Annotated in this window: 119 protein-coding genes and 2 other annotated features (2 of these 121 cut by a window edge); of the genes, 88 read left to right on the forward strand and 31 right to left on the reverse strand. The window is 37.7% G+C overall.

What is annotated here, in order from left to right; translation table 11 throughout:
* Together ACQKMI_RS17775 and ACQKMI_RS17780 are read right to left on the reverse strand one after the other, a co-directional pair.
* On the reverse strand, nt 1–347 hold the beginning of the coding sequence (locus ACQKMI_RS17775) for a M13-type metalloendopeptidase (RefSeq protein WP_427491090.1). 2,008 nt of this gene lie to the left of the window's left edge; only the first 347 of its 2,355 coding nucleotides appear in the window; its start codon is at nt 345–347; its stop codon lies off the left edge, out of view.
* A gap of 527 nt (nt 348–874) precedes the next feature.
* Nucleotides 875–2,338 (reverse strand): S8 family peptidase, encoded by a 1,464-nt coding sequence (locus ACQKMI_RS17780; RefSeq protein WP_427491092.1) that lies wholly within the window; start codon nt 2,336–2,338, stop codon nt 875–877.
* A 549-nt stretch (nt 2,339–2,887) separates the two neighbouring features.
* Here ACQKMI_RS17780 and ACQKMI_RS17785 point away from each other — a divergent pair.
* Nucleotides 2,888–4,756: a leucine-rich repeat domain-containing protein gene (locus ACQKMI_RS17785; RefSeq protein ID WP_427491094.1), complete on the forward strand. Its 1,869-nt coding sequence runs from the start codon at nt 2,888–2,890 to the stop codon at nt 4,754–4,756.
* Between the two features lie 261 nt (nt 4,757–5,017).
* Here ACQKMI_RS17785 and ACQKMI_RS17790 read toward each other — a convergent pair whose 3' ends face one another.
* Together ACQKMI_RS17790 and ACQKMI_RS17795 are read right to left on the reverse strand one after the other, a co-directional pair.
* The gene (locus ACQKMI_RS17790; RefSeq protein WP_427491096.1) at nt 5,018–5,440 is read right to left on the reverse strand and encodes an exosporium protein C; all 423 of its coding nucleotides are present in this window, start codon (nt 5,438–5,440) and stop codon (nt 5,018–5,020) included.
* Nucleotides 5,441–5,694: 254 nt separating this feature from the next.
* On the reverse strand, nt 5,695–6,024 hold the full coding sequence (locus ACQKMI_RS17795; RefSeq protein ID WP_427491098.1) for a BRCT domain-containing protein: 330 nt from the start codon (nt 6,022–6,024) through the stop codon (nt 5,695–5,697).
* Nucleotides 6,025–6,326: 302 nt separating this feature from the next.
* Here ACQKMI_RS17795 and ACQKMI_RS17800 point away from each other — a divergent pair, with 302 nt between their 5' ends.
* A complete protein-coding gene (locus ACQKMI_RS17800; RefSeq protein WP_427491100.1) occupies nt 6,327–6,596 on the forward strand; it encodes a hypothetical protein in 270 nt (89 codons plus the stop codon).
* A gap of 278 nt (nt 6,597–6,874) precedes the next feature.
* Here the strand turns inward: ACQKMI_RS17800 and ACQKMI_RS17805 are convergent, their stop codons facing one another.
* Entirely contained in the window at nt 6,875–7,366 is a 492-nt protein-coding gene (locus ACQKMI_RS17805; RefSeq protein ID WP_427491258.1) for a hypothetical protein, read from the reverse strand.
* 251 nt (nt 7,367–7,617) lie between these two features.
* Between ACQKMI_RS17805 and ACQKMI_RS17810 the strand changes: the two genes are divergently transcribed.
* From ACQKMI_RS17810 to ACQKMI_RS17840, 7 genes are all read left to right on the forward strand, one after another.
* Nucleotides 7,618–7,767 carry a hypothetical protein gene (locus tag ACQKMI_RS17810; RefSeq protein WP_427491102.1) on the forward strand — a complete coding sequence of 50 codons (150 nt, stop codon included), beginning with the start codon at nt 7,618–7,620 and terminating at the stop codon, nt 7,765–7,767.
* A 164-nt stretch (nt 7,768–7,931) separates the two neighbouring features.
* Complete coding sequence (locus ACQKMI_RS17815; protein WP_427491104.1) at nt 7,932–8,246, forward strand: hypothetical protein; 315 nt, start codon at nt 7,932–7,934, stop codon at nt 8,244–8,246.
* A 141-nt stretch (nt 8,247–8,387) separates the two neighbouring features.
* Nucleotides 8,388–8,783 (forward strand): MerR family transcriptional regulator, encoded by a 396-nt coding sequence (locus tag ACQKMI_RS17820; RefSeq protein WP_427491106.1) that lies wholly within the window; start codon nt 8,388–8,390, stop codon nt 8,781–8,783.
* A 74-nt stretch (nt 8,784–8,857) separates the two neighbouring features.
* Nucleotides 8,858–9,769, forward strand: a complete 912-nt coding sequence (locus ACQKMI_RS17825; protein ID WP_427491108.1) for a nucleotidyltransferase domain-containing protein — start codon at nt 8,858–8,860, stop codon at nt 9,767–9,769.
* A gap of 461 nt (nt 9,770–10,230) precedes the next feature.
* Nucleotides 10,231–11,712 (forward strand): malate:quinone oxidoreductase, encoded by a 1,482-nt coding sequence (locus tag ACQKMI_RS17830; protein ID WP_427491110.1) that lies wholly within the window; start codon nt 10,231–10,233, stop codon nt 11,710–11,712.
* Nucleotides 11,713–11,785: 73 nt separating this feature from the next.
* The gene (locus ACQKMI_RS17835; protein ID WP_427491112.1) at nt 11,786–11,935 is read left to right on the forward strand and encodes a hypothetical protein; all 150 of its coding nucleotides are present in this window, start codon (nt 11,786–11,788) and stop codon (nt 11,933–11,935) included.
* Nucleotides 11,936–12,009: 74 nt separating this feature from the next.
* Nucleotides 12,010–12,213, forward strand: a complete 204-nt coding sequence (locus ACQKMI_RS17840; protein ID WP_427491114.1) for a hypothetical protein — start codon at nt 12,010–12,012, stop codon at nt 12,211–12,213.
* A gap of 61 nt (nt 12,214–12,274) precedes the next feature.
* Here ACQKMI_RS17840 and ACQKMI_RS17845 read toward each other — a convergent pair whose 3' ends face one another.
* The 7 genes from ACQKMI_RS17845 to ACQKMI_RS17875 all read right to left on the reverse strand — a co-directional run bounded on the left by ACQKMI_RS17845 (nt 12,275) and on the right by ACQKMI_RS17875 (nt 17,777).
* A complete protein-coding gene (locus ACQKMI_RS17845) occupies nt 12,275–12,931 on the reverse strand; it encodes a hypothetical protein (RefSeq protein WP_427491116.1) in 657 nt (218 codons plus the stop codon).
* 162 nt (nt 12,932–13,093) lie between these two features.
* Entirely contained in the window at nt 13,094–13,507 is a 414-nt protein-coding gene (locus ACQKMI_RS17850; RefSeq protein WP_427491118.1) for a MarR family transcriptional regulator, read from the reverse strand.
* A gap of 211 nt (nt 13,508–13,718) precedes the next feature.
* Nucleotides 13,719–14,756, reverse strand: a complete 1,038-nt coding sequence (locus ACQKMI_RS17855; RefSeq protein ID WP_427491120.1) for an alpha/beta hydrolase — start codon at nt 14,754–14,756, stop codon at nt 13,719–13,721.
* Between the two features lie 38 nt (nt 14,757–14,794).
* Nucleotides 14,795–15,454 (reverse strand): hypothetical protein, encoded by a 660-nt coding sequence (locus tag ACQKMI_RS17860; protein ID WP_427491122.1) that lies wholly within the window; start codon nt 15,452–15,454, stop codon nt 14,795–14,797.
* Between the two features lie 3 nt (nt 15,455–15,457).
* Nucleotides 15,458–15,865, reverse strand: coding sequence for a permease prefix domain 1-containing protein (locus tag ACQKMI_RS17865; RefSeq protein WP_427491124.1), 408 nt, complete (start codon nt 15,863–15,865; stop codon nt 15,458–15,460).
* Complete coding sequence (locus tag ACQKMI_RS17870) at nt 15,862–16,191, reverse strand: PadR family transcriptional regulator (RefSeq protein WP_053482886.1); 330 nt, start codon at nt 16,189–16,191, stop codon at nt 15,862–15,864. The genes ACQKMI_RS17865 and ACQKMI_RS17870 overlap by 4 nt, the downstream gene beginning before the upstream one ends.
* A 395-nt stretch (nt 16,192–16,586) precedes the next feature.
* Entirely contained in the window at nt 16,587–17,777 is a 1,191-nt protein-coding gene (locus ACQKMI_RS17875; protein ID WP_427491126.1) for a M14 family metallopeptidase, read from the reverse strand.
* A gap of 279 nt (nt 17,778–18,056) precedes the next feature.
* Between ACQKMI_RS17875 and ACQKMI_RS17880 the strand changes: the two genes are divergently transcribed.
* A complete protein-coding gene (locus tag ACQKMI_RS17880; protein WP_427491128.1) occupies nt 18,057–20,798 on the forward strand; it encodes an ATP-binding protein in 2,742 nt (913 codons plus the stop codon).
* Nucleotides 20,799–20,802: 4 nt separating this feature from the next.
* Entirely contained in the window at nt 20,803–21,642 is an 840-nt protein-coding gene (locus ACQKMI_RS17885) for a CheR family methyltransferase (protein ID WP_427491130.1), read from the forward strand.
* A gap of 70 nt (nt 21,643–21,712) precedes the next feature.
* On the opposite strand, the gene ACQKMI_RS17890 is transcribed toward ACQKMI_RS17885, so the two are convergent.
* The 3 genes from ACQKMI_RS17890 to psiE form a co-directional block, all read right to left on the reverse strand.
* Nucleotides 21,713–22,849 (reverse strand): SpoIIE family protein phosphatase, encoded by a 1,137-nt coding sequence (locus ACQKMI_RS17890; protein WP_427491132.1) that lies wholly within the window; start codon nt 22,847–22,849, stop codon nt 21,713–21,715.
* A gap of 175 nt (nt 22,850–23,024) precedes the next feature.
* Nucleotides 23,025–24,035, reverse strand: coding sequence for an HAAS signaling domain-containing protein (locus tag ACQKMI_RS17895; RefSeq protein WP_427491134.1), 1,011 nt, complete (start codon nt 24,033–24,035; stop codon nt 23,025–23,027).
* A gap of 638 nt (nt 24,036–24,673) precedes the next feature.
* Nucleotides 24,674–25,129, reverse strand: coding sequence for a phosphate-starvation-inducible protein PsiE (psiE, locus tag ACQKMI_RS17900; protein ID WP_427491136.1), 456 nt, complete (start codon nt 25,127–25,129; stop codon nt 24,674–24,676).
* A 237-nt stretch (nt 25,130–25,366) separates the two neighbouring features.
* On the opposite strand from psiE, the gene ACQKMI_RS17905 reads away from it, so the two are divergent.
* Nucleotides 25,367–25,591, forward strand: a complete 225-nt coding sequence (locus ACQKMI_RS17905; protein ID WP_323648481.1) for a phosphate-starvation-inducible protein PsiE — start codon at nt 25,367–25,369, stop codon at nt 25,589–25,591.
* A gap of 299 nt (nt 25,592–25,890) precedes the next feature.
* Here ACQKMI_RS17905 and guaC read toward each other — a convergent pair whose 3' ends face one another.
* Entirely contained in the window at nt 25,891–26,874 is a 984-nt protein-coding gene (gene guaC, locus ACQKMI_RS17910; RefSeq protein ID WP_427415321.1) for a GMP reductase, read from the reverse strand.
* Between the two features lie 311 nt (nt 26,875–27,185).
* On the opposite strand from guaC, the gene ACQKMI_RS17915 reads away from it, so the two are divergent.
* The gene (locus ACQKMI_RS17915) at nt 27,186–27,605 is read left to right on the forward strand and encodes a VOC family protein (protein ID WP_427491138.1); all 420 of its coding nucleotides are present in this window, start codon (nt 27,186–27,188) and stop codon (nt 27,603–27,605) included.
* A 60-nt stretch (nt 27,606–27,665) separates the two neighbouring features.
* Here ACQKMI_RS17915 and ACQKMI_RS17920 read toward each other — a convergent pair whose 3' ends face one another.
* Nucleotides 27,666–29,615 carry a methyl-accepting chemotaxis protein gene (locus ACQKMI_RS17920; protein ID WP_427491140.1) on the reverse strand — a complete coding sequence of 650 codons (1,950 nt, stop codon included), beginning with the start codon at nt 29,613–29,615 and terminating at the stop codon, nt 27,666–27,668.
* Nucleotides 29,616–30,059: 444 nt separating this feature from the next.
* Here ACQKMI_RS17920 and ACQKMI_RS17925 point away from each other — a divergent pair, with 444 nt between their 5' ends.
* A complete protein-coding gene (locus ACQKMI_RS17925; protein ID WP_427491142.1) occupies nt 30,060–30,434 on the forward strand; it encodes a VOC family protein in 375 nt (124 codons plus the stop codon).
* A gap of 100 nt (nt 30,435–30,534) precedes the next feature.
* On the opposite strand, the gene ACQKMI_RS17930 is transcribed toward ACQKMI_RS17925, so the two are convergent.
* A complete protein-coding gene (locus ACQKMI_RS17930; RefSeq protein WP_427491144.1) occupies nt 30,535–31,281 on the reverse strand; it encodes a hypothetical protein in 747 nt (248 codons plus the stop codon).
* Between the two features lie 270 nt (nt 31,282–31,551).
* On the opposite strand from ACQKMI_RS17930, the gene ACQKMI_RS17935 reads away from it, so the two are divergent.
* The 5 genes from ACQKMI_RS17935 (at nt 31,552) to ACQKMI_RS17955 (ending at nt 36,174) form a co-directional block, all read left to right on the forward strand.
* Nucleotides 31,552–32,739: an acyl-CoA dehydrogenase family protein gene (locus ACQKMI_RS17935; protein WP_427491146.1), complete on the forward strand. Its 1,188-nt coding sequence runs from the start codon at nt 31,552–31,554 to the stop codon at nt 32,737–32,739.
* Nucleotides 32,740–32,752: 13 nt separating this feature from the next.
* Nucleotides 32,753–33,622, forward strand: a complete 870-nt coding sequence (locus ACQKMI_RS17940; protein WP_427491148.1) for a transporter substrate-binding domain-containing protein — start codon at nt 32,753–32,755, stop codon at nt 33,620–33,622.
* Between the two features lie 307 nt (nt 33,623–33,929).
* Nucleotides 33,930–34,691, forward strand: coding sequence for an amino acid ABC transporter permease (locus tag ACQKMI_RS17945; protein ID WP_427491150.1), 762 nt, complete (start codon nt 33,930–33,932; stop codon nt 34,689–34,691).
* 12 nt (nt 34,692–34,703) lie between these two features.
* Nucleotides 34,704–35,405 (forward strand): amino acid ABC transporter permease, encoded by a 702-nt coding sequence (locus ACQKMI_RS17950; RefSeq protein ID WP_427491152.1) that lies wholly within the window; start codon nt 34,704–34,706, stop codon nt 35,403–35,405.
* Nucleotides 35,406–35,418: 13 nt separating this feature from the next.
* A complete protein-coding gene (locus ACQKMI_RS17955; protein ID WP_427491154.1) occupies nt 35,419–36,174 on the forward strand; it encodes an amino acid ABC transporter ATP-binding protein in 756 nt (251 codons plus the stop codon).
* Nucleotides 36,175–36,306: 132 nt separating this feature from the next.
* On the opposite strand, the gene helD is transcribed toward ACQKMI_RS17955, so the two are convergent.
* Complete coding sequence (gene helD / locus ACQKMI_RS17960; RefSeq protein ID WP_427491156.1) at nt 36,307–38,619, reverse strand: RNA polymerase recycling motor HelD; 2,313 nt, start codon at nt 38,617–38,619, stop codon at nt 36,307–36,309.
* A 1,478-nt stretch (nt 38,620–40,097) separates the two neighbouring features.
* Nucleotides 40,098–41,288: a coenzyme F420-0:L-glutamate ligase gene (locus tag ACQKMI_RS17965; RefSeq protein ID WP_427491158.1), complete on the reverse strand. Its 1,191-nt coding sequence runs from the start codon at nt 41,286–41,288 to the stop codon at nt 40,098–40,100.
* Nucleotides 41,289–41,515: 227 nt separating this feature from the next.
* On the opposite strand from ACQKMI_RS17965, the gene ACQKMI_RS17970 reads away from it, so the two are divergent.
* Complete coding sequence (locus ACQKMI_RS17970; protein ID WP_427491159.1) at nt 41,516–42,436, forward strand: LysR family transcriptional regulator; 921 nt, start codon at nt 41,516–41,518, stop codon at nt 42,434–42,436.
* Nucleotides 42,437–42,781: 345 nt separating this feature from the next.
* Here the strand turns inward: ACQKMI_RS17970 and ACQKMI_RS17975 are convergent, their stop codons facing one another.
* Nucleotides 42,782–43,663 carry a LysR family transcriptional regulator gene (locus ACQKMI_RS17975; RefSeq protein ID WP_427491161.1) on the reverse strand — a complete coding sequence of 294 codons (882 nt, stop codon included), beginning with the start codon at nt 43,661–43,663 and terminating at the stop codon, nt 42,782–42,784.
* A 113-nt stretch (nt 43,664–43,776) separates the two neighbouring features.
* On the opposite strand from ACQKMI_RS17975, the gene ACQKMI_RS17980 reads away from it, so the two are divergent.
* The gene (locus ACQKMI_RS17980) at nt 43,777–44,793 is read left to right on the forward strand and encodes a YeiH family protein (protein WP_427491260.1); all 1,017 of its coding nucleotides are present in this window, start codon (nt 43,777–43,779) and stop codon (nt 44,791–44,793) included.
* 261 nt (nt 44,794–45,054) lie between these two features.
* On the opposite strand, the gene ACQKMI_RS17985 is transcribed toward ACQKMI_RS17980, so the two are convergent.
* Nucleotides 45,055–45,390 (reverse strand): heme oxygenase, encoded by a 336-nt coding sequence (locus ACQKMI_RS17985; RefSeq protein WP_323648507.1) that lies wholly within the window; start codon nt 45,388–45,390, stop codon nt 45,055–45,057.
* 270 nt (nt 45,391–45,660) lie between these two features.
* Between ACQKMI_RS17985 and ACQKMI_RS17990 the strand changes: the two genes are divergently transcribed.
* The 7 genes from ACQKMI_RS17990 (at nt 45,661) to ACQKMI_RS18020 (ending at nt 52,651) form a co-directional block, all read left to right on the forward strand.
* Nucleotides 45,661–46,347: a response regulator gene (locus ACQKMI_RS17990; RefSeq protein WP_427491163.1), complete on the forward strand. Its 687-nt coding sequence runs from the start codon at nt 45,661–45,663 to the stop codon at nt 46,345–46,347.
* Nucleotides 46,331–47,758 (forward strand): HAMP domain-containing sensor histidine kinase, encoded by a 1,428-nt coding sequence (locus tag ACQKMI_RS17995; protein WP_427491165.1) that lies wholly within the window; start codon nt 46,331–46,333, stop codon nt 47,756–47,758. Before ACQKMI_RS17990 ends, ACQKMI_RS17995 begins: the two co-directional genes overlap by 17 nt.
* Nucleotides 47,759–47,885: 127 nt before the next feature.
* Complete coding sequence (locus tag ACQKMI_RS18000; protein WP_427491167.1) at nt 47,886–48,749, forward strand: foldase protein PrsA; 864 nt, start codon at nt 47,886–47,888, stop codon at nt 48,747–48,749.
* 12 nt (nt 48,750–48,761) lie between these two features.
* Nucleotides 48,762–49,463, forward strand: coding sequence for a polyphosphate polymerase domain-containing protein (locus ACQKMI_RS18005; protein WP_427491169.1), 702 nt, complete (start codon nt 48,762–48,764; stop codon nt 49,461–49,463).
* A gap of 17 nt (nt 49,464–49,480) precedes the next feature.
* Nucleotides 49,481–50,164 (forward strand): DUF4956 domain-containing protein, encoded by a 684-nt coding sequence (locus ACQKMI_RS18010; RefSeq protein WP_427491171.1) that lies wholly within the window; start codon nt 49,481–49,483, stop codon nt 50,162–50,164.
* Nucleotides 50,165–50,196: 32 nt separating this feature from the next.
* The gene (locus ACQKMI_RS18015) at nt 50,197–51,960 is read left to right on the forward strand and encodes a CotH kinase family protein (protein ID WP_427491174.1); all 1,764 of its coding nucleotides are present in this window, start codon (nt 50,197–50,199) and stop codon (nt 51,958–51,960) included.
* A gap of 88 nt (nt 51,961–52,048) precedes the next feature.
* Complete coding sequence (locus ACQKMI_RS18020; protein WP_427491175.1) at nt 52,049–52,651, forward strand: class I SAM-dependent methyltransferase; 603 nt, start codon at nt 52,049–52,051, stop codon at nt 52,649–52,651.
* 19 nt (nt 52,652–52,670) lie between these two features.
* Here ACQKMI_RS18020 and ACQKMI_RS18025 read toward each other — a convergent pair whose 3' ends face one another.
* Nucleotides 52,671–52,874 (reverse strand): hypothetical protein, encoded by a 204-nt coding sequence (locus ACQKMI_RS18025; protein WP_427491177.1) that lies wholly within the window; start codon nt 52,872–52,874, stop codon nt 52,671–52,673.
* A 486-nt stretch (nt 52,875–53,360) separates the two neighbouring features.
* Between ACQKMI_RS18025 and ACQKMI_RS18030 the strand changes: the two genes are divergently transcribed.
* The 7 genes from ACQKMI_RS18030 to ACQKMI_RS18060 all read left to right on the forward strand — a co-directional run bounded on the left by ACQKMI_RS18030 (nt 53,361) and on the right by ACQKMI_RS18060 (nt 58,913).
* Nucleotides 53,361–54,584 carry an ABC transporter substrate-binding protein gene (locus ACQKMI_RS18030; RefSeq protein WP_427491179.1) on the forward strand — a complete coding sequence of 408 codons (1,224 nt, stop codon included), beginning with the start codon at nt 53,361–53,363 and terminating at the stop codon, nt 54,582–54,584.
* A gap of 275 nt (nt 54,585–54,859) precedes the next feature.
* On the forward strand, nt 54,860–55,735 hold the full coding sequence (locus ACQKMI_RS18035) for a branched-chain amino acid ABC transporter permease (protein ID WP_427415304.1): 876 nt from the start codon (nt 54,860–54,862) through the stop codon (nt 55,733–55,735).
* 13 nt (nt 55,736–55,748) lie between these two features.
* Nucleotides 55,749–56,684: a branched-chain amino acid ABC transporter permease gene (locus ACQKMI_RS18040; RefSeq protein WP_427415332.1), complete on the forward strand. Its 936-nt coding sequence runs from the start codon at nt 55,749–55,751 to the stop codon at nt 56,682–56,684.
* Nucleotides 56,684–57,463 (forward strand): ABC transporter ATP-binding protein, encoded by a 780-nt coding sequence (locus ACQKMI_RS18045; protein ID WP_427491181.1) that lies wholly within the window; start codon nt 56,684–56,686, stop codon nt 57,461–57,463. Before ACQKMI_RS18040 ends, ACQKMI_RS18045 begins: the two co-directional genes overlap by 1 nt.
* Nucleotides 57,463–58,170, forward strand: coding sequence for an ABC transporter ATP-binding protein (locus ACQKMI_RS18050; RefSeq protein WP_427491183.1), 708 nt, complete (start codon nt 57,463–57,465; stop codon nt 58,168–58,170). Before ACQKMI_RS18045 ends, ACQKMI_RS18050 begins: the two co-directional genes overlap by 1 nt.
* 35 nt (nt 58,171–58,205) lie before the next feature.
* Complete coding sequence (locus tag ACQKMI_RS18055; RefSeq protein WP_427491185.1) at nt 58,206–58,364, forward strand: hypothetical protein; 159 nt, start codon at nt 58,206–58,208, stop codon at nt 58,362–58,364.
* A gap of 54 nt (nt 58,365–58,418) precedes the next feature.
* Entirely contained in the window at nt 58,419–58,913 is a 495-nt protein-coding gene (locus ACQKMI_RS18060; protein ID WP_427491186.1) for a cupin domain-containing protein, read from the forward strand.
* Between the two features lie 48 nt (nt 58,914–58,961).
* On the opposite strand, the gene ACQKMI_RS18065 is transcribed toward ACQKMI_RS18060, so the two are convergent.
* A complete protein-coding gene (locus ACQKMI_RS18065; protein WP_427491188.1) occupies nt 58,962–59,681 on the reverse strand; it encodes a DUF6904 family protein in 720 nt (239 codons plus the stop codon).
* Between the two features lie 20 nt (nt 59,682–59,701).
* A complete protein-coding gene (rluF, locus tag ACQKMI_RS18070) occupies nt 59,702–60,403 on the reverse strand; it encodes a 23S rRNA pseudouridine(2604) synthase RluF (RefSeq protein WP_323648519.1) in 702 nt (233 codons plus the stop codon).
* 357 nt (nt 60,404–60,760) lie between these two features.
* Here rluF and adh point away from each other — a divergent pair, with 357 nt between their 5' ends.
* The 5 genes from adh (at nt 60,761) to ACQKMI_RS18095 (ending at nt 65,817) form a co-directional block, all read left to right on the forward strand.
* A complete protein-coding gene (gene adh / locus ACQKMI_RS18075; RefSeq protein WP_323648520.1) occupies nt 60,761–62,281 on the forward strand; it encodes an aldehyde dehydrogenase in 1,521 nt (506 codons plus the stop codon).
* A gap of 21 nt (nt 62,282–62,302) precedes the next feature.
* Nucleotides 62,303–62,662 carry a DUF779 domain-containing protein gene (locus ACQKMI_RS18080; RefSeq protein WP_323648630.1) on the forward strand — a complete coding sequence of 120 codons (360 nt, stop codon included), beginning with the start codon at nt 62,303–62,305 and terminating at the stop codon, nt 62,660–62,662.
* A gap of 175 nt (nt 62,663–62,837) precedes the next feature.
* A complete protein-coding gene (locus ACQKMI_RS18085) occupies nt 62,838–63,800 on the forward strand; it encodes a DUF4003 family protein (protein ID WP_427491191.1) in 963 nt (320 codons plus the stop codon).
* Nucleotides 63,801–63,842: 42 nt separating this feature from the next.
* Entirely contained in the window at nt 63,843–65,270 is a 1,428-nt protein-coding gene (locus ACQKMI_RS18090; RefSeq protein ID WP_427491193.1) for an aldehyde dehydrogenase family protein, read from the forward strand.
* Between the two features lie 67 nt (nt 65,271–65,337).
* Nucleotides 65,338–65,817, forward strand: a complete 480-nt coding sequence (locus ACQKMI_RS18095) for an acyl-CoA thioesterase (RefSeq protein ID WP_323648524.1) — start codon at nt 65,338–65,340, stop codon at nt 65,815–65,817.
* Nucleotides 65,818–65,865: 48 nt separating this feature from the next.
* On the opposite strand, the gene ACQKMI_RS18100 is transcribed toward ACQKMI_RS18095, so the two are convergent.
* Entirely contained in the window at nt 65,866–67,176 is a 1,311-nt protein-coding gene (locus ACQKMI_RS18100; RefSeq protein ID WP_427491195.1) for a protoglobin domain-containing protein, read from the reverse strand.
* Between the two features lie 306 nt (nt 67,177–67,482).
* Between ACQKMI_RS18100 and ACQKMI_RS18105 the strand changes: the two genes are divergently transcribed.
* Nucleotides 67,483–67,692 carry a hypothetical protein gene (locus tag ACQKMI_RS18105; protein ID WP_427491197.1) on the forward strand — a complete coding sequence of 70 codons (210 nt, stop codon included), beginning with the start codon at nt 67,483–67,485 and terminating at the stop codon, nt 67,690–67,692.
* 173 nt (nt 67,693–67,865) lie between these two features.
* On the opposite strand, the gene corA is transcribed toward ACQKMI_RS18105, so the two are convergent.
* Entirely contained in the window at nt 67,866–68,825 is a 960-nt protein-coding gene (corA, locus tag ACQKMI_RS18110; protein WP_427491199.1) for a magnesium/cobalt transporter CorA, read from the reverse strand.
* A 40-nt stretch (nt 68,826–68,865) separates the two neighbouring features.
* Nucleotides 68,866–69,549, reverse strand: a complete 684-nt coding sequence (locus tag ACQKMI_RS18115; protein WP_427491201.1) for a class I SAM-dependent methyltransferase — start codon at nt 69,547–69,549, stop codon at nt 68,866–68,868.
* 121 nt (nt 69,550–69,670) lie between these two features.
* On the opposite strand from ACQKMI_RS18115, the gene ACQKMI_RS18120 reads away from it, so the two are divergent.
* The 6 genes from ACQKMI_RS18120 to radA all read left to right on the forward strand — a co-directional run bounded on the left by ACQKMI_RS18120 (nt 69,671) and on the right by radA (nt 76,236).
* Nucleotides 69,671–69,976: a DUF4870 domain-containing protein gene (locus ACQKMI_RS18120; RefSeq protein ID WP_427415293.1), complete on the forward strand. Its 306-nt coding sequence runs from the start codon at nt 69,671–69,673 to the stop codon at nt 69,974–69,976.
* Between the two features lie 201 nt (nt 69,977–70,177).
* Nucleotides 70,178–70,648, forward strand: coding sequence for a CtsR family transcriptional regulator (locus tag ACQKMI_RS18125; protein ID WP_079562396.1), 471 nt, complete (start codon nt 70,178–70,180; stop codon nt 70,646–70,648).
* A gap of 14 nt (nt 70,649–70,662) precedes the next feature.
* Nucleotides 70,663–71,211 carry a UvrB/UvrC motif-containing protein gene (locus ACQKMI_RS18130; RefSeq protein WP_323648532.1) on the forward strand — a complete coding sequence of 183 codons (549 nt, stop codon included), beginning with the start codon at nt 70,663–70,665 and terminating at the stop codon, nt 71,209–71,211.
* Nucleotides 71,208–72,317 carry a protein arginine kinase gene (locus ACQKMI_RS18135; protein WP_427491205.1) on the forward strand — a complete coding sequence of 370 codons (1,110 nt, stop codon included), beginning with the start codon at nt 71,208–71,210 and terminating at the stop codon, nt 72,315–72,317. Before ACQKMI_RS18130 ends, ACQKMI_RS18135 begins: the two co-directional genes overlap by 4 nt.
* Nucleotides 72,307–74,751, forward strand: a complete 2,445-nt coding sequence (locus tag ACQKMI_RS18140; RefSeq protein ID WP_427491207.1) for an ATP-dependent Clp protease ATP-binding subunit — start codon at nt 72,307–72,309, stop codon at nt 74,749–74,751. Before ACQKMI_RS18135 ends, ACQKMI_RS18140 begins: the two co-directional genes overlap by 11 nt.
* Nucleotides 74,752–74,859: 108 nt before the next feature.
* Nucleotides 74,860–76,236: a DNA repair protein RadA gene (gene radA / locus ACQKMI_RS18145; RefSeq protein WP_427425638.1), complete on the forward strand. Its 1,377-nt coding sequence runs from the start codon at nt 74,860–74,862 to the stop codon at nt 76,234–76,236.
* A 176-nt stretch (nt 76,237–76,412) separates the two neighbouring features.
* Here radA and ACQKMI_RS18150 read toward each other — a convergent pair whose 3' ends face one another.
* The gene (locus tag ACQKMI_RS18150) at nt 76,413–76,538 is read right to left on the reverse strand and encodes a hypothetical protein (RefSeq protein ID WP_427491209.1); all 126 of its coding nucleotides are present in this window, start codon (nt 76,536–76,538) and stop codon (nt 76,413–76,415) included.
* 221 nt (nt 76,539–76,759) lie between these two features.
* On the opposite strand from ACQKMI_RS18150, the gene ACQKMI_RS18155 reads away from it, so the two are divergent.
* The 4 genes from ACQKMI_RS18155 to gltX all read left to right on the forward strand — a co-directional run bounded on the left by ACQKMI_RS18155 (nt 76,760) and on the right by gltX (nt 80,878).
* On the forward strand, nt 76,760–77,845 hold the full coding sequence (locus ACQKMI_RS18155) for a PIN/TRAM domain-containing protein (protein WP_323648538.1): 1,086 nt from the start codon (nt 76,760–76,762) through the stop codon (nt 77,843–77,845).
* Between the two features lie 12 nt (nt 77,846–77,857).
* Nucleotides 77,858–78,550: a 2-C-methyl-D-erythritol 4-phosphate cytidylyltransferase gene (gene ispD, locus ACQKMI_RS18160; protein ID WP_427491262.1), complete on the forward strand. Its 693-nt coding sequence runs from the start codon at nt 77,858–77,860 to the stop codon at nt 78,548–78,550.
* Between the two features lie 299 nt (nt 78,551–78,849).
* Nucleotides 78,850–79,326: a 2-C-methyl-D-erythritol 2,4-cyclodiphosphate synthase gene (ispF, locus tag ACQKMI_RS18165; protein ID WP_053482833.1), complete on the forward strand. Its 477-nt coding sequence runs from the start codon at nt 78,850–78,852 to the stop codon at nt 79,324–79,326.
* A gap of 91 nt (nt 79,327–79,417) precedes the next feature.
* The gene (gene gltX, locus ACQKMI_RS18170) at nt 79,418–80,878 is read left to right on the forward strand and encodes a glutamate--tRNA ligase (RefSeq protein WP_427491211.1); all 1,461 of its coding nucleotides are present in this window, start codon (nt 79,418–79,420) and stop codon (nt 80,876–80,878) included.
* A 50-nt stretch (nt 80,879–80,928) separates the two neighbouring features.
* Nucleotides 80,929–81,147 (forward strand) — a binding site (T-box leader).
* Nucleotides 81,148–81,291: 144 nt separating this feature from the next.
* On the opposite strand, the gene ACQKMI_RS18175 is transcribed toward gltX, so the two are convergent.
* On the reverse strand, nt 81,292–81,435 hold the full coding sequence (locus ACQKMI_RS18175) for a hypothetical protein (protein ID WP_427491213.1): 144 nt from the start codon (nt 81,433–81,435) through the stop codon (nt 81,292–81,294).
* Between the two features lie 45 nt (nt 81,436–81,480).
* On the opposite strand from ACQKMI_RS18175, the gene epsC reads away from it, so the two are divergent.
* The 8 genes from epsC (at nt 81,481) to secE (ending at nt 86,392) form a co-directional block, all read left to right on the forward strand.
* Nucleotides 81,481–82,131 (forward strand): serine O-acetyltransferase EpsC, encoded by a 651-nt coding sequence (epsC, locus tag ACQKMI_RS18180; RefSeq protein WP_427491215.1) that lies wholly within the window; start codon nt 81,481–81,483, stop codon nt 82,129–82,131.
* Entirely contained in the window at nt 82,128–83,528 is a 1,401-nt protein-coding gene (gene cysS, locus ACQKMI_RS18185; RefSeq protein WP_427491217.1) for a cysteine--tRNA ligase, read from the forward strand. The genes epsC and cysS overlap by 4 nt, the downstream gene beginning before the upstream one ends.
* Nucleotides 83,529–83,533: 5 nt before the next feature.
* Nucleotides 83,534–83,953 (forward strand): Mini-ribonuclease 3, encoded by a 420-nt coding sequence (locus ACQKMI_RS18190; RefSeq protein ID WP_427491219.1) that lies wholly within the window; start codon nt 83,534–83,536, stop codon nt 83,951–83,953.
* A complete protein-coding gene (gene rlmB, locus ACQKMI_RS18195) occupies nt 83,953–84,705 on the forward strand; it encodes a 23S rRNA (guanosine(2251)-2'-O)-methyltransferase RlmB (RefSeq protein ID WP_427491221.1) in 753 nt (250 codons plus the stop codon). The genes ACQKMI_RS18190 and rlmB overlap by 1 nt, the downstream gene beginning before the upstream one ends.
* A gap of 2 nt (nt 84,706–84,707) precedes the next feature.
* Nucleotides 84,708–85,220 (forward strand): NYN domain-containing protein, encoded by a 513-nt coding sequence (locus ACQKMI_RS18200; RefSeq protein WP_427415329.1) that lies wholly within the window; start codon nt 84,708–84,710, stop codon nt 85,218–85,220.
* 67 nt (nt 85,221–85,287) lie between these two features.
* On the forward strand, nt 85,288–85,935 hold the full coding sequence (gene sigH / locus ACQKMI_RS18205; RefSeq protein ID WP_079562384.1) for an RNA polymerase sporulation sigma factor SigH: 648 nt from the start codon (nt 85,288–85,290) through the stop codon (nt 85,933–85,935).
* A gap of 76 nt (nt 85,936–86,011) precedes the next feature.
* A complete protein-coding gene (gene rpmG, locus ACQKMI_RS18210; RefSeq protein ID WP_323648551.1) occupies nt 86,012–86,158 on the forward strand; it encodes a 50S ribosomal protein L33 in 147 nt (48 codons plus the stop codon).
* A 48-nt stretch (nt 86,159–86,206) separates the two neighbouring features.
* A complete protein-coding gene (gene secE / locus ACQKMI_RS18215; RefSeq protein WP_053596042.1) occupies nt 86,207–86,392 on the forward strand; it encodes a preprotein translocase subunit SecE in 186 nt (61 codons plus the stop codon).
* 187 nt (nt 86,393–86,579) lie between these two features.
* Here the strand turns inward: secE and ACQKMI_RS18220 are convergent, their stop codons facing one another.
* Nucleotides 86,580–86,732 carry a hypothetical protein gene (locus tag ACQKMI_RS18220; protein ID WP_427491223.1) on the reverse strand — a complete coding sequence of 51 codons (153 nt, stop codon included), beginning with the start codon at nt 86,730–86,732 and terminating at the stop codon, nt 86,580–86,582.
* Nucleotides 86,733–87,198: 466 nt separating this feature from the next.
* Between ACQKMI_RS18220 and nusG the strand changes: the two genes are divergently transcribed.
* The 29 genes from nusG to rpsQ form a co-directional block, all read left to right on the forward strand.
* The gene (gene nusG, locus ACQKMI_RS18225) at nt 87,199–87,732 is read left to right on the forward strand and encodes a transcription termination/antitermination protein NusG (protein ID WP_323648552.1); all 534 of its coding nucleotides are present in this window, start codon (nt 87,199–87,201) and stop codon (nt 87,730–87,732) included.
* A gap of 227 nt (nt 87,733–87,959) precedes the next feature.
* Nucleotides 87,960–88,385, forward strand: a complete 426-nt coding sequence (gene rplK, locus ACQKMI_RS18230; protein ID WP_004233593.1) for a 50S ribosomal protein L11 — start codon at nt 87,960–87,962, stop codon at nt 88,383–88,385.
* 119 nt (nt 88,386–88,504) lie between these two features.
* Nucleotides 88,505–89,203 carry a 50S ribosomal protein L1 gene (gene rplA / locus ACQKMI_RS18235; protein WP_079562381.1) on the forward strand — a complete coding sequence of 233 codons (699 nt, stop codon included), beginning with the start codon at nt 88,505–88,507 and terminating at the stop codon, nt 89,201–89,203.
* A 61-nt stretch (nt 89,204–89,264) separates the two neighbouring features.
* Nucleotides 89,265–89,411: a sequence feature (ribosomal protein L10 leader region), on the forward strand.
* Nucleotides 89,412–89,443: 32 nt separating this feature from the next.
* A complete protein-coding gene (gene rplJ, locus ACQKMI_RS18240) occupies nt 89,444–89,944 on the forward strand; it encodes a 50S ribosomal protein L10 (protein WP_079562380.1) in 501 nt (166 codons plus the stop codon).
* A gap of 72 nt (nt 89,945–90,016) precedes the next feature.
* Entirely contained in the window at nt 90,017–90,379 is a 363-nt protein-coding gene (rplL, locus tag ACQKMI_RS18245; RefSeq protein WP_079562379.1) for a 50S ribosomal protein L7/L12, read from the forward strand.
* Nucleotides 90,380–90,456: 77 nt separating this feature from the next.
* On the forward strand, nt 90,457–91,059 hold the full coding sequence (locus tag ACQKMI_RS18250) for a class I SAM-dependent methyltransferase (protein WP_427491225.1): 603 nt from the start codon (nt 90,457–90,459) through the stop codon (nt 91,057–91,059).
* Between the two features lie 241 nt (nt 91,060–91,300).
* On the forward strand, nt 91,301–94,876 hold the full coding sequence (rpoB, locus tag ACQKMI_RS18255) for a DNA-directed RNA polymerase subunit beta (protein ID WP_323648558.1): 3,576 nt from the start codon (nt 91,301–91,303) through the stop codon (nt 94,874–94,876).
* A 207-nt stretch (nt 94,877–95,083) separates the two neighbouring features.
* Nucleotides 95,084–98,770: a DNA-directed RNA polymerase subunit beta' gene (gene rpoC, locus ACQKMI_RS18260; RefSeq protein ID WP_427491228.1), complete on the forward strand. Its 3,687-nt coding sequence runs from the start codon at nt 95,084–95,086 to the stop codon at nt 98,768–98,770.
* Between the two features lie 138 nt (nt 98,771–98,908).
* Entirely contained in the window at nt 98,909–99,157 is a 249-nt protein-coding gene (locus ACQKMI_RS18265) for a ribosomal L7Ae/L30e/S12e/Gadd45 family protein (protein WP_349660261.1), read from the forward strand.
* Nucleotides 99,158–99,255: 98 nt separating this feature from the next.
* Nucleotides 99,256–99,675: a 30S ribosomal protein S12 gene (gene rpsL, locus ACQKMI_RS18270; RefSeq protein WP_008181595.1), complete on the forward strand. Its 420-nt coding sequence runs from the start codon at nt 99,256–99,258 to the stop codon at nt 99,673–99,675.
* 149 nt (nt 99,676–99,824) lie between these two features.
* On the forward strand, nt 99,825–100,295 hold the full coding sequence (rpsG, locus tag ACQKMI_RS18275; protein WP_079562374.1) for a 30S ribosomal protein S7: 471 nt from the start codon (nt 99,825–99,827) through the stop codon (nt 100,293–100,295).
* A gap of 42 nt (nt 100,296–100,337) precedes the next feature.
* Nucleotides 100,338–102,416, forward strand: a complete 2,079-nt coding sequence (gene fusA / locus ACQKMI_RS18280; RefSeq protein WP_427491230.1) for an elongation factor G — start codon at nt 100,338–100,340, stop codon at nt 102,414–102,416.
* A 139-nt stretch (nt 102,417–102,555) separates the two neighbouring features.
* Entirely contained in the window at nt 102,556–103,743 is a 1,188-nt protein-coding gene (gene tuf / locus ACQKMI_RS18285) for an elongation factor Tu (RefSeq protein ID WP_323648567.1), read from the forward strand.
* A 294-nt stretch (nt 103,744–104,037) separates the two neighbouring features.
* The gene (locus ACQKMI_RS18290; protein ID WP_427491264.1) at nt 104,038–104,721 is read left to right on the forward strand and encodes a response regulator transcription factor; all 684 of its coding nucleotides are present in this window, start codon (nt 104,038–104,040) and stop codon (nt 104,719–104,721) included.
* Between the two features lie 69 nt (nt 104,722–104,790).
* Nucleotides 104,791–105,744 (forward strand): sensor histidine kinase, encoded by a 954-nt coding sequence (locus ACQKMI_RS18295; protein ID WP_427491233.1) that lies wholly within the window; start codon nt 104,791–104,793, stop codon nt 105,742–105,744.
* A gap of 96 nt (nt 105,745–105,840) precedes the next feature.
* Complete coding sequence (locus tag ACQKMI_RS18300) at nt 105,841–106,602, forward strand: ABC transporter ATP-binding protein (protein WP_370077728.1); 762 nt, start codon at nt 105,841–105,843, stop codon at nt 106,600–106,602.
* Nucleotides 106,592–108,553, forward strand: coding sequence for an FtsX-like permease family protein (locus ACQKMI_RS18305; protein ID WP_427491235.1), 1,962 nt, complete (start codon nt 106,592–106,594; stop codon nt 108,551–108,553). Before ACQKMI_RS18300 ends, ACQKMI_RS18305 begins: the two co-directional genes overlap by 11 nt.
* A 166-nt stretch (nt 108,554–108,719) precedes the next feature.
* Nucleotides 108,720–110,036, forward strand: a complete 1,317-nt coding sequence (locus ACQKMI_RS18310) for a Na+/H+ antiporter family protein (protein WP_427491237.1) — start codon at nt 108,720–108,722, stop codon at nt 110,034–110,036.
* Nucleotides 110,037–110,512: 476 nt separating this feature from the next.
* Nucleotides 110,513–110,821: a 30S ribosomal protein S10 gene (gene rpsJ, locus ACQKMI_RS18315; RefSeq protein ID WP_004233624.1), complete on the forward strand. Its 309-nt coding sequence runs from the start codon at nt 110,513–110,515 to the stop codon at nt 110,819–110,821.
* A 45-nt stretch (nt 110,822–110,866) separates the two neighbouring features.
* On the forward strand, nt 110,867–111,496 hold the full coding sequence (rplC, locus tag ACQKMI_RS18320; protein WP_323648578.1) for a 50S ribosomal protein L3: 630 nt from the start codon (nt 110,867–110,869) through the stop codon (nt 111,494–111,496).
* A 26-nt stretch (nt 111,497–111,522) separates the two neighbouring features.
* Nucleotides 111,523–112,146, forward strand: coding sequence for a 50S ribosomal protein L4 (rplD, locus tag ACQKMI_RS18325; RefSeq protein ID WP_376074146.1), 624 nt, complete (start codon nt 111,523–111,525; stop codon nt 112,144–112,146).
* Nucleotides 112,146–112,430 carry a 50S ribosomal protein L23 gene (gene rplW / locus ACQKMI_RS18330; protein WP_004233628.1) on the forward strand — a complete coding sequence of 95 codons (285 nt, stop codon included), beginning with the start codon at nt 112,146–112,148 and terminating at the stop codon, nt 112,428–112,430. The genes rplD and rplW overlap by 1 nt, the downstream gene beginning before the upstream one ends.
* A 47-nt stretch (nt 112,431–112,477) precedes the next feature.
* A complete protein-coding gene (gene rplB / locus ACQKMI_RS18335; protein WP_049662846.1) occupies nt 112,478–113,308 on the forward strand; it encodes a 50S ribosomal protein L2 in 831 nt (276 codons plus the stop codon).
* A 60-nt stretch (nt 113,309–113,368) separates the two neighbouring features.
* Complete coding sequence (rpsS, locus tag ACQKMI_RS18340; protein WP_049662848.1) at nt 113,369–113,647, forward strand: 30S ribosomal protein S19; 279 nt, start codon at nt 113,369–113,371, stop codon at nt 113,645–113,647.
* Nucleotides 113,648–113,669: 22 nt separating this feature from the next.
* Nucleotides 113,670–114,014: a 50S ribosomal protein L22 gene (rplV, locus tag ACQKMI_RS18345; RefSeq protein ID WP_004233639.1), complete on the forward strand. Its 345-nt coding sequence runs from the start codon at nt 113,670–113,672 to the stop codon at nt 114,012–114,014.
* Between the two features lie 3 nt (nt 114,015–114,017).
* Nucleotides 114,018–114,671, forward strand: coding sequence for a 30S ribosomal protein S3 (gene rpsC, locus ACQKMI_RS18350; protein ID WP_049662850.1), 654 nt, complete (start codon nt 114,018–114,020; stop codon nt 114,669–114,671).
* 1 nt (nt 114,672) lies between these two features.
* A complete protein-coding gene (rplP, locus tag ACQKMI_RS18355) occupies nt 114,673–115,107 on the forward strand; it encodes a 50S ribosomal protein L16 (RefSeq protein WP_010860599.1) in 435 nt (144 codons plus the stop codon).
* Nucleotides 115,097–115,297, forward strand: a complete 201-nt coding sequence (gene rpmC / locus ACQKMI_RS18360; RefSeq protein ID WP_049662852.1) for a 50S ribosomal protein L29 — start codon at nt 115,097–115,099, stop codon at nt 115,295–115,297. Before rplP ends, rpmC begins: the two co-directional genes overlap by 11 nt.
* Nucleotides 115,298–115,315: 18 nt before the next feature.
* Nucleotides 115,316–115,343, forward strand: the start of a protein-coding gene (gene rpsQ, locus ACQKMI_RS18365) for a 30S ribosomal protein S17 (RefSeq protein ID WP_053482810.1). Its footprint extends 236 nt past the window's final position; the window shows 28 of its 264 coding nt (coding positions 1–28); it begins with the start codon at nt 115,316–115,318; the stop codon falls past the right edge of the window.

Consider the following 115,343-nt stretch of genomic DNA (forward strand, 5'->3'; position numbering starts at 1 on the left):
TCAATATCTTTCTTGGCCCAAGCGGGTACATCGGTGAACTCGACGCCAAATGTTCCACTGCGTAGATCATTTCCGACAGGCTTTGGCAATTCGCCGAATGCCCTGCTCAACATGATTAAAGCTTCAACCTTCTTAGCTGGCTCATTCTCTCTTAAATCTCCACTTTTAGAGCCTAGCATAATGGCTTCTTTATTAACTCCTGGTTGATAAGCGTCTGCTGCCATCAACAAGGTTTTTACAATCTCTCCTCTTGTCGCTGCTGGCGACTTTTCATCGGCATACACCGATACGCTAACTGATAGGACCATTATTATGGCCGTGAGTAAGGATAAAACCTTCTTTTTCATCTTCGAGCTCCTCTAAATTATATTTGTATAAATAAAGATAAATGGGGATAATTTAGAATTTTCTCCATTTACATACCATTGTAGTTGTTTTTTTTCTGTTTGAAAATATGTAAGGAGCTTTTTACATTTTCAAGAGAGTATGATTCAGTCAATTTTTCGGTGATATAGCTTTTAAGCAAGAGCGGTATTACAAGAAGGTCACTTTTTAGTTGGAAATTCCGCTATGAACTATAGTGGTCAAATATGAATCGCAATAAGATATATAACGATGAACCTTATCATAAGTAAATGGGGTTCTTCAGTATTTAAAACAGTCTTTTACAAAAGATTTAATGTCGTTATTGCTTTTATTATATTCAAGAGTAACTTATGTCATACAGCATGTGGAGGGAGTCGTCATGATAGTAATTGAGGAGTTTGTGAATGGTTATTGAAGGATATTGTATAAAATAAGGGTGGATACGAATAACTTTATTTTATCACAACAAAACAGCTGAGAGGTTCTCAGCTGTTTTTATTAGTTATTTCTACTTAGGCTGTTTATTCGATAAAAAATTATAAATATTAACTTCACCTGACCCGTAAAGTGGATCCTGGCCGACTTTGCCAAAATCAATGGCACTTTTTCTGACGGCAGCTGCTACTTGGGAAGGATTATATTCAGGGTGAGCAGCTTTAATAACTCCAGCCACACCAGCTACTTTCGGTGCTGCCATTGAAGTTCCGTGTAAATAAGAATAGCCGTGCCAACTTCCATCATTGAATTCCGTAGTTGCATTTCCACCTGCGACTGGATAAGTAGGGTAAGTAGATAGTGTACGATAAGTGAAATCGCGTTTATCTAAATAGTTTCCAGTTGGATCCTGACGATATAAACTATCATATAATGGACCATTATCCCCACCAGGAGCGGCTACGTCAATGTCATTCCCGTAATTGGAGTAAAATGCAATACTATCGTTTGACCATTCATTAGATGAGGATACCGTAATAACTCCAGGAATTTGTGCTGGTACTACACGTGAAGGACCTTTGATATCTAATCCGTACTTATCTTTCCAATATGCCTGCATATCATGTATATCATTAAAGTTTTTTGAGTCATTGCCGGCAGACACGACAACAGTAACTCCTTGTTTAATCGCATACTGAACGGCACGGTGATAGGCTACCATTGAAGCGGAATCACCCTTTTCATCTAAGTTATGAGCCATCCAACGCCAGCCCCCAATGGACATGTTAATTACTGCTACTCCATCGTTTGCTGCTGCTACAATGGCATCGGTAATCCATGATTGTTCAGCTTGTCCATCTGCTCCAAAAACACGATATGCTCTAACCGTTAAATCTGGACCTACACCCATAACCTTCCCGTTAGCTGCAATCGATCCAGCGACATGTGTACCATGACCGTTTTGGTCCCACGCATCAGTTGTACCAGGTACGAAGGTTTTTGAACCCGCCAAATCGACATTATTCTGTAAATCAGGATGGCTAAAATCGATACCAGTATCGATGACAGCTACAACGGTATCGTGATTTCCTTTATTTAAATTATAGGACTCCCCATTGTTCGTTAAACGTTGCATGTCCCATTGTTTGTCCCAATAGCTTTCTGCATTTGGATCTAATGAAGCTTTCTCACCATTAGGAGTTCCGGGAGTAAAACTAATCGCATTATCCGGATCCGTTTCTAAGTATGCTTCAAGTTCTAGTCCAGCTGATTGTACATTTTTATCTTGTTTTACAGCTGAAAGGAAAGTGGAATCAAAAGAGGTAGCTTCTACAATACCGATTTCGGGAATAACCCTTTCAATGGACCCTCCAGCTTTAGAAATAGATTCTGAGAAGTTATCAGGCAGCTTCCCTTTGTAGGCTATTACATAATGTTCCTCTTCCTGCGCAGCATTTGTTTTAGTTGTTGGAATGCCAGCTAGTAGAGAAAATGATAGGACAGAACAAATTGAAAACATTACTAGTTTCTTTTTCATTTAATTTCCCCCTAAAAATTCTTCAAATTAAAATAATTTTATGCTCTTCAATTTCTTTTAGAACTAATTATCGAGAGATTTTATAAAAATAGACTTATCACCAAAAGTCGTGATTGTTATTTCATCGTGATCCACTAAAGATTTCAGATGAGATTAATAGTTTTGGGGAATGATACCACAAAGTTGCAGATAGTTATCCATAAGAATACTGAGTCTAAATGGGACATTAATGAGATAGGGAGACTATTTCAAAAGGCTGGAAAGGTAATAGAGAAACCTTAGAGGTTCATTTTAGTTTAAAAGACGTGTAGGTTGATTACGCTAGGAAATTAAACGAAGCACTTACTGATGATGTGATAGTAAAGTAGAAGTTTAATCTTATTGTATAAAAAAGTGAATAAACACAATAAAAGTCGCCTTTTATAACTACTTGAGGACTTTTTGTTGCAGGTCTAAAGGTGGAAGATAATTAGTGTTTAATAGAAATATTGACATTTATTTTTTAGACAACTAAGCTTAATTGAAAATAGAGCTGGGGAGGGTCTGCCAGTGGAATTAATTAAATTAAATTGTCCGAATTGTAATGGGAAAATTGAATATAAAGAGGAACAAGCATTCAAATGTCCTTTTTGTGAAACAGAAATAATGTTGAAAGAGAATAAAGTCTATTATGTTGATCAGACGATTAATAATTATTATGGTACAACTTCTTCGGATAAAGCTACACGCCCAAAAACGAATTTAAAAGCGCTTTTCATGATACCGATTGTAATCCTGTGTGTATTCCTAGGCTATTTGCTTTTGAGCAACAATCAAACAGAATATGGTAAGCGAAAGGAAATACCTGTTCGAGAAATGCCTGAAAGCGAAGTTCTTTTATTCTTTTTAAAAGATATTTTTGATAAAGGTGGAGCTATGCCGACTAAAGAAGAAATCGCAAGTATCCGTTATTTAAAGGCATACTATGCTGAAGATCAGTGGCATTTTGATTACAGTCTTGACGATCCATTTACAAATAAGCAAGCCAAAATTTCTAACTATATCATGATGGATAAGTTATTAAATACACAAAAAATCGAGCAAAAAGATTTTGAAGCCTTTACTGGTCTGACGGTATTGAATTTGATGGGTGATTATGAAATATCACGAAGTGAAAATGTAAGCTTCCGACATCTGGAAGGTTTAAAAAGCTATACAGGTAGCTTTAATGAATCATTTAGTAAAATTGCTGAATATTTTAGCGATAAGTCTACTGTTGTAGAGCTCTCTATCCAAATTCGAAGTAATGATGAACTTGCTTTATTATTAGCGTTTCCTAATCTTCAATCACTTGAAATTTCGTATTTCACTGAGACGGTTACAGACTTCCCTCTTCTGAATAAACTACCATTAAAATCATTGTCTTTACGGTCTACCAATGATTTGAAGTGGTTGTCTTCATTAACTGATTTAGAGTCGTTAGCAATAGATATGAGTGAAGCGACAGACTTTAGCTCGTTCTATTCACTGAATCAATTACAAGAATTGAAACTTACAGCGGTAAAAAATTTAAAAACGCTAGATTTTATACAAAACATGCCTAACTTGCAATCGCTTGATCTTGAAAATATGGATATTACGAATGTAGAACGCCTTAGAAATAAGTCTTCATTGACAAAGCTGCGTTTAGCTTCTCTTTATAAATTAGAATTGCTTGATATTGTGAACAGCCTGACGTCACTGACTGATTTATCGATAATCGGTTATAGTGGGCAAATAGCATCGATTGTAGCACCCCATTTAAAAAAAGCGGAATTAGAAAGTACTTTCCTACCTAAGTTAGAGGCACCTGCTTTAAAAGATTTGACTGTTGATATAAGTGGGGCGCAGTTGAATGGGGCAGAATTACTGAAATACCCACAGCTAGAACAACTTATAGCAATGGAGTCTGGCGAATTTACAGGCATCCGTTCTTTAAATCGTCTATCAAATCTGCAAACAATAAATTTAAATGAGACCACTTTTTATGAAGAGACGAGTGAATTATTTAATTTACAGCATGTAAAAACGTTAAATTGTAATGAGTGTAAGTTTCAAATTAATAGTCAAAATTCGTTTAATAATAACAAACTGGAACATTTAACGTTGAATGATGTATCCTTCCGAATAGATAATGGTGACTGGGTACACGAAGTCGATAAGGTTATGCCTTACTTTGCTGGCCTTTCAGCCCTGCGTTCATTCACTATACAAGATAGTTCACTACAATCATTAAGTTTTATGGAAAAATGGCAACAAATTGAGGAGCTTCATTTGGAAAATAACGCTCTTTCAAATGTAGAGCCTTTGGTGAATCTACCTAATTTGCAAAAGCTATATATTTTAGGCAATCAGGTGCAAAATACATCTGTTCTAGACAAAAGAATTTTGATTTATTGAGGTAATGTGTTTCATTTAAAATAGACTTATAATATCTCACTTAGATATTAGGGAAGTTTTAATACAAATGAATAAAATAAGCTGTATAGAAAGTTAGATTTTTAATAACTTCTATACAGCTTATTATTTTTAATCCTTATATAGTGTGCTTTAAAACAGGCATCTTACTCTATCCAATAACACTCTTAAAAAAACTGATCATGTATGCCACAAATTCGCGCTGGGCATAACATAATCAATTCATAGTAAGAGCTGTTATCGTTAACTTTTTATTGCTAGGCCACTAAAAGAAACGGGTCCAACAACATTTGCTTGTGTGTTGGGTGTAATATTCTCAGCGAAAACCTGATAGAAGTTAGCGCCAGCTGTTAAATTGGAATCAATAGCTTGGAATGTAAAGACATAGTTTTGCTCTGAACCAGTTGATTCTACGCCATCTTGAGTATTAAAGATTTCTTTCCCGTTACGGAACACTCTAAATACAATTTGTGAAATATCTATAACTCCAGCCACACCGACGCTTGTAAGTAGCTCGACGCGATTATTTCTTGAAGCTGTACCTGGGATGTTTATTTGAATCGAAGCTAAAAGAACTCTAAATGGAGCTTGCGGAATAGGAAAGGCATTTGCTGGGTTAAATGTGCTTAGAGGCTCAACTGCTTGGTAATCAAGGATTTGCACCATTTTATCACCTCCTTTTGCTAGGATACTAAAAGATATGCTTTGATAGTAGAGATTGATTGTGTAGTAAACTAAGCCGTGCTATTTTTAAAACTTTGTTTAGATTATTGTTCTAGTCCTTCAGGAATTGTAAGCCTAAAATCATTTGGGATGATTACGGAGATCCTTATCATAAGTTTGAGGTAATAAAATAGGTGGAAAGGTATGTGAACATAGTTGTTTTTCATACCTTCTTAGATGAGATTAGAGAAAGGTGTTTAAATTTGAGGTTGCGCTTCTTGCATTGAAATGAGCCAAATAAAATCATCCTCAATAATTATTTGAATGTCTAAGCCTAGGCTCATCAACTTTTCAGCTTTTAATTGTTTCGTACTTATACCACGACGTTTGTCCCCAAGAATAAGAAAATCTGTATCCTGTGTAACAGCCCCTTGCATAATCCCTCCACAAGCTCGTACTCTTTTTGCAGCTTCTGAACGTGTCATAGTGGAAAGCGCCCCTGTAAAGACGATTTGTTTATGATGAAATGGATGCTTTAAACATTGGGATGGATTAGAAAGATGGATGAATTCTGTATTGTTATTCATGTTGATTCTCCTTGAGTGAAATGAAAGGTTTCTACTTAAATTATAGGTGAGATTGATTGATTTGATTCTACATATAAACTAGTCATGGAAATCGTATCATAAGTTAAAGAGGAAGCATTCATTAGTGCTTCTTTTTTGCGTTTTATTTTTGTAAGTAGGTCCATTAATTTTTTTGAGGATGTATTTATAGTCAAAGTTAGATTGCATAGATTTTCGTTACTTTATCCGTACATATTTTCTGCACATTTTACAATACTATATTTAGATTATTTATTAAAATGGCAGGAAGGGGAGAGGTAGAATTGGCTAAGCACTCAGATATGAGTTGGAAAAAGGATCATCCAAGCACTTTGTTTGGGAACTCTGTCCAAAAGGCAGAGCGTTTGTTGAAGCATGTAAAGACACATCCGGAGGAAATAGCGATTGAGCATGCTTTCAATCAAATCGAACATGCAGAAAATGCATTTATGAATGCAAAGGAATATGGTGAGCATTTGGATACAGTCCAACAAAATAAAGAATACTTAGAGCAGATCAAGCAGCAATTACACGAAATGCAAGGCAAACAGTGACAGAAGAAATAAATATAATTTTAAGCGGCTTAAATCCAATAATAAAAGGACTAAGCCGCTTAATTTTATTCTTATGCGAAATGTTGCAAAAGATGGGGTGACTGAGCACCTTTCCTGGGAAATATTTTGTGTATATTTATAATATTCAGTTTAGTTTTTGTGTTATCACGAAAGATGGCATGATATTTACGTATGTCATGAATAGTATGGATTGGGTAGGAGCGCCCCTGGAAAGCGCTAGTTGAAACGGAAAGCCACTACATGTTCCTAATTTTAAATTAACACCAAACGATTATTTTATACGGTGTGGTTTGTGCAGGGATACTTCTTGTAGTAGGGCCATAGATCACAATTAAGTTTCTATTGGCTAGGCTTTTCGAAAAAGGCTGCCCATTTTTGAGCAAGATAAGTGTATAAGCAGAAAGATTTAGTTGTAATTGGCCATCACTACTCACTAATTGTTGATTAAAAAAGTCGACTTTTACATTTTGATTGTTATTTTCCTTTACAACAACAAGTGCTCGATATTGAGGCGGATATATTAAAGGTACAGGTGCATTCCCATCATAATATCCAGTAACCTGATCGCCGGGAGCCACGATTTCTTGATTTACAAAGTAAGTAGAAGGTGAGATGACAAAATTGACGATGCCTTGAGTACTATCTTCTACCGTCATAAGTTTATAACAGCCTTCTTTTTCTCCATTTTGCCCAATTGGGAAATCATCAATCTGCGTAACGACACCACGAAATGATTTAAAGTTTACCATGGCTATTCCTTTCTTTATAAAATTTCCATCAATCATTGGTGAAACAAAAGCTTTAGTTAATTATTGTTTACCCGAAAATTGAATTCATGACTAAAAGAACTTCAACAGCATCATTTTAATTTATGTAACATCTCCGATTTGGGTGACTGAGAATGATTTTATTATCAAAAGGACAGGTTTATATATTATATGAATCAATATATACTTAACTGACAAACTATAAATGTTATTTTTAAGAGGAGGGGAGCCTATTGAAGTGGATTTCTAAAAATAAGAAACTCCTTTTAATATTCATCATTATTATTATTTTCATTGCTGGTATACTCGATATCAAATATGAAGGGTTATTCTTTCAACTATTACCGGAATCTGTTCAAAACTATTTAGCTGATATTTTCTAAGTAGAATTGTATTTTCTAGGACACAGAGACTGGCTAAAAAATGCGTCTATTCATAAGGAATTGGGTTTTTATCCAATTCCTTTATTTAATCCCAAATAAATTTGTTGACATGGAGTTAACTCCATCTTTTAAAGTGAAAGTATTAAAAGAATGGGGTGATGTGAATGGCTTTTATTACTTATGTATTGATAGGGTTATACGCATTATTGACAGGGATTGCAGGCTTGCAGCAATGGAAAGAGAACGGATATCAAGTACGAACAGTCTTATTTGTGGTCTTATCTATCAGTGTTCTTGTAACGATATTTTTACCAAACAAATCTCTGGTACTAATGTTACTAATTCTTGAATTTGTTCTGTTACATGTATTAGCAGTTGCGGAAGGGCTAGTAACTAATAAACAGCTTAGATATAGTCATCATATCGTTCGCTTCATATTCCATTGTATACTGCTATTAATGGTTATCTTCATTCAGTAAAAACTTCCACCTCTGAAGGAGTTGAGATGAATGTAGATGTGGTTCCTTTTCAGTGAGTGTCCTAACACCTACTGAAATATACAGGCTTGGGCACAATTACGCCAAGGCGAAATTGATAAATAATTTATTTACTAGTAGGTGATGATCATAAAAATCGGTGAATTTGCTACATGTACTGGTCTTAGTAAAGACACTATCCGTTATTACGAAAAAATGGGTCTATTACGTCCAGAAATAAATAACAAACATCGTGAGTATAACGTGGATCATATCGAAATCATTAGTACAATCCTTAAACTAAAGCAATGTGGTTTTTCACTTCAAGAAATTAAAATACTTTTTGAATGGTCGCAAAATACTGATGAAAATGATGAATTGACAGAAGCGGAAATTCAAAACCTGCGACAGATGAAATTATTATTTCAAAATAAGTATAAGCAGATGATTCAAAGAGAAAAAGAGATTAAACAAATAAAGCAAGTCTTACAACGTGCTGATGATAAAATGGAGCAGCTATTAGAAAAAAATAAAGGTTAGATAGGTGTTCTCATAAAAATCACGGTATCACATTACTATCTCCCTGTACTGTACTGAATTAACAATAGGCAAAAGTGGCACATCGTGAACACAGCAAATATGCTGTGTTCTTTTCATATACAGAGTTCATCTCTTCTGAAAGGATTTATAAAAAAATTTTTGAATATATTACATATGCTAAAGTACAAATTTTTCAAGAAGGTGATGATAACTTTATGGAAGAATGGAAGATAGCGCTTGAAAAGTTTTTAAAGGACTGGAGGAATAGAAATGATGTAGTGGGGGCACTTGTATGTGGGAGCTATATTACGGGTAATCCTACTAAACGTTCTGATATTGATGTACATATTATTTTATCGGATGATGTTGAGTGGCGAGAGAGAGGGAATAAACTTATAAATGGTTTTCTTATAGAATATTTCGCCAATCCACCAAAACAAATTCGCAAATACTTTCAACAAGATTTTCAAAACAAAAGAACAATGTCCATGGTTCAATTGATGACAGGAAAGATTCTATTCGATAACACGGGGATACTTAATGAATTAAAAATCGAAGCTGAACATTGGCTAAACAATGAGTATGATGAACTAAATAAGACAATAGTAGAAATAAAAAAATATTCACTATGGGATTCATTAGATAATTTAAAGGATTGTTTTGAACAAAAAAGAGTGGATTTCCACTTTGTATATTTTAACTCATTAGCTAATTTATTTTCTGAGTACTGCCAGTTTTTGAGATTAGAAAGCATTCCATACTATCAAGTACATTCTTATCTTATAGATCCTGCCTTTATTAAAAAATATTTAAAAAATGTTTTCCCTGATTCGATATTTAAGGAAATGTTTTTAAAAGCATTACTAGAAGTAGTGGATAAACAAAAGATGCTGGAGGCATACGAAGAGTTAGGTAACCATGTAATGAATCAGATGGGTGATTTTAATATAGATGGTTGGAAAATAAAAAGTCCTATCGAGAAATAGGATGAGATGTGATTTCTTTGGTTAGACTACAAAAGAAATAAATTAAACATAACACTAGAAAATAGTGAAGAAAAATTCTATATGGTGGGGCCGGTGCAAAAACAAGACTGGTTCCATATTTTTATGTTATTATATAAATATAATAATTAAAAAAACCTCGTTATTTTATGAAAATGCTAGCCAATTTTAGGACGATTATTCCATAACGTTTAAATAAAGGTAGCCATTCTTAGGGAGGGAATAGTAGGTTTTTCTCTTGATTTATTAAGGGGAAGGCTCGAAAAATGCACATAACTCTCATATAGATAGTTGATATTTTAATCTTTATGTAATTATGATACACTGCAATAAGGTAATAATTGATACAGAAAAGATGTACTCCTAAGTTACTCTAGAGCTTACTGTGACCGCAGGAGAGCTTACATCCTTTCTGCAAATCTTAATATATAAGGAAGGTAAAAATGAGTAACAGACAAACTAAATCAGATGTTATCTTAATTGGTGCCGGAATCATGAGTGCGACTTTGGGGACAATGCTTAAAGAATTAGCACCAGATTGGAAAATTACAGTGTTTGAGTCGCTTGATAAAGCGGGTGAAGAAAGTTCTCACGAATTAAATAATGCGGGAACTGGACATGCTGCACTTTGTGAGCTTAACTACACTTCAGAGAAAAAAGACGGATCAATCGATATCAGCAAAGCGATTAACGTTAATGAACAGTTCCATGTTTCGAGACAATTTTGGTCTTATCTTGTGAACAATAAACTAATCAGTAATCCACAAGACTTTATTATGCCTTTACCTCATATGAGTTTAGTACAAGGGAAAGACAATGTAGAGTTTCTAAAAAAACGTCATGAAACGATGACAAAAAATCCTTTATTCCAAGGTATGGAATTTTCTGATAACCCAGAAAAACTAAAGGAATGGATTCCTCTTATTATGCAAGATCGTCCAGCAGATGAAGCTATCGCTGCGACAAAAATTGACACTGGTACAGACGTTAACTTTGGTGCATTAACACGTATGTTATTCGACCACTTAAAAAATAAAGACGTTGACATCAACTACAATCATAGTGTTGAAAGCATGAAACGTACTAGCGATGGTTCATGGGAAGTACGAGTGCACGACAAAGATGGCTGTAAAATGGAATACCATACAGCAAAATTTGTCTTCCTTGGAGCTGGTGGAGGAAGCCTAGAATTACTACAAAAATCAGGTATTCCTGAAGGGAAACATATCGGTGGATTCCCAATCAGTGGATTATTCTTACAATGTAAAAACCAAGAAGTTGCTGAACAACATCATGCGAAAGTATACGGAAAAGCTAAAGTTGGTGCTCCACCAATGTCTGTTCCGCATCTTGATACACGCTATATTGATAACAAAAAATCATTACTATTTGGACCGTTCGCAGGTTTCTCACCTAAGTTCTTAAAAACAGGTTCAAATATGGATTTATTTGCTTCTATAAAACCGCATAATCTTACAACGTTATTAGCGGCAGGCGTTAAAGAAATGGGATTAACAAAATATTTAATCCAACAGCTTATGCTATCTAAAGAACAACGTATGGAAGAGCTACGTGATTTCATCCCGAATGCTAAGAGCGATGATTGGGATATTATTGTAGCTGGTCAACGTGTACAAGTTATTAAAGATACTGAAGCTGGTGGTAAAGGAACGCTTCAATTTGGTACGGAAGTTGTAAGTGCTTCTGATGGCTCAATTGCTGCATTACTTGGAGCTTCTCCAGGTGCATCTACTGCTGTACACGTTATGATTGAGGTAATCAATAAATGCTTCCCTCAACATGTTAACGAGTGGGAGTCAAAAATTAAAGATATGATCCCATCATACGGCAAGTCATTAGCAGAAAATCCAGAGCTTCTTAAAGAAATTAACGAAGCAACGGACGAAGCGCTTCGTTTAAAATAAAATTAGTTGTAGAAACAAAGGATTTAAGCGTTTGTTTCTACAAAATAAAATAGAACCTTCATTCTAATTTTGGATGAAAGGTTCTATTTTTTATTTCCAAATCATTAAGGAAGAGTATTTTGCAAAAGAGCAAGGTGAGAAAAATACTGATGAAGTATATGACGAAGTATTCGACCATCGTTACAATTATCGATTATTAAACAAATATCTTTTGACTATCTAAAAGTAAAATAAATAATTAGAAGCACACCTTTTACTATCAAACAAAAGGTGTGCTTCTAATTTTAAAATTTAAGTTTGGAAAAACAAAATTGGATAGAGCGTTTGATATATACAGAACAAAAGAACAGCAATAAAGAAACCAAGAGTGCTAGAGGAATGCTGAAAGCGATTGGAAGCTCAACACCACTCCAAATGCTCATTTGTATTTGTTCCAAGCCGAATGTTCGCAAAATGCCGGCTACTATTGATAGTAATGCACTTAAGATCAGCCCAGCGTAGAGGACAGATAATACGAGAAGGGCTAATGAGCAAAAAAAGCCTTGTATGATGTTTATGAATGTCATTCCTTTTCCCTCCGTATAATTTGCTGCACCTTGGCGTTTTTAGCAATCGAATAGCTTTTTGTATAATAAAGTGTTTGTATATGACAATTATCGCCTACTACTACAATATCTCCGTCAACAATTTCTGCATCTGTATAGGAAAGATGTATTTGTTCACCTTTAATACATTTACAAGTCAGCTTTTTCTTTAGAAAAGATATAGATAACGTATCTTTTTCCACATGTATCACATTTGCACTAAGCTTTCCAATCTCATTTCCGCCAGACATTTTTAATTGAAAATGTTTAGCCTCTATTTCCTTCGCTTTAACCAAACCGACTGCATGAAACTGTTCTGCTTGTAAGTTTTGTTCAATGGTCAACTTCCCAGAACTATTCAATTTTGATACTCGCCCATTGCACATAGTTAAGCTCCCGGCATTTTTAACCTCATTAGTTTCACAAAAATCTTTTATAGAGCATGATCCTGAACTATTTAAAACTTGCGCTTCAACGCGGGAATGAAAAGAACTATGACCATGAGTAGAGATTTTTTTTACGCGTATTTCTTGATGTAAAGTAACAAATCCACGGATATTTAATTGCTCACAGTCTGCTGCTAAGTTTCTAATAGTGCCATTAGTAAGGGTTACTGTACGTAGTTTTTGAATCACGGATAATCACCTCATGTTAATTTGATTAATATATATTTTAATAATTAAAATATATATTAATTAAAGTATATGTCACTTTGTTTTGTCAAGAATAAAAAAATTGCCAGGAGCTTTTTATGTATTTTCTGGACAATAAAAAAAGGATTTCAATTTTATGAAATCCTAAAAAATTTTATTCATTAACTGATTAACTTCACGCAATATTTTTGCCATGTCTATCAGTTTTTCCTGTGGAAACTTTAAAAATAAATCTTGAACCTTTAATTCACCGCTTTTAGTTAACACCATTTTTACAACACGACGATCTTCTTGCTCTCTAATCCGTTCTACAAATTCTAATTTCTCAAGTTTATCGCACATTGATGTAACGGCTCCTGGTGTCACACTAAAGAACTCAGCAATTTCAGTCGCCTTCATACCATCATTACTCTTTAGCTGAAGTAGGAGGATCAGTTGGTTTTGCGACAATGTTTCTCCCTCAGATAAGAGATTTACAAATATTTTAGATTTCTGTTGTATTTCAAGCATTTCTCTCATAATCGCTTCCACATTGTGCAATTGCTCTTTTTTTGACATAGTATCACAGCCCGTTAAAATATTTAATGGTTAAATTATATAGTAAATAAATAATATGGGCTACAGCAAACGTTGCTATTGACTATATCGATGTTAATTTCATAATCTTGAATCCAGTCAAATTAACGGAAATCAACCACACGTTATGGTGGTGAGCCAATCATCTAGTTAATATCATTAATATAATCAACCTTTATTACCACAATTGCATTTATTTTATAAAAGTATCGCACATCCATTCATAAAATTTTTCCTTCTCTTCAAATTGTGGATAATGAGCGGATTGTTCAAAGGCAATAAATTCTTTTTTATCGGCTTCAATCATATCAAAGTATTTTTTTGCTGCATTAGATGAAGTGTTATAATCATATTTACCCATAACAAAATAGAATGGTAATTCAAGTTTTTTTACTTTAGTAGGTAATGGGTTTTGGTTTTTCGTTAATTCCTCAATTAGAGTTTTTTGAGAATAGGATAGCCCATAGTTGTAACGAATCACATCTAATAAGTTATACTCACGACTGAATAACATATTTATGATATTCCCATCAGGGTTATCAATAAGTCTCGAAGATCCACCATATTTTGCAACATAATTCCGTGGAGTAACCAGCTCACCATTTTTAATTTGTTCAGTTAACTCTTGTAAATATTGAACATCATCTGTATTGCCAGCTTTTTCTGCTTGCTGAATAACGTAGTTCAAACCGTCAATTTCGCTTCCTACTATATCACTCATCTGTCCAATTCCAACATATGCTGTATATTTTTCAGGAGCTTTAGAGGCAGCTTGAGTTGCAATATACGTACCATAAGAATGGCCAATTAATATTACTTTTTCTTTGCCAAGATGATCTGCTATATAATCCGTCAAGGCCAATAAGTCATCTACGAGTAAGTCTGACGAAAGATTAGAATAATCCTCAAAAAAATGATATGATTTTCCGCTTGCTCTTTGGTCGTAATTCACGACCGTAAAATTGTTTTCCAATAAGTTTTGATACTTACTGGCATACGGAATTTCTGAACATCCAGGCCCTCCATGGACAAAAATAATAACGGGATTATCCTTATCTTTGCCACGTATCATAACTTCATGATTACTTCCATTTATCTTTACTTGCTCTAATGTACTTACACTGTTATTACCTTTAATATGGGAAGTCCATGTAGGGAATAAAAGCGCTGTTATGAGTAATACGATTGTAATTAGTACAGTATATTTTATAAATTTCATTATCTTTTTCATCTAATTCTCCCTACGAACATGAAATATAATCGAAATTTTTAGACTCTTTTAGGAAGAGTTGTTGAATTGTACATTTTTCTTTTATAAACGTAAAAGTACATGCTAAGGGGCCACCATAGGACTACAAAGATCGGATAAATCGCCCATATTACCCCAGGTGAAGAGACAATATTTACTGTAATAAAAAAGATGCTGATAAGAACTGTAGCGGTAACAGAAAATGCTACAAACGTTTTTCTTTGTGCGTGGTATAAAGCTAAGGGCCACCAAATGACTAAAAATGCTGGATAGATCGCCCAAGGGTATGGATGGGATAAAATGATATTTAATAAGGAGTAATAAATGATGGTACTTGCACAGCCTATCAGTGCAATTTTTAATGTTTTTGCCTTTTCCTCTAAATACATAAGAATTGGCCACCAGATGATTGGATAAACCGCATATATGAACCATATATAATCGGGTGAGTATAAATAATTTTCAATGATAAGAAAAGCAATAATCATGGCGCTACAAACAAGAGAATATTGTTTATACATTCTTTTAGACATGAAAAATAAAGTAATGGGCCATAGTAAAACTAGTAAGCACGGGTAAATAAACCAAATTTCCTGAGGTGATGTCGTATAATTGACGATTCCTAAAAAAATCATTGTCATTAAACTACCAACAATTGAAAAGCTAATTAAGTTCTTCATGTTTTATTCACTCCATTTCTTACGTGACCAAACGAAGTACATAGATAATGGCCACCATAATATTGCGAAGATCGGATAGATTGCCCAAATTGTATGTGGCGTATAGTAAAGATTAATAAAAATAAAAAATGCAATAATTAAGCCACTACCCCATATAGAGAATTCTAAATTTAATTTAGCCATGTTTTTCTTTTTGGGCTCCTTCACACCTAATTCCTTTTTTAAATCTTCAATATCTCCAAACTCTACAATGGCTTTGTTAATGGCATCCTCTTGTTCTTTCCCTTGATCCATCAAATAAAATACTTTTTCTTCAAGATTTTGAATGATTTCTTGTTTAACCATCTCGGTTTCTTTATTACGAGGAATGTCTTTAAAAAGCTCATCAATATGGTTTTTTATTTTTTTCATTCTAAGCCCTCCATAAATAAGTCGATAATTTCTTTTACTTCCGACCACTCTTTTACTAGCTCATTTAAATAAGCCTTACCTAATGGGGTAATACGGTAATACTTTCTTTTGCCTCCGTGTGAAACATCACCATAATAGGCTTCAATAATTTCCTTTTTCTCAAGGCGTTGAAAAACTGCGTATAAAGTTGCTTCTTTAATTTGAAAACGATTATTTGTGCGAATACTTATTTCCTGAGAAATTTCATAGCCATAACGATCTTTCTCTAAAATTAGCCTTAAAATAATGGAATCCAAGTGTCCGCGGATGATGTCACTTCGAACCATAAGTCACCTACTTATTTTTTTATTGCTCTACCTGTCAGAGTAATATTAGCAAACATTACTCTACCTGTCAAAGTAATTTTTCCAAAAACGTCCATATTCCTGCTAAGAAGGATCCTCATCAAAACGTGTGGTTGATTTCCGTTCCGGCTGGGCGCTTTCCTGGGGGCATCCGATGAGCCGCTAATCCCCAAGGAGTCGCCCAGCCGTAACGAAGATCAACTTATGTATATAGTAGATGTTTTTACAAAAGTCATCCACGACCATTGGTGATGAACTATCAAGAAGCAATCAATCAGAGGTTAAAAAATCCCCATTCACTTCAGAAGTAAAAGGGGATTGGAGATATATATTTAGAATTGAATTATGACGAAAAACCTTTCATGTGAACGATTCTATTACATATACAATGCGGCAAGAAATATACCTAATGTCTCTTCATAGATGTCCTCGAACTGGCTAAGTGGAAGTGGATTTGTACCACTACCCAACTCAACGGTAAAGCCAGGTCTACGCCAATCCTGGATAAACCAATCTTTATAGCCCGCATAACTGCCTGCTGAATTGATAGGCTCGTAGCCACTAACCCGGCTAAACTCATTAACAAGGATATCTGACTCGGGTGGTTCGAGATTTTCAAACCCCCAATAAATGACTTTACCTTGTGTATGAAACGCAAGAACTCGGGCAAAATCGCGCCTCCTTGTTAAATCAGCCATAGCAATGGCCTCGGGCTCGGACAAAGGTTGTTGGCCTCCAAAGTCTCTTGGTCCAGGTGTTTTCAGATTTCGTGCACTTTCAAGCTCCCATTTTGCAGGAAACTGGTCGTTCAAATCGACACCATGTATATTTGCCTTCCAACCAGAGAAATCGGTGCTGCCGTTATTCCAAGTAATAAGCTGATTTCTTAATGCTTCGTCATTAGGTGGTCCTTGTAATACTAAATCAACACCATCGGGATTGACCATCGGAACGATAGAAAGAATTGTTTGCTGGTAAAGTGGGAGTAGGGATAAACCGCGAATTGTATTTTGATTGGTAAGAGAGAGTAGGTAGTCGTTTATAAATGTTAAAATAATCGGAGTTGTAATCCATTCATTTGCATGAAAGGAGCCGTTATAATGGACACGCTTAGCTCCGTTCCCGATGAGAAGCTCTGGAATTTCATGCTGCAAAACAGAATGTCCAATGGTAGAGCTTTGTAGAAACGGGTAAACATCGAGTAGTTTTTTGATATCGTTCATCATGGTCGTGTAAGTATAATTTTGTTTCCCATTGATGAGCCTCCATGTGATTCGTTGAGGAATGCGAATGGTTTGGTCAATTTGTAATTGATTTGGATTTAAACTAGGATTGACAAGTAAAATGGCTACTAGTGGGAGATTTCTGCTTTGGGCTATTTGCCAAAACGTATCTCCTTGCTTTATTTGATAATTGACTGTCACAAACCCCGGAATTCGAATGCGTTGTCCAACCCGTAAAAATTGAGGTTTAATAGTTCGATTCGAATCTATAATTAGTTGAAGAGGTATTTTAAACACTTCACTAAAATGCCAAAGAGAATCCCCAGGTCTTACGAAAATGTCCACAATTGTTCTCTCCCTACTATCAATTATGCCTCGGAAATAAAGGCCAATATAATATATATATGAAAAAATATGGGACTTATTAACTTTTAATGGCTCATCACTAACGTTTTAACAAAGTCATCCGAAACTTTTGGTGATGAACCCTTTTAATGTGAACTTTGTTAAGTATTCCTCGCAAAGAGATTGTTCTCGTAGCCTAAGAGGAAGAAACTGTATCACTTTTTAATGTACAATGATACTAGATAATAGAGTTTATGTCAGGTAAAGGTAGGAAAGCGAATGTTAAATAAATTAAAGATAGGTATACGAACTAAAATCACGTTAGGCTATATTGTTATCATACTTTGTTTACTTGCATCAGTGATCATCTTATATCAACAAATTTCCTCTCTACAAAACGAAAGAAATTATATTATCAAGAAAGACTCCAATATACAAGCTCTAACCAATCACATTGAAAAGTCCTTTTTAGATATGGAATTGGGCCAGCGGGGCTTTGTTATTACAGGTGAATCAAGTTATTTAGAGCTTTATAACGAAACTAGTGAAAATTGGAAATCCGATTTTAATGAACTATATCAGCTTTTAGAAAAAAATCCAACACAACAAGAGAAGTTAAACGAGATAAAGACGACGATAGAGCATTGGATTACAACATCAGGCGAACCTTCTATTACGTTAAAAAAAGAAAACAATACTGAAGCGTTATGGAAACTCTATAAAGTAGATATAGGCCGTAAAGACATGGAAACGGTACGAGATCAGTTCGAATCGCTCCGATCAGAGGTAATTGCAACTATGCAAGCCAAAGTAAACGAGTTGGACAGAAAAAATAGTATAGTAACACTTACACTGCTTGGCATACTTGTATTTATTTCAGTTGTTGCGATTATCATTGCAAGTAGTATTTCTCGTTCAATCGTAAAAACATTAACGGAGGTTACACGAACGATCCGAGAAATCACTGCTTCCAAGAGCGGTCAAAAAGGAAGAATTCGTGTTAGAACAAATGATGAAATCAATGCTCTTGCAACTGCTACAAATGAGTTGTTGGATGCACTTGAGAGAAGAGAATGGCTACAGTTGAATATCGCAGAAATTGTCACAAAATATCAAGGTATTTCTGCCATAACCAAATTAGCTGAAACCTTCCTTTCAGAAATAGCGCAAAAAACGCAATCTTCCCTTGGCGCATTTTATGTTCGTGAAATTACTGATAATCAAATACAGTTTGTAAAAAAAGCTGCTTTTGCGGGCGCAACGGATAACGTTGGAATGGAGAGCTTTAAACTGGGGCAAGGCTTAATTGGACAATGTGCTCTAGAAAAAAAGGTTTTAATTTATAATGATATTCCAGAAGATTTCCGTTTAATCGGCACTGGTTTAGGGAAAATACCGCCAAAAGGTATTTTTATCGTCCCTATTATATTTGAAAATGACGTAATCGCTGTTGTTGAATTAGCTACAATAACTAGCTTTAATAAGCTGCAGCAGGAATTAGTGAAGCAAGTTATCGATACTTTTGGATTAACGATCAATAGTGTCCTAGGGCGAATGGAAATTGTCCGTTTATTGAATGAATCAAGAGCTTTGACAGAGGAATTACAGGTGCAATCTGAAGAGCTTCAGGCACAATCAGAAGAATTGCAGCTGCAAACAGAGGAACTGACAATGATTAATGAACAATTGGAAGAAAGAACAAAAGAGGCCGAGTTAAAGTCGAGAGAATTAGAACAAGCTAAAAAAGAATTAGAGGAAAGTGCGGAACAGCTGTTACTAAATTCAAATTATAAATCTGAGTTTTTAGCCAATATGTCACATGAATTACGAACGCCACTGAATAGCATTTTAATTTTATCGGAAATGTTAGCTGAAAATAGCCAAAATGCATTATCAGAAGAGGAAGCGGAATTTGCAAAGGTTATCCATTCTTCAGGTGAAGATCTGCTGGCACTAATTAATGATATTTTAGATTTATCAAAAGTTGAGGCAGGCAAGCTTGATATTAATTTTGATGAAATGAATATGAGTGAGGTTCCTGTACAAATCGAGCAAACTTTTGCGCCTGTTGCAATGAAAAAAAATCTACAATTCTATATTTCGAAAGACGAAAATGTAGTCGATATTTTCTATACTGACGAACAAAGATTCCAGCAAATATTGAAAAATTTATTATCAAATGCTTTTAAATTTACAAAGCAAGGCTCAGTTCATCTTGATATTAACCAGCTTAGTGAAGAACAGTTAACAAATAATATGCAGGATGTGAGTGCTGACTGGTTAGAAATCACAGTTTCCGATACAGGTATAGGGATTCCGAATGACAAGCATCAGCTTATTTTCGAATCATTCCAACAGGCTGATGGGGCAACGATACGTAAATACGGTGGAACAGGTCTTGGCTTGTCCATTTGTAAAGAGCTTGCGAGATTACTTGGCGGCTGGATTTCTTTACAAAGTAGTGAAGGGCAAGGTAGTACATTCACACTAACAATCCCAAGCTTGCCAAATGGCATCGAAGAGCAAAAACGTCTTGAACTTGCTATTCATGAAGTAGGGGCTACCAATGAATTAGAAGTGCTAATGGAAGAACAGCTATTGGACACTCAGGATTTCTCTCAACAAGAGGTAGAAGTTTTTCAAGGGAAAAATATTTTAATTGTAGACGATGATTACCGTAATATTTATGCATTAAAAAATGCACTCGAAAAACGAGGTATGAATATTTTAGTTGCCAAAGATGGGATAGAGTGTTTAGAGATTATGCAAGCTAATGATGAAATTGACCTTATTCTGATGGATATTATGATGCCAAATTTGGATGGCTATGAAACGATGTCGATTATACGCAAACAAATGAAGATTACAGATTTACCGATTATTGCTTTAACAGCGAAGGCTATGAAAAATGATCGGGATAAAACATTAGAGGCCGGTGCTTCAGATTATATAAGTAAGCCATTAAATTTAGATCAATTAGTATCCGTTTTAAGAGTATGGCTAGTTTCTAAAGGGAGTTAATAAGATGGACCCATTGCCTTTGCAGCAAAAAATGCATACAGATTTAGAAATTGATTTATTACTTGAGGCTATTTATCGTTTATCAGGATTTGATTTTCGACAATATAATCGTTCTTCTATATCGCGAAGAATTTATAATAGGATGAAGATGAGTAATATCCCAACTCATTCTCGTGTACTTGAAAAAGTAATACACGAGAATGAGTTTTTGGAGCAACTATTGAATGATTTTTCTATAACTGTTACTGAAATGTTCCGTAACCCTAGTTTTTTTAAGGCTTTTCGCGAAGAGGTTGTACCTTCTTTAAGAGATCACCCTGAAATTCGGATATGGCATGCAGGATGTTCCACGGGTGAGGAAGTATACTCCATGGCTATTTTACTACAGGAAGAAGGGTTAATGGATCAAGCAGTTATTTACGCTACGGATATGAACGAACAAGTATTGGAAACGGCAAAAAAAGGAGCATTCCCGATTAACAAAATGCAGACATATACGAAAAACTATATGCTTGCAGGCGGAAGACATGCTTTTTCCGAATACTATAAAACAGATTATCAATATGCTTATTTCCATCCGTCACTGTTAAAAAACATTATATTTGCACAGCATAATTTAGTAACAGATCAATCGTTTAATGAATTTCATGTCATTATGTGTCGAAATGTATTAATTTATTTTTCACCGGAGTTACAAAAACAGGTTCATCAATTGTTTTCCGAAAGCCTAAGTGATACTGGGTTTTTATGCTTAGGAGATAAAGAGGCACTACGATTTGAAGATATTATTTCAAAATATAAAGAAATAGTAGGCAATGAAAAAATATATCAGAAGATAAAGTAAGATGAAAAACGGGCTGTTGCCTAAGTTTCTCCGCAGTAGAGACTTAGGCAACAGCCACTTTTTATGTAGTTTAATGTGCCTGTATCATTAATGCACACATATCATCTGGTTGATTCCCTTGTTTTTCCTTAGGCAGTACATGGTCAATCAGACGTCGAGAATGATCCCATTTCGTAGATATTAACGTTTGTATATGCTTCTCGGATTCCATTTCACATGGTCCCATTGCCTCCAACACACCGTCCGTATATAAAATAATTTGCACGTCCTTATTGTATTGAATGAATTGCTTTTGCACGTCAATCTCATCAAAAAAGCCGACTGCACAGCTTCCTCGATTTAAATGTACGAGCGTTTTTCCATCAACTAGAGCATAGCCAGAAGGATGACCAGCGTTCACATATTCAATTGTTTTTTGTTCTGTATCTATCACTAAATAAATAGCTGTGAAATAAAAAAGATTGTCGTCTTTACCATTTCGCAAAAGGGTCATATAACGGTTTAACTCTTTTATCACTAATTCGGGATCTTCTAATTGTTTAACAGCTTCTCTTAGGACAGAGGAGATAAACATACAAACAAGTGCTGCAGAGATACCATGTCCCATCATATCGAGCAAAATGCAGGCGTATCGGTGATCATTTATTTTATGCCAATAATACATATCCCCTGCTAAATTAGAAGAAGGAAGATAAGAGACCTCTATCTGAATGTTCGTCTCGTTTAAAGGAGTGCTCAAAAGGCTTCTTTGTACATGTGTAGCTAAATCTAATTCGTATTGTATTTTCTTTTCTTGTTGAGTATGCCAATCTAATTCTGCTTTCAATCGTAAAGCAACCCGAATTCTAGCAAGAAGCTCGGTTTTATTAATGGGCTTCGTAATATAATCTACTCCACCGATATCAAGTGCTTCCGCAAGCGTGTTTTTATCTTCTAGAGCGGTGACAAAGATAATTTGAATATCCTTTAATCGTTCATCTTGCTTAATACGTTTGCAAGCTTCAATACCGTCTATTTCAGGCATCATAATATCTAATAAAATTAAATCCGCTGAATTTCCTGTTGGATTTGGTGCACCTAACTGTAAATAATCAAAAAGCTCATAGGCAGATGTTAGAGAAACACAGTTATCATAACCTGCATTTTTTAATATTTTTTCAATTACAAATAGATTAACTTGATTGTCATCTACAAGAAGAATGGTCATAATTATTTCCCCTTATTCTGTCTGAATTAGTGCAGATTATTTATGAATGTATTTAATAACTACTAACTCTATTATACAAAACAATAGAGAATAACGGTATTTTGATCGATGGAGGGAGTTTTTAAATAAATGTAGGGCCAACAAGAAAAAGTCAGCCCCAAAACGTATTTTATTTTTAAATTCTAGCCTTTTTAAAGCCACTATAAATATCAAATGCATTTGCGATGATGGCGATAGCAATGCTGACGAATAATATTCGATCTATAGCAAACAAAATCTTAGCAGAGGTCGTTTCCGTAATCGCAGCGATATAAGGTATAGCGGGACTGTGTATGAGATCAGGGTGAATAGCCATGAGAATAAAAACAATAATTCCTGTACATTGAAGAAGAGCATTAGCTACGGCAATTAACAGTGTCCATTGGCCAGCCTTCAATTTCCATAATGTTAACGCTACACTTAAAACGATACAAATTAAAATAATCGGTGCAAAGGAGAGTAAGACATCCTGATTGAATATAGGCATAACAAATTTAAAGCCAACTTTATTGTGAGAAGTATAGATTCCTATAAGGTGATGAGCATTGAAATAGACAAAGGAGAAGATAGCAATACCTAAGAAACTAAAAATATTATCATGAAGTGAAATCGTTTTTTCCTTAGGAATTATTTTAACTTTAGCTAAATCATCAGGTGTCCATTCTGGATGGTCCTTTATAAGGGGTATTCGAATATTATTTCCTCCGGATCGTTCTATGACAATGAAAGTAACTGTAATCCAGAATAGTACGTAGATGATTACGGAAATAATATGAGCGATAGTTATAGAAATAGTATTAATAATAGCAGACAGAAGAGCACCACCTTCTCCACTATAAAGCACAATACTTTCTATCATCTGTACAATAACTGTAATAATTATTGCCCAAGGAATAACTAATTTTATTGTTCTAATATAAGTGTCAAACACTTTTGGACCGATTAATAATCGTGGTGTGTTTTGATAGCTTGCTGCAACTTCTACAGGACTTCCTAGATTTTTAAGCACTTCCTTTATATCTGATTCTGAATAATCTTCAGGTAACATATTTTCAATAGTAGATTTTAACTCTAGACTGGTTTCATCACGTTTATCTTTGTGAATCCTTTTAGTTACTTCATGAATATATGCATCAATCAGATTCATTCTTTCCGTCTCCCTTCAATAATTCATGCTGTCCAAAATCCATAGCTGTACATTCCTTTTCGAGCTGAGCTATATGTACCCAACTCATCATATTTCTGAGTTTTACATTTGGCTGTATCTCAACTTCTTGTAATCACTTCCTAATGCCAGAATCGACGAGGCAATGAGAATAGTGTACGCAGTTCATTAGTATTCCGACTTGCTCGAGACGTTGAAAAAGGGGATAGGTACTAAACGGTTTATGTAGTTATCTTAAAACAACAAGCATTAATGTTCCGCCGTGGACTTTTAATGTAGTCATCAGACAGTATTATTTGCACGTGGTAATATATGTTATTATCAAGAGCTGAAATTAATGTAAAGAAAATGATGAAAGAGCGTGCTTTATAATAAAAATAGTGTAGGATGGGGATGCATATGAGGTTCGTTGAAAAATTATTGAAGGAAGAAGATTTTACATCAGGAAGGGTAGTTTACAGCCAACAAAATGCGACTCCGTGATTTTGAAATGAACCTTCATACCAATGAGAGGAGTCGACCTAATTTGTAGTTGATTTCCTTCGTGAAAAAGAAAATGCCGCCAACGAATAAATGGCTCGTTTTTCTAAGGTTCAGATGTTTTGCTTACTGTAATAAAGCTATTGTTCTTTTTTCATAATGAGTGATGAGCGTACAGGTCGTTCCAATGGCGTAATGTTAATAATAAAATAGCTAATAATTAATATTAAAATAATAAGTGAATAAATTAAGGTATTAATGGGATGGTCATGCTCTACGATAATTAATCGAATCATGGCCGTAATCCCTATATATATAAAGTACCTTAGTGGAAAATGATAATTCTCTTTAAAATATTTAATAATCATCGTGATAAATTCAAAATACAAAAAGAAAATAAGAATGTTAGCGAGGAAAAGCTTATAGTCTCCGCCATCGTTGGTGAATAATAAAATTTTAAGAAATTGAATGAGTTCTTTGCAAAGTAGGAAGGATAAGATGAGCGCTAAAAGTACAAGGCAAACATTTAGAAACAATTGTAAAGATTTCGGTACAGCTTTTATTAATTGTAAGTAAGTCGAGTGCTTTTGGTTCACAGAATTCCTCCAATCTTGTAAAACGTCCTAAGTGAATATGAAAAACTAAATAGAGAATACATAATCATATGGTTGAGTGTCATCATTTTATGATTTGAATATAACATTTTATCGTAAATGTATATGTGTTTATTTGTAAAGTTTTGGTATATATTCATGAAAGAAAGTTTTCAAAATAATTTAGCTGTATGCTAAAATAGATGTGCATGAATATAAAATTTAAAAGGGGTTTTTAAAATGGCTAAAGCAGCAAAAGCAGATGCAAAAATTACACCAGAGCGTTTAGAGGAAGCATTAAACGTACGTGACCGTCTTATTATCGAGTTACTAGTACAAGTACTTGATGAAAAGCTTGTAATTGAACGTCCAGTATTACGTGAGCGTGTAGCAAACCTTGTAGACCTTTCTGATTACGATGCAGAATTAAAAGAAACGATCCACGCTGTTATTAACAAACTATAATTTTAAGAAAAATGCTACACGTAATCGGTAGCATTTTTTCTTTTGCTGAAAAGGTGCGTTTTCAATAAAAGGATTGCTCAGTCAAGAACCGAGAACGTTCGGGTAGCCAGAAGAAGTGATCAGGTAAGAGCCTACCTTGATCAGGTAACCCGAAAAACAAATCGGCTGAGAGGCTAACTAAGAACCAGCATAATTGCTCAGCACAGCCCTATATAAAGCTCCTACAGAATAGAAAAACGCAATCCAAAGAAAAACCCAAACAAGAATTTGTGCCATTCTTGTTTGGGTTCCTTTTGTTGTTAGTATACTTTATCTCCATTAAAAATAGAGTTTTTCACAATTACATAATCTACATTTCGAATGGCATCTAGTTTATTGCCACCTGCATAGGAAATAGATGATTGAAGATCTTGCTGCATTTCAATTAAAGTATCTTTGATACTGCCTTTATGTTCAACAAACATCTTTTTACCTTCAACATTTTTACGTTCGCCTTTTTGGAATTCAGAAGCAGATCCGAAGTATTCCTTCACAGTTTTACCGTCGATTTCGATTGTTTCACCAGGTGACTCTTCATGACCTGCAAATAATGATCCAACCATCACCATTGAAGCACCAAAGCGAACCGATTTTGCAATATCACCATGTGTACGAATACCACCATCAGCGATAATTGGCTTCGTTGCAGCTTTCGCACACCAGCGTAGTGCAGCTAGCTGCCAACCACCTGTACCAAAACCAGTTTTGATTTTAGTAATACATACTTTACCTGGTCCAATACCAACTTTTGTTGCATCTGCACCAGCGTTTTCAAGTTCACGTACTGCTTCAGGTGTACCTACATTACCAGCAATCACAAAGCTAGTTGGTAGATGTTTTTTAATATGCTGAATCATACGAATGACAGCGTTTGAATGACCATGCGCAATATCGATTGTCATAAAATCAGGCACTAAATTAGCTGCTGCTAATTCTTCTATAAAAGAATATTCCTCATCTTTTACACCAACACTAATTGATGCGATTAATCCACGAGCTTGCATATTTTTGATGAAATCGATACGTGTCTCTGGATTAAAACGGTGCATGATATAAAAGTAACCGTTTTCAGCAAGCTTCACAGCAAGACTTTCATCGATAATTGTTTGCATGTTTGCTGGTACAACAGGAAGTTTGAATGTATGACCGCCTAAAGTAACAGAAGTATCACATTCTGAGCGACTTTCTACAATACATTTTGCGGGAATTAATTGAATATCCTCATAGTCAAATACGTTATCCATTATAAACACTCCTAAAATACGAATATTTTTTAAGTTTTAATTTAAATCGTTCGTCATTTGGTAATTTACATTATTTTCGAGTAAATGTCAAAGCTTTTATCTAAATCAATAAAAAATTGGCAGGAAAGAACAGGAATTACGCGGAATATAAAGATATATCCTTTTTTCTTTAGAATGGGAAGGAGGTTTAAGTTTATCTTTTTTCAAAAGAAGAAAAGCAATTTTTTGATTGGTTCATCTAAGATTTGTATTATTATTTGTTAACCATGTAAAATAGAATTGTTTCGAAAATGACAAAGGGAGTGTTGGAAATGGCAGTAGAGGTTTATTTAATTTTTAATGGAAATTGTCGAGAGGCTGTATCTTTTTATGAGAAAGCTTTTAATACGAGCAAGCCTGAAATTATGACATTTGGAGATTCACCACAGAATCCAAGTTATCCATTACCAGAGGAAGCAAAAGATCTTGTCATGCATACGCGACTTTCGATTTTTGGTAGCACTGTAATGTTCTCAGATACATTTCCAGGACACCCATTCACAGTTGGAAACAATGTAACGTTAGCCGTTGTCTCAGACGATGAGGCTCAGATGCGAAAAGCTTTTGATGGCCTTAAAGATGGTGGCGAGGTTAAGATGGAGTTACAAGAAACGTTTTGGAGTAAATGTTATGGCTCCCTTACTGATAAATTTGGTGTTGAATGGCAATTTAGTCATGAGGAAAATAAATAAAGTCACTATTAAAAAGCACGATGTTTTTGGAAAGCCTCCATCAACATCGTGCTTTTCTTTTTAGTATTTAAAACGATTCACATAGCTTTGTAATTCATCAGCCATATCGAGAAGTGCTTTTGAGGCTACAGCCATTTCCTGCATTGAAGACAACGTTTGTTCAGTAGAAGCGGCAACTTCCTCTGACGCTGCTGCATTTAATTTAGCATGATCTGATAGTTCTATAGCTGTTGCAGAGACTTCTTCGACTACTGCTGACATCTCCTGAGCAGATGCAGATATATCCTCCATTTTCGGAGCAATTTCGTGTAGACGCTTAATGATACTTGCGAATTTTTTACTTGCATCTTCTGTTAGCTGTAAACCATCCTGGACATCCGCTGAAGTATTCATCATTGTTTGAACAGACTTAGCCGTATCTTGTTGGATGCCAGTGATTAGTGTAGAAATCTGCTCTGCTGATTGATGGGATTGCTCCGCTAACTTTCGCACTTCATCGGCGACTACCGCAAAGCCTTTCCCGTGTTCTCCAGCTCGCGCTGCCTCAATAGCAGCATTAAGGGCAAGCAGATTTGTTTGCTCTGAAATAGCGCTAATAATTTCTAAAATAGAACCAATTTCTTTTGTTCGATCATAGAGTGATTTAATCATCGTATCCGATTGTGTCACAGATTCATGAATCGAGACCATTTGATTAACAGTTTGTTCTACTGCTTGTCCGCCTTCATCGGCCAATTGTATAGCACGGCTCGATAAGTCTGAAACCTGCATAGAGCTGTCAGCGATCTCGACGACTCCTTTTGCGATTTCCTCAATAGAAACAGCATTTTGGTCAATACTAGTTGTTTGTTTTTCTGTACTGATAGCAACCTGCTGCATAGCTTCAGTAACTTGCTCAGAAGCAGCTATATTTTGTTCGGCATTCGCAGATAAGTTATGCGCTGAAGTTTGTACATGTTGGGAGCTTTGATCAACGTTACGAATAAGCTTTTTTAAGTTAACCTTCATGGCGATAAAGGCTTCCCCAAGCTGTCCAATCTCGTCTTTCGAATGAATGTCAATAAAAGCTGTTAAATCGCCCTCGCTAATTTTGATAGCGCTTTGTTTAAGTCGATTGATCGGATTAACGATTGATTTTATCATGAAAAGCATAAAAATAATGCCAACAATAATAGAAATAGCAATAATTATTAAGTTGATATTAAAGGTCGAAGCAGCAGCATTTGCAGCCTCGGCTGAAAACATGGTACCAACGACTTTCCAGCCTGTTAGCTTATTTGTAACAAATTGAAGTTGACGATCTTTTTCTATAACAGTACCACTATCTTGTTCATAGATTTTAGTAATATAGCTTTCTGTTGCTTCAGCACCACTTTCTTTATTTGGTTCGGCAATATAAATTTTATTACTATCTAAAAGTGAAGCAAAGCCAGTTTCTCCAATGCGTATATCATTCGTGATGGTACTTAATCTAGATATATTGACATCTAGCCCTATTACCCCTGAGCCGTCTGGTAAAGCCTGAGTAATCGTAAGAACGATATCACCTGTAGTCTGTGTAACGTAGGGGGCCGTAATAGATACTTGGTTTTTGTTATCTACAGCTTGCATATACCAAGGTCTTTTACGAGGATCAAACCCACTAGGGTATTTTTGAGCAGGCTCATCCAGTAGTCTCCCATCAGCGGTTCCGATATAAATTAGCTCCACCTCTGGATGCACGTTCATGTATTCGTGGAAAAGAGATGTAAGTTCTGTAACTTTACCTTCTTGTAAATAAGATTGATTAAGCTTGTTTGAAAAATATTGAACGTCTTTCACTTTTGGCTCAATCGTGTTAGTAATATTCGTATTAAGCATGCGCACACTTTCGGTTGCACTTGCTTGTTGTTCTTTTGAAATTTGCTTTTCAGCACTTTGGTAAGACACAATTCCAATTAACAGTGTTGGGATGAGAAGTATTGCTAAAAACGAAAAAATGAGCTTTTTCCTTAAACTTAGTTGTTTCACTTGAATTATCCTCACTATGATATTAGTATTATAAACTTTGTTTTATCACCGAATATTGAGTATGTAATAATGCCTTAGTGATCAATCTCCTGTTGTTATAGTTGTTGCTGTCGCTTCGCTTTCGCACAGACAAAACACGTTGTTGCTGTCGCTTCGCTTTCGCACAAAAAAACATCTATTGCTCTAAGAGCTCATCGGATAATCGATCAACCCTATTTTATGGTGATAGATCTATACCTTTTACCTTTCTATGTAAACAATAGACGGCTAGGCTCATTTTACCAAAAATAAATTAAAAGTTAAGTACTTTGCAATAACTGTTCACTATATAGTAGATATCATCAATTAATACTTCGAAATTCTCCTAAAAACGATAACCGCTAGATGACATATAAAGCTCCTTTTTGATGTATACTAATGCTCAAAAGAGGAGGGAATTGTTTCATGATTCGACAAATTGGACAAGTAATGTTGTATGTAAATGATCAAGATACTGCCGTGAAGTTTTGGACAGAAAAAGTTGGATTTGTTGTAGTTGCTGACCAAGAAGAGGGAGGAGTACGTTGGATTGAAATTGCTCCTACTAAAGAAGTTCAAACTACCTTTGTTCTACACAATAAAGAAATCATTTCAAAAATGCAGCCTGACTTAAATTTAGGGACACCTTCTATTATGTTTTATGCTGATCATATAGAAGATCTATATCAAGATTTTCAAGCAAAGGGCGTTAAAGTAGGAGATTTAGTAATGATGCCAATGGGTAGGGTTTTTAATTTTGCTGATCATGAAAATAATTATTTTGCATTAGTAGAAAAATAAACCTTATCCGACCTAGAAAGAGCAAGTTTGAATCTGTCCAATTTTGATTGCGGAAATCGGACAGATTTTTGCTTTTTTCCCTATATAAGTACATGGTAACTTATTTTAAATCTTCTCCAAAAATCCCTACAGTTTGACGGTCAACGTTAAATTCATGGCCATCCCATTTCAAAATATTTTCTACATAACCTAATCCATCGGCATGAAATCGGCCTGCTATAGCCTGATACGCTAAAATTTCATAGATGCCATCACGTTCATAGTCCACTGGATACAATCCGCTGATTGGATCAACCCATCCTTGAATAGGCTGCTTTAGTGTACCGTCTTGATTATAAATTTCTGCTAAATAATCTGGACCTTTGTATTGTAAATCGATGATATATTGTTTTTTTGGATTCATGCTACGCACGGCTACTTTATATTGATTTTGATAATTAACAGTGTACTTTAGCTTATTATTAAACGTTTCTGCATCAAAAATTGAGCGTATTTTCCCGTTTACGGAGGCAAATATTTCACCGTTGATAATACCACCACTACCCCCTGTGTCAGAAATAGTTAAAATATCTTCTAGATGATTCCCGGTAAAGTCACCTAAAAATATAGTTGGGTTGTAGCCGACGCTTTGTTTTAGCATTATTTTTTCGAATTGATGTGTCTGTCCGTAAAAAATCGCAAGCGTTAGGTTTTTCCACAAAGGACTATCTGGCGTTTTATTCCCCATCAAAAGAACAGTTTCAAGTAAGCCATCTCCATTAATATCCCCAAATTTCGTCTGAATAACCTGAGGGGTCATAGGCGACATAGGCATATTATTTAAGGGTGGATTCATATTATTAGTCATACATGCACCTCTTTCTATAGTGTTAGCATATGTTGTAAACATGGCTTGGTGAAAAAAAGAAGACGTGTTCGTAATGGGTATAAAACTTATAAAAAAACTTATAATTAACCCATTGACATTTTTAAATGCGAAAAGTATCATAAGTGTCAACGAATCAGAAAATTCAGTACCACCCATTCTCTTGCTACAAAACGTAGTTAGAGATTTTTTACAACATTAATTCTTAGTAAATATATATGTTTTATACATTTTGGGAAGAAGGAGATTTTCTTGAAGAATTTATTTGTTAAAACAAAGCAACAACAGTATTGGCTCGATCAGCTGGCATCTATTTCTGAGTCAATCAAGGCTGATGCTAAAGAAGTAGATGAACAATCTCGTTTTCCATTCGAAGCACATAAACTACTTCTGCAAATTGGTTATCCAAAACTAACTTTACCGAAAGAATATGGCGGTGAAGGATTATCAGTCTATGATATGGTACTCGTTCAAGAAACGTTAGCAAGCTACGACGAGAATGCTTCACTCTCACTAGGATGGACATTAGGTGTTGTAGGTGAACTATATGAGAAAAAACTATGGACAGACGATTTACTAAGTTCATTTGCTCAGGAAATAAAGAACGGTGCATTTATAAATAGGGCTGCGAGTGAAGCGGCAACTGGTAGTCCAACACGTGGAGGGCAACCTGGAACAAATGCTATTTCAAAAGAGGCAGGTTGGCTCTTAAATGGACGTAAAATCTTTACGACAGCCTCTCCGGTACTAGATTACTTCTTAACATCAGCTTGGATTGAGGAGAAAAATCAAATTGGTTACTTCCTTATTCATAAAGATGCCCAAGGGCTTTCAATTGAAGAAAACTGGGAAATGTCTGCAATGCGAGGCACAAGCAGTCATGACCTAGTGTTAAAAGATGTAATAGTCCCTTCAAATCATTTAGTAGAGTTACCAAGTCACCCAAGTGGTGGCAAGATAAATGGTTGGATTCTACATATCCCAGCGACATACTTAGGGATTGCGCAGGCAGCCCGCGATTATGCACTGCATTTTGCAAATCATTATCAACCTAATAGTTTAAATGCTCCAATTAGTACATTACCAAATGTGCAGCAGCTTCTAGGTGATGTTGAATTGAAGCTATATCAAGCGCGCTTTGTACTGTATGGGGTTGCCGAAGCTTATGATGACCCAGCTAGACGTGAGCTTTTGGCAAATGAAATGGCAGTTGCTAAGCATACGGTAACAAATTTGGCGATTGAAATCGTCGATAAGGCAATGCGTGTAGTAGGAGCCAAAAGCCTACAATTAACCAATCCATTACAGCGTTATTATCGAAATGTTCGTGCAGGACTTCATAACCCGCCGATGGATGATATGACAATTATTAAATTAGCGAGTACCGCAATTGAACAACAAAAATCGACTGAACATCAATTACAAAACAATGGAGAATAAGGGGAAATGACATATGTTTAAACAAAAGAAAAAGATTTTCCAATTGGCAGCAATCGGGTTGGCTTCACTTGCTATTTTAACAGGCTGTAATTCAGGTGAAGCTTCAGATAAAGACTCAGAGGATGGCGGGAAAGTACGTACAGTGAAGGTTGCATTTGATCAGGCGTCTAAGCCAATTAGTTATCTAGATGATAACGGAAATCCAACCGGCTACGATGTGGAAGTCATGAAGCTAGTGGATGAACAGTTACCTGACTATAAGTTTGAATTTGTAGGCACGACTAGTGATGATTTACTAATTGGTGTTGAGCAAGGGAAATATCAAGTAGGAATAAAAAATGCCTTCTTTACGCAAGAACGTACGGAAAAGTTTATTTTCCCTAAAGAATTTTTAGGCTTAAGTAGTGCAGGTTTAGTATTACGTAAAGAGGATGAAGGTATAAAAACATTAGCTGACTTTGCGAAAAAAGGTTATTCATTAGCACCAATTGCTGCGAATAATGCTCAATACACAATTATTGATGAATTTAATAAGGCCAACCCAGACAAACAAGTGAAATTACAGGCTGGAGATGCGTTCACTGTCGATGTTGTGCAATGGGTAAATGAAAAACGTGTCGATGGTGGTGTGATGATTGAAGGTCCTTTTAAACAACAAGTTTTAGCAGATGATGGGCCTTATCATAATTTAAAGGATGACGTAGTTTATAACGAGTTTGCAGTTATTAAAACATGGCCGTTATTCAATAAAAAGGAACAAGAATTTGCAGATGCTTATGATAAGGCTATAGCAAAAATTAAAGAGCAGAAGAAAACAAATGAATTAAGCACTAAGTTTTACGGTCGAGATTTATTTGAAGTGTTAGAAACTGTGAAGCGCTAATAGGCGGTAGTTGATCAAAGGAGATGCTTCTTTGAAGAGAAAGTGTTACTAGCTACTACCAAATAAAAGGCTGTTGAGTCAGTATACTCAGCAGTCTTTATTCATACAAAGAGAATTATTGTATCAAGTATGTTGATTAGGGAAATATGTTGGCTAATTGTTCGGTGATAAAAGGATTATTTGTTGATATTTTACCTTATATATGAGCATATATAGCTGATTGTAGTGAAGGGCTACTTGACTCCCGCGGGAAAGCAAGTAGCCTGTAACGGAAATCAGCGTCTTCTAATTGATTTTAGTGAATAAAATGGCTAATCAATACACCTGTTACTTGTACATTTATATAAAGGTTGGTGAGGAAATGGAGAAGTATTTTGATGCATCATACATTTGGAACTCAATTCCTGTATTATTGCCGTTTTTAAAAGTTACCTTCCTAGTCGCGGGATCTTCCATTGTACTAGGCACAATATTTGGCTTACTATTAGCGGCTGCCAAGTTAAGCTCAATAAAATTGCTGCGAAGATTAGCAAACTTATATACAACGATTATGCGTTGTACACCATCTATCGTCTTATTATTCCTCGTATATTATGGTGTTCCAGCGTTAGCGGAAAACTTCGGCATAAATCTCCATTCAATCGAAACGGCCATTTTCGTAGTCGTAACGTTCACTTTACAGTTTGCAGCGATTATGTCAGAAGTTATTCGTTCTGCCTATTTAGCCATTGATAAAGGGCAATTCGAAGCGGCTGTTAGTGTGGGATTAACGCCATTCCAAACCTATCGCCGTATTATTTTCCCGCAGGCACTCGTTATCGCTTTACCGAACTTTGGGAATGGAATGATTGCGTTATTACAAGAAGGCGCGCTCGCTTATACAATCGGCTTAATTGATATTGTCGGAAAGGCAAATTTAATTATTGCAAGTAACATCAATGCACATGCATTAGAAATATATATTGCTTTGGCTATTGTTTATTGGGTGCTGTCGATTATTATCGAAAAATTCTTTGCTATGCTAGAAAAGTTTTTTGGTAAGGGGAAAAAGACATTAGAGACAACGTAAGGAGGCGTAACCATGAATTATCAATTTTTAGTTGAAACATTTTTTGTTGCATTATCAGGTGTACCTATCGCACTCCTTGTGACAATTGTTGCTATGCTTGTTGCTTTACCACTAGGCTTTCTACTAGCACTAACCCGGATCAATAAAATCCCGGTGCTCCATCATGTAGCAAAGATTTATGTCTCCTTTGTCCGAGGTACACCAATAATCATTCAAATCTTTATTATTTATAGTAGTATCCCATTACTACTTAAAATTATTTTTGAAAAATATAATATTGCCTATGATATTTATAAAATCAATCCGATTTGGTACGCATTTATTGTCTTCGCATTTAGTACGACAGCAATTTTAATAGAAGTATTTCGTTCTGCTTTAAGTACGATTGATAAAGGTCAGCTAGAGGCTGCGCACGCAGTAGGCTTATCAACATTTCAAGCCTATCGCCGTATAATAATTCCGCAGGCTTTAGTAGTAGCGCTGCCAAATATTTGTACGGCTACAGTCAATCTCATTAAAGCGACGTCTTTAGGCTATGCGATGTCCTTACCCGAAATTACATTAAAAGCTAAGGTAGCTGCCAATGTTGGCTACAATTACGTAGAAGCATATATTGATATTTTCATTGTGTACTTAATTTTATGTAGTACGGTTGAATACATTTTTAAACGATATGAAAAACATTTAAGTAAATTCAAAGTGGCAAAAGCCTAAGGGGTGAACGAGTATGTTAGAAATTAAAAATATCCATAAATCATTTGGTAACAATGAAATTTTAAAGGGTGTCGATTTAGCCATTGATAAAGGTGATGTTGTTGTCATTTTAGGTCCCAGCGGCTCGGGAAAAACAACATTATTACGTTGTATTAACTTTTTAGAGAATGCCGATCAAGGACATGCAACATTTGGCGATATCCAAGTAGATTTTCAAAATGTGAAGAAGAAGGACGTACATTCCATTCGACAACGTGTAGCCTTTGTATTCCAAAACTACAATCTTTTCACGAATAAAACAGCGCTAGAAAATGTGACAGAAGGGCTTATTATAGGACGTAAAATACCAAAGGCAGAAGCAATTGAAATTGGCAAAAAGGCGCTAGATAAAGTAGGCTTATCAGAAAAATATGATGCCTATCCAAGCCAATTGTCCGGAGGTCAGCAACAACGAGTCGGTATTGCACGAGCAGTGGCGTTGAACCCTGATATTATTTTATTTGATGAACCGACTTCTGCACTTGACCCAGAGCTGGTAGGAGAGGTCCTTCAGGTTATGAAAAACATTGCAGCGGAAGGGACAACGATGCTTGTTGTCACACATGAAATGGGCTTTGCAAAAGACGTAGCCAACCGAGTAATTTTTATGGACGGTGGTGTCGTTGTAGAAGAAGGAAGCCCTCATGATATATTTGTTAATCCGAAAGAGGAGCGCACGAAGAAATTCTTAAAACGTGTTATTCCTGAGGATTATACGTACTATATTTAAAGATAAAAAAAGAGAATCTACAAGCTTTCAATGGAAGCATGTAGATTCTTTTTTTGAAATTCAATTATGCCTTGGCATAATTGCTGTAGCTGACGCTTCGCTTTCGCTACAAAAGACATTTGCTGAAATAAGTTAAAGATCTAAAAAGTGGGTAAACTCATTAATTGAATAGATATGCAATTCGTGCATAGCTCGTGTACAGGCTGTGTAGAAATAATTACGTTCTGTTTCTCTAGAATAATTAGCTGCGGAAGCATTGTATATCAAGACAGCGTCGAATTCAATTCCTTTTGCCATATAAGCAGGCAACAGTAAGATACCTTTTTTAAATTGATTTGTATGATGGGTAATGAGTTGAATATCTACTTGCTCTTTCAATTTATCAAAAACCATCGTACATTCTTGCTCTGTTTTACAGATGACTGCAATTGTTTCGAACTTTAGGGACAAACTGTTAATCTTTTCGACAAGCTGTTCCATTAAATCTATTTCATTCGGAACCATCGAGATGGTCGGTTCGGGGCCATTTCTGTTAAAGGCTTCTACTTTGGCGTCCCCGTGTAAAATCTTTGAAGTAAGTTGAATAATTTGTTTTGTTGAGCGATAACTTTTCATTAATATCATTTTTTCTGCTTGTTCACCATACAATTGTGGTGTTAGTAATGAAGGGTTTTTAAAGGTATGAGGATGGATAGTTTGATGTCCATCGCCCAATATAGTCATACGTGCACGTGGGAATAATTGCTGTAATACAAATAGCTGAAATGGAGAATAGTCTTGCGCTTCATCAACTAAAACATGACGAATCATCGTATTTGTTCGTTGACCTTCTATTTTGTCCTGCAAATATAAAAATGGAGCGGCATCTTCATATGAGATAATGCGCTTTGCTAAATTAGGGAGTGTATGTTGACAGATTTCTTCCCAATGGTCGGGTAAAAAGTTCTGTAATTGCTGATGAATAGTGTTGTTCATATCAAACAATTGACGATAAATGCCTAACATATGAACGAACTTTAATTGTTTCACAGATTGACGAAGTGGCTTGAACTGCTTTTTGACAATTTGGATGGCTATTTTCTTGCGCTCTTGCTCAAAATCATCAAAGGAGTTTTCTGAAAACCGACCTTCATGTAAAAGCTCGCTATAGGTTTTTGTATACTCTTCAATGTCTAAAAGTTCACTAGCTTCTTCTACCCATTCTTTCGCTCGTTCGGCCTTTTCGATTTTCGATAATTGTTGTAACAACCATTCTTTCACTAACTGCAGTCGATTTGGGATGGGAATTGTCGCATTGAACGAATAAAAGTACTCAGTAATTTCTTGAGCTGTAATAATTCTTTCTCCGCGAAAAACAATATTTTTAAACAGCAAACCTTCATTGGCAAGGTACTCTATATATTTGTCCATCATTTCCCGATATTTGAGGCTAGCTTTGAAAGAAATAGTAGTAAGCTTCATTTGGTAGAGCAAGTCATCTTTCTCTGTTAAAAGTGACTCCAATTGCTCATAAGGATATTCCAATTGGAACTGTCGTCCTAAACGCTTTGTTGCATATTCGGAGAAGGTTAATTGCTGCATATTATCTTCACCTAGATCCGGTAAAACGGTATGAACATATTGATTAAAGAGCTGATTAGGTGTAATCAATAAAATTTGATCAGCAGTAATTTGGTCTCGATAATGATATAACAAATAAGCAACACGTTGGAGTGCAACAGCCGTTTTTCCACTACCCGCGACACCCTCTACGATTAGATAAGGAGTGTTGACATGTCGAATAATTTTATTTTGTTCAGCTTGAATCGTTGCTACGATGCTACGGATATGTTCGTTTGCATTTTGAGCGAGAATATCGAGTAACAAATCATCACCGATCGTTAATCCTGTATTAAACATCGATTGCAATTGACCATTCTTAATGATGAATTGTCGTTTTAAAAGCATATCACCTTGAATTTCTTCAGTTGACGCTTCATAAGTAACTGGGCCAGGCGTGTAATCATAATACATACTTGATATAGGGGCTCGCCAATCATAAATTAATATATTTTCATTCTCTTCATCCATTAAGGTTGCTACACCGATATAAATCTTTAAAGGTTCGGTATGACCATCCTGTAAAAAATCAATGCGAGCAAAATAGGGTGATTGCAGTAAACGGTCATAAATTTTTACATCCTTGATGACACGTTGCTGAGCATGCTGGGAATCAGCTAAGAGCTCTGCCTGCTGTTTAATAGCATAATAGGTTTCGTCTATATCCTCAGGAGTATCTAAATTTACTCTGACGTCGTCCCAAAAGGTTTTCTTTAATGTTAAAACATTGTCTTTAACATCCTTTTCCTTTTGTAGTAACGCCTCCTTTTTGTGACCAACTGTGTTTAAACAAAGAACAAGATACTGTTTTTCTTCTGTCCATTCATTTTGCTTTTTCAACGTCACTCACATTCCTCTCCATATAATTATTTGTATGGCTTTTTAATCGGGAAATTTATCATACAGCTAGTTCAGAAAGAAGTATAGTCTAGTAATTTTGGTAAATTTATGATACAATAAAGTTATAAAAGAAAATCAAATTTTTAACAAAAAGACTGTTCCGGGAAAGTTGGGGTAGTCTTTTTTTGTATCCATATTTATCCATTCGGAAGGGTGTTGCTTTTAGGGATAGTCACCTAAATTTTGGTATGGAATTATGTATGTAAGTTGATTGGAGTGGAGGTTGGTCGACTCCTCGGGGTTCGACGTCACGGATAAGACCCTGGAGCAAGCACCTATAAGGACGCCCCCTAAGGAAGTGCTTGGTCGGAGTAGAAAATAAACCCGCGTTATGGTAGTTATCCCAATTTTCCTTCGTTATCATTTTAACCATCAAAAATTATTCTCTATACTTTAAAGTTAACTTGATGATTAATTTTTGGTAAGTAAGAAGAATAGTTGTTAATCACTACTTGGAAAATGTGTTTTTATAAATGTGTAGACATTTGAGAGGCGGGTGAAAAATGAAGGCGATATTTACAGTTTGAGTACCTGGAAGTGGTAAGCGCGCGATTGTTAAGGGACTGGCAAAAAACGAAATACGCTTATTCTTTCAAGAGATGCTATACGTTAATAGTTATTTGGTGTCGCTATAAGATAGAAACCGCGAATGGCATTCCGTATTTTATGTGAGCGTTTGAATGTGGCTAAAGGTCAATCTGTTATTGTTGATGCGATAAATATCGAACGGGAATGCAGAGTGTTCACACTAGGTAAAATGTCTTTTGTTTTGAAAGTGTTATATTATTATTTTGATATTACAAATTTTTCGTGAGTATCAAAAATACAATAAAAAACGAAAGAAGTTCCGATAGTGATAATGGAAAAAATGAGAAGGAATATAGAATTGCCGATATTGGGGGAGGGGTTTGAAGAGGTTCAAATTGTGCAGGAAGCAAGCTTGTATTAAATCTCAAAAGGGCAATTTATTTCACTAATCCAGAGCCGACTGACCTATTAGAAGCTTTTTATAAATATATGAACGAAAACAGTCCATTATGATGATTTTCGATAAAACCTAGGGAATTTTGTGAGACAGAATCATGTTCGAACAAGTGAACATTGGTTAAATGAAGAAGCTATTCCTAATCAATCGAAATAAGTATGATGTGAAAAGGTGAGGTAAACCTACTATAAAACAAAAGGAATAAGAAAGAGTTTATTTCTTTAACATAAAATTATAAATATGAGGAAGTAAACAGCGGCAGTGTGTCTCTTTATAAAATGGGGATTACAGGTTCGATTCCTGTTATACTCACTAAATGAAATAATAGATCAATTTAGTTTTGCTTTTTAGCAGTTTTACGGGAGTAGTGTCAACATTGAAGGTCCGCTATATAAAAGATGAACTCCCGAGCGAAAACGGGAGTTCATTTAGTAGTTCTTTATTTTGTATAGTTATCGAAATAACCTTGAATATAAATCATTGGTGTTCCTTTGTCACCTGAACCAGAAGTTAGGTCAGAAAGTGAGCCAATTAGGTCTGTTAAGCGACGAGGCGTTGTACCTTGAGCGGCCATTTGCCCAGTTAAATCTGCATCTTTATTTTGGATATACTCAGAAATTGCCGCTTTTAATTCTTCGCCGCGAAGCTCTGCAAAATCGTTATCTGCTAAGTATTTTAGTTTTACTTCGTTTGGTGTGCCATCTAATCCGGCTGTGAAAGCTGGAGAAACAACAGGGTCAGCTAACTCCCAAATCTTACCGACAGGATCTTTGAAAGCACCATCACCGTAAACCATTACTTCAACTGTTTTACCAGTAGCTTCTTTGATCTTTGCTTGGATGCCATCAACGATTGGTTGGCAAGTATGTGGGAATAATTTTACGCTATCTTCAGTAGCTTTATTTGAACCAAGTAGACCATACTCTGCATTAAAACCAGAGTCGTTATTAGGTTTAGATAAAATATTATCAAGGCTGTATACTTTTTCAGCACCATTTGCCGTTAGAATACGTTTTGTACGTAAGCGTGTATGAATATCACAAGTTAAAACGCTCTTCGTAAAATCTAAAATTGTTTTTGGGTTATTTGAAAAGATAACTTCACAAGACGCGCCTTCAGCTTCGATTAGTTCTTTATAATATTCAATATAATCTACGCCTGTAAATGTATGTTTTTTATAGCCGAAATGCTCACGGAATTCCACCTCAGTTAAAGTATCTGTCCAAGGATTAATCCCTTTTACATCTAGCTCATCGATATCAACTAGGTGATTACCAACTTCATCAGATGGATAGCTAAGCATAAGAACAACTTTTTTTACGCCTTTTGCAATACCGCGTAAGCAGTTAGCGAAACGATTACGGCTTAGGATTGGGAAAATAACACCAACAGTATCGTCACCATATTTAGCAGCTACGTCAGCTGCGATGTCATCGATGGATGCATAGTTACCTTGTGCACGTGCTACGACAGATTCTGTTACTGTGACGATGTCACGATCTTCAATTGGATAGCCTTCAGTCTTTGCTGCGTTTAATACCGTATCAACAACAATTTGCTCAATATTATCGCCTTCGTTAATAATTGGACCACGAAGACCTCTTACTACTGTACCAACTACACGTTCCAAAATAATCTCTCCTTATTAATAGATAAATGTATGATTAATAGTTATGCCTCAGCATAATTGCGTCTGGAATCGGCTGTAGGCTTCATAAAGAACTCCTTACCGATACCTTTTCGCCAACTGAAAAAAGTTAAATATTGTGAAATTAAACCAATATGGTTTTACTATACGCCCCTTTAGTGATATAAGTAAAATTAATAGTTCGTATAATAGCTATAAGAGGTGCTTATATGATAGGGAAATTAGATTTATATCGTGTTTTTAGTATTGTTGCTAAAAATAATAGCTTTTCAAGTGCTGCTAAAGATTTATATATGACTCAACCAGCTGTTAGCCAAGCTATGATGCAATTAGAAAAGGAGCTCGGCACACGTCTTTTTAATCGCACACCTAAAGGGGTGACGTTGACAACTGAGGGTAGCCTTCTATACGAGTATACGAATTCAGCATTAGGCCTTTTAGATGCTGGTGAGGAGAAGTTGCTAGAATTTAAAAATTTAACAACAGGTCAGTTGAAAATAGGGGTAGGGGACACAATTTCTCGTTTCTTTTTAATGCCTTATCTAGAGGCGTTTCATACAATGTATCCAAATATAAAATTACAAATGTTAAATGGAACGACTTCAGAAATTTGTAACTTTATTAAATCTGGTGAGGTAGATATAGGACTTTGTAATTTTCCGATAGAAGATCCGACATTACAGTTAACCGCTTGCACAGAGGTTCAAGATATTTTCGTATGTGGTGAGAAATACAAAACGTTGGCGTCAAGAAGTTTAAGCTTTGAGGATCTGCTAAAGTTTCCACTTATTTTTTTAGAGAAAAAATCAAATTCAAGAAAGTACGTAGAAGATTATTTATTTGCAAGAGGGATCTTTATTGAACCTGAGTTTGAGCTTGGTTCACATGATCTAGTGCTGGAATTTGCACGCAGTAATTTAGGGATTGCCTGTGTAACGAAAGAATTTTCTAAGGATTATTTGCAACGAGGACTTTTGTATGAGCTAACATTAACAGAAAGGATTCCAACACGAAGCATTGGCATGTGTTATTTGAAAAGTGTACCTTTATCTCGAGCAGCGTTGAAATTTGTAGAAATTATTGAACACAAGCAGGAGCGTAAACGTATAAATCCAAGAACTTTAAAGTGAGATTAGCGAATAGTGTTGAAAAACAGAATGGTGAAGGAAGTCTTTGGGTATCACATTAAATAAAGTATGTTTTTTCTGCAGAACGAGAGGTTGATTTCCGTTCCGACTGGGCGCTTTCCTGGGGGCGTCCGATGAGCCGCTTCGCTTCGCTGCAGGGCCTCGGGCCAACACGATGTTGGTCACGAAGGCGTTATCACAGGATGTGATGGTTTTAGCCTTCGTTCTTCTATCGCTGATCCCCGAGGAGTCGCCCAGTCTCCACTCCAATCAACCGCTTCACATAGTATCTATCTTCTGACACATAATAGCATTCCAACAAAAGAAAGCTTTGCGACAAGTAATCCGCTAAGCTTTCTTTAATAGTGCCTCTATAAGAGTGTCAACATTGCGTTTGTTTTTCATTGTAGGTGAGTACAAATAAGAAAATGTCCGTGTAAAATGCTGCTCCTCGAGAGGTAAGATTTTTATATCGTTATTTTTTAATTCACGATCAATGACACTAGCAGACAGTAATGAAAGTCCAAGCCCTTGAATTACGCTTTCTTTCACACCTTGATTACTACTAATAGTAAGAAGTGAACGTACTTGGAGCCCGTTTGCTCTAAATAAATGATCTAAGTAATAACGTGTGCCAGAGCCATCTTCACGTGCAACCCAATTTTGCTGCTGTAAGTCCGCAACCGTAATAAATGGTGCCTTTGCAAGAGGGTGATTACTCGCACTGACAATAAATAATTCATCTTGCATAAACGGATTAATAATAAGTTCATGGTCTTGTGCTTGTCCTTCAATAAGACCGATATCGACTTGTAACAATTTTGTATATTGAATGATTTCTTTCGTATTGCCAATAATAACTTGAAGCTCTAACTGAGGGAATTGCTGTTGCAAGCTCGCTATAATAGGAGGCAAAATATATTCGCCAATTGTAAAGCTAGCGCCTATCACAAGCGTCCCTTGAATTTCATGATGATAGGTTAAAATATCTTCCTTTGCTGCTTCTGCAATTGCCAGCATCTGTTTAGCTCGTTTATATAAAATTTCTCCAGTTGGGGTGATTTGTACAGATTTTGGCGACCGGATGAATAAGGTCGTTTGAAATTCTCGCTCTAAGTTTTTAATGTGTAAACTGACACTTGGCTGTGAAATATGAAGTATTTCGGAGGCTTTCGTAAAATTATTGACCTCCACCAGTGTGATGAACGTTTGTAAAGCATCATATTGCATATCATCACTCCTATCATTAGAAATATTAATAATTACGATTATATATATGTATTTTACTGATGATTTACTTTCTAATAAAGTAATAATCATCAAGGATGAAAGAAGTGAACAACATGGATAATGGCCAGCGTAGGTTAAAAAGTTTCCTGACCCCAGCGTTTATGAAGGGGATATTGTTGACACTCATTATTGCCTTAGTAGCAAAGTATATTTCGACATTTCCATTCTTCTCAATATTAGGGCAGCTTGTCATAGCCATTATATTAGGTATGGCTTGGAGAGCAGCCTTTAAGGTGCAGGATTCATGGCAAACAGGCATCACATTTTCAAGTAAAAAATTATTACGCCTCGGCATTATTTTATTAGGTATGCGTTTGAATTTAATGGATATTTACAATGCTGGAGCGAGTGTCTTCCTTATCGCGTTTATTAATCTGGTATTTGCTTTAGTGGTTGTCTATGGCTTAACGAAGGTATTTCATGTTGATAAGAAGCTAGGCATATTAACAGCTTGTGGCACAGCTATTTGTGGGGCTGCTGCTGTTGTCGCTATTGCTCCTCAAATTAAAGCAAATGAAAAAGAAACGGCAGTGGGCGCAGCGATTGTCGCATTATTAGGGACTGTATTCACATTAGTCTACACGGTGTTATACTCAGTATTTAACTTAACCCCTACTGAATATGGTATTTTTGCGGGAGGCACTTTACATGAAATTGCTCATGTTATTGCAGCAGCCTCAGCTGGTGGAAATGAAGCGATTGATATGGCAGTTATTGTGAAGCTAACACGTGTTGCTTTGCTTGTACCCGTAGCTATTGTCATCGGTATTTTATATCGAAGAAATGAAACGGGGCAGGAAAAAGAAGGATTTTCATTGTCGATAATCCCGTGGTTTATTCTTGGATTTTTAGCGATGAGTGCTATTAATTCGTTAGGGATTGTACCAGCTAATGTAGCGCAAGCATTTGTAAATATCGCTTATATTTTAATTGGCATGGCGATGGCCGGACTAGGTTTAAATGTAGACATAAAAACGTTTAAACAATTAGGTGTAAAAGCGTTTATTGCAGGACTGATTGGTTCACTTTGCTTATCAGTACTTGGATATGTTTTAGTTATTTTCATGTAATAAATTTCGCCTAGGCGTAATTGCGTTCTTAGACTGAGTTCCTCTATTTCGGTTGGTATTTGGGTACCTAATGAAAAGGGACCACATCCGTATTCATCTCACCACCTTCAGAAGTGGGAGTCTTCAGCTGAATGAAGATAAAGTGTTAAAAACCCCTGCATTATCGAAAATGCAGGGGTTTTTTTAGATAGAATCAGAAGATATTTTAGTTATTATCCCACTTCATTGGAAATAGTGGGGCTAGGTGATACAAATTAAAAGTTAGCGTAATGCTTCAATTGAAGAAGCTAATTCAGCTATAACTATTTTGCTACCGATCATTGGACTGTTTTCAGGTTTTCCTCCCTCAGAGCTTTGTCCAGGACGGTGATGTGCCGCAGCGAATGCATCGCTATTACGCCAAGCTTGGAAATGCTCCTTAGACTCCCAGTACATATTGACGCTCATTTCGTCATAAGTCGGATCATCAGTTGAAACTAGTACCTCTACTTTATGGAAGCCTTCAAACTGCTGCAGAGGACCTGGCTTTGTAAAGTTCGGTGCCATTTTTGCAGCAAAGCCGGGTTTGACTTGAATACGATTTGTAACAATAATCATGCTTTTCCCCCCTAATCATTTTTAGTTTAAACTACTATATGAATGAATTATCAATGATTATCATTCGCAATCAATGATAATGGTCGTAGGAAGACATTGTCAATACAATTAATCTGTAAATAGTTCTATCTTTGAAGTGTTGGAACCAAAATTTATAGATGGAAATATACTTCGCTATAAGGATGAACAGACGCGCTAGATCCTGACATTTAACTGACATAAACCGATGATATAATGAGAACACGAACGAGCTGGTGACGAGGTGAAGGGATGGCAAAAATATTAGTAGTAGAAGATGAATATGCAATAAGCCAAGTTTTGAAGGCATATTTGAAGAAGGTAGGCTTTAATGTTGTGCAATGTTTTAATGGTGGACAGGCATTGGATATATTTCAAAAGGTTCAGCCTGATTTAGTATTACTCGATATTATGTTACCAGAAAAAAACGGTTGGTTCATTTTAAAGGAAATTAGAGAATTAAGCTCTTGTCCAGTGATCATGCTAACGGCATTAGGCGATGTAAATTATCGATTAGAGGGCTTTGATCAAGGGGCAGATGATTATATTGCAAAGCCATTTATAGCTGATGAGGTAGTGGCAAGAATAAAGGCAGTTTTAAGACGCGCTGAAGGAAGTCGTAAATCTTCAGAGATAAAACGCTTTGGTGAGCTAGAGATTGATATGAAAGCCCACCGAGTGCTACTTAAGGGAGAAGAAATCATTTTAACGCCAAGAGATTTATCTGTGCTTTTATTTTTAGCAGAACACCCAAATCAAACGTTTACACGTGACCAGCTTATCGATCAAGTTTGGGGCTGGGAATATGAAGGTAGCGATAGAGCGGTTGATTTAGCAGTGAAGCGATTACGAAAGGTACTTAAGGAATGGGATGAGGATGAGGGAGAAATAAAGACACTACGTGGATTGGGGTATCAGCTAAGTGTTCAAAAAAAATAAGCGAATATCTTTACTCAACTACTGGACAAGTCGCTATTTATTAACGCTATTTATTGGTTTAGCAATTATCTCTTTAATTTCTGCGGCGTGGATTCGTCATACGGCGTTTCAAAATCGACTGGAGATGATGGAGTTTTTAGCAGACGAGACTGTATATCGTCTAACCGATGTTTCAGGTCAAAATAATGGACATATGGGCGGTATTCCAGGCTTTATTGGAAATCGTGAAAGATTTACTATGAGAGAAATTGATCCCATTCTGTATGTCGTAGATGAGGAAGGGAATATAGTAAGTAGCAATCGACCGGTGCCGCCGGGGAATGCAAAAATTGTTGCCAGCTTGCTAGATGGTGAAGAGGGGACAAAGAAAATAACTGCAGCGAATGATGGACAAGAGTTAGTTCAATATGTCGTAAAACGAAAACTTGAAAAGGACAATAAGGTAGTTGGCTGGGTGCTTGTCTTAGAGAAAAAGGACAATTTAACGAAGGTTAACCAAGCATATGGGCAACTGGCACTACTAATTGGAGCACTTGCTGTATTAGGATGGGGTGCTATTTATTTTTTATCAAAACGTTTAGCGTATCCAATAAAACAAGTTGCCGAAGCCGCAAAGCAAGTACAAGAAGGTAACTATACATTTGATTTGCCCCAAAATAATAAGGAAGAAGAAATTTATGAGCTCGTTACGTCTTTTAAGGAAATGGCGAATAAGCTAGAGCAATTAGAAAAGACTCGAACTGAGTTATTAGCAGGGGTCACCCACGAGCTAAAAACACCAGTCACGTCAATTAGTGGGTTATTGCAGGCAGTGAAAGATGGTGTCGTTACAGGTCAGGACGCGAGTGAATTTATTCAAATGGCACTAGTAGAAACGACGAAAATGAAAACAATGGTTGGCGATTTACTAGCTTTTAATCATTTTGCGGTAGATGCAATTCCGGTGAAGCTTGAAACAGTAAGTGCTAATCAATTAGTACGTGATGCCGTAGCACAATGGGAAGTAATGCAGGATGACGAAAATGTAAAAATACAACTGGATTACCTTGCAGAATCCGTTGATGTACAGGCTGATGTTGTAAGAATACAGCAAATAGTCACGAATTTATTGACGAATGCGAAGCAGGCCATGCAGGAAGGGTTTGTTACCATTACGCTTATGGAAAAAGAGGATGCTGTATTCATTATTGTAAGGGACACGGGATACGGTATTCCTCAAGAAGATCAAGCATTCATCTTTGAGCGTTTTTATAGAGGAGAAAATAAAAAATATGCGGTCCGTGGATTAGGCTTAGGATTATCACTTAGTAAAATGATGGCGCAATCTATAGGTGGTGATTTACGCTTAATTGACAGTAATTCATCAGGAACATGCTTTGAAATAACACTGAAAAAGGCTACTACGCTCTAAAAGGCGCGGTAGCTTTTTCTTTGTAAAAAATTTTGAAGGACATGTTAAAGCTGACATCTGACTGACACATTAGACCTTTATAGTAGGCATTGTAAACGAGAAACCAAACGAAAGGACGGGATCAAGGATGACCGCAAACAAAAGGTTTTTCCGAATAATAGCCTTACCTGCTGCATTATTAATGCTACTAGCTGGATGTGGTGAGAGTAACGATTATGTGGCGAAGGTTGACGGTGAAAAGATTTTACAAACAGAATTAGATAACGCATTGCGTGAACAATACGGTACAGAGGTACTAGATACACTCATTACCAATAAAATAGTTGAGCTAGAGGCAAAAAAAGAGGACATTTCTGTATCTGAGGACACTATTCAAGCAGAGTATGAGGAGTTAGCGGAGTCGTATGGCGGAGAGGAATCCTTACAAGCAGCACTAGAGGAAAATGGACTGACAGAGCAAAGCGTGAAGGATAATATTCGTATGTATCAACTCACAAAAAATGTTATTGCTACAAGCGTTGACATATCAGATGAGGAAGTAGCTCAATATTTTGAGGACAATAAAGAGAGCTATGGACAAAAAGAAGAGGTCGTAGCCAGTCATATATTATTGGAGGATGAAGCAACAGCAAAAGACGTGCTAGCAAAAATAAAAGCCGGTGAGGATTTTGCAGATTTAGCAAAAACGTATTCAATTGATACAACAACGAATGAGGATGGCGGGGAAATAGGCTATATTAGCCGAGGACAAATGGATGAGCAGTTTGAGGAAGTAGCATTTGGCCTTGAAAAAGGTAGCATCAGCGACATCGTACAAACATCAGAAGGCTATCACATTATTAAAGTAACCGATAAAGTACCTGCAGAAGAGGCAGTATTCGAGGATATAAAAGATGAAGTTTATGCAACTGTGCTTGAGGAGCGCATAAATGAAGAGTATGCGTCTTGGTTAGCTGAAAAGCAAGAGCAATACAAAATTGAAAAAATGTAAGGAGTGAACGATATGCCTACTCTTACTTCGTTTAATCCTAACGGTCGAAAGGAGATCAAACAGGCCATCTCCTATCCGGATTACGCATTACTAAAAACTAAGCTACAGCACGTGATGCGGTTAGACAAGCATGCTGGGATGAATGGTAAGTATTTAATTCGTAGCATATACTTTGATAATTTTGCAAACAAGGTTCTAAATGAGAAAAAAGAGGGTTTTATCAATCGAGATAAATACCGCGTACGAATTTATGGTAAGTCTACAGAGATTATTAATTTGGAGCGGAAAAGTAAACGTAATAATGTAACCTATAAATCGAAATGTGCCATATCTCAAAAGGAATTTGAAAAAATGCGCGTTGGGGATATCGCTTGGATGGAGCAAGACAAACGAGCGTTAGTTCAAGATTTATATCAGGAAATGAAGTATCACCAATTGAAACCAATGACAGTTGTCGATTACGAGCGTGAGGCTTACATTTATCCCTATGGAAATGTTCGTGTCACTTTCGATAGTAAGGTACAGTCAAGCCTCCGTAATACAGATATGTTTCATCCAAAACTGCCGATGGTGGATGTACTTGAGCCGAACCTAGTTATTTTAGAAGTGAAATATGATGAGTACTTGCCGGATATTATTAAGTACTTACTTCAATCAGTAGATACACGTGCTGAAGCATATTCAAAATATCAGCTTAGTCGCATGTACGGCTAATAAAGGAGAATGGAACAATGGATACTATAAATTTTAGCGATATTTTTAAATCCAACTTTTTAGAGAAAACAACATCATTTTCATTAATAGATTCAATGATCGGATTAGTTGTAGCTTTCTTTGTTGGGCTTTTTATTTATGCGGTTTACAAGAAAACCTTTAATGGAGTGATTTACTCTCATTCTTTCAATATTTCACTGCTCATTATGACAATGGCAACAGCTCTAGTAATTATGGGAATAAGTTCTAATGTCCTGTTATCACTAGGTATGGTAGGTGCGCTATCAATCGTGCGTTTCCGTACACCTATTAAAGACCCTATGGATCTAGTATATATTTTCTGGGCAATAGTTTCGGGGATTCTTTGTGGTGCAGGATTTATTCCACTTGTTATTATTGGCGCAGTTTTAATTGGTCTTGTACTACTAGTGTTTGTAAACAAAATTACTGTGGAAAATCCATATTTATTAATTGTGAAATTTGAAGAAGAATTCGCTTGTCAGGAAGTAGAGCGTATTATTGCGGCACAATCTAAAAAATTCGCTTTAAAATCCAAATCCATTATGCAGGATGATGAGATTGAAACAACCTATGAAATTCGTGTAAAACAAAATGATGCAAAACTGATGGACAATCTTACAAAAGTACCTGGAGTAAAATCAGCAGTAATGCTTAGTTATGATGGTAATTTCACTGCTTAGTAACCACTCTAGAGTGAAGAGAGGTGCAATAGATGATTAAAACAAGGGTTGTCTATCTTAGTATGGCGATTCTTCTACTTCTCTTTGTCGTGATGTATGCTGTGCTTCCAAACGTAGGCATTGAAACGAAAAATACCGAGTTTTCCTATGAGACCATTGTGTTTAATAAGAATAAGGTAACAACGATAGATATTGAAATAGCCGAAGAAGATTGGGCAGATATGCTAGAAAATGCGGCAGCAGAGGAGCTAAAGAAGGCGAATATTACGGTAAATGGTAAGAAAATGGAAAATGTAGCGATTCGTACAAAAGGAAACTTATCATTGCGTTCAGTAGTTGCGAGCGACTCAGATCGCTATAGTTTAAAAATTGATTTCGATTATTACGATGATACACAAAGCTTATATGGCTTAAAAAAGATCAATTTAAACAATAATTACAGTGACTCAACATTAATGCGAGAATATATTTCTTATGAGCTCATGGAACAGATGGGATTGCCAACACCGGCCCATTCTTATATGTATGTAACTGTAAATGGGGAAGAACGTGGACTATTCTTAGGGGTAGAAGCTGTGGATGAAACATTCCTAGCAAATAATTATGGTTCTAATGATGGATTTTTGTTTAAGCCAGATGGAACAGGTAGTGATTTAAAATATATTAGTGATGATATAGCGGATTATACAGGAATAGGCTTAAAAACGAACGAAGGCAATATTGATCAATCAAAGTTTATTGAAATGATTGAAGCTATCAATAATGGCAATAATATTGAAAAATATATTGATGTCGATGAAATGCTACGTTATTTTGCTGTGAACACAGCACTTGTAAATCTTGATAGTTATCAGGGAAATATGAAACACAATTACTATTTGTATGAGGATGGTGGTGTGTTTTCGATCATCCCTTGGGATTATAATATGTCCTTTGGTGGCTTTGGTGTTGGAGGCGGTGACAATAATCAAATCCAAGACAATGCCAATATGAAAGCACCTAATGATGCACAGATAAATGATAAATCCGAAATGAAGCCTCCGAACAATGGTAAACAGCAACGGCCAAATGGTGACCGGAATCAGGGTGGACTCAATATGGGATTTGGAATGTCTGGGGATCTGATGGCAGATAGTGCAATTAACTTTAGTGTGACTACACCTGTATCTGGCACAGCATTAGAGGAGCGACCGCTATTAAACGCCTTACTTTCAAATGATGAGTATCGTGCTAAATACGAAGGTTATTTAGAAGAGTTAGCGACTAATTACTTAACAGAAGATTACGTAAAGAACATTACGAAACAACTAGCATTGCTAATAACTACTTATGTGGAAGCAGATCCTACGAAATTCTCTACAACAGAACAGTTTATAGAAGCTGTAGAAGGAGAAAATAGTCTCCCTGAATTTGCAAAGCAACGCTCTGAATCTATTTTAAAACAGCTGTCTGGTGAACTTGTTGTGGAAGCAACATCACAAGGGAATATGGAAATGCCTAATTTAGACGCAATTGGTGATATGGACATCCCGATGCAAAGACCAGAGGATTTCGATCCTTCACAAGCTCCTCCATTTAATCAAAATGGCGATAATCAGGGAGAAAGATCCAATGGTGGTGGACCAATGCAACGACCTGACCAAAATGGAGGACCCATGTGGCCTAACCAAGGCGATGAGCAACTAAAGCAAGAAATTGTTATCGATAACAATACAATTCTTACAGTGATTGTTTGCTTTGCCTTGTTAATAGTTGCATTGCTCTTTGTTTTCAAATTTAAGCGCAGAGGTCGTTAAAAAAATAACCATATCCAAAACTTTTGGGTATGGTTTTTGCTTTTTATCGTGCTAAAATTAATCATTCTTTTTTTTTAGGAGTTTTATTATGAACGAACATCAATTTGATAAATGTTTACATATTAACACAGTAGGTGAACAATACGGCTTCCCGAAATTAGCTCACTACCATCGCTATGAGCCAACACCGTATGTTGGCTTAGAACAATTATTTTCGGAGTATGAAATGCCTGATAATCCAGTGTTTATCGATATGGGATGTGGAAAAGGGAGAGTCCCTATTTATGTACATCATAAATTTCATATTCCTACAATTGGGGTAGAAATGGATGCAGGTTTTTATGCAGAGGCTGAGAATAATAAAAAGAGCTATCTTCAAAAGAAGAGTGCTCTAGCTCCGATTTCCTTTATTCATTCTATAGCGGAAGACTATGCTATTCAACCATGTGACACGGTTTTCTTTTTTTTCAATCCGTTTTCAATAAATATTTTTCGAACAGTTATTCATAATATTTGGAAGTCTTATGAACTGCATATGCGTGAAATTCATATTATTTTATACTACCCACCATATGATTATTTGCAGTTTTTACATCATGGGACACCTTTTGAATTAATCCATGAAGTTCATCTTGAAAATGAAACAAATATTAATGAACGCCTCTGCGTGTTTGCATTGAAAAAAGCTTAGAACTGTACGATAGTCAGCTCTAAGCTTTTTTAACTTCTTCAGCAAATGTCTTTTGTACCGAAAGCGTAGCGCCAGTCCAAACACTCACTGAAATAGAGGAACTCAGGCTACATCCTGTGAAAACGCCTGAGTGACCCGCATCGGTAAAAACGCCACGTCCTACGGCATTACCGAAATGACCAACATCGTGTCGGCATAAGCACAAAGCCGATTCCGGACGCATTGTTATCTGCACGAAAGCGGTAATTATGCCAAGGTATAATTGATTAAGATTTAGCGACTAAAAGTAAACGACCAATGATTACTCCCTCTATTTATAGAATGTCAATTTATTCCCCAGGTAATAAATAATTAGTAGCGATTTCATATGAATACAACCATTTTAGCGATTGATAACCTTGATTATGAACCTCTTTTAACGAGATTTTATCGAAAAAAAATAATCGGAAATGATAGGTTTGTATGAATATTTACTGACAATTGATAGATAATTCGAAAATTACTAATTATACTGAAAAATCACTCTAGACTAAATATAAGGAATGTTTTACAATGTAAAAGTCCTAAATGAAAAATAGTTCGATTCACTCAAAGATAGATAGTTATAAATTATAATTTTGGTTATTTTTGTTATTGAGGAAATGCCATCAATTGTTTATAATTATCTGAAATATCTAATATTTGAGAAAATTCTAGGGGGAATAAAATTATGAGAGAGAATAAAAAGCTTAAAAAGTTTGGCTCACTTCTAGTTGCATCTTCACTACTTGCAGGCGTTCTTGCTGGCTGTGGTAACGGAGATAGTTCAAGTTCAGGAGGAGGATCTTCATCAGGTGGTGGTGGTTCTTCTGACGGTGATACTATTAAAATCGGTGCAAACTTAGAGCTTTCAGGGAACGTAGCTTCCTATGGTTCTTCGATTGGTGTCGGTGCAGAACTAGCAGTTAAAGAAATTAATGATAATGGCGGAATCGATGGCAAAAAAATTGAACTCATTAAAGTAGATAACAAGTCTGAAAACTCAGAGTCTACTGCAGCAGCTCTTAAACTAGCAACACAAGATAAAGTAGTAGCAATGCTAGCTCCAGCAACTTCTGGTAATACAGTTGCTACTGTTCAAATTGCTAACAGTAATAAAATCCCAATTGTTACGGGTTCAGGTACAGCTCCTAACATTACAGTTAATGATGATGATAGCGTTAACGAGTACGCATTCCGTACTTGTTTCATCGACCCATTCCAAGGGATTGTAGCAGCGAATTTCGCTTCAGGTGAATTGAAAGCTAAAAATGTAGCTATTTTTGCGGACAACGCATCTGATTATGCAAAAGGTTTAGCGAAATCATTTAAAGAAACAATCACTAAAAATGGTGGGAAAGTTGTAGAAGAAGAAGCGTATGTCGCTAAGGATGCGGACTTCCGTACACAATTAACGAATATTAAAGCAGCTAAACCAGACTTTATTTTTATCCCAGGATATTATGAAGAGGTCGGTCTAATTGTTAAACAAGCACGTGATATGGGGATCGATGTTCCATTGATGGGGGCTGACGGTTGGGATTCACCAACTTTAGTAGAACTAGCTGGTGCGAAAGCGCTGAATAACACGTACATCACAAACCATTATTCCGCAGAAGACCCAGATCAAAAAATTCAAGACTTCGTAAAGGCGTTTAAAGCAGCGAACAGTGATAAAGCACCAGATGCATTCAATGCACTTGGCTATGACACAATTTACTACATTGCTGATGCTATTAAGCGTGCAGGCTCTACGGATGGGGAAGCTATTAAAAATGCTTTAGCTGACACAAAAGATCTTTCTTTAGTAACAGGTACTTTCTCAGTTGACAAAAATCATAACCCAATTAAAACAGCAACAGTTCTTGAATTTAAAGACGGTAAACAAGTGTTCAACTCTAAAGTTAATCCTTAATGTTTTTTTGCAAGGGGAGGCGGGTAAACACGCCTTCCTTTTTATGTTTTATCTTCATTCAGTGAAGGCTCCTACCATTGAAGGTGGTGAGATGAATGTGGATATGGTTCCTTTACAGGATTCAAAATCCGGACGCAATTTCGCTAAGGCGAAATTTTAGATAGACCATGAAAAAATTTTTAAAAGAGGACACAATTTACTCTATTTTCAATAATAACATATAGTAGTAAATTCTATTTTTGCATTTTTCAGAAAATAAAAAGGAGTGAACGCTCATGGAATGGATACAGCAGCTTGTGAACGGTATTTCACTAGGTAGTATCTACGCATTAATAGCGCTAGGGTATACGATGGTATACGGAATTATTAAGCTGATTAACTTTGCCCACGGCGATGTCTTCATGATTGGGTCATTTATTGGCTTTTACGCAATTGCTAAATGGGAGCTTGGCTTCTTCCCAGCACTATTATTGGCGATGGCAGTCTGTGCAATCTTTGGTGTTTTAATTGAACGTATTGCTTATAAGCGTTTACGAAATGCTACACGTATTGCAGCTTTAATTACGGCAATAGGTGTATCGCTACTAATTGAATATACAACGATCTACTTCAGAGGTGCACAACCGGCGGCATACCCTGAAGTCATTACCAATAAATCATTTGATGTTTTCGGTGTTCAAATCAGTAGTACATCAATATTAATTTTATCCGTAACAATTGTACTGATGATTCTTTTACAATTCATCGTACATAAAACAAAAATCGGGAAAGCGATGCGTGCGGTTTCTCATGATGCTGATGCGGCACGTTTAATGGGTATTAATGTAGATAATACAATTTCAGCGACATTCGCAATTGGTTCTGCTCTAGCTGGTGCAGCAGGTGTTATCTTTGGTGTTTACTATACGAAAATTGATCCATTAATGGGTGTTATTCCAGGGGTAAAAGCGTTTATCGCTGCAGTACTTGGTGGTATTGGTATTATTCCTGGTGCTATGGTTGGCGGTATGTTACTAGGAGTAGTGGAGTCATTAGTAAGTGCACTTGGATTCTCTTTATGGCGCGATGCAGCGGCATTCGTTATTTTAATTTTAATTTTAATCTTCAGACCATCGGGTATCTTTGGTAAAAATGCCCGTGAGAAAGTGTAGGTGAGCGGTAATGATGAAAAAGTCTAAATTTTTCTGGGGCTATGCCGTATTAGCGCTAGTCATCTATGCAGTTGTTCAAAGTCTTATTTCTACAAACATTCTCGATATTTACTATCAAAATATGTTAATCACAATGTGTATTAACATTATGCTTGCGGTCAGCTTGCATATTGTCATTGGGATTACTGGTCAGTTCTCGATTGGGCATGCTGGCTTCTTAGCAGTTGGAGCATATGTTTCAGCAATTATTACAACTAAGCTAATGCTTCCGTTCCCATTGGCTATTTTCTTAGGGGCACTGGCAGCAGCGGTAGCTGGTTTAATCGTAGGTATTCCGACATTACGTTTAAAGGGTGACTATTTAGCAATTGCAACGCTAGGTTTTGCGGAAATTATTCGTATTATCTTTTTAAATACGGACTATGTTGGTGGCGCGGCAGGGATGCAGGTTCTTTATTTATCAAACTGGACTTATGCATTCATAGGTGTTGTTCTAACAATTCTAGTCATCTCAAACTTTACGAATTCTCGTCATGGACGCGCATGTATATCGATTCGTGAGGACGAAATTGCGGCAGATGCAATGGGTATTAATACAACCTACTATAAAGTTATAGCTTTTGCGATAGGTTCCTTCTTCGCCGGCCTTGCAGGGGCCATCTTTGCACATAACTTTTACATTATTCAACCGACGACTTTCGGTTTCTTAAAATCATTCGATATTTTAATCTATGTAGTTCTCGGTGGCTTAGGAAGTCTTTCAGGATCTGTCATAGCTGCGATTTTCTTAACAGTAATCTCAGCATATCTAGCAAACTTCCCAGAAACACGTATGATTATTTACAGTTTAGTATTAATAGTCGTAATGCTGTACCGCCCAACAGGGTTGATGGGAACAAAAGAAGTTACGGATTTATTTAAGTTTGGTAAAAAAGGAGGTACAAAATAATGACTGGAAACCTTCTTATCAATGTTGAAAATATGGGCATTCAATTCGGTGGTTTAAAGGCGGTACAGGGCGTTGATATGTACCTAAATCAAGGAGAACTAGTAGGTCTTATAGGACCTAATGGTGCTGGTAAAACAACGAGCTTTAACATGCTTACCGGTGTTTATACGCCAACTGAGGGCACGATCACATTTGACGGTATAAAGTTGAACGGGCTTGCACCATATCAAGTAACACAAAAAGGTATTAGCCGTACGTTCCAAAATATTCGTTTGTTTAAAGAGCTATCTGTTTTAGATAATGTTAAGGTAGCGAACCATTCGCTTGCAAAGCATTCCATGTGGTCTTCCATTTTCCGCTTGCCGAATCATTTTAAAGGTGAGGCAGAAATGGAGCATCAATCTATAGAATTTCTAAAAATCTTTGGCTTAGATGTTTATAAGGATGAGCTTGCAAAAAATTTACCTTATGGGATGCAGCGCCGGTTAGAAATTGCTCGTGCCCTAGCTGCAAAACCTAAGCTACTTTTATTGGATGAGCCAGCAGCGGGGATGAACCCGCAGGAAACGCATGATTTAATGGAATTAATAGCGTTTATTCGTAAAGAATTTGGCTTAACAATTCTTCTAATTGAACACGATATGAGCTTAGTTATGGGGATTTGTGAACGTATATATGTGCTCGATCACGGTCAACTAATCGCAGATGGAACACCAGAAGAAATTCGCAACAATCCAAAGGTAATAGAAGCTTACCTTGGTGAGGAGGTTATCAGCTAATGCTAAAAGTACAAAATATAGATGTATTTTACGGTAACATTCAAGCATTAAAGGGCCTCTCTTTAGAAGTAAATGAGGGTGAAATTGTAACGTTAATCGGTGCAAACGGTGCTGGTAAAAGTACATTATTAAAAACATTGTCAGGTTTATTGAAACCAAAAGGCGGCATCATTGAATATGAAGGCTTCTCTATCGCAGGGAAGGCTGCACAGACAATTGTAAAATCGGGCATTTCACATGTTCCAGAGGGGCGCCGTGTTTTTGCCAATATGTCTGTTGAAGAAAACTTAGAGCTAGGGGCATATCTTCGTAGTGATAAAGCTGGCATCAAAAAAGATCTGAATCATGTGTTTGAACTATTCCCACGTCTTTTTGAGCGTCGAAAACAGCAATCAGGTACATTATCTGGTGGTGAGCAGCAGATGCTAGCGATGGGGCGAGCATTGATGGCAAAACCGAAATTATTATTAATGGATGAACCTTCAATGGGACTTGCACCACTCATGGTAAAAAATATTTTTAATATTATTGAGCAAGTTAATAAAGAGGGTACAACTGTATTGCTTGTTGAGCAAAATGCGAATATGGCATTATCAGTAGCAAATCGTGCGTACGTACTTGAAACGGGACGTATTGTATTATCAGGTACAGCAAAAGAGCTTCAAGAGAGTGAACAAGTAAAGGCTGCTTATTTAGGTGGCTTATAGAGGAAGAAGGCGTCTCAATTTATGGGGCGTCTTTTTTGTATAGTCAGAGGAATGAGCAGACGGATAGAAATGTTAAAGTGAAGGATAGAAGAGCTAGAGCGAAGGATGGAATAATCAAAGTGACGGAAAGAAAGGCAAGAGCGACGGATAGAACAATCAAAACGACGGATACAATTATCAAAGTCACAAAATAGCAGTAGCTTTCGCCTTTTATTATTTGGTAATGTGGACGAAAGGAGTGATGTTTTATGAAGTATTCAGCACAATATTTTATTGAAAAATTAAATTTAGCAGAGCATCCTGAAGGAGGGTACTATATATCCTCGTTTCGGGCATCGGATGCTATGGCTGTAAGAGATGTACAGAGACCAATTTATACGAGTATTTATTTCTTACTACGTTCACAGGATATATCGCATTTGCATCGTTTGAAATCGGACGAGCTTTGGTATTATCATGCTGGCAGCCCGCTAACGGTCCATATGATTTTCCCAGATGGTACATATGAGGCGAAGAAGCTTGGGTTAAATGTTGAGGCAGGAGAAGTACCACAAATCGCAGTACCGAAAAATACTATATTTGGCTCATCTGTAGAGGATGCAGATACATTTAGTTTGGTAGGCTGTATGGTTGCACCAGGCTTTGACTTTGAAGACTTCGAATTATTTACACAAGATGAGCTATTAGCTGACTATCCACAGCACGAGGAAGTTATTCGAAAAATGGCTTACACTACAATATAGAAAAAAAGAAGAAGCCGTCTCAAAATTAATTGAGACGGCTCTTTCTATCTACCACAAAATAGTTTCAGGATAATTAGCTTTAATTTCAATTTCATGCAACGCTTTTTTCGTCGTAACCGCAACTTCCATGAGTTGCGATTTTAACGCTACATACTCATCGTCTTCTAACATTAAGCGCAAAGCAAATGCCGCTAAGTGAGCTTTACGTGCCTCTAAATTTAAATGAATATACTCAAGATTTAGAACATCTACATACTGTGTTGCATAACGGAATGTTAATGGACTTTTAGTGTGTAGCATTCTTAAAAATACTAAGTATTCATCTTCATGAAGCTCCTGCTCTAAACAATCGGCAACAGCTGCCTGGAATTTACGAATTGTGGCAACGTCAATATTCCAATCAGAAGAGTCAATTAGCTCTTGATGTAAGCGAATGAAATCGTTTAATGCGATAGCAGTAAAAATTAGCTCTGGCCAAAGAACTTCTGCTGCGAAATAAACATTTTTGTTAGGGAAAATTAGTTCATGCTGTGTCAGAACACTTTTATTGAGCCCGTTGCTTACAAACTCAAGCTGATGCTCCCCTTTGGCTGCTTGACGGAGATTATAACAAACACTAAGAATGCGCAAGCGCGCGCCTTGATAATCATAATACTTGTTTTCATCACCAGTTATTTTGTAAATGGCACTGATCAGCTCATCTAAATCCCAAAAATCACCGCTAATACGTGCTCCGGTTAACTGCTCAGTACTCTGAATTGACAGCATAGTCCCATCCCCTTAATGCTTTATTTTGGTGTGTATTTAAGTAGTCTGAATAGTTCTGTTCGTTCTTTATCTGTTAAATCGCGCCACTGCCCAACTTTTAAATTGCCAAGCTTTATATTCATAATACGAATGCGTTGTAGACGTTTAACGGAGTAGCCAAGGGCTGAACACATACGACGTATTTGACGGTTTAGGCCTTGCTCTAAAACGATTTTAAAGACTTTATCAGATATTTTTTCAACATAACAAGGTAGGGTTGTAGTATCTAAAATATCTACACCAGCACCCATTTTCTTTATAAATTGCTCCGTAATAGGTTGATCAACTTGCACAATATATTCTTTTTCATGATGGTTTTCAGCACGTAAAATTTTATTGACGATGTCCCCATCGTTAGTCAGTAATAATAGCCCTTCTGATTCTTTATCTAGTCTTCCAATATGAAAAATACGAAGGGGGTGATTGACAAAATCAACGACATTCCCTTTTATATGACGTTCAGTTGTGCTTGTAATTCCTACTGGTTTGTTTAAGGCGATATAAACGAGCTGTTCTTCTTTCTTTACCTCTTTTCCATCAACACAAACCATATCACCAGCCTCAACCTGACTGCCGACTGTAGCGAGTTCACCATTAATCGTTACTTTACCTTCTGCTATCCATTTATCTGCGCCTCGACGAGATACAATGCCTGTTTCACTTAAATATTTATTAATACGCATACTGTTCTCCTATACATTTATATTATTTTTAAGTATACATTATAGTTGGTCACACCGTGAATCCTAGAAGCTTTTCTAGCAAATATAAGCCACTTTGCAGGTCTAGCGCAAAGCCGATTCCGGACGCATTGTTTATCTGTGCGAAAGCGAAGCGACAGCAACAATTATGCCGAGGCATAATTGATTCAAGAATAGATTTTAGTAATAATCTAAAAAAATTTAAAAAAGTTGAAATTATTTTTCGTTTCTGACAATATATTGAGTAAGAGGGTTTCTATGAAAATATCGTTATTTCGATGAAAATGACGATTTTTGTAGATTATTTTCTCATTATTTTGTGTAAAGGGGAGAAGTAAAATGGTTTATGCATTTCCAAACACTGAAGGATCGGTAGTTCAATTCAAAGAGAAATATGAAAATTACATTGGTGGGGAATGGACACCTCCAGTGAAAGGACAATACTTTGATAATGTTACACCTGTTACTGGACAAGTTTTTACACAATTAGCTCGTTCTACTGCTGAGGATATTGAACTTGCAATTGATGCAGCACATGCCGCAAAAGAAGAATGGGGCAAAACATCTCCAACAGAACGTGCAAACATTTTACTTAAAATTGCGGACCGCATAGAACAAAACTTAGAAAAGCTAGCCGTTGCCGAAACATGGGACAACGGAAAAGCGGTACGTGAGACATTAAATGCAGATATCCCTCTTGCCATTGATCATTTCCGTTATTTTGCGGGGGCTTTACGTGCACAAGAAGGCGCGGTAAGCCAAATCGATAATGATACAGTCGCTTATCATTTCCATGAGCCGATTGGGGTAGTAGGTCAAATTATCCCTTGGAATTTCCCGTTATTAATGGCCGTTTGGAAGCTAGCACCTGCACTTGCAGCTGGAAACTGTGTAGTATTGAAACCTGCAGAACAAACGCCAGCTTCGATTATGGTGCTCATTGAATTAATAGAAGATTTATTGCCATCAGGTGTACTGAATGTTGTCAATGGCTTTGGTTTAGAGGCAGGGAAGCCACTAGCATCGAATCCGCGCATCGGTAAAATTGCTTTTACTGGTGAAACAACGACTGGTCGCTTAATTATGCAGTATGCTTCACAAAACCTTATTCCGGTTACATTAGAATTGGGAGGCAAGTCGCCAAACATCTTCTTTGAGGATATTATGGACGAAGATGATGCCTTTTTAGATAAAGCAGTTGAGGGCTTTGTATTATTCGCTCTAAACCAAGGTGAAGTATGTACATGTCCTTCTCGTGCAATAATCCAAGAATCTATTTACGATAAATTTATGGAACGCGTCCTACAGCGTGTTGAAGCGATTAAAGTTGGGAATCCACTTGATCCGAATACGATGATGGGGGCGCAGGCTTCGAGTGAGCAAATGGAAAAAATCCTTTCTTACTTAGATATTGGTAAGCAAGAAGGTGCAGAATGTCTAATTGGAGGAGAGAAAAATAATGTAGGATCAGGTTTTGAAAATGGTTACTACATTAAGCCAACTGTCTTCAAAGGACATAATAAAATGCGCATTTTCCAAGAAGAAATTTTTGGGCCAGTTGTTGCTGTAACAACATTTAAGACAAAAGAGGAAGCATTAGAAATTGCAAATGACACATTGTACGGTTTAGGTGCAGGTGTATGGACACGTGATATGAATACAGCTTATCGCTTCGGTCGTGGTATTCAAGCAGGACGTGTTTGGACAAACTGCTACCATGCTTATCCTGCACATGCAGCGTTCGGTGGTTATAAAATGTCAGGTGTTGGCCGTGAGAACCATAAGATGATGTTAGCGCATTATCAGCAAACGAAAAACTTATTAGTTAGCTACAGCGAAAACAAACTTGGTTTCTTCTAATTAGTAGGGAGGTGCATGAGCGTGGTCGTGCGTGTTTTAGCAACAGAAGAAGCGCTAGCACTAATCGAATTATTGAAAGAAAAGCATGGACCCATTATGTTTCATCAATCAGGTGGATGCTGTGATGGCTCCTCGCCGATGTGTTATCCAGAGGGAGACTTACTATTAGGTGATCAGGATGTTTGCCTTGGAGAGATTGGTGGTACTCCCTTCTACATGCATAAAAATCAATATGACTATTGGAAGCATACACAAATAATCTTGGACGTTGTCGATGGTAGAGGTGGTATGTTTTCACTAGAAGGCGTTGAAGGTAAGCGGTTTTTAACAAGATCAAGAGCCTTTTCCGCAGAAGAATTAAAAGAATTAGGGTTAATTTAAGTGCACCGAACAAGCAATGTTGTGATAAGCAAATTTACGTAAAAAGGCTTAATTAAGTATACTTTAGGACAGCGGCAAAACTATTGCCGCTGTTTTTTTATGTTCATTGTTAAAAAACAGAATGAATCTTTTCGACAATATGTTACGTAAATATGGAAAAAGGAGCGTGTTAAACATGGACTTTGTTATGATTGAAAATCAGTTTACAAATACGGTGGAGGATGTCTCGAAGGCTGTTGGTCGGACGGTTGATCGTAAAATTGTGTTGGCAATCGCAAGCAAATATGTGGCATCCGGAAAACCTTTTGATTCCGTTAAATATAAAAAAGTATTACTAGAAATGAAAAAGCAAACGTCATGGTCATCTCCGTTAAGAACAACGGTAGGTTATAGTATTGCTGCAAATTTGATGGAGCAAGAGGATACAGAACAGGCAATAAAAAATTTACTGACAAACGTTAGTATAATGAAAGAGGTAAAATTCAGAAGCGGAAATTTTAGTTTTATTGGTGCACAGTTTTTAACGGAAGAGGAAAGTGAGAAGCGTGCACATGCACAGGTAGCACGCGCATTATTTGATGCAATCCGCAAGCACCATCGATTTTTGACGTCATACGATGATATTCCCTATGCAGTATTGTTAAGTAGCCCATCTGACGACGTTGAGCTACGTGCAGAAACAATGAATCGTTATTATAAAGAATTACGTACGTATAATTTTAATGCAGGTAATGAGCTTCAATGGCTATCGCAAGTACTGACTTTCTTATCACCTCAATATGATAATAAGCTAGTGCCTAATGTTGTAACGATCCGTGACACACTAAAAAATCAAGATGTAAAGGTCAAGACGATGCACTATCCATTACTGGGCTTTTTAGCAATCCTTGAAGTGAATCAAGTACAGCTTCAACAGATTGTTGATGTATATCATGAGTTAAAGGATATGAAACTTTTAAAATGGCATCGTGAATTCGTGTTATTTATGGCCACACAAATTGCTATTTATAATATGGCGAATGTACAACAATCCTTATCAATGTCAATCATGTCATCCATTGAATTGTTAATTCAAGCACAGCAGGCAGCAATGTTCGCGGCAGTTAGTGCAGCTGCTGTAGCATCGAGTTCTTCGTGATAAAATAAAGAAGAACTTGATATTTGGAGGTGCATTTGAAGGATGAAGGAAACAAAACTTTGGATGAATGGCGAATGGCAGAACGCAAAAGAAACATATGAATTGAAATCACCTTATAGTGGTGAGGTTATTGCAAAGGTAGCTAAGGCGTCAAATTCTGACGTTGAACAAGCAATAGAAGGTGCGCAGGAGACATTCCAAACGTTTAAAAAGACAACAGCCTACGAACGTGCCGAAATATTGTATAAAGTGGTCGACATAATGCGCCAACGTAAAGAGGAATTAGCTGAAGTTTTGGCCTTAGAGGCAGGTAAACCATTATCAGCAGGTTTAACTGAAATAGAACGCACAATAGCAACCTATCAATTTGCTGCAGAGGGAGCTAAGCAAGCAAAGGGTGAAACGGTACCGATGGATGCTGCACCTGGGGCAGGAGATCGTATTGGCTGGACAAAGCGAGAACCTCTAGGTGTAATTTCAGCGATTACACCCTTTAATTTTCCTTTTAATTTAGTGGCACATAAATTAGGTCCTGCCTTTGCAGTTGGAAATACGGTTGTATTAAAGCCAGCGACGCAAACGCCATTAAGTTCTATCGTGATGGCGGAGATTTTCCAGCAAGCAGGTCTACCTAATGGTGCGCTTCAAATTATTACAGGTAGCGGTGGGGAGCTAAGTGATACACTTGTGACTCACCCGCTTGTGAAAAAGGTGACATTCACGGGAAGCGGTAAGGTTGGATTGGGTATTAAAGAAAAAGTAGGTTTGCGTAAAGTCACTTTAGAACTTGGTTCCAATGCGGCAGTAATTGTCGAGCCATCGACACCAATTGATAAAATTATTTCGCGTTGTGTCAGTGGTGCCTTTAATTTTGCTGGACAAGTTTGTATCTCCTTACAACGAATTTATGTACACACATCTATTGTGGATGAATTTACAAAGGCGTTTGTAGCTGAGACAGAGAAATTAGTGGTAGGTGATCCACTAGATACAACTACCGATGTTAGTGCAATGATTAACCCAAAAGAAGTTGAACGTATTCGTCAATGGATTGAGGAAGCCAAGTCACAAGGGGCGGTAGTTGCTACGGGAGGAACATTTACGGAACGTACTTTAACGCCGACTGTAATGACGAATGTGACGGCGGATATGAAAATTGTTTGTCAGGAAACATTCGCGCCAATCGTCTCAATTGTTTCATATGAAACATTAGATGACGCTATTCGACTAGTGAATGAGTCGGAACTTGGCTTAAATGCTGGAATATATACGAATGTATTACAAGATGCATTACACGCAGCGGATGAATTACAGGCCGGTGCTGTTATGATTAATGATATTCCGACATTCAGGGTTGATAATATGCCATACGGTGGCATAAAAATGAGTGGCTACGGACGTGAGGGCATTAAGTGGGCAATCGAGGAAATGACAGATATGAAATTTATTACAATGAAAAAATCGTTCTAATTTGCATCAACCCTTGTTCTGCGATACGATGACGAAAGAACATTCATGAAGGGAAGTTGCAAGAATTATGTCAAACAACGCAATACCGATGGGCCAGTCACGTACTGTTCAAACGCGTCTCGTACTACCGCCAGATACAAATAATCACAACTCCATTTTTGGTGGAAGAGTGTTAGCTTATATTGATGAAATTGCTGCTATTACAGCAATGAAGCATGCAAAAGGGCTTGTAGTCACAGCATCTATTGATTCGGTTGATTTTTTATCGCCAGCACATGTAGGGGCTGTTTTAGAAATTGAAAGTATTGTTTCGTCAACTGGACGTTCTTCAATGGAAGTTTATGTTCGAGTTATTTCACGAAACATTGAAACTGGTGAGGAGAAATTAACGACGGAATCCTTTGTAACGATGGTTGCAGTAGATGATGAAGGTAAACCTAAGCCAGTTCCAGCAATTTATCCTGAAACAGATGCAGAAAAACGTCTGTTTGAAACGGGCCCAGCAAGACGCGAACATCGTAAACAAAAACGTGCGTTACCGCATTAAAAATAAAAAGGGAAATTGACGTATGCTGTCAGTTTCCCTTTTTCGTACTTACATTTGTAATTCATTTACCACGTTAATAAGTGAATCGGAAGAAGAAGAAACAAGTGTAGCGCCTTGTGACAGTTCAGTAATCAAATTAGAGATGGCTGAAATATCTCTTGATGTATTTACATACTGCTGTTGAATCCCAGAAACAGCATCGGCGATATCATTAAACGATTTAGATAAACTGTTTTGCGTATCTACGCTATGTTGAATCTTTTGATCAACGTTAATAACCGAAGTCGACATTGTTGTAATATTACTTTCTGTTTCTTTAATGAGATGAGAAACATTTTGTACCGCATTTTTTGTTTCTTCAGCAAGCTTACGAACTTCCTCTGCAACAACAGCAAAGCCTTTACCATGTTCACCTGCTCGGGCTGCCTCGATAGAAGCATTCAGTGCTAATAAGTTCGTTTGATCGGCAATTCCTGTCACCAGTCCTACAATTTCCGATATTTTTTGAGAAGATGTGCGTAACTGGTTCATCGTAACATCGAGACTGTTTACACTTTGTAAAATTACCTGTATTAAATCATTTTGATCTTGCAGCTGCTGCTGTCCACGTCTGGATTTTTCCTGTGTATCAGCAACGAAGGTTAAACCTTGCTTTGTAGCTACTGCGATATCATCTGTTTGAGAGGAAATGACTAATAAAGAAGCTGCTGTTTCTTCACTAATCGCATTAAGTTCCTCTGCCGTTTTTTGAATGGTCGTAACAAGTGCATGTTTTGTTTCACCGTCTACTGCACGAATGCGTTCCTCTTCTTTTTCATAGGCTTCGATTACAAGCTGCTGCTCGAAGTTAATGATTTTGCAAAAGGCATTGATTGCACGGATTGCATCATCTTTCGATACATCTAACTCATTTGTAAAGCGTGTAAAGGTCGTTGTTAATGATTGGAATGAGGCGATATACCACTTCGATTGTAGACCAATTCGAACATGAGTTTCGGCAATTGCCTTTCGTTCATTAATATAAGAGTCATTAATACGACTTTCAAAAATATCACTCAAATGTTTATGTAAAGTAACTTTTAAACGCTCGATTTGTGACGTTCTGTTTATAATTTCTAACAAATCTTGGCTCAAACTAATGGCTGCATAAAATTGATCCACCATTTTAGGAACTAAATCCTTAGCTAAAGGCTGTAGTTGTTTAATGATGGCTAAATCCTCAATTGTTAAATCTAAAAGCTGTAACTGTTTTTGAAGGTTTGGATAGTTTGATACATCCAATTGTACATCGCTCTTATAATTTTCAGGTACTAATGTAATTGAGTAGCTAGAATCGTTCTTTTTTGTAAACCAACTCATCGTTGTTTGCTCCATTTCTTAGGTCCGTATTATGTATAAAATAGTAAACTAAATACCTATTAAATTACTTGGGTTGTTAATTTGCGGAATATATAGTATTTAATATATTCTACTATTTTTTGTACTATATTTGGTTGAAATTTTAGTTTATTTCTATATTTTTTTATCAATTAATAGATGATTGTCGATGAAAAGTCATGAAATAGACTACTAAAAAGGTAATAGGTAAATTGAATTTGAAATAGGAAACCTGTAAAATACGAACTGTTTAGCTTGAACGTAACAATAGTTTTGAGGAGGTATTATATGGAGAAGAAACGTTTCAAATTTGTCATTCCGGTTATGGTAATTGTAGCAATAGGGTCGGTGTACATGTTAAGAAACTACTATGCAGAAGTACCAGACTTAGATCAACTATTAATTACTATCTGTGCAACATTAGTATCTGGGGTACTTGCATACTTTTTATTTCCACAGCAAGGTGAAAATAAAATTGATGATCGCGGTCCTTACTAACAGTGAAAGGCACCTTAGAAAAATCTCTAAGGTGCCTTTAGCATGTCGACAAAAGAATAAATGGTTGATTTCCAAGCTAAGAGACGCTTTTTCCGGGCTTGGTTTCAATCTACTTGTCACTCCGGTCCTGTGGTTCGGGTTGTGACGTTATATCCAAGGATAAACGATGACTTTTAAGTTTTAAATAAATTGAACCAGCCTTTAAGTTTAAAGATTGCCAGCATAAATAATGCGATAAAAATCATAATTCCGAGTACGATAAAGTAGCTATACTTCCCATGTAGCTCGGGCATATGGTCAAAATTCATTCCATAAACACCGGCAATAAATGTTAGGGGAATAAAGATTGTTGAAACAATTGTTAAGGTCATCATAATGCCATTCATGCGAGTAGAGCTCATCGCCATATAGCTATCACGCATATCAGCAGTGAGCTCGCGATTAGATTCGATCATTTCGGTGAGTTTTAGCAGATGGTCGTAAATATCTCCGAAATAAGCTCGTTCTGATTTTTTTAGTGAAAATCGATAAGAGTTAAGGATACGATATAATAAATCACGCATTGGTAAAATGGTGCGCCTTAAATCGAGCAAATCACTACGGAATTCAAATACAATTTTCATAGCATTGGGGTTACTTTGATAGGTAAGCTCATCTTCAAGTGTATTTAAATGATCCTCAATTTTATAAACAAGTGGGAAATAGTTATCAACAATTTTATCGATTACCTGGTACGTTAAATATACTGTGCCACGTTCCCAATTTTTCGGCTGTTTTTCTAACATCATTTGTACTCGATCTATTTCCGGTGCTCCATTTTTGTGGAATGTGACAATGAATTTATTAGAAACAAAAATATTTACTTCCTCAGCTGTTAATTCTTCGTTCATCCTTTGAATAACAAAGAAATGGAAATCATCATAAAAATCGAGCTTTGGCCGCTGTAAACGCATTAAACAATCTTCTATAGCGAGTGGGTGGAAATGGAAAAATGTATCTAACAGTTGTTCTTCCTCATCGGTCGGACAATTAAAATCGACCCAGTACCATTCAAATTCGTTTTTGTGTATATCTTCAAGCGGAAATTCCTTTATAAGTTTTTGATCTTTTGTAATTCCAATAGTGCGTATCACAGCATTCACCTCAATTCTTTTAATTCTATCCTAAATGATTTTATACGTTTTCTTTATAACATATCCAACCGCCAAATAAAGTAGTGGCAAAGAATCTAGATGGTTTTGTAAAGCCTGCCTGCTGTAATAGTGATAAAATGTCTTCTTCACGCATAAATGAAAGAGAACGTATGGATTTCTCCATTTCCGCTACGTCTGATGGTGATAGCTTTGTATGCTGTAGCCAATAAGCACGCCATAAATCAAATTGTAGCTCGGTTTCTAAGGTACCCGGCTGCCCGTATTTTGAGACGAGCACAAATGGAGCACCAGGCTTTAAATTATTTGCTGTTTTTTTTAATGTTGCAAGCTTCTCTTGGTCATCTTGTATAAAATGAAGCACTAGTACACAGCTGGCTGCATCAAATTTTACTGAAGGTAACTTTGTATCCAGTATAGTTCCTTGATATAAAGAAATATTATTAGGTAGAGATTTTAAACGTTCGCCAGCTATTTGTAGCATCGCTTCTGACGGATCGATACCAACAAATGACCAATGAGGTCTTTTCTCAGCGAGCTGTAAAATTTCATTACCGCTTCCGGAGCCAACTACTAAAAATTCAGCGTTCTCAGGTAATGCAGATTGATAAAAGGTTTGTGTTAAGCGCAGCATGGCATCGTAGCTAGGTAGCGTGCGACGAATACCTTTTTCATATTCATTTGCAAGTGTGTTATTAAATTCCATCAAGTATCACATGCCTTTCAAAAAATTTTATAAATCCAATTCAAAGTTGAAACTATTTAAGGCGTAGTTCCGTAAAAGATAGTACATAAAATAAAAAAATTATATGGAAGGGTTGATATAAATGGAAACTAAATGGTCTAAGGTAATCATACACGCAAGTGCATTTTTTGCGCCATGGTTAGTACCTATAATATTTTTCTTAATTAGTTCGGAAGAAGAGGTAAAGAGCATTTCTGTGCAGGCCTTATTGTTCCAAGTTGTGATGGTGGTATTACTTACAATTTCGGGTATTTTAAGCTTCCTGCTCATTGGTATACCGTTCTTAATTGTTTTCGGGATTATCTATTTTATTGCGCCAATTATCGGTATTGTGAAGGCTTTATCTGATGAGCCTTGGCGTTATCCAATTGTTGGTCGTTGGGTATAATTTTTATAGACGCAAGTATATGCTAATTGCATATGCTTGCGTTTTTTCTTTTGCTGATAAGGGTATCTTATAGCTAAAGCACTCGGCGGATTTTTTCTGTGTGCGAAATAATTGCAATTATTTTCAAGCGTTTTGTATAATATACTCAAAGAAAGTCAAAGATAGTCAAAGTCAGTGTAGTAAGCGAGGTGTATTCCTAAAATGCGTAATATATCAGACATCATAGAAGGCTACTTAAAGCAAGTACTTGAATTAGGTGGAGAGGGGCATATTGAAATAAAACGTAGTGAAATCGCAGATAAATTTCAGTGCGTGCCCTCACAAATAAATTATGTAATTAATACAAGATTTACTGCCGAACGAGGTTACCTTGTTGAAAGCAAACGTGGTGGTGGTGGATACATTCGAATTTTACGTGTCCGCGCGAATTCACAAATTGATCTAATCGATGATGTCCTCAGGCAAATAGAAGGTGGGGCATCGCAAATAATGGCAGAAGATTTAGTTTATCGACTAATTGATGAGCAGGTAATTTCAAGGCGAGAAGCGAAAATAATATTAGCAGCAGTTGATCGCTCAACTATCGATTTGCAACTCCCATTACGGGATCATATTCGAGCAAAAATTTTACGAGCGATGCTAACAACGATTAAATATGAACAGCAAAAGTAAAAGAGGTGATGGAAATGATTTGCGAACATTGTAAGCAGCGTAATGCGACAGTTACTGTAACACAAGTTCAAAGTGGTCAAAAGGTGGAGCATCATTATTGTGACGTCTGCGCCTCGCAGTTCCATCCATTTCATGCTGAATTTAAGCAAGAGCCAGTATCTATTCAACAGCTATTATCCAATTGGTTTGGCTCACCTACATGGCAGCAACAAAAAGTGGGTGAAAAGCAGCAAGCACCGCCACAACCGCAAACATGCCCACAATGTGGATTTACGTATAAACAGTTTTTAAAAGAAGGTAAATTTGGATGCCCTAGCTGCTATGACACCTTTAGCGAGCACTTACCGAAGCTCTTTAACCGTATACAGGCTGGTCCTCAACATATAGGGAAAATGCCCGGTGCTCGAAGCAATGTTTATGTCATCAAAAAGCAAATTGAGGATATTCGTAAACGTATGAAGCTTGCTGTAGATAAAGAACAATTTGAAGAGGCAGCTAAGCTTCGCGATGAAGCAAAGGAACTTGAGAAGCAGGTACAATTTGAAGGTGGTGATGTGTCGTGATGATTGAATCGTTTTTAGAGCGTGCTACACCAATATGGATGAGTGTGGAGGACGATTATTCAGATATTGTCATTAGTACACGCATCCGCCTTGCTCGAAATTTAGATGGTTATCGTTTTCCATTAGCCTTTACAGAGGATGAAGCATTACATGTAGAACAGGCAGTTACACATGCGATAAAGGACAGTACAGAACTTCAAGAAAATTATTCATATTTTGCTATTAAAGATTTAACGCCTTTACAACGTCAAATACTTGTAGAAAAACATTTAATTAGTCCTCAGCTTGCAAAAAAAGAGGAAGTTGGCTCCATGCTCTTATCGGATGACGAATCAATTAGCATTATGGTGAACGAAGAAGACCATTTACGCATTCAATGTATGACAGCGAGTTTTCAACTTCTACAGGCATACGAGCAGGCCAATAAAATTGATCGTACCTTAGAGAAAGCTTTGCCTTATGCATTCCGAGATACATTTGGTTATTTAACAAGTTGCCCGACAAATATTGGTACTGGTTTGCGAGCATCTGTCATGATGCACCTGCCAGCCCTTACACTCACGGGTCAGATGAATCAAATCATTAATGCAATGACACGATTAGGAATGACGGTAAGAGGAATATATGGAGAAGGTAGCGAAAATATAGGTAACGTTTACCAAGTGTCAAATCAGATTACACTAGGAAAAACAGAGGATGACATTTTAGCGGACATCCAAAGTGTCGCTGAAAAAATAATTCAAAAAGAACGGCATGCAAGAAGCAAGTTAATGGAAAAAGCAGAGCTTGCTCTAGAAGACCGTGTGTACCGTGCTTTAGGTACGTTAACATATGCCAGGATTTTAACGAGTGAGGAAGCTGCTACCTGTCTATCCAATGTTCGTTTAGGAGTAGATTTACAGTTAATTGAAGGTATTAAAGCGACTAAATTAAACGAATGTGTAGTCAGTATGCAACCTGGGTTTTTACAGAATTATGCAGGGGACGTTTTGCCGCCTGCTAAGCGAGATCGCGTACGGGCTGAAATGCTTCGTGAGGCACTATCTCGCGAAAATATGAGTAAGCCTACTATTCGGGGAAAAGGAGAGGATTCATTTGATGTTTAATCGTTTTACACAACGCGCACAAAAAGTATTACAGCTTGCACAAGAAGAGGCAATTCGTTGGAAGCACGAATCAATTGGAACAGAGCATATTCTTTTAGGGCTTATCCGCGAAGGTGGCGGTATCGCTGCAAAAGCATTAGAAGCCATTGATATTAGCCCTCAAATGATTGAAGCAGGTATTGAAGAGCTTGTAGGAAAAGGTAAAGAGGATGTTGGCCCGATTGTCCACTACACACCTCGAGCTAAAAAAGTAATAGAGCTATCAGTCGATGAATCACGAAAATTAGGCCATTCCTATATTGGAACAGAGCATTTACTATTGGCGCTTATTCGTGAAGGTGAAGGTATAGCGGCTCGTGTATTAAATAATGCCGGTGTCGGATTGAATAAAGCTCGTCAGCAAGTGCTATTGCTATTAGGCAATAACGACAATGCTCAATCTGGTCAACAAGCTGCACAGGCTGCCAATACACCAACATTAGATAGCCTTGCGCGTGATTTAACGCAAATTGCTCGTGAAGGCACTCTAGATCCGGTCATTGGTCGAAGCAAGGAGATTACACGTGTTATCGAGGTTCTTTCTCGCCGTACAAAAAATAACCCTGTATTAATCGGTGAGCCTGGTGTCGGTAAAACGGCTATTGCTGAAGGCTTAGCACAGCAAATTATTAATAATGAAGTGCCAGAAATTCTTCGTGATAAACGTGTTATGACACTTGATATGGGGACTGTTGTTGCTGGAACAAAATATCGCGGTGAATTTGAGGATCGCTTGAAAAAAGTAATGGATGAAATTCGCCAAGCTGGTAATGTAATTTTATTTATCGATGAATTGCATACATTGATCGGTGCCGGCGGTGCAGAAGGTGCCATTGATGCATCAAATATTTTAAAACCATCTTTAGCACGTGGCGAGCTTCAATGTATTGGTGCAACAACACTAGATGAGTATCGTAAATATATTGAGAAGGATGCGGCATTAGAGCGCCGTTTCCAACCAATTCAAGTTGATGAACCAACTGTAGAAGAAGCGATTCTAATTATTCAAGGCTTACGTGATCGTTATGAAGCACATCACCGTGTGAAAATTACAGATGAAGCAATTGAAGCGGCAGCAAAAATGAGTGACCGGTATATTTCTGATCGATTCTTACCAGATAAGGCGATCGACTTAATTGATGAAGCAGGTTCTAAAGTACGCTTACGTTCATTCGCAGTGCCACCAAACTTAAAGGCACTTGAAGATAAGCTTGAAAGTGTACGTTCTGAAAAGAATGCGGCTGTCTCAGGTCAAGAATTTGAAAAAGCAGCATCATTAAGAGATACAGAGCAAAAACTAAAAGATGAAATTGAAACTACGAGAAAAAATTGGAAAGAAGAGCAAGGGAAAGCCGAATCAAAAGTGACAGTGGATGATGTAGCAGCGGTAGTGTCTATGTGGACTGGAATTCCAGTATCAAAAATTGCTTCCGAAGAATCTTCTAAGTTATTACAACTTGAAGAAGAGTTACACAAACGTGTTGTAGGTCAAGGAGAAGCGGTAGAAGCAATTTCTCGCGCAATTCGTCGTGCAAGAGCTGGCTTGAAAGATCCGAAACGACCAATTGGTTCATTTATTTTCTTAGGCCCTACAGGGGTTGGTAAAACAGAGCTTGCTAGAGCATTAGCGGAAGTTATGTTTGGCGATGAGGACGCAATGATTCGTGTTGATATGTCTGAGTACATGGAAAAACATTCGACTTCACGTTTAGTTGGTTCACCTCCGGGCTATGTAGGCTTTGATGATGGCGGTCAACTAACAGAAAAGGTTCGTCGTAAACCATATTCTGTAGTATTACTAGATGAGATTGAGAAGGCTCATCCAGATGTTTTCAATATCTTACTTCAAGTACTTGAAGATGGCCGTTTAACAGATTCTAAAGGTCGCGTGGTGGATTTCCGCAACACAGTTGTTATTATGACATCAAACGTTGGTGCGGATGCTTTAAAATATCAGAAAAACCTTGGCTTCAATGTAGGTGGTACGAATACGAAGTATAAAGATATGAAGGGTACAATGCTGGAGGAACTGAAAAAAGCATTCCGCCCAGAATTCTTAAACCGTATCGACGAAATGATCGTCTTCCACTCACTAGAAAAAGAACATTTAAAAGAAATCGTAGCGATGATGGCGAATGCTTTAACAAAACGTCTAAAAGAGCAAGACATTTCGTTAGAGTTAACGGATTCGGCTCTTGAAAAAATTGCAGAAGAAGGCTACGATCCTCAATACGGTGCTCGCCCACTACGTCGTGCATTACAAAAACAAGTAGAAGACCGTTTATCGGAAGAACTGTTGAAAGGTAATGTAGAGAAGGGCAACCAAGTGATCATTGATTACGTGAATGATGAGTTTGTTGTAAAGAAAAAAGAGGAAGTTTCTACTTCTAAATAATTCTCCCGCAGCGTGAGATTCAAAAAGACAGCGAGGCTTTAAGTGCCAAGCTGTCTTTTTTTATGTACAATAATAAATATAAGAACAAATATTCGAGGTGGATGTAATTTGGCAAAGAAAAAAACAAAATTCGTATGTTCAAGCTGTGGTTATGAATCCGCAAAATGGATGGGAAGATGTCCAGGATGTGGGGAATGGAATAAGATGGTCGAAGAGGTGGAGGTCGTTGCAAAAGGGCCACGAGGTGCATTCCAACACTCTGCTACGGTTACCCAAAAGGCTCTCCCTATTATGCAAATTGAAGCTGCTGAGGAATCGCGAGTTGCAACAGAAATGGGTGAGCTTAACCGAGTATTAGGCGGAGGCATCGTACCAGGTTCTCTTGTGTTAATTGGGGGAGATCCTGGGATAGGGAAGTCGACATTATTATTACAAGTATCTGCGTTGCTTTCGAACAAGGGACATCGTGTGCTCTATATTTCTGGTGAGGAATCCATCCGTCAAACAAAGCTGCGTGCAGAACGTTTAGGAGTGATCTCACAGGAGCTTTATATATATTCTGAAACGAATTTAGAGCTTTTAAATCAGACCATTGATGATGTGCAGCCAAAGTTTGTTATTGTCGATTCTATTCAAACTGTTTTTCATCCAGAGGTAACAAGTGCACCGGGTAGTGTATCGCAAGTGCGTGAATGTACAGCAGAACTTATGCGAATTGCAAAAACAAAAGGAATTGCCATATTTTTAGTCGGACATGTAACAAAAGAGGGACAAATTGCAGGACCACGTATTTTGGAGCATATGGTTGATACGGTATTGTATTTTGAAGGGGAACGACATCATAATCACCGTATTTTACGCAGCCAAAAAAACCGCTTTGGCTCTACGAATGAAATTGCTATTTTTGAAATGCTTCAGGGGGGCTTAAAGGAAGTGTTAAACCCGTCTGAGTTGTTCCTACAGGAGCGTTCACAAGGGGCGGCTGGGTCAACAATCGTAGCCTCAATGGAAGGTACAAGGCCAATTCTAGTTGAAATTCAGTCACTGGTAACACCAACAAGCTTTAATTATCCGAAACGAATGGCAACGGGTGTCGATCAAAATCGTGTGCAACTGCTTATGGCCGTCCTTGAAAAGAGAATGGGTCTCATGCTGCAGGCACAGGATGCATATATTAAAGTTGCTGGCGGCGTGAAGCTTGATGAGCCTGCCATTGATTTGGCTGTGTTGACAAGTATTGTTTCGAGTTTTAAGGATCAAGCTGTTAGGGCAACGGATTGCTTTATTGGGGAAGTAGGTTTGACAGGCGAGGTGCGTCGTGTATCTCGTATTGAACAACGTGTGATTGAAGCAGCAAAGCTCGGATTTAAACGGGCCTTCATACCAGCCTCAAATATCGGTGGCTGGGATTTCCCACAAGGTATTGAGATAGTTGGTGTAGAAACGATAAAGGATGCATTAAATGCTTGCTTTAGAGAGCTATAAAGAGGTTTGTGCATGTTGGACTATGTTCTGACATGCACTTTTAATTGCATGAGTAGAGTTCATAGATAGAAGGTAGGAAACTCTAAGAGGGGGATTGGCGTCTATGATAACGTCCGTAAAAGTGCTTGTTTAACTTCTTTCACCGGGTGTCCAAACACCCGCTAAAATAGAGGAACTCAGTCTAAAAATGCCACGTCCTGTGTATTACCGAGATGACCGACATCGTGTCGGCGCTCATGTTGTTGTTGTTGTTGTTGCTGTCGCTTCGCTTTCGCATAAAAAACATTTTCAGGCCTAAGCACAAAGCCGATTCCGGACGCAATTATGCGGAGGCATAATTGATTGCCCAGCGGATGCTAAAGAGCGTTGTTGAGTATAGTGTGAAGAATTTTAGTAATCGATTTTCAGTAGACTCGGGATGATCAATAAATGGATGAAATTACCGATGCTTTGATGGGGTCATAAAAGATTTTCTGCAGTAAACTATGTATAATTATATATTAAGAATGGGAGGTGACAGTTTATGAAAAAATTTGTTCAAATTGCTTTTTTACTGATTGGAGGAGCATTAGGCCTTGTTTTCTTACCGCCATTATACGAATTGCTTCATTTATCATCTAATCCTTGGCTTGATAACCCTTACGTATCAGTAGCTTTAGGAGCGCTTTTACTATTTACATTATCATTTGCCTTTTCGGATTATTTTGTAAAGCTTATTAGCTGGATGGAAGAGGTGCTATTTAAAGTACCGGTTGGTGACTTATTATTTGGTACACTTGGACTTATTATTGGACTAATCGTTGCTTATTTCTTAGGGTTTGCAATCGATAGTATGGATTTGCCGAGTTTTACAAAGGTTTTACCAATTATACTGTCATTTGTGCTTGGATATTTAGGGTTCCGTGTAGGCTTTAAAAAGCGAGATGAATTAATCCAGCTATTTACTTTGCGTGGTAACACTTCAAAGAAAAAACTAGCGGAAGGTGTAGAGCCTCAAGAGGTACGAGGAAGCTATAAACTGTTAGATACTAGTGTTATTATTGATGGTCGTATTGCAGATATTTCTGAAACAGGCTTTATAGAAGGTACACTAGTTGTACCCCAATTTGTTCTTACTGAGCTCCAGCATATTGCAGATTCTTCGGATACGTTAAAGCGTACAAGAGGGCGCCGCGGCTTAGATATTTTGAAAAAATTACAAGATGAACGTATGACGAATGTTGAAATTACTGAAGAGGACTTTGAGGATGTTCAAGAGGTTGACTTAAAACTAGTGCGCCTTGCAAAGAAAAGGGGCATCGACACACAAATAGTGACGAACGACTTTAACCTTAACAAGGTTTGCGAGTTACACCACGTTAAAGTGCTGAATATCAATGATTTAGCAAATGCGGTCAAACCTGTCGTAATTCCAGGTGAGAATATGCAAGTGATGGTTATTAAAGATGGGAAAGAGCATAATCAAGGGGTTGCTTATTTAGATGATGGCACAATGATCGTTGTTGAAGGTGGACGTAGCTATATAGGACAGGCAATTACAGTAACCGTAACAAGTGTTCTTCAAACATCAGCAGGTCGTATGATTTTTGCTAAACCAAAGGATGACTAGGAAGTGGGAAATGTGCAATATGAAGTAGTATTGCCTGCTGCAGGAAGCGGAAAGCGAATGGGCGCAGGGCAAAACAAGTTATTTTTAAATCTTTTAGAAAAACCGATCCTCATACACACACTGGAGGTATTTGAACAGGATAGTCAGTGTACAGGTATTTGGCTTGCAGTAAAGCCTGAAGAGCGTGTATGTATTCAAGAAATGCTAGAGAGGTATGGAATTACTAAAGTGAAAGGTTTACCTGATGGTGGTGCAGAGCGACAGCATTCCGTCCATTCGTGCATGAAAGAAATGAAGCAGGTTGATATTGTGCTAGTGCATGATGCTGCGCGTCCATTTATTACTCACGACATTATAGCGAATCTTGTGCAAAATGCGCATGACTTTGGCGCTGCGATTGCGGGTGTTCGTGCGAAGGATACGATGAAAAAAGTACGTGATGGTGTTATTGAAGAGACGATTGACCGAGAAAGCTTATGGATGATTCAAACCCCTCAAGCATTTCAATTTGATTTGATTGTAGAGGCGGAGGATGTCGCTGAGAAGGTGGGCTTCCTTGGTACTGATGAAGCAATGCTTGTTGAACGTCTTGGCCATGAGGTGCATATTGTAGAAAGCAGCTACGAAAATGTAAAGATGACGACCCAAGAGGATTTAGTTTTTGGTGAAGCAATCTTGCGTAAACGTGCTTTGAAAAAATTATAATAACAAACTAATAATCTCATCAGCATTATAATTTGCTGATGAGATTTTACATTTATCTTTCTTTCCGATTCCGTACGCAATTATGCCGAGGCATAATTGATTTCACAGTACTGTTCACTACCAACTCAATTTCCTAGGAAATATGTTAAAATGTGAGGGTATAATGTAGAGTAAATATAAAAGTGAAGGAAGGTGAATGAGACTGCCTTAGAAGCTGAATAGAAGCTTATTAAGTCTGCATACTTTTGAAGTAAATGAGCTTCGGTTGGTGTTATCTTATTAGACAGTCTCAAAATCATATGTTTCGAGTAGGACAAGGATTTGACGTTCATGCATTTGAAGAAGGGCGTCCATTAATTATTGGTGGTATAACAATTCCTCATGAAAAAGGGTTAGTAGGGCATTCGGATGCAGATGTTTTATTACATACTGTAACAGATGCAGCGTTAGGGGCTATTGGTGAGGGCGATATCGGTCGTCATTTCCCAGATACGGATCCAGCATTCAAGGATGCTGATTCAGCGAAATTACTGGAGCATATTTGGAAAATTGTTGAGGATAAGGGCTATGTTCTAGGTAATGTGGATTGTACGATTATGGCACAACGTCCGAAAATGGCACCGTACATTGAACAAATGCAAAATCGTATTGCTGAATTGCTTCATGCAGAGCCTTCTCAAGTGAATGTTAAAGCAACAACAACTGAGCGTTTAGGTTTTACAGGTCGCGAGGAAGGGATCGCTGCGATGGCGACAATCCTATTGATGAAGAAATAAAAGCAGGCGCTCAGCGCTTTTATTTCCTGTAACAGAGTGGTAAAATGAACAAAGTCAATTTTTTGAACGAAAATTTAGGAGGCTTTTAATTATGGCGAAAGAAGTTCGTGTTCGTTACGCGCCATCCCCTACTGGTTTCTTACATATCGGTGGAGCGCGTACAGCGTTATTTAACTATTTATATGCAAAACATCATAACGGTAAATTCATCGTACGTATTGAGGATACAGATATTGAGCGTAATGTAGAGGGCGGAGAAGCATCTCAGCTTGATAACTTAAAATGGTTAGGTATGGAATATGATGAGTCGATCGATATCGGTGGACCATATGCACCTTATCGTCAAATGGAGCGTCTTGATGTTTATAAAGAGCACGCTGAGAAACTATTAGAGCAAGGTTTAGCTTACAAATGCTTCTGTTCTTCTGAGAAATTAGAAGCGTCTCGTGAAGAACAAAAAGCACGAGGTGTTGCAGCTCCAACTTATGATGGTACTTGTCGTCATTTATCAGCAGAGGAAGTTGCAGCTAAAGAAGCTGATGGTGAACAATATACAATTCGTATGCGCGTGCCTGAAAATGTAACATATGAGTTTGAGGATTTAGTACGTGGACAAGTATCGTTTGAGTCAAAAGATATTGGTGACTGGGTACTTGTTAAAGCAAACGGTATCCCAACGTATAACTATGCGGTAGTGCTAGATGATCACTTTATGGAAATTTCGCATGTATTCCGTGGTGAAGAGCATTTATCGAATACACCAAAACAAATGATGATTTTTGATGCATTTGGCTGGGAATATCCACGCTTTGGTCATATGACATTAATTATTAATGAAAACCGCAAAAAATTATCAAAACGTGATGAATCAATTATTCAATTCGTAACACAATATAAAGATTTAGGTTACCTACCTGAAGCAATGTTCAATTTCTTCGCATTACTTGGCTGGTCTCCTGAAGGGGAAGAAGAGATTTTCTCAAAAGAAGAATTTATTAAAATCTTTGATGAAAAACGTCTTTCAAAATCACCATCTATGTTCGATAAACAAAAGCTTACTTGGATGAATAACCAATACATTAAAAAATTATCTTTAGAAGAAGTAGTGGCATTATCTTTACCACACTTACAAAAAGCTGGTTTATTACCAGAGGAGCTAACAGAAGAAGAACGCGTATGGGCTACAGATTTAATCGCACTTTATCATGATCAAATGAGCTTTGGTGCTGAAATTGTAGAACTATCTCGCCTATTCTTTAACGATCATATTGAATATGATGAAGAAGCAAAAGCAGTTTTAGCAGGTGAGCAGGTACCTGAGGTAATGACTGCATTTAAAGCACAGCTTGAAGGTTTAGAGGAATTTACGCCTGATACTGTCAAAGCGGCTATTAAAGCTGTTCAAAAAGAAACAGGTCACAAAGGTAAAAATCTATTTATGCCAATCCGCGTCGTAACGACGGGTGAAACGCATGGTCCAGAGCTTCCTAACGCGATTTGCTTAATTGGCAAACAGAAAACAATTGATCGTGTAGAAAAATTTGCGCAATAAGTAGAAATTGATTGACAATTTATCAGTTCGTTGTAAAATGTATTTACATTGAGAAAGCGTTGATAAGGAGAAGTAAGTGGCGCATGCTCTTAAGAGAGGACCATCACCGGCTGAAAGTGGTCTGAGCCTAGGCAAAACTGAAATGCACCTTTGAGCATAAAGCTGAACAAATAGTAGGCTTTATCGATTCGTTCCCGTTACAGAACGTCCAGAGTGGAAGGCATTCGCCTTCAATCAGAGTGGAACCGCGCAATTTTAGCGTCTCTGTCATCCCTTTATAGGGGATGATAGGGGCGCTTTTTTATTTTCTGGACATAGGACTAGAAGTGGAGGATGCGCTAAATTTCACTCGACTAACTCTGCGGTGAAATCAACGTCAGTAGGCCAGGGATGCAGTTGACTGTGTGGGGCTTTCAACTACTTTTAGCGGGTGTCCAAACATCCACTGAAATAGAGGAACTCAGTCTAAGACCGCCACGACCTGTGGCAATGACTGAGTGACCAACATCACGTTGGCCAAAGCCTCCGGCGGATGTCACGGAATTATGCCGAGGCATAATTGATAGGTTCAAGGCAGATCAAAATGAAAAGGGGGAGCTTTTGTGTTTAAAAGAATGAAGGAAGATGTAGAAACGATTTTTGAGAATGATCCAGCAGCGCGCAGTGTATTCGAAGTGATATTAACATACTCGGGCCTGCACGCTACTTGGTCACATCGAGTTGCCCATTGGTTCTTTAAAAAGCGTTTTTATTTTATAGCCCGTACCATTTCACAAATTAGTCGCTTCTTTACTGGAATTGAAATTCACCCTGGGGCGAAAATCGGTCGACGTTTCTTTATTGACCATGGGATGGGCGTTGTCATTGGCGAAACATGTGAGATTGGTGATAATGTAACGTTGTATCAAGGTGTTACTTTAGGTGGTACAGGGAAAGAAAAGGGAAAACGCCATCCGACATTAGAGGATAATGTACTAGTTGCAACAGGTGCAAAAGTGTTAGGTTCTATTACAATTGGTGAAAATAGTAAAATTGGCGCAGGCTCAGTTGTCTTAAAAGAAGTGCCACCAAATGCTACGGTTGTCGGTATTCCTGGTAAAATAGTGATTAAGGATGGAGTTCGTCTAGAGAAAAAACTTGACCACCAAAATATACCTGACCCTGTAGAAGAACGTTGTCAAGCTTTCGAGAAGCAGATTGCAGCAATGAATCAGGAAATCGAACGCTTACAAAAGGAGAGAGAAACACAATGAGTATTCAAATTTTCAACTCATTAACACGACAAAAGGAAACTTTCGTACCGCTGGAGGAAGGCAAAGTAAAAATGTACGTTTGCGGTCCGACAGTTTATAACTACATTCATATTGGGAATTCACGTCCTGTAATTGTCTACGATACAGTGCGTCGTTATTTTCAATACAAAGGCTACGATGTGAAATTTGTTTCAAATTTCACAGATGTGGACGACAAAATTATTAAGGCTGCTAATGAACTTGGAGAAGAAGTTCATGAATTAACGGAACGCTTTATTGATGCGTACTTTGAAGATGTTACAGCGTTAGGCTGCAAGAAAGCAGATGTACATCCACGCGTAACAGAGCATATGGATGATATCATTCAATTCATTCAAGTTTTAGTCGATAAGGGCTATGCTTATGAGTCAGCTGGTGATGTTTATTACCGAACTCGTAAATTTAATGGTTACGGTAAATTATCTCACCAAGCGGTAGATGATTTAAAAATTGGTGCTCGTATAGAAGCTGGCGAGAAAAAAGATGATGCGTTAGATTTCGCTCTATGGAAAGCTGTGAAGCCAGGTGAAATTTACTGGGAAAGTCCGTGGGGCAAAGGACGTCCAGGTTGGCATATTGAATGCTCAGTAATGGCGCGTGAGCATTTAGGAGATACTATGGATATTCATGCTGGTGGGCAAGATTTAACATTCCCGCATCATGAAAATGAAATTGCACAATCTGAAGCTCATAATGATAAAACGTTCGCGCGTTATTGGATGCACAATGGGTATATTAATATTGATAATGAAAAAATGTCCAAATCTCTTGGTAATTTTATACTCGTTAATGATATTCGTAAGCAAATTGACCCGCAAATTTTACGCTTCTTTATGCTTTCAGTGCATTATCGTCATCCGATTAACTTTGCGAAGGATTTAGTAGATGCAGCCGCAAATGGTTTAGAACGAATTCGTACTGCCTACAACAATATCAAACACCGTTTAACAGCAACAGCAAGCTTAGGCGATCACTCAGAAGAATGGCTTGAAAAAATTGTTGAACAAAAAGCTCATTTTGAAGAAGCGATGGATGATGATTTTAATACAGCCAATGCCATTTCCGTATTATTTGAATTAGCGCGTATCGCAAATATTTATTTAAATGAAACGAATACTGATGAAAAAGTATTATTGAGTTTTACTGAAACTTTTGAGGTGTTAGGTGACGTCTTAGGTATTGAATTTGCAAAAGAAGAAGAGTTATTAGACGAAGAAATTGAAGCACTTTTACAGGAGCGTATAGAAGCTCGTAAAAATCGTGATTTTGCTCGTTCAGATGAAATTCGTGACCATTTGCAAGCGCAAGGTATCATTTTAGAAGATACGCGACAAGGAACTAGATGGAAACGAGGGTAAGTGATTTGGATAAACTCCGCAACGAAGATGTCAAGCAATTGAATGCATTAGCGTTAGCCTATATGGGGGACGCGGTTTTAGAACAAAAGATACGCGAGCATTTGCTACGTGTCGGCCGTGTCAAACCTAACATACTTCATAGAGAAGCGACACGTTACGTATCAGCGAAAGCACAATCTATGATTGTACATCGAATGATGGATGAAGGCTTTTTAACAGAGGAGGAGTTGGCTGTGTTCCGTCGTGGACGCAATGCCAAATCCGGCTCTGTGCCGAAAAATACAGATGTTCAAACATACCGTAATAGCTCAGGCTTTGAGGCTGTGCTTGGTAGTTTATTTTTATTAAATGAATTAGAACGCGTTTATGCAATCATTGCATACGCTATTCAAATAATCGAGGAATCGAAAGGAGTGTCAAATTAATGGCAGAGCAAAATGGAGAAATGATTGCCGGTAAAAACCCAGTGTTAGAAGCACTTCGTTCAGGCCGCGATATGAATAAAGTATGGATTGCAGAAGGTGTGAAAAAATCGGGGGTTAACGAACTTCTAGATTTGGCACGTGAACGTGGTGTCATTGTTCAATTTGTCCCGAAGAAAAAGGTTGATCAATTATCAGATGCCAATCACCAAGGAATTGTTGCCTCTGTTGCGGCATATCAATATGCGGAGCTAGAGGATTTATTTGCGGCTGCGGCAAAAAAACAAGAAGACCCATTTTTCTTAATTTTAGATGAGCTAGAGGATCCGCATAATCTAGGCTCTATTATGCGAACTGCTGATGCGATAGGTGCGCACGGCATTATTATTCCGAAGCGCCGTTCTGTGAGTTTGACAGCTGTAGTGGCAAAGTCATCAACTGGAGCAATTGAGCATGTACCTGTTGTGCGTGTTAATAATCTAGCGCAGACGGTAGATGAGTTAAAAGAACGAGGAGTATGGATTGCAGGTACAGATGCCAAAGGTTCTGCAGACTATCGTAAAATGGATGCAACATTGCCGCTTGCGATTATTATTGGTAGTGAAGGCAAAGGAATGAGCCGCTTATTAAAAGAGAAATGTGACTTTTTATATCATTTACCGATGGTTGGGCATGTCACATCACTAAATGCATCGGTAGCTGCTGCACTTTTAATGTACGAAGTGTATCGTAAACGTCAAGAAGCGAATGATTGACAATGAACAATATTTTGCTTGTTGACGGCTATAATATGATAGGAGCTTGGAAAGAGCTACGACCATTACGTGATACAAATTTTGAAGATGCCCGTAAGAGATTGATTGAGCTTATGGCTGAGTATAAGGCAGCTATGGGGTGGCGCGTAATTATAGTTTTTGACGCACATCTTGTATCGGGTGTGGAGCAAACTTATTTAGAAAACGATGTCGAAATCATTTATACACGGAAAAACGAAACAGCAGATGAACGTATTGAAAAAATGACACACGAACTAAAGGCTAGAAATGTACAGATTCACGTAGCAACCTCCGATATGGCAGAGCAAAACGTTATTTTTGGTAATGGTGCTCTGCGAAAGTCGGCAAGAGAGCTAGAAATTGATATGGGTATTATCCAACATAAAATTTCTCATGATGTGAAACAAAAACATGATAGCAAACCGCCATCTCGCATGGAGCTTAAGCCGGATGTTGCTTTAGCCTTTGAAAAGTGGCGGCGTGGTTTGAAATGATTGATTGACTCATATTTTCCAATTCCGTTATACTGTTCCTATTATCTGTTGTGGCTGAGGTGATACCATGTTTAAAAATAGTATTGTACAAGTGACACAAGATTTTGAACGATTCAATGATGAAGAACTTATTGAAATGGTGCATCAAGGTAATACAGATGCGTTGGATTATTTAATTACGAAATACCGTTTGTTAGTAAGAGCAAAGGCTAGATCTTATTTTTTAATTGGTGCAGATAAGGAAGACATTGTGCAAGAGGGCATGATTGGTTTATATAAAGCCATTCGCGATTTTAAGGGAGATAAGCTTGCTTCTTTTCGAGCTTTTGCTGAGCTATGTATTACAAGGCAGATTATTACGGCTATTAAAACAGCTACAAGACAAAAGCATATTCCACTAAATTCATATGTTTCTTTGGACAAGCCTATTTTTGATGAAGAGTCAGATCGTACTTTAATGGATGTATTAACGGGTGCTATTATGGATGATCCGGAAGAGTTAATGATTCATAGAGAAGAGTTTGGCTACTTAGAAGAAAAGATGGGTGAGATTTTAAGTGAACTAGAACTACAAGTGTTAGCTCTTTACTTAGATGGTCAGTCTTATCATGAAATTTCTGCAAAACTAAATCGTCATGTGAAGTCTATTGACAATGCTTTACAACGAGTAAAGCGTAAATTAGAGCGACATTTAGTGCTTGAAGAAATGTCTTAGCGGTTGTATGCCTTTATTGACATTGACAAATATAGGTGTTAGTCTTGAAAAGACAAAGTGCCGAAAAGGTGATTATATGGCAAAAAAAGTCGTTCTAAATTGCGAAAAATGCGGATCGAGAAATTATACGTTTCCAGCTAAGGAAGATTCAAATGTACGCCTCGAATTAAAGAAATTTTGCTCGCATTGCAATGAACATACAGTGCATAAACAAACGCTATAAAATGATTTGTAAATAGACAGATATGATTGATTCGGAGGTTAGGCTAGAATGGGCAAGATTAAAGGCTTTTTCAGCAATGTAATGTCGGAAATGCGCAAAACAAGCTGGCCAAAAAGTAAAGAACTGACGAAATATACAGTCGTTGTAATTTCAACTGTTGTAATTATGGCTTTATTTTTTGTGTTAGTAGACTTAGGTATTTCATCATTATTCCGCTGGTACTTAGAGTTATAATTTAGTAAATAGCATGTTAATATTTCTGAAATAGCCCGTCATTACAATAAACGGGTTTTTTCGTTTGTTTTATCTTCATTCAGCAAATGTTTTTTGTAGCGAAAGCGAAGCGTCAGCTACAGATCTTTTCTGTGCGAAAGCAAAGCGACAGCAACAAATGTTTTTTGTAGCGAAAGCAAAGCGTCAGCTACAGGAGACTCCTATCTCGATAGGTGGTAAGATAAATGCGGTTATAGTTCCTTTCAGTGGGTGTCCAAACACCTACTGAAATAGAGGAACTCAGTCTAAGAACGCCACGTCCTGTGGCAACGACTGAGTGACCAACATCATGTTGGCCCAAAGCCTCCGGACGCAATTACGCCAAGGCGAAATTGAAGAAGTGATCAGCAGTAAAATATTCTCAATATGGTAAGTATGCTGCTAGGGATAGTATGAGGGTAGCAATAGATGACTATGCTAGATTAGGTATATATCATCAGGCTTTCGTTAGCCATTAGCGAAAGCTGCGTTTTTCTAATGAGCAGTTTGTGAAAAGAGTAAAGAATGCACTTAGCATATCCGATTCATTTTCACTTTTATCATCATTCAGTAGAAGATTCCTGCTTCTAAAAGTGGTAGGTTGAATGCAAATGCAGTTCCTTATTGTTAGGTGTCCAAACACCGACTGAATGAAGATAAAGCCGCTGGCAGATGTCACGGATTTTGAAAGGAACGAATTGTGCAAGCACAATTCAAAATCCAGACACAATTACGCCAAGGCGTAATTGATTTAGTAAGGGAGGGACGGACGAGGAGTCCTATTAGTTATGGAAAAAAATTGGTATGTTGTTCATACGTATTCAGGGTATGAAAACCGCGTAAAAGCAAACCTAGAGAAACGTGTAGAAACAATGGGTATGCAAGATAAGATTTTCCGTGTTATTGTGCCTGAACACGAAGAAACAGAAATGAAGGATGGGAAAAAGCGTACAATGATGCGTAAAGTTTTCCCTGGTTATGTTTTAGTAGAGCTAATTATGACAGATGATTCATGGTATGTTGTACGTAATACGCCAGGTGTAACTGGCTTTATCGGTTCATCTGGTGGTGGTGCGAAGCCAACACCTTTATTACCTGAAGAAGCGGATCGTCTACTAGAGCAAATGGGCATGACTGACAAAGTTGTCGAGATTGATATTTCTATTGGAGAAGCGGTAGAAGTATTAGAAGGGCCTTTCGCGCACTTCCAAGGACGTGTTGAAGAAATTGACACTGAAAAAGGAAAAGTGAAGGTTTCTGTCGACATGTTTGGTCGCGAAACAATTATGGAACTTGATTTTGAGCAAATACAAAAAATGTAGTTTTGGCAACTAAAGTGTCATATGTCTGATGAGTATGTCACAGAATTTGTTATTTACTACTTGCTTAAAAAAAATAAAAGTGGTATCATTTCAAAGGTCAGACTGTCATACTTTGGTTTGACGTCTGCAATGATAATTTTAATGTTATCGGCACTTAGCTGACAGACAGATATTGAGTGGGAGGGGCAACCCAATTACCACATCACGGACTTAAGGAGGTGTGTCTCGTGGCTAAAAAAGTTATTAAAGTTGTTAAACTTCAAATCCCTGCTGGTAAAGCAAATCCAGCTCCGCCGGTTGGTCCTGCATTAGGTCAAGCGGGTGTGAACATCATGGGATTCTGTAAAGAATTCAACGCGCGTACTGCAGATCAAGCTGGTCTTATTATTCCAGTTGAAATTTCAGTATTCGAGGATCGTTCATTCACTTTCATTACAAAAACTCCACCTGCAGCAGTACTACTTAAAGTAGCAGCTGGTATCCAATCTGGATCAGGTGAACCAAACCGTAAAAAAGTGGCAACGGTTAAGCGTGATAAAGTTCGCGAAATCGCTGAAACTAAAATGCCAGACCTTAACGCTGCTTCAGTTGAAGCTGCAATGTTAATGGTTGAAGGTACTGCACGAAGCATGGGTATTGTTATCGAAGACTAATCCCATTACTTGATGATGTATTTGTTTTTTGGAAGGTTGCGGAGTTTCTTTGTGAACGCGCAACCTTTATTCGTGGGAGGTAAAATCCGCTATAACCACAATCAAGGAGGAATTATATAATGGCTAAAAAAGGTAAAAAACTGCAAGATGCAGCAAAATTAATCGACCGTAACGCAGTATACGGCGCACAAGAAGCAATCGAACTTGCTCAAAAAACTAGCTCAGTGAACTTCGACGCTACTGTAGAAGTTGCTTTCCGTTTAGGAATCGATACTCGTAAAAATGACCAACAAATCCGTGGTGCAGTAGTGTTACCAAACGGTACTGGTAAAACTCAACGCGTATTAGTATTCGCTAAAGGTGAAAAACTTAAAGAAGCTGAAGCAGCTGGTGCTGACTATGTAGGCGATGCAGAATACATCCAAAAAATCCAACAAGGTTGGTTCGATTTCGATGTAATCGTTGCAACTCCTGACATGATGGGTGAAGTTGGTAAACTTGGCCGTGTATTAGGACCTAAAGGTTTAATGCCAAACCCTAAAACTGGTACAGTTACTTTCGATGTAACAAAAGCGATCGAAGAAATTAAAGCTGGTAAAGTAGAATACCGTGCTGATAAAGCTGGTATTATCCACGCTCCTATCGGTAAAGTTTCTTTCTCTGCAGAAAAATTAGTAGAAAACTTCTTAACTGTATTTGATGTAGTACAAAAAGCAAAACCTGCTGCTGCTAAAGGTACTTACATGAAATCAGTAAACGTTACAACTACAATGGGCCCAGCTATTAAAGTTGACGCTTCAAGCGTAGCAGTAAAATAATTAGTTTTTTTATATAGATCTGTTGACGGCTCTGTCTATCTGTGATATGATGGATGCTGTTGTGAATCATCCATTTGTACCGTAGACAGTAGGAGTGACTTGTCACTTAATGATCCTACCGAGGACATCGGAATTCGGATTCTTATTTTAAAGATGATGACTTTCAGCCTCTGTGTCTATTTGACCCGGAGGCTTTTCTTTTGTCGGTATAAATGACCCATTCTAATAGGAGGTGTCATCATGAGCAAAGCAATCGAAAACAAACAAGTACAAGTTCAAGAGATTACTGAGAAATTCCAAAACGCTGCTTCTGTAGTAGTTGTGGATTACCGTGGTCTTAACGTTACACAAGTGACTGAGCTTCGTAAACAACTTCGTGAAGCTGGCGTTGAGTTCAAAGTTTACAAAAACACTTTAACTCGTCGTGCGACTGAAGCTGTTGGCCTTGAAGGAATCAATGACGTATTAGTTGGTCCTAACGCAATTGCGTTCTCTAATGAAGATGTTGTAGCTCCTGCTAAAATCATCAACGAGTTCGCTAAGAAAAATGAAGCTTTAGAAATTAAAGCAGGTATTATTGAAGGTACAATCTCTTCTGTTGAAGATGTTAAAGCACTTGCAGAACTTCCATCACGCGAAGGTCTTCTTTCTATGCTTTTATCTGTACTTCAAGCTCCAGTGCGCAACTTCGCACTTGCAACAAAAGCTGTTGCAGAACAAAAAGAAGAACAAGGCGCGTAATTTCATACGCACTATAACTTCTGCGGCCTAACCCGCAACAAAAAAACATTATCCAATTAGGAGGAAATTATAATGAATAAAGAGCAAATCTTAGAAGCTATCAAAGCTATGACAGTTCTTGAATTAAACGATTTAGTAAAAGCTATCGAAGAAGAATTCGGTGTAACAGCTGCTGCTCCTGTAGCAGTAGTAGGTGGTGCTGCTGCTGGCGCTGCTGAAGAAAAAACTGAGTTTGACGTAGTACTAGCATCTGCTGGTGGCGAAAAAATCAAAGTTATCAAAGCGGTTCGTGAAATCACTGGTTTAGGTCTTAAAGAAGCTAAAGAAGTAGTAGATAACGCTCCTAAAGCTCTTAAAGAAGGCGTTTCTAAAGATGAAGCTGAACAAATCAAAGCTAAACTTGAAGAAGTTGGCGCATCTGTAGAAGTTAAGTAATCTCGTATTACTTTTAAACAAAAGGAAAGCTCGTCATTGCGGCGAGCTTTTTTTCTTCATTCTGAGGAGGCGTGGAAATGTCAGATCACTATTATACAAGTAAGCCTCAAACTGAGAGTAAACCTCGTCACTGGACATTCAAATTGTTAGGGCATACGTTTTCCTTCGAAACGGATGCAGGGGTATTTAGTAAAAGCGAAGTAGATTTTGGATCCCGTGTTTTAATAGATGCTTTTCAAATGCCTGATATTGATGGTGCAATTTTTGATGTGGGGTGTGGGTATGGACCGATTGGATTATCGATTGCCAAAGCAAACCCAGATCGTACCGTTCTTATGATGGATATCAATGAACGTGCAGTTGCACTCTCGCAAAAAAATGCGCAAGTAAACGGTGTTCAAAATGTACGGATATTTGTGAGTGACGGACTATCGATGGTTGATAACGATGTAAAAGCCGCAGCTATTTTAACCAATCCTCCAATTCGCGCAGGAAAGGAAACAATTTTCCGTTTTTACGATGGAGCTTATGATAAGTTAGTGTCATCTGGCGAGCTGTGGGTAGTAATACAGAAGAAGCAAGGTGCGCCATCAACGGTAAGTTATTTAGAAGAAAAGTTTTCTGAAGTCGATGTTGTGGAGAAGAAAAAAGGGTACTGGATAGTTTGTGCAAAAAAATAAATGAAATATGCATAAATTATTGACTTGACAAATCGGCTATGATAATATGATAAAATGCAAAAATATTATTTTGAGGTCGTATGCCCTTTTGTATATGATTGTTATAATGTGGGTATACTTGCCAAGATAAGTTTAGTTAACCGAAAATGAGATCTTTTTGAAGACTCGTTTTCTTTTTGTCTTTCGAAATCATACACTATTTGTATGATTTTGCAAAGACCTAATATCGCTTTATTGAGGGGTGAATGAGTTGACAGGTCAACTAGTTCAGTATGGACAACACCGCCAGCGTAGAAGCTTTGCGCGTATTAACGAGGTGCTTGAGCTTCCAAATCTGATTGAGATTCAAACGGCGTCTTACGAGTGGTTCCTTGAAGAAGGTCTACGTGAAATGTTCCGTGACATTTCGCCGATCGAGGACTTTACAGGTAATCTTTCATTAGAATTCATCGATTATTCATTAGGAGATCCTAAGTATGAAGTCGATGAGTGTAAAGAGCGAGATGTTACTTACGCAGCTCCATTACGTGTGAAAGTACGTCTTTACAACAAAGAAACAGACGAAGTGAAGGAACAGGATGTCTTCATGGGTGACTTCCCATTAATGACAGAAACAGGTACGTTCATTATCAATGGTGCTGAACGTGTTATCGTTTCACAATTAGTTCGTTCACCGAGTGTATATTTCCATGATAAAACTGATAAAAACGGTAAGAAAGGTTTCGGAGCAACAGTTATTCCGAACCGTGGTGCATGGTTGGAATATGAAACTGACGCGAAAGATGTAGTATATGTGCGTATTGATCGTACTCGTAAGCTACCAGTAACAGTGTTACTTCGTGCATTAGGCTTCGGTTCAGACCAAGAAATTATCGATATTATCGGCGACAACGAATATTTACGTAATACGTTAGAAAAGGATAACTCTGAAAGTACTGAAAAAGCACTTTTAGAAATCTATGAACGTTTACGTCCTGGTGAGCCACCAACAGTTGAAAGTGCGAAGAGTTTATTATACTCTCGTTTCTTTGATGCGAAACGCTATGATTTAGCGAATGTTGGTCGCTACAAAATGAATAAAAAGCTTCATATCAAAAATCGTTTATTTAACCAAACGATTGCTGAAACGCTTGTAGACCCAGAAACAGGCGAAATTTTAGTAGAAAAAGGTACAGTTCTTGACCGTCGTACTTTAGATAAAATCTTACCGTATCTAGAAGATTCATCAAAAGGAATCGGTTACCGCACTTTATCACAAGTAGGTGGAGTGCTTGAGGACGATGTAACAATCCAGTCTATTAAAATTTATGCACCAAAAGATGAAGCGCAAAAAGAAATCAATATTATTAGTAATGCGTACATCGATGAAGAAGTGAAGAATATTACACCTGCTGACGTATTATCTTCAGTAAGTTATTTCTTCAACTTACTTTATCAAGTAGGGGCAACAGATGATATCGACCACTTAGGTAACCGTCGTCTACGCTCTGTTGGTGAACTTTTACAAAACCAATTCCGTATCGGTTTATCTCGTATGGAACGTGTAGTACGTGAGCGTATGTCTATTAACGATACAGCTGCTATCGTACCGCAACAATTAATTAATATTCGTCCAGTAATTGCGTCAATTAAAGAGTTCTTTGGTAGCTCTCAATTATCACAATTCATGGACCAAACAAACCCATTGGCAGAGTTAACGCATAAACGTCGTCTTTCTGCATTAGGACCTGGTGGTTTAACACGTGAGCGTGCTGGTTTCGAAGTACGTGACGTTCACTATTCTCACTATGGTCGTATGTGTCCGATCGAGACACCAGAGGGTCCAAACATTGGTTTAATCAACTCATTATCTTCATTTGCCAAAGTAAATAAATTTGGATTCATTGAAACACCTTATCGTCGTATTGACCACGAAACAGGTAAAGTATCGGATCAAATTGATTACTTAACAGCTGATGAAGAAGATAACTACTATGTAGCACAAGCGAACTCACTATTAAATCCTGATGGTACATTTGCTAAAGACGAAGTAGTAGGTCGTTTCCGTGGGGATAATACAGTATTTAATAAATCGCAAATGGACTATATGGACGTATCTCCTAAACAAGTAGTGTCAGCTGCGACTGCATGTATCCCGTTCTTAGAAAACGATGACTCAAACCGTGCACTTATGGGTGCCAACATGCAACGTCAAGCAGTTCCTCTTCTTAACCCAGAAGCACCATTTGTTGGTACTGGTATGGAACACGTTGATGCGCGTGACTCAGGTGCGGCTGTAGTAGCGAAATATGATGGTATTGTTGAGCACGTTGAAGCTCGCTCTATCCATGTTCGCCGCATTGAAGTCGTTGACGGTAAAGAGGTTAAAGGTGATTTAACAAAATATAAATTACAAAAATTCATTCGTTCTAACCAAGGTACTTCATACAACCAACGTCCACTTGTAAAAGTTGGCGAACGTGTGAAACCTCGTGACATTTTAGCAGACGGTCCATCTATGGAAAATGGTGAACTTGCTCTTGGTCGTAACGTACTTGTTGCGTTCATGACTTGGAACGGCTTTAACTATGAGGATGCTGTCATCATGAGCGAACGCCTTGTAAAAGACGATGTTTATACATCTGTTCATATTGAAGAATATGAATCAGAGTCTCGTGATACAAAATTAGGACCTGAAGAAATCACTCGCGATATTCCAAACGTCGGGGAAGATGCACTTCGTAATTTAGATGAACGTGGTATCATTCGCATTGGTGCGGAAGTACGTGACGGTGACATTCTTGTAGGTAAAGTAACACCTAAAGGGGTTACAGAATTAACAGCTGAAGAACGCTTATTACATGCTATCTTCGGTGAAAAAGCTCGTGAAGTTCGTGATACTTCATTACGCGTACCACATGGTGCTGGCGGTATTATTCTTGACGTAAAAGTATTTAACCGTGAAGATGGCGACGAATTACCACCAGGTGTTAACCAATTAGTTCGTGCTTACATTGTTCAAAAGCGTAAAATTCGCGTAGGGGACAAAATGGCCGGACGTCATGGTAACAAAGGGGTTATCTCTCGTATCTTACCGGAAGAGGATATGCCATTCATGCCAGACGGTACTCCTGTTGATATCATGTTAAATCCACTTGGTGTACCTTCTCGTATGAACATCGGACAAGTTTTAGAACTACACTTAGGTATGGCTTCTCGTTCCCTAGGCGTTCATATGGCAACTCCAGTATTTGATGGTGCCAACGAAGAAGATGTTTGGGAGACAATGGAAGAAGCAGGCATGAACCGTGATGGTAAAACGACCCTGTATGATGGACGTTCAGGTGAACCATTTGATAACCGTGTATCAGTAGGGATCATGTACATGATCAAACTTGCCCACATGGTTGATGATAAACTTCACGCACGTTCAACTGGTCCTTACTCGCTTGTTACTCAACAGCCACTTGGTGGTAAAGCACAGTTCGGTGGACAACGCTTTGGTGAGATGGAGGTATGGGCACTTGAAGCATACGGTGCTGCTTATACTCTTCAAGAAATCTTAACAGTTAAATCCGATGACGTTGTTGGTCGTGTGAAAACATACGAAGCAATCGTTAAAGGGGAAAGTGTACCAGAGCCAGGCGTTCCTGAATCATTCAAAGTATTGATTAAAGAACTTCAATCTCTTGGTATGGATGTGAAAATGTTAACGATCAATGATGAAGAAGTAGAGCTTCGCGACTTAGACGAAGAAGAAGATCTTCAACCAGCTGATGCACTTAACATTGCACCACAGCAAGATAAAGAAGAAGAGCCAGTAGAGTCTTTTGAATAATGGAACACGTTAATTCACATTATTAGTGAACACGGTCAAAGTTATTTTTCAAATTAGTCGGGCAGGATTTAACGCCCTGTCCGGCTTTTTCTTTCAATAAATCATTCTATTTTTAATCTTTTGCTAAAGAAAAATGATTCTTGCAAACGATTATCGAGCTGCGTAAAGAGTCTTTATAAAGACCTATACTAGAGGGAGGTAGGCTCCTTGATAGACGTTAATGAATTTGAATATATGAAAATTGGTTTAGCTTCTCCTGACAAGATCCGTTCTTGGTCATACGGTGAAGTTAAAAAACCTGAAACGATTAACTATCGTACTTTAAAACCAGAAAAAGATGGTTTATTCTGTGAGCGTATTTTCGGTCCAACTAAGGACTGGGAGTGTCATTGTGGTAAATACAAACGTGTACGCTATAAAGGCGTAGTTTGTGATCGTTGTGGAGTTGAAGTAACACGCGCTAAAGTTCGTCGTGAACGCATGGGCCACATCGAATTAGCAGCACCAGTATCTCATATCTGGTACTTCAAAGGTATTCCTAGCCGTATGGGTCTTATTTTAGATATGTCCCCACGTGCACTAGAAGAAGTAATTTACTTTGCTTCTTACGTTGTAATCGAGCCAGGTGCTACAAACTTAGAAAGTAAACAACTACTTTCTGAAAAAGAGTACCGTGCATATCGCGAAAAGTTCGGCAACACATTCGAAGCATCTATGGGTGCGGAAGCAATTAAAAGATTATTAGGCAAAATTGATCTTGAAGATGAAACTCATTCTTTAAAAGAAGAGTTAAAATCAGCACAAGGTCAACGACGTACGCGTGCCATTAAACGTCTTGAAGTTGTTGAATCATTCCGTAACTCAGGTAACTCTCCTGAATGGATGATTTTAGATGTACTACCGGTTATTCCACCAGAGCTTCGTCCGATGGTGCAATTAGATGGTGGCCGTTTCGCAACGTCTGACTTAAACGATTTATATCGTCGTGTAATCAACCGTAATAACCGTTTAAAACGTTTACTAGACCTTGGTGCTCCAAGTATCATCGTACAAAACGAAAAACGTATGTTACAAGAAGCTGTTGATGCATTAATTGATAACGGTCGTCGTGGTCGTCCTGTAACGGGTCCTGGTAACCGTCCATTAAAATCACTTTCACATATGCTGAAAGGTAAACAAGGTCGTTTCCGTCAAAACTTACTTGGTAAACGTGTTGACTACTCTGGTCGTTCGGTTATCGTAGTAGGTCCAAACTTAAAAATGTACCAATGTGGTCTACCAAAAGAAATGGCCATTGAATTATTCAAGCCTTTCGTAATGAAAGAGTTAGTAGAACGTGGTCTAGCTCATAATATTAAATCTGCTAAACGTAAAATAGAGCGTTTAAACAACGATGTATGGGACGTTTTAGAAGATGTTATTCGTGAGCATCCAGTATTACTAAACCGTGCACCTACGCTTCACCGTCTTGGTATTCAAGCGTTTGAACCAACACTAGTTGAAGGTCGTGCTATTCGTCTTCACCCATTAGTATGTACAGCTTATAACGCTGACTTCGATGGTGACCAAATGGCGGTTCACGTACCATTATCAGCGGAAGCGCAAGCAGAGGCTCGTCTTCTAATGCTTGCTGCACAAAATATCCTGAACCCGAAAGACGGTAAACCAGTTGTAACACCATCTCAAGATATGGTATTAGGAAACTACTACTTAACACTTGAACGTGAAACAGCTCGCGGCGAAGGAACAATTTTCTATGGACCAAACGAAGTATTAATTGCATATGATACAGGTCATGTTCATTTGCATACTCGTATTGCGATTAAAGCAAGCTCGTTAAACAACCCAACATTTACTGAGGAACAAAATAACATGTTCCTATTAACGACTGTTGGTAAAGTAATCTTTAACGAAATCTTGCCTAAATCATTCCCATACATTAATGAGCCAACTGATTTCAACTTAGAGCAAGAAACACCAAGCCAATACTTTGCTAACTTAACAATTGATGCAGAAACGGTAAAAGAGCTTGAAGCAGATGCTGCTTATAATGGGCTTGATGAAAAAGGTAAAGTGGATGCACAACGTACAGCTGTACTGCGCAAACACTTTGCATCAGTACCAGTTGTAAACCCATTCCGTAAAAAATTCTTAGGTAATATCATTGCTGAAGTATTTAAACGTTTCCACATCACTGAAACATCTAAAATGCTTGACCGCATGAAAAACCTAGGATTCAAATATTCAACACGTGCTGGTATCACTGTAGGTGTATCTGACATCGTCGTATTACCAGACAAAGGCGAAATTTTAGCGATAGCTCAAGAAAAAGTAGATAAAGTTCAAGCGCAATTCCGTCGTGGTTTCATCACGGAAGATGAGCGTTATGATCGTGTTATCTCAAGCTGGAGTGCTGCGAAAGATGAAATTCAATCAAAGCTGATGAAGTCGCTTGAGAAAACAAACCCAATCTTTATGATGTCTGACTCAGGTGCCCGTGGTAACGCATCTAACTTTACACAGTTAGCTGGTATGCGTGGTCTGATGGCCAACCCGGCTGGTCGTATCATCGAACTTCCAATTAAATCTTCATTCCGTGAAGGTTTAACGGTATTAGAGTACTTCATCTCAACTCACGGTGCTCGTAAAGGTCTTGCCGATACAGCCCTAAAAACTGCCGATTCAGGTTACTTAACACGTCGTCTTGTTGACGTAGCACAAGATGTTATCGTTCGTGAGGATGACTGTGGAACTGACCGTGGTTTAACAATTGGTGCGTTAATGGAAGGTACAGAGCTAATTGAAGCGTTAGATGAACGTATTATCGGTCGTCATACGAAGAAAACAATCCACCATCCAGAAACAGGCGAAGTAATTTTAGAAAAAGACGGTTTGATCGACCAAGATATCGCTCGTATCATTATCGAGCTAGGTATCGAAGAAGTTACAATCCGTTCTGCGTTTACATGTAATACAAAACATGGCGTATGTAAAAAATGTTACGGCATGAACTTAGCAACAGGTGAAGAGGTTGAAGTTGGAGAAGCAGTTGGTATTATTGCGGCTCAATCAATCGGTGAACCAGGTACACAATTAACAATGCGTACATTCCATACAGGTGGGGTTGCCGGGGATGATATTACACAAGGTCTTCCACGTATCCAAGAGATTTTTGAAGCACGTAATCCTAAAGGTCAATCAGTTATTTCTGATATCGCAGGTACTGTTTCAGACATCACTGAAATCCGTGAAGGTCTAAAAGAGATTACAATTGAAGGTGAAGTAGAAACACGTAAATACGCAGCACCTTACAATGCTCGTCTGAAAGTACAAGAAGGCGACTTTGTAGAACGTGGTCAAGTATTAACAGAAGGTTCTATCGATCCAAAACAATTGTTAAAAGTTAAAGACGTTTCAACAGTTCAAGTATACCTGTTAAAAGAAGTACAAAAAGTATACCGTATGCAAGGGGTAGAAATTGGTGACAAACATATCGAGGTAATGGTTCGCCAAATGCTTCGTAAAGTACGTGTAATTGAAGCTGGGGATACAGAATTATTACCAGGTTCATTACTAGATATTCACCAATTCTCAGAGGCAAACGTAGATGCTGTTATGAATGGCAAAAACCCTGCAACTTGTCGTCCTGTTATCCTAGGTATTACAAAAGCGTCTCTTGAAACAGAATCATTCTTATCTGCTGCATCATTCCAAGAAACAACTCGTGTGTTAACGGATGCTGCTATTAAAGGTAAACGTGATGAACTTCTTGGTCTGAAGGAAAACGTAATTATCGGTAAACTTGTTCCTGCAGGTACTGGTATGCAACGTTACCGTCAAATCCGTATTGAAAAAGATGAGCTTGACACAGAAAATTTAATTTCTGCTGAATAATCATTAAAATAAGTGCCGAGGAGATGTATTTTTATCATCTCTTCGGACTTTTTAAAGATATGAGTTGACAGTCGAAATTGGTAATGATAATATATTGAAGGTTGATAGTTAACTGTCTGTACTTCGGAGGATATGAAAATGTCTTATGATAGAGTAAGGGATAGTCAAACAATCATAGGTACAAAGCAAACAGTAAAAGCAATGCGAGCCGGTTCAGTGAAAGAACTTTTTGTGGCACTCGATGCAGACAATTGGGTAACCGATTCGGCCATATCTTTCGCGAGAGAAATCGGTATACCAGTTACTCTTGTTGAGTCGAAAAAGGAACTGGGCAAGGCCTGTAGAATCCACGTTGGAGCTGCAGTAGTTGCGATTACTGTAGAGTAGTTTTTGTGTATTAAACACAAAGACTTTGTTTTTACCCAAAAAATGAACCACCTGGATGTGTGGTATTAACAAGGAATAAATGAAGGGAGGAAAAATCGATGCCTACAATTAACCAATTAGTACGTAAGCCTCGTCAATCTAAAAGCACGAAATCAAAATCACCAGCGTTAAACAAAGGATATAACTCATTTAAAAAATCTTTAACTGACGTTAAATCTCCACAAAAACGCGGAGTTTGTACTCGTGTAGGTACAATGACACCTCGTAAACCAAACTCAGCGTTACGTAAATACGCTCGTGTACGTTTAACTAACCAAATCGAGGTAACTGCTTATATCCCAGGTGAAGGCCACAACTTACAAGAGCACAGTGTTGTTCTTATCCGTGGCGGACGCGTAAAAGACTTAGCGGGTGTTCGTTACCATATCGTACGTGGTGCTCTTGATACAGCTGGTGTAAACGGTCGTTTACAATCACGTTCTAAATACGGAACAAAACGCCCTAAAGAAAAAAAATAATTTAACATTATTAAGCGTTGCTTAATAATGAACTATAAGTAGTTGTCGCAAATTTTTAATCTTGCTAGCAGATTGGAGATTTGCCCAACAACTATGACAAAGTAATTCTTATAAAATAAATCGATAACTATTCGAAAGGAGGAAAACACATGCCTCGTAAAGGTCCTGTTTCCAAACGTGACGTGTTACCAGATCCAATTTATAGTTCAAAACTAGTAACTCGTTTAATTAATAAAATGATGGTTGATGGTAAAAGAGGTACTTCTCAAAAGATTTTATACGGTGCGTTCGATATCGTTAAAGAACGTTCTGGTGAAAATCCAATTGAAGTATTCGAAGCCGCTCTAAATAATGTAATGCCAGTTCTTGAAGTTCGTGCTCGCCGTGTTGGTGGTTCTAACTATCAAGTACCAGTAGAAGTACGTCCAGAACGTCGTACAACTTTAGGTCTTCGTTACCTAGTTAACTATGCTCGTCTTCGTGGTGAAAAAACTATGGAAGAGCGTTTAGCTAACGAAATCCTTGATGCTTCTAACAACACTGGTGCATCAGTTAAAAAGCGTGAAGATATGCACAAAATGGCAGAAGCGAACAAAGCATTCGCTCACTACCGTTGGTAATCTAAACATCGCATAAGCCCAATATGGAAGGAGAAATACCTTATGAAACGCGAATTCTCTCTAGAGAATACTCGTAATATTGGGATCATGGCTCACATTGATGCTGGTAAAACAACAACTACTGAGCGTATCCTTTATTACACAGGTAAGATTCACAAAATTGGTGAAACTCACGAAGGCGCTTCTCAAATGGACTGGATGGAGCAAGAGCAAGAACGTGGTATCACAATCACTTCTGCTGCAACAACAGCTCAATGGGACGGCCACCGTGTAAACATTATCGATACTCCTGGACACGTAGACTTCACTGTAGAAGTTGAACGTTCACTACGCGTACTTGATGGTGCTGTAACAGTTCTTGATGCTCAATCTGGTGTTGAACCTCAAACTGAAACAGTATGGCGTCAAGCTACAACTTACGGCGTTCCACGTATCGTGTTCATTAACAAAATGGATAAAACAGGAGCAGATTTCCTATATTCTGTAGGAACTCTACACGAACGTTTACAAGCAAACGCTCATCCTATCCAATTACCTATCGGAGCTGAAGATCAGTTCTCAGCAATCATTGACTTAGTTGAAATGAAAGCTACTTTCTACGGCGACGAAAAAGGTACAGCAGTGACTGAAGGCGAAATTCCTGAAGAACACCGCGCACAAGCTGAAGAATACCGTGAAAAATTAATCGATGCTGTTGCAAGTGTTGATGAAGAAATCATGGAAAAATATTTAGAAGGCGAAGAAATTTCTGTTGCTGAACTTAAAGCGGCTATCCGTCGTGCTACGATCGCAGTAGAATTTTACCCAGTAATCTGTGGTACAGCATTCAAACACAAAGGCGTACGCCCAATGTTAGATGCAGTTATCAATTACTTACCATCTCCATTAGATGTACCAGCAATCAAAGGTACTGATGTTGATGGTGACGAGGAATTAGAACGTCATTCTTCAGATGAAGAGCCATTCTCAGCTCTTGCATTCAAAGTTATGACTGACCCATTCGTAGGTAAATTAACTTTCTTCCGTGTGTACTCTGGAACTTTAGAATCAGGTTCATACGTACAAAACTCTTCTAAAGGTAAACGTGAGCGTGTAGGTCGTATCCTACAAATGCACGCAAACTCTCGTGAAGAGATTTCTAAAGTATTTGCTGGGGACATCGCAGCAGCAGTAGGTCTTAAAGATACTACTACTGGTGATACTCTATGTGACGAGAAAAACCTAGTTATTCTTGAATCAATGGAATTCCCTGAGCCAGTAATTTCTCTTTCTGTAGAACCAAAATCAAAAGCTGACCAAGATAAAATGGGTCAAGCTTTACAAAAACTTCAAGAAGAGGATCCAACTTTCCGTGCTCACACTGACACAGAAACTGGTCAAACAATCATCTCAGGTATGGGTGAGCTTCACCTTGATATCTTAGTTGACCGTATGCGCCGTGAATTTAAAGTAGAAGCTAACGTAGGTGCTCCAATGGTATCTTACCGTGAAACATTCCGTAGCTCTGCAAAAGTTCAAGGTAAATTCACTCGCCAATCTGGTGGTCGTGGACAATACGGTGACGTAACGATTGAGTTCTCTCCAAATGAAGAAGGTAAAGGCTTTGAATTCGAAAACGCTATCGTTGGTGGTGTAGTACCTCGTGAATACATTCCTGCAGTTGAAGCTGGTCTTCGTGACTCTCTTGACCGCGGTGTAGTAGCTGGTTACCCACTAATCGACATTAAAGCGAAATTAGTATTCGGTTCTTACCATGACGTTGACTCGAATGAGATGGCGTTCAAAATTGCTGCATCTATGGCTCTTAAAGAAGCTTCTAAACAATGTGATGCAGTTATCTTAGAACCAATGATGAAAGTAGAAGTTGTAATTCCAGAAGAATACCTTGGTGATATCATGGGTAACATTACTTCTCGTCGCGGACGCGTTGAGGGTATGGAAGCTCGCGGTAACTCACAAGTTGTTCGTGCAATGGTTCCTTTAGCGGAAATGTTTGGTTATGCAACAACTCTTCGTTCAGCAACGCAAGGTCGTGGTGTATTCTCAATGACATTCGATCATTATGAAGAAGTACCAAAATCAATTGCTGCTGACATCATCAAAAAAAATAAAGGTGAATAATTGAATTTTCATCTTGCATAAAGTATAACTAATTTGTAAGCTATGATTGTGGGATGGTGAATGGGCCCATTTGCCATCAGCAATCATTCTATAAATTTTTAAAAAATATAAACATATAATTTTGAGGAGGCAATCTCTAATGGCTAAAGAAAAATTCGACCGTTCAAAAACGCATGCTAACATTGGTACAATCGGACACGTTGACCATGGTAAAACAACTTTAACTGCTGCTATCGCAACAGTTCTTTCTAAAAAAATGGGTGGAGAAGCTAAATCATACGCTGATATCGATAACGCTCCAGAAGAAAAAGAACGTGGTATCACAATCAATACTTCTCACGTAGAATACGAAACTGATACTCGTCACTATGCACACGTTGACTGCCCAGGACACGCTGACTATGTTAAAAACATGATCACTGGTGCTGCACAAATGGACGGCGGTATCTTAGTAGTATCTGCTGCTGATGGCCCAATGCCACAAACTCGTGAACACATCCTTTTATCTCGTCAAGTAGGTGTTCCATACTTAGTAGTATTCATGAACAAATGTGATATGGTTGACGACGAAGAATTATTAGAATTAGTAGAAATGGAAATCCGTGACCTACTATCTGAATATGACTTCCCAGGTGATGATCTTCCAGTAATCAAAGGTTCTGCTCTTAAAGCTCTTGAAGGCGAACCAGAATGGGAAGAAAAAATCGTTGAATTAATGGACGCTGTAGATTCTTACATCCCAACTCCAGAACGTCAAACTGACAAACCATTCATGATGCCAGTAGAGGACGTATTCTCAATCACTGGTCGTGGTACAGTTGCAACTGGCCGTGTTGAACGTGGTCAAGTTAAAGTTGGTGACGTAGTTGAAATCGTAGGTATTACTGAAGAAGCTAAATCTACAACTGTAACTGGTGTAGAAATGTTCCGTAAATTATTAGACTATGCTGAAGCTGGTGACAACATCGGTGCTTTACTTCGTGGTGTAGCTCGTGAAGATATCCAACGTGGTCAAGTATTATCTAAACCAGGTTCAATCACTCCACACACAAGCTTCAAAGCTGAAGTTTATGTTTTATCAAAAGAAGAGGGTGGCCGTCATACTCCATTCTTCACTAACTACCGTCCTCAGTTCTACTTCCGTACAACTGACGTAACAGGTATCTGTAACTTACCAGAAGGCGTTGAAATGGTAATGCCTGGCGATAACATCGAAATGACAGTAGAACTTATCGCTCCAATCGCTCTTGAAGAAGGTACTAAATTCTCTATCCGTGAGGGTGGCCGTACTGTAGGCGCTGGCGTAGTTGCTTCTATCCAAAAATAATTTTAGCGCAAGCTAATTTTTCAAAACCAATCTGTAGGGACGCTTACAGATTGGTTTTTTATGTTAAAATAAGTGAAGAGAATTTGATAATTTTACTTGAATTAGATTATTTTATGTATACATAATAGGTGAAATACCAAAGAACATAAGAATTTCAACGCAATAAACTGAGAATAAATTTTTTATCTACGAAACTGCTGTGGATAAAAGCTTGTGCAGCATGTAGAGTGTAGAATCACAGCCCTTTTAATATACATAATAAACATTTCATGGAAGGGGTATTTGCAAGTGGAGATGAAAATATTGTTGATAGAAGATGATCCATCTATTTTCGAGATGATTCAGACACGTTTTGCACAGTGGTCGCTTCAGGTTGTGGGTCCTAAAGATTTTCAAAAGGTGATGGATGATTTTATTGAGCAAAAGCCACAGCTTGTATTGATTGACATTCAGCTACCTGCTTATGATGGCTTTCATTGGTGTCGTGAAATACGTCATATTTCCAAGGTGCCAATTCTCTTTCTATCTTCACGAGACCACCCAATGGATATGGTCATGGCAATGCAAATGGGTGCAGATGACTTTGTACAAAAGCCGTTCCATATGGAGGTATTACTTGCAAAGGTACAAGCCGTTTTACGTCGTACATATGATTATATAGACGAATCAATGGATGTTACACGGTTTAATGGTGCAGTTATTGACTATGCACGCAGTGAGATTATGTATGAGGGTAAGCTTGCTTCATTAACAAAAAATGAACTGTTTATTTTACGTATTTTAGTGGAGAAGGCCGATCAAATTGTATCTAGAGATGATTTAATGAGAAAGTTATGGGACGATGAACGCTTTGTCAATGATAATACATTGTCGGTAAATGTGAATCGATTACGTACTAAGCTTGAGGATATAGGTTTACAAGAAGTTATTTTAACTAAAAAGGGACTTGGTTATATGGCTGTAACACAAGGGACGTGATGGACAATGCTCATTTTATTTTTAAGAGAACGCCTCGCATGGATAGGATTTTTTGTTTTTATCATCGTTATGATCAATGTTTTGTTTTCTTTAGACGTTGGATTAGTAGGGATCTCGATTTTGTATATTAATATTAGCCTGCTTATTAGTTTTATAATCTTTCTTTTTTGGCGATACGTAGTTGAAGTTGGGCGGCTAAAAGATTTCCTAGGAAATGTGGAAAACCAATTTGATGACGTACGAAGCAAAAATTTGGTGTTATCACCTTTTCAAACGACATATTTTACGAAAATTGAAGATGTTCTTTCCGGCAAGAACACAGAGTTAAATCAAGCAAAGGTACAGCTACAGGAATATTCAGATGATCTTTTAGCGTGGGTTCATGAAGTAAAGGCACCTTTAACTGCAGTAAATTTGATGCTAGATCGCGTAGAAGATTTGACACTACGTCGTAAATTAGAGACAGAATGGCTAAGACTGCATTTATTAGTTGATCAGCAGCTACACCAAACACGGTTAGCTTCTATTGAAAAAGATAATTATATGATGGAAATTGAGCTAAGAACCGTTGTCTATAAAGAAATAAGAGCTATGCAGGCATGGTGTATTGAAAAAGGTATCGGTTTTGATGTGGATGAGTTAACAGATACAGTGACGACGGATGGCAAATGGCTAGCCTTTATCATCCGACAAATTCTGTCCAATGCGATTAAATATAGTCCTGCAAATTCAGAGGTATTGATATTTACGGAAGTAGATGCTACTGGAGCAACACTATTACATATAAAAGATGCAGGTATTGGTATTCGTCAGGAGGATCTACCACGAATTTTTTATAAATCATATACTGGAACAGCCGGAAGAGAGTCTGCACAATCGACAGGTATGGGTCTTTACTTAGCACATAATGTGGCGCAGAAAATTGGCGTTCGTATTACTGTCCAATCTATTGTGGGTGAAGGGTCGATATTTACATTACGTTTTCCATTACAAAATGAATATATCAAACTAACAGGTAGATGACGAAATTGTCACCTACCTTTTTGTATTGTCATGTAAAACGCACGAATTGGCGACATAGACAGGGTACACTTGAACTATAGAAGGGGGCGTTTACAAGTGGCGGTTTTAATTGGTCGTAAAGTAAAAAAAGTATATGGTAAAAAATCAACAGCCCAAGAGGTGTTAAAGGGTATTGATGTAGAAGTGAATCAAGGTGAATTTGTTGGCATTATGGGACCTTCAGGCTCTGGGAAGACAACACTCTTAAATGTTCTGTGTTCGATTGACTTTGCAACAGAAGGTGTTATTGAAATAAATGGTCAAAACTTACGTGGTATGAAGGAGAAGGCGTTAGCTAATTTCCGTCGTGAACAATTGGGATTCATATTCCAAGATTATAATTTATTAGATACACTAACGGTGAAAGAAAATATTTTACTACCATTAGCTATTGGTAGGCTACCAAAGGCTGTTGCAGAGAGTCGTGTAAAGGAGCTTACACATTTATTAGGTATTGCTGAGATTTTAAATAAATATCCAAACGAAATATCAGGTGGTCAAAAGCAACGTACATCAGCGGCTCGGGCACTAATTACAAATCCTTCGCTTGTATTTGCTGATGAACCTACAGGCGCACTTGACTCAAAATCAGCCACTGCACTTTTAAAAAATCTACAAAGTATTAATGAGTCAAAAAAAGCAACGATTATGATGGTTACGCATGATGCGGTAGCAGCGAGTTTTTGTACACGTGTTTTATTTTTAAAGGACGGACTCATTTATAGTGAGCTATATAAAGGAGATAAAACGAGACAGGCTTTTTTCCAAGAAATCATGCATACGCAAAGTGTGCTAGGCGGTGACGGCTATGAGTCTTAGTAAACTCGTACTGCGCAGTATGAAGAAAAATATGAAGCATTATTATTTATATTTTTTCGCACTTATTTTTAGTGTTACTTTATATTTTTCTTTTGTGACATTGCAAAATAATGCTGAAGTGTTGGCTACAGTAGACAAGAGCGGTACGGCCAAAGCGGGATTTGCTGCGGCAACATACATGCTGTACTTTATTGTCTTGTTTTTCGTCCTATATGCCAACCATCTATTTATGAAGCGTCGCAGTAAGGAAATAGGCTTGTATCAGCTAATAGGGATGACAAAGGGGCTCATCGTACGCTTATTAGCGGTAGAAAGTATCCTCTTATTTGTAGGAGCCATCGTTTTAGGGATGCTTGCAGGGTTCTTTAGTTCGCGCTTATTTGCAATGATATTACTGCGGGTACTCGAAAAAGAGGCACTTGTGACGATGACATTTAGTACAGAGGCATTACAGCAGTCTATCGTAGTATTTGCCATTCTACTAGTTATTGTACTTGTACAAATGGCTTGGATGATTTACCGCGTATCATTACTATCATTATTCAGTGCTTCCAAGCAAGCCGATGAGCGCGTAAAACGTTTCAGCCCATTACAAATGGTCATTGGTTTTTTGGGGCTTGTACTAATTGCATATGGCTACTATGCATCAACGAAGCTCTTCGATATTAACTCTCAGGGCAATTTAACTCTTAATATGATTATTATTTTAGCAACTACCATTGGCGGAACGTTCCTTGTTTTCCGTTTCTCTGTAGCATTTATTATGAATTCAATTCGTCTTAAGAAAAGTGGGCATCTAACGGTCCGTGATGTATTAGCATTAACACCGATTATGCATCGTATGAAGGGTAATGCGAAATCCTTAACACTTATTACAGTTTTAACGGGTTTTTCACTTGGGGTTACAACTTTAGCTTATATTTCGTATTATTCATCAGAATCGTCGGCATATAGTCAAGTACCCGGAGATTATGTATTACTTGAAGATAAGGGCCAGGAATTTTTAAAGAAGCTAGAAGAAAATAATATTGCTTTTGATAAAAGAGATTACCGATTACAGAGTGTTTCAGCTGCCTTTTCTCAGCTATTATCAAAAGAACAGCAAAATAAAGATAATCCCCTTTTTGGTTTAGAAGGAACCATTTATACAATTCCACTTTCTGATTATCAACAATTAGTTCCCGAAGCTGCCGTTTCGGATAATGATGTTATATTAACAAACTATGGTGGTTATATGGCAGAGATGTTTCCGCTTGAAAAGGATCGTGATGTAGTTGTCACTACAGAAGGTTCAGAGGAGGCAACTAAGGAAGAAACGTTTCATGTCAAAGACATTCAACATGAAAGTATTATAAGTGGTACTGTGACTTCTGGGCCGGGGGGGCCAATTTTTGTAGTTCCAGATGCACTGTTTGAAAAGTTAGCTGCTCATGATGTACCTGATATGTGGCAAAATCAAACTACTATAAATCTAAAGAATAAAAGTGATTTAGCTCTAGCGGAGAAATTATATATGCAATCAAATGGCGAAAACTTTATACACTCCTATGAAGAAGAGCGTAAGGGGAATATTGAATCATTAGGAATAACGATATTTACCCTAGCATTTTTAGGATTAGCATTTTTAATGACAACAGGCAGTATTTTATACTTTAAGCAAATGTCTGAGGCTGAAGAGGAGCGAGGCTCTTATACGATATTAAGAAAGATTGGCTTCGCTGAAAAAGATATTATGAAAGGTATATATATGAAACAAGCCTTTAATTTTGGTGTTCCATTAATAATAGGGCTGCTCCATAGTTACTTTGCTGTTAAGTCGGGATGGTTTTTATTCGGCTCAGAGTTAACCGCACCATTATGGATTGCTATGAGCTGCTATATAGCGTTATATGCTATTTTCGCTGTACTTTCTGTAGGCTATTATAAAAAAGTCATTCGTGAATCGTTATAATAGGAAGAGATCTAAAAACAGTATGATTATTTAAGGTCATACTGTTTTTTTTGTCGTTTGAATTTAGGGGATTTTAACAGGGGCATAAAAACATCTTGACTTTCAACTATTAGACGATTAAAGTTTAATGTATTAGTAATCTAGTGTACGAAAGTGAAGTGTTGAAATGAACGCAGTAATTGTGGCAGTGGCCGTCATGTTAATATTAAGCTTGCTCCGTATCAATGTTGTTCTTTCTCTTGTATTGGGTGCCTTTGCAGGAGGCCTAACAAGCGGCATGGGTATTGAAGCAACTGTACAATCATTTACAGAAGGATTAGGAGCAGGTGCAACGATTGCTTTAAGTTATGGATTGCTTGGTGGTTTCGCTATTGCCATTTCAAAAACGGGAATTCCTGAATTAATGATTGCAGGGATTTTAAAGATATTAAATAAAAACGGTACAAGTAATCGAAAAGGTTTAGTAAAGGTTTTAATTTTCCTACTGATCTTTATGATGTCTATTTTCTCACAAAATTTAATTCCAATTCATATAGCCTTTATCCCATTATTGATCCCTCCGATTTTAAAGATTTTAAATATGCTAGAGGTTGACCGACGAATAATCGCTACATTAATTGCTGTTGGTTTAATAGGGACGTATAGCTTCGTACCTGCTGGCTTCGGAGCTATTTTCCAAGATATCGTTTCTACTCAAGTAACCGAGGCAGGTATGGAAGCATCTTCACGTGATGTACCAGTAGCGATGGCTATACCCGTTCTAGGGATGTTAATTGGATTATGTGTAGCCTTTTTCGTATATCGAAAACCTCGACAATATCAAAACAATGATGTTGAGACAGAATCTTTAAATGTCCATGTCAGTAAATTCGTTATTATTTCAACGACTATGGCTTTAATTGTCTCTCTAGGTGCACAAATTTATACTGATTCGATGATTGTAGGTGCTTTTGCAGGAATTATGATGATGTATTTTACTGGTGCACTTAAATGGAAAGAGGCAGATGAGATTCTTTCTGAGGGAATGAAGATGATGGCCTTTATTGGTTTTGTTATGATCGCTGCAAATGGTTTTGCATCTGTTATTAACGCCACGGGTCATGTAGATAGCTTAATCTCGAACTCGCTAACAATTCTTCAAGGAAATAAGAGTCTAGCTATATTGATAATGTTGATCATTGGTTTAATAGTGACAATGGGGATTGGTTCATCTTTTGCGACAGTACCTATTATTGCAACCTTATTTGTTCCCCTTGCACAAGGGTTAGGAATGAGTCCTTTGGCGATTATCTGTCTTATAGGTACAGCAGGTGCTTTAGGTGATGCAGGCTCTCCTGCTTCAGATTCTACTCTTGGACCAACTGCAGGTTTAAATGTAGATGGACAGCATAATCACATTTGGGATACATGTGTGCCAACGTTTATTTTTATAAACATCCCACTTATTATATTTGGCTGGGTTGCATGTGTGTTTTTCTTATAAGTAATGGAAAGAGCAGTTTCTAACTATTAGAAGCTGCTTTTTTATTGTCTAAAGAATAATAGCGGCATAACTATGGGTATAGTTATCATCTATAAAGTGCTACAACCTCGAAGAAAGCTCAACAGTGCTTTAGCGGACTCTGTTCTTGTGGTCGATTAATTGTTTGAAATATTAAAAAACGTTGATATACCAACCTTAAGTGTTGCAATGTGCAAGGGAATTTTATATACTAGTAAACGGCTTAGATAAGCGATAAATATTAGTAAAAATATTAGTAGTAAGAATATCTGCAACGTTTAAAAGAATTTAGCGAAAAGACTTGCTTATTCTTTTTTTATTGTGTATAATGTTGAATGTTGGTCTTTGACTGCGATGAAACGAGAGGTTGCCGACACACCCGGCCGCATTGCCATGGCGGTGTGTTGGAGAATTTTCGTGGAGAATGTCTAGAAAATAGGCGAGAAGGAGGGAAAATAATGGCAAAACAAAAGATTCGTATTCGTTTAAAAGCGTATGATCACCGTATTTTAGATCAGTCTGCTGAAAAAATTGTGGAAACTGCAAAACGTTCAGGTGCAAGTGTATCAGGTCCGATTCCACTTCCAACTGAGAAGTCTGTGTACACAATTCTACGTGCTGTTCACAAGTACAAAGATTCTCGTGAACAATTCGAAATGCGTACGCATAAACGTCTGATCGATATCGTTAACCCAACACCACAAACTGTTGACGCGTTAATGAAACTTGATTTACCATCTGGCGTTGATATCGAAATCAAACTTTAATGGTAAAAAATATAACTTTTTTAAAACTTACAGGAGGTGTGACAAATGGCTAAAGGAATCTTAGGTAGAAAAATTGGTATGACACAAGTTTTCGCTGAAAACGGAGATTTAATCCCGGTAACAGTTATCGAAGCTACTCCAAACGTAGTACTTCAAAAGAAATCTGTTGAAACAGACGGCTACGAAGCTATCCAAGTTGGTTTCGAAGACAAGCGTGTTAAGCTTTCTAACAAACCAGAACAAGGTCACGTAGCAAAAGCGAACACTGCTCCTAAGCGCTTCATTCGTGAATTCCGCAACGTGAACGTTGGAGAATACGAAGTTGGTCAAGAAGTCAAAGTAGAAATTTTCGCAGAAGGCGATGTAATTGATGTAACAGGTGTTACTAAAGGTAAAGGTTTCCAAGGTGTAATTAAACGCCATGGTCAATCTCGTGGTCCTATGGCCCACGGTTCTCGTTACCACCGTCGTCCTGGTTCAATGGGTCCAGTTGCTCCGAACCGCGTATTCAAACAAAAGAAATTACCTGGTCAAATGGGTGGCACTGTAGTTACAATCCAAAACTTAGAAATCGTGAAAGTTGATGCGGAACGTAACTTACTACTTGTTAAAGGTAATGTTCCTGGTTCTAAAAAAGCTCTAGTTACAGTTAAAACTGCAATTAAAGCTAAGTAATCACCTAAGGAAAGGAGGAAACAGGAATGACAAAAGTATCTATACTTAGTCAAACAGGTGCTTCAGTTGGTGAAATCGAATTAAACGATGCGATTTTCGGAATCGAGCCAAATGAAGCAGTATTATTCGACGCTGTAGTGGCACAACGCGCTTCTCTTCGTCAAGGTAATCATAAGGTAAAAAACCGTTCTGAAGTTGCTGGTGGTGGTCGTAAACCATGGCGTCAAAAAGGAACTGGTCGTGCTCGTCAAGGTTCTATCCGTTCTCCACAATGGCGCGGCGGTGGTGTCGTATTCGGCCCAACTCCACGTAGCTATTCTTACAAATTACCTAAAAAAGTTCGTCGCTTAGCTCTTAAATCTGCTTTATCAGCTAAAGTTGTAGAACAGAACTTCTTAGTTCTTGATGCTCTTTCATTAGCAGCACCAAAAACAAAAGAATTCACAAAAATCCTTAAAGATCTTTCTTTAGAGAAAAAATCTTTATTCGTAACTGCTGACCTAGATGAAAACGTAGCATTATCTGCTCGTAACATCCCTGGTGTAACAGTTTTAACTGCAAACGGAATCAACGTTCTTGATCTATTAGGTCATGATAAAGTTGTATTCACAAAGTCTGCAGTAGAAAAAGTTGAGGAGGTGCTTGGATAATGGAAGCACGTGATATTTTAAAACGTCCGGTCATTACTGAGCGTTCTTCAGAACTTATGGCAGAGAAAAAGTATACTTTCGAAGTAGACACTCGCGCTAACAAAACTCAAGTAAAAGACGCTGTAGAAGAAATCTTTGGTGTAAAAGTTGAGAAAGTAAACGTTCTTAACTACAAAGGTAAATTCAAACGCGTTGGCCGTTATGGTGGTTACACTAACAAACGTCGTAAAGCGATTGTTAAATTAACTGCTGATAGCAAAGAAATCGAATTATTCGAAATGTAATCCTTTATGGATTTATGATTTGAACAATCAAGAAGGAGGGAAACACAATGGCGATTAAAAAGTATAAACCTACCTCTAATGGTCGTCGTAATATGACGTCTTTAGACTTTGCGGAAATTACAACTAACAAGCCTGAGAAATCATTGCTTGAACCAACTAAACGCAAAGCTGGTCGTAACAACCAAGGTAAAATCACTGTTCGTCATCATGGCGGTGGACATAAGAAGCAATACCGTGTTATCGATTTCAAACGTGTAAAAGATGGCATTCCGGCTAAAGTTGCTACTATTGAATATGATCCAAACCGTTCTGCGAATATCGCATTAATCAACTACGCTGATGGAGCAAAAGCTTACATCTTAGCACCTAAAGGTCTAGAGGTTGGTCAAACAATCGTATCTGGCCCAGATGCTGATATTAAAGTAGGTAACACATTACCATTAGCAAACATTCCAATGGGTACTACAATCCATAACATCGAGTTAAAACCTGGTAAAGGTGGACAATTAGTACGTTCTGCTGGTACTTCTGCACAAGTACTTGGTCGTGAAGACAAATACGTAATCGTTCGTCTACAATCTGGTGAAGTACGTTTAGTGTTAGCTACTTGCCGCGCTACAATCGGTCAAGTTGGTAACGAACAACACGAACTAGTACACATCGGTAAAGCAGGTCGTAGCCGTTGGTTAGGTAAACGCCCAACAGTTCGTGGTTCTGTAATGAACCCTAACGATCACCCACACGGTGGTGGTGAAGGACGTTCTCCAATCGGACGTAAATCACCAATGACTCCTTGGGGTAAACCAGCACTTGGTTACAAAACTCGCAAGAAGAAAAACAAATCGGATAAATTCATCATCCGTAGTCGTAAAAAATAATGTGGTTAAACTACGGTTCTATGTGAGAGCCGTGGTGGAATCACGGAGGGAGGTTCCTACATGGGTCGCAGCTTGAAAAAAGGACCTTTTGTTGATGACCACTTAATGAAAAAAGTGGAAGCGCAAGAGGCTTCTGAGAAAAAACAAGTTATCAAAACTTGGTCTCGCCGTTCTACAATTTTCCCGACTTTTATCGGTTTAACGATTGCTGTTTATGATGGACGTAAACACGTTCCTGTATACGTAACAGAAGATATGGTAGGTCACAAACTTGGTGAATTCGCACCAACACGTGCTTACAAAGGTCACGGTGCAGACGACAAGAAAACAAGACGCTAATTTTGAGAGGAGGTAAATCCTAATGACACAAGCTAAAGCTATCGCTCGTACTGTTCGCATTGCTCCTCGTAAAGTCCGTCTAGTTGTAGACTTAATTCGAGGCAAGCAAGTTGGTGAGGCAGTTGCAATTTTACGTCATACTCCAAAAGCGGCGTCTCCAGTCGTTGAAAAAGTATTAAAATCTGCAGTTGCTAACGCTGAGCATAACTACGATCTTGACATCAACTCTTTAGTAGTTTCTGAAGTATTCGTTGATGAAGGTCCAACATTAAAACGTTTCCGTCCACGTGCACAAGGACGTGCAAGCGCAATTAACAAACGCACAAGCCACATTACTCTAGTGGTATCTGAGAAGAAGGAGGGCTAATCCGTGGGTCAAAAAGTACATCCAATAGGACTGCGCGTTGGTATTATTCGTGACTGGGAGTCAAAATGGTACGCTGAAAAAGACTATGCAACTCTACTTCACGAAGACATCAAAGTGCGTAAATATATTGAAACGGCTCTTAAAGACGCTTCAGTTTCTAAAGTAGAAATCGAACGCGCTGCGAACCGTGTAAACATTACAATTCACACTGCGAAACCAGGTATGGTAATCGGTAAAGGTGGTTCTGAAGTTGAGAATCTTCGTAAATACCTTAGCGATTTAACTGGTAAACGTGTACACATCAACATTATCGAAATCAAACGTGCTGATCTTGACGCTCGTCTAGTAGCTGAAAACATCGCTCGTCAATTAGAAAACCGTGTATCATTCCGTCGTGCGCAAAAGCAAGCGATCCAACGCACAATTCGTGCTGGTGCAAAAGGAATTAAAACACAAGTATCTGGTCGTTTAGGTGGCGCTGATATCGCGCGTGCTGAACACTATAGTGAAGGAACTGTTCCACTTCATACTCTACGTGCTGACATCGACTATGCACACGCAGAAGCTGACACTACTTACGGTAAATTAGGCGTTAAAGTATGGATCTACCGTGGTGAAGTTCTTCCTACGAAGAAATCTGTGGAAGGAGGCAAATAATATGTTATTGCCTAAACGCGTAAAATACCGTCGTGAACACCGCGGAAACATGCGTGGCGAAGCGAAAGGCGGTAAAGAAGTATCTTTCGGCGAATGGGGCTTACAAGCTCAAACAGCTAGCTGGATTACTAACCGTCAAATCGAATCTGCACGTATCGCGATGACTCGTTACATGAAACGTGGCGGTAAAGTTTGGATTAAAATCTTCCCGCATAAACCTTACACTAAAAAACCTCTAGAAGTCCGCATGGGTTCTGGTAAAGGTTCTCCTGAAGGTTGGGTAGCAGTAGTAAAACCAGGAAAAGTAATGTTCGAAATCGCTGGTGTATCTGAAGAGATCGCACGTGAAGCACTTCGTTTAGCATCACATAAGCTTCCTGTTAAATGTAAGATCGTAAAACGTCAAGAAACTGGTGGTGAATCTAATGAAAGCTAATGAAATCCGTGACCTTGCCACTTCTGAATTAGAATTGAAAGTGAAATCACTGAAAGAAGAGCTTTTCAACCTTCGCTTCCAATTGGCGACTGGTCAATTAGAAAACACAGCTCGTATTCGTGAAGTGCGTAAAGCAATCGCGCGTATGAAAACTGTTATTCGTGAAAGAGAAATCAGTGCAAATAACTGATAAAGGAGGTTTTCAAGTATGACTGAGCGTAATCAACGCAAAGTTT

It is taken from the genome of Lysinibacillus sp. NPDC097214, assembly GCF_050277945.1.
Lineage (GTDB): Bacteria > Bacillota > Bacilli > Bacillales_A > Planococcaceae > Lysinibacillus > Lysinibacillus xylanilyticus_B.

What these genes read in the sequence shown, in the direction of transcription:
- ACQKMI_RS17780 (WP_427491092.1), bottom strand. Translation starts at nt 2,338, where the DNA reads ATGAAAAAGAAACTAGTAATGTTTTCAATTTGTTCTGTCCTATCATTT.
- ACQKMI_RS17790 (WP_427491096.1), bottom strand. Translation starts at nt 5,440, where the DNA reads ATGGTGCAAATCCTTGATTACCAAGCAGTTGAGCCTCTAAGCACATTT.
- ACQKMI_RS17795 (WP_427491098.1), bottom strand. Translation starts at nt 6,024, where the DNA reads ATGAATAACAATACAGAATTCATCCATCTTTCTAATCCATCCCAATGT.
- ACQKMI_RS17805 (WP_427491258.1), bottom strand. Translation starts at nt 7,366, where the DNA reads ATGGTAAACTTTAAATCATTTCGTGGTGTCGTTACGCAGATTGATGAT.
- ACQKMI_RS17815 (WP_427491104.1), top strand. Translation starts at nt 7,932, where the DNA reads ATGGCTTTTATTACTTATGTATTGATAGGGTTATACGCATTATTGACA.
- ACQKMI_RS17820 (WP_427491106.1), top strand. Translation starts at nt 8,388, where the DNA reads ATGATCATAAAAATCGGTGAATTTGCTACATGTACTGGTCTTAGTAAA.
- ACQKMI_RS17830 (WP_427491110.1), top strand. Translation starts at nt 10,231, where the DNA reads ATGAGTAACAGACAAACTAAATCAGATGTTATCTTAATTGGTGCCGGA.
- ACQKMI_RS17835 (WP_427491112.1), top strand. Translation starts at nt 11,786, where the DNA reads ATGAAAGGTTCTATTTTTTATTTCCAAATCATTAAGGAAGAGTATTTT.
- ACQKMI_RS17850 (WP_427491118.1), bottom strand. Translation starts at nt 13,507, where the DNA reads ATGTCAAAAAAAGAGCAATTGCACAATGTGGAAGCGATTATGAGAGAA.
- ACQKMI_RS17855 (WP_427491120.1), bottom strand. Translation starts at nt 14,756, where the DNA reads ATGAAAAAGATAATGAAATTTATAAAATATACTGTACTAATTACAATC.
- ACQKMI_RS17860 (WP_427491122.1), bottom strand. Translation starts at nt 15,454, where the DNA reads ATGAAGAACTTAATTAGCTTTTCAATTGTTGGTAGTTTAATGACAATG.
- ACQKMI_RS17865 (WP_427491124.1), bottom strand. Translation starts at nt 15,865, where the DNA reads ATGAAAAAAATAAAAAACCATATTGATGAGCTTTTTAAAGACATTCCT.
- ACQKMI_RS17870 (WP_053482886.1), bottom strand. Translation starts at nt 16,191, where the DNA reads ATGGTTCGAAGTGACATCATCCGCGGACACTTGGATTCCATTATTTTA.
- ACQKMI_RS17880 (WP_427491128.1), top strand. Translation starts at nt 18,057, where the DNA reads ATGTTAAATAAATTAAAGATAGGTATACGAACTAAAATCACGTTAGGC.
- ACQKMI_RS17885 (WP_427491130.1), top strand. Translation starts at nt 20,803, where the DNA reads ATGGACCCATTGCCTTTGCAGCAAAAAATGCATACAGATTTAGAAATT.
- ACQKMI_RS17890 (WP_427491132.1), bottom strand. Translation starts at nt 22,849, where the DNA reads ATGACCATTCTTCTTGTAGATGACAATCAAGTTAATCTATTTGTAATT.
- ACQKMI_RS17895 (WP_427491134.1), bottom strand. Translation starts at nt 24,035, where the DNA reads ATGAATCTGATTGATGCATATATTCATGAAGTAACTAAAAGGATTCAC.
- ACQKMI_RS17905 (WP_323648481.1), top strand. Translation starts at nt 25,367, where the DNA reads ATGGCTAAAGCAGCAAAAGCAGATGCAAAAATTACACCAGAGCGTTTA.
- guaC (WP_427415321.1), bottom strand. Translation starts at nt 26,874, where the DNA reads ATGGATAACGTATTTGACTATGAGGATATTCAATTAATTCCCGCAAAA.
- ACQKMI_RS17915 (WP_427491138.1), top strand. Translation starts at nt 27,186, where the DNA reads ATGGCAGTAGAGGTTTATTTAATTTTTAATGGAAATTGTCGAGAGGCT.
- ACQKMI_RS17925 (WP_427491142.1), top strand. Translation starts at nt 30,060, where the DNA reads ATGATTCGACAAATTGGACAAGTAATGTTGTATGTAAATGATCAAGAT.
- ACQKMI_RS17930 (WP_427491144.1), bottom strand. Translation starts at nt 31,281, where the DNA reads ATGACTAATAATATGAATCCACCCTTAAATAATATGCCTATGTCGCCT.
- ACQKMI_RS17940 (WP_427491148.1), top strand. Translation starts at nt 32,753, where the DNA reads ATGTTTAAACAAAAGAAAAAGATTTTCCAATTGGCAGCAATCGGGTTG.
- ACQKMI_RS17945 (WP_427491150.1), top strand. Translation starts at nt 33,930, where the DNA reads ATGGCTAATCAATACACCTGTTACTTGTACATTTATATAAAGGTTGGT.
- ACQKMI_RS17950 (WP_427491152.1), top strand. Translation starts at nt 34,704, where the DNA reads ATGAATTATCAATTTTTAGTTGAAACATTTTTTGTTGCATTATCAGGT.
- ACQKMI_RS17955 (WP_427491154.1), top strand. Translation starts at nt 35,419, where the DNA reads ATGTTAGAAATTAAAAATATCCATAAATCATTTGGTAACAATGAAATT.
- ACQKMI_RS17970 (WP_427491159.1), top strand. Translation starts at nt 41,516, where the DNA reads ATGATAGGGAAATTAGATTTATATCGTGTTTTTAGTATTGTTGCTAAA.
- ACQKMI_RS17975 (WP_427491161.1), bottom strand. Translation starts at nt 43,663, where the DNA reads ATGCAATATGATGCTTTACAAACGTTCATCACACTGGTGGAGGTCAAT.
- ACQKMI_RS17980 (WP_427491260.1), top strand. Translation starts at nt 43,777, where the DNA reads ATGGATAATGGCCAGCGTAGGTTAAAAAGTTTCCTGACCCCAGCGTTT.
- ACQKMI_RS17985 (WP_323648507.1), bottom strand. Translation starts at nt 45,390, where the DNA reads ATGATTATTGTTACAAATCGTATTCAAGTCAAACCCGGCTTTGCTGCA.
- ACQKMI_RS17990 (WP_427491163.1), top strand. Translation starts at nt 45,661, where the DNA reads ATGGCAAAAATATTAGTAGTAGAAGATGAATATGCAATAAGCCAAGTT.
- ACQKMI_RS18000 (WP_427491167.1), top strand. Translation starts at nt 47,886, where the DNA reads ATGACCGCAAACAAAAGGTTTTTCCGAATAATAGCCTTACCTGCTGCA.
- ACQKMI_RS18005 (WP_427491169.1), top strand. Translation starts at nt 48,762, where the DNA reads ATGCCTACTCTTACTTCGTTTAATCCTAACGGTCGAAAGGAGATCAAA.
- ACQKMI_RS18010 (WP_427491171.1), top strand. Translation starts at nt 49,481, where the DNA reads ATGGATACTATAAATTTTAGCGATATTTTTAAATCCAACTTTTTAGAG.
- ACQKMI_RS18015 (WP_427491174.1), top strand. Translation starts at nt 50,197, where the DNA reads ATGATTAAAACAAGGGTTGTCTATCTTAGTATGGCGATTCTTCTACTT.
- ACQKMI_RS18020 (WP_427491175.1), top strand. Translation starts at nt 52,049, where the DNA reads ATGAACGAACATCAATTTGATAAATGTTTACATATTAACACAGTAGGT.
- ACQKMI_RS18025 (WP_427491177.1), bottom strand. Translation starts at nt 52,874, where the DNA reads ATGCGTCCGGAATCGGCTTTGTGCTTATGCCGACACGATGTTGGTCAT.
- ACQKMI_RS18030 (WP_427491179.1), top strand. Translation starts at nt 53,361, where the DNA reads ATGAGAGAGAATAAAAAGCTTAAAAAGTTTGGCTCACTTCTAGTTGCA.
- ACQKMI_RS18035 (WP_427415304.1), top strand. Translation starts at nt 54,860, where the DNA reads ATGGAATGGATACAGCAGCTTGTGAACGGTATTTCACTAGGTAGTATC.
- ACQKMI_RS18040 (WP_427415332.1), top strand. Translation starts at nt 55,749, where the DNA reads ATGAAAAAGTCTAAATTTTTCTGGGGCTATGCCGTATTAGCGCTAGTC.
- ACQKMI_RS18045 (WP_427491181.1), top strand. Translation starts at nt 56,684, where the DNA reads ATGACTGGAAACCTTCTTATCAATGTTGAAAATATGGGCATTCAATTC.
- ACQKMI_RS18050 (WP_427491183.1), top strand. Translation starts at nt 57,463, where the DNA reads ATGCTAAAAGTACAAAATATAGATGTATTTTACGGTAACATTCAAGCA.
- ACQKMI_RS18060 (WP_427491186.1), top strand. Translation starts at nt 58,419, where the DNA reads ATGAAGTATTCAGCACAATATTTTATTGAAAAATTAAATTTAGCAGAG.
- ACQKMI_RS18065 (WP_427491188.1), bottom strand. Translation starts at nt 59,681, where the DNA reads ATGCTGTCAATTCAGAGTACTGAGCAGTTAACCGGAGCACGTATTAGC.
- rluF (WP_323648519.1), bottom strand. Translation starts at nt 60,403, where the DNA reads ATGCGTATTAATAAATATTTAAGTGAAACAGGCATTGTATCTCGTCGA.
- adh (WP_323648520.1), top strand. Translation starts at nt 60,761, where the DNA reads ATGGTTTATGCATTTCCAAACACTGAAGGATCGGTAGTTCAATTCAAA.
- ACQKMI_RS18085 (WP_427491191.1), top strand. Translation starts at nt 62,838, where the DNA reads ATGGACTTTGTTATGATTGAAAATCAGTTTACAAATACGGTGGAGGAT.
- ACQKMI_RS18090 (WP_427491193.1), top strand. Translation starts at nt 63,843, where the DNA reads ATGAAGGAAACAAAACTTTGGATGAATGGCGAATGGCAGAACGCAAAA.
- ACQKMI_RS18095 (WP_323648524.1), top strand. Translation starts at nt 65,338, where the DNA reads ATGTCAAACAACGCAATACCGATGGGCCAGTCACGTACTGTTCAAACG.
- ACQKMI_RS18100 (WP_427491195.1), bottom strand. Translation starts at nt 67,176, where the DNA reads ATGAGTTGGTTTACAAAAAAGAACGATTCTAGCTACTCAATTACATTA.
- ACQKMI_RS18105 (WP_427491197.1), top strand. Translation starts at nt 67,483, where the DNA reads ATGGAGAAGAAACGTTTCAAATTTGTCATTCCGGTTATGGTAATTGTA.
- ACQKMI_RS18115 (WP_427491201.1), bottom strand. Translation starts at nt 69,549, where the DNA reads ATGGAATTTAATAACACACTTGCAAATGAATATGAAAAAGGTATTCGT.
- ACQKMI_RS18120 (WP_427415293.1), top strand. Translation starts at nt 69,671, where the DNA reads ATGGAAACTAAATGGTCTAAGGTAATCATACACGCAAGTGCATTTTTT.
- ACQKMI_RS18125 (WP_079562396.1), top strand. Translation starts at nt 70,178, where the DNA reads ATGCGTAATATATCAGACATCATAGAAGGCTACTTAAAGCAAGTACTT.
- ACQKMI_RS18130 (WP_323648532.1), top strand. Translation starts at nt 70,663, where the DNA reads ATGATTTGCGAACATTGTAAGCAGCGTAATGCGACAGTTACTGTAACA.
- ACQKMI_RS18155 (WP_323648538.1), top strand. Translation starts at nt 76,760, where the DNA reads ATGAAAAAATTTGTTCAAATTGCTTTTTTACTGATTGGAGGAGCATTA.
- ispF (WP_053482833.1), top strand. Translation starts at nt 78,850, where the DNA reads ATGTTTCGAGTAGGACAAGGATTTGACGTTCATGCATTTGAAGAAGGG.
- gltX (WP_427491211.1), top strand. Translation starts at nt 79,418, where the DNA reads ATGGCGAAAGAAGTTCGTGTTCGTTACGCGCCATCCCCTACTGGTTTC.
- ACQKMI_RS18175 (WP_427491213.1), bottom strand. Translation starts at nt 81,435, where the DNA reads ATGCCTCGGCATAATTCCGTGACATCCGCCGGAGGCTTTGGCCAACGT.
- cysS (WP_427491217.1), top strand. Translation starts at nt 82,128, where the DNA reads ATGAGTATTCAAATTTTCAACTCATTAACACGACAAAAGGAAACTTTC.
- rlmB (WP_427491221.1), top strand. Translation starts at nt 83,953, where the DNA reads ATGGCAGAGCAAAATGGAGAAATGATTGCCGGTAAAAACCCAGTGTTA.
- ACQKMI_RS18200 (WP_427415329.1), top strand. Translation starts at nt 84,708, where the DNA reads ATGAACAATATTTTGCTTGTTGACGGCTATAATATGATAGGAGCTTGG.
- sigH (WP_079562384.1), top strand. Translation starts at nt 85,288, where the DNA reads ATGTTTAAAAATAGTATTGTACAAGTGACACAAGATTTTGAACGATTC.
- rpmG (WP_323648551.1), top strand. Translation starts at nt 86,012, where the DNA reads ATGGCAAAAAAAGTCGTTCTAAATTGCGAAAAATGCGGATCGAGAAAT.
- secE (WP_053596042.1), top strand. Translation starts at nt 86,207, where the DNA reads ATGGGCAAGATTAAAGGCTTTTTCAGCAATGTAATGTCGGAAATGCGC.
- nusG (WP_323648552.1), top strand. Translation starts at nt 87,199, where the DNA reads ATGGAAAAAAATTGGTATGTTGTTCATACGTATTCAGGGTATGAAAAC.
- rplA (WP_079562381.1), top strand. Translation starts at nt 88,505, where the DNA reads ATGGCTAAAAAAGGTAAAAAACTGCAAGATGCAGCAAAATTAATCGAC.
- rplJ (WP_079562380.1), top strand. Translation starts at nt 89,444, where the DNA reads ATGAGCAAAGCAATCGAAAACAAACAAGTACAAGTTCAAGAGATTACT.
- rplL (WP_079562379.1), top strand. Translation starts at nt 90,017, where the DNA reads ATGAATAAAGAGCAAATCTTAGAAGCTATCAAAGCTATGACAGTTCTT.
- ACQKMI_RS18250 (WP_427491225.1), top strand. Translation starts at nt 90,457, where the DNA reads ATGTCAGATCACTATTATACAAGTAAGCCTCAAACTGAGAGTAAACCT.
- ACQKMI_RS18265 (WP_349660261.1), top strand. Translation starts at nt 98,909, where the DNA reads ATGTCTTATGATAGAGTAAGGGATAGTCAAACAATCATAGGTACAAAG.
- rpsL (WP_008181595.1), top strand. Translation starts at nt 99,256, where the DNA reads ATGCCTACAATTAACCAATTAGTACGTAAGCCTCGTCAATCTAAAAGC.
- rpsG (WP_079562374.1), top strand. Translation starts at nt 99,825, where the DNA reads ATGCCTCGTAAAGGTCCTGTTTCCAAACGTGACGTGTTACCAGATCCA.
- fusA (WP_427491230.1), top strand. Translation starts at nt 100,338, where the DNA reads ATGAAACGCGAATTCTCTCTAGAGAATACTCGTAATATTGGGATCATG.
- tuf (WP_323648567.1), top strand. Translation starts at nt 102,556, where the DNA reads ATGGCTAAAGAAAAATTCGACCGTTCAAAAACGCATGCTAACATTGGT.
- ACQKMI_RS18290 (WP_427491264.1), top strand. Translation starts at nt 104,038, where the DNA reads ATGAAAATATTGTTGATAGAAGATGATCCATCTATTTTCGAGATGATT.
- ACQKMI_RS18295 (WP_427491233.1), top strand. Translation starts at nt 104,791, where the DNA reads ATGATCAATGTTTTGTTTTCTTTAGACGTTGGATTAGTAGGGATCTCG.
- ACQKMI_RS18305 (WP_427491235.1), top strand. Translation starts at nt 106,592, where the DNA reads ATGAGTCTTAGTAAACTCGTACTGCGCAGTATGAAGAAAAATATGAAG.
- ACQKMI_RS18310 (WP_427491237.1), top strand. Translation starts at nt 108,720, where the DNA reads ATGAACGCAGTAATTGTGGCAGTGGCCGTCATGTTAATATTAAGCTTG.
- rpsJ (WP_004233624.1), top strand. Translation starts at nt 110,513, where the DNA reads ATGGCAAAACAAAAGATTCGTATTCGTTTAAAAGCGTATGATCACCGT.
- rplC (WP_323648578.1), top strand. Translation starts at nt 110,867, where the DNA reads ATGGCTAAAGGAATCTTAGGTAGAAAAATTGGTATGACACAAGTTTTC.
- rplD (WP_376074146.1), top strand. Translation starts at nt 111,523, where the DNA reads ATGACAAAAGTATCTATACTTAGTCAAACAGGTGCTTCAGTTGGTGAA.
- rplW (WP_004233628.1), top strand. Translation starts at nt 112,146, where the DNA reads ATGGAAGCACGTGATATTTTAAAACGTCCGGTCATTACTGAGCGTTCT.
- rplB (WP_049662846.1), top strand. Translation starts at nt 112,478, where the DNA reads ATGGCGATTAAAAAGTATAAACCTACCTCTAATGGTCGTCGTAATATG.
- rpsS (WP_049662848.1), top strand. Translation starts at nt 113,369, where the DNA reads ATGGGTCGCAGCTTGAAAAAAGGACCTTTTGTTGATGACCACTTAATG.
- rplV (WP_004233639.1), top strand. Translation starts at nt 113,670, where the DNA reads ATGACACAAGCTAAAGCTATCGCTCGTACTGTTCGCATTGCTCCTCGT.
- rplP (WP_010860599.1), top strand. Translation starts at nt 114,673, where the DNA reads ATGTTATTGCCTAAACGCGTAAAATACCGTCGTGAACACCGCGGAAAC.
- rpmC (WP_049662852.1), top strand. Translation starts at nt 115,097, where the DNA reads ATGAAAGCTAATGAAATCCGTGACCTTGCCACTTCTGAATTAGAATTG.